Origin of the sequence: Streptomyces omiyaensis (assembly GCF_014650895.1) — a bacterium.
GTDB classification, from domain to species: Bacteria; Actinomycetota; Actinomycetes; order Streptomycetales; family Streptomycetaceae; genus Streptomyces; species Streptomyces omiyaensis.
In genome coordinates this window covers 339,876-455,218 of sequence record NZ_BMVV01000002.1, presented here as the reverse complement: position 1 = coordinate 455,218, position 115,343 = coordinate 339,876, and the positions used below count along the sequence as shown (strand labels likewise).

At 73.8% G+C, this 115,343-nt stretch carries 88 protein-coding genes, 3 tRNA genes and 3 pseudogenes (2 of these 94 cut by a window edge); 40 read left to right on the top strand and 54 right to left on the bottom strand.

Annotated features, from left to right (window positions below; genetic code table 11):
* The 13 genes from IE287_RS04945 to folC all read right to left on the bottom strand — a co-directional run.
* Positions 1-3,538, bottom strand: the 5' portion of a protein-coding gene (locus tag IE287_RS04945) for an Rne/Rng family ribonuclease (protein WP_189847623.1). Its footprint begins 299 nt before the window's first position; only the first 3,538 of its 3,837 coding nucleotides appear in the window; it begins with the start codon at positions 3,536-3,538; its stop codon lies off the left edge, out of view.
* A gap of 231 nt (positions 3,539-3,769) precedes the next feature.
* Complete coding sequence (locus IE287_RS04940) at positions 3,770-4,561, bottom strand: TIGR03936 family radical SAM-associated protein (protein WP_189847622.1); 792 nt, start codon at positions 4,559-4,561, stop codon at positions 3,770-3,772.
* Between the two features lie 243 nt (positions 4,562-4,804).
* Entirely contained in the window at positions 4,805-5,440 is a 636-nt protein-coding gene (locus tag IE287_RS04935) for a hypothetical protein (RefSeq protein WP_189847621.1), read from the bottom strand.
* A gap of 70 nt (positions 5,441-5,510) precedes the next feature.
* On the bottom strand, positions 5,511-7,439 hold the full coding sequence (locus IE287_RS04930; RefSeq protein WP_189847620.1) for a TIGR03960 family B12-binding radical SAM protein: 1,929 nt from the start codon (positions 7,437-7,439) through the stop codon (positions 5,511-5,513).
* A 52-nt stretch (positions 7,440-7,491) separates the two neighbouring features.
* Positions 7,492-9,048, bottom strand: a complete 1,557-nt coding sequence (locus IE287_RS04925; protein ID WP_189847619.1) for a CYTH and CHAD domain-containing protein — start codon at positions 9,046-9,048, stop codon at positions 7,492-7,494.
* 64 nt (positions 9,049-9,112) lie between these two features.
* Entirely contained in the window at positions 9,113-10,312 is a 1,200-nt protein-coding gene (gene rodA, locus IE287_RS04920; RefSeq protein ID WP_189847618.1) for a rod shape-determining protein RodA, read from the bottom strand.
* 4 nt (positions 10,313-10,316) lie between these two features.
* Positions 10,317-12,509 carry a penicillin-binding protein 2 gene (gene mrdA / locus IE287_RS04915; protein WP_189847617.1) on the bottom strand — a complete coding sequence of 731 codons (2,193 nt, stop codon included), beginning with the start codon at positions 12,507-12,509 and terminating at the stop codon, positions 10,317-10,319.
* Between the two features lie 19 nt (positions 12,510-12,528).
* Positions 12,529-13,197 (bottom strand): rod shape-determining protein MreD, encoded by a 669-nt coding sequence (mreD, locus tag IE287_RS04910; protein WP_189847616.1) that lies wholly within the window; start codon positions 13,195-13,197, stop codon positions 12,529-12,531.
* Positions 13,194-14,279 carry a rod shape-determining protein MreC gene (gene mreC / locus IE287_RS04905; protein ID WP_189847615.1) on the bottom strand — a complete coding sequence of 362 codons (1,086 nt, stop codon included), beginning with the start codon at positions 14,277-14,279 and terminating at the stop codon, positions 13,194-13,196. The genes mreD and mreC overlap by 4 nt, the downstream gene beginning before the upstream one ends.
* A gap of 76 nt (positions 14,280-14,355) precedes the next feature.
* On the bottom strand, positions 14,356-15,375 hold the full coding sequence (locus tag IE287_RS04900; RefSeq protein WP_019886273.1) for a rod shape-determining protein: 1,020 nt from the start codon (positions 15,373-15,375) through the stop codon (positions 14,356-14,358).
* A 221-nt stretch (positions 15,376-15,596) separates the two neighbouring features.
* Positions 15,597-16,010, bottom strand: coding sequence for a nucleoside-diphosphate kinase (gene ndk / locus IE287_RS04895; RefSeq protein ID WP_189847614.1), 414 nt, complete (start codon positions 16,008-16,010; stop codon positions 15,597-15,599).
* A 64-nt stretch (positions 16,011-16,074) separates the two neighbouring features.
* A complete protein-coding gene (locus IE287_RS04890; RefSeq protein WP_189847613.1) occupies positions 16,075-16,443 on the bottom strand; it encodes a DUF4233 domain-containing protein in 369 nt (122 codons plus the stop codon).
* A gap of 6 nt (positions 16,444-16,449) precedes the next feature.
* On the bottom strand, positions 16,450-18,006 hold the full coding sequence (gene folC / locus IE287_RS04885) for a bifunctional tetrahydrofolate synthase/dihydrofolate synthase (RefSeq protein WP_373307804.1): 1,557 nt from the start codon (positions 18,004-18,006) through the stop codon (positions 16,450-16,452).
* Between the two features lie 65 nt (positions 18,007-18,071).
* On the opposite strand from folC, the gene IE287_RS04880 reads away from it, so the two are divergent.
* On the top strand, positions 18,072-19,094 hold the full coding sequence (locus IE287_RS04880) for a rod shape-determining protein (RefSeq protein ID WP_189847611.1): 1,023 nt from the start codon (positions 18,072-18,074) through the stop codon (positions 19,092-19,094).
* 128 nt (positions 19,095-19,222) lie between these two features.
* On the opposite strand, the gene IE287_RS04875 is transcribed toward IE287_RS04880, so the two are convergent.
* A complete protein-coding gene (locus tag IE287_RS04875) occupies positions 19,223-20,365 on the bottom strand; it encodes a sensor histidine kinase (protein WP_189847610.1) in 1,143 nt (380 codons plus the stop codon).
* 256 nt (positions 20,366-20,621) lie between these two features.
* On the opposite strand from IE287_RS04875, the gene IE287_RS04870 reads away from it, so the two are divergent.
* The 4 genes and pseudogenes from IE287_RS04870 to IE287_RS39615 all read left to right on the top strand — a co-directional run.
* On the top strand, positions 20,622-21,419 hold the full coding sequence (locus tag IE287_RS04870; protein WP_189847609.1) for a sensor histidine kinase: 798 nt from the start codon (positions 20,622-20,624) through the stop codon (positions 21,417-21,419).
* A pseudogene (locus IE287_RS39385) lies at positions 21,371-21,571 on the top strand (ATP-binding protein); the annotation flags it as partial. The gene IE287_RS04870 and the pseudogene IE287_RS39385, both read left to right, overlap by 49 nt.
* A gap of 160 nt (positions 21,572-21,731) precedes the next feature.
* Positions 21,732-22,001 (top strand): annotated as a pseudogene (locus tag IE287_RS39620) (response regulator); the annotation flags it as partial.
* Between the two features lie 51 nt (positions 22,002-22,052).
* Positions 22,053-23,125 (top strand): annotated as a pseudogene (locus tag IE287_RS39615) (glycosyltransferase family 2 protein); the annotation flags it as partial.
* A gap of 57 nt (positions 23,126-23,182) precedes the next feature.
* Here IE287_RS39615 and IE287_RS04850 read toward each other — a convergent pair.
* Positions 23,183-25,804, bottom strand: coding sequence for a valine--tRNA ligase (locus tag IE287_RS04850; protein WP_189847608.1), 2,622 nt, complete (start codon positions 25,802-25,804; stop codon positions 23,183-23,185).
* A 138-nt stretch (positions 25,805-25,942) separates the two neighbouring features.
* Between IE287_RS04850 and IE287_RS04845 the strand changes: the two genes are divergently transcribed.
* Complete coding sequence (locus tag IE287_RS04845; RefSeq protein WP_189847607.1) at positions 25,943-26,881, top strand: hypothetical protein; 939 nt, start codon at positions 25,943-25,945, stop codon at positions 26,879-26,881.
* Positions 26,882-26,949: 68 nt separating this feature from the next.
* Here IE287_RS04845 and clpX read toward each other — a convergent pair whose 3' ends face one another.
* From clpX to IE287_RS04820, 5 genes are all read right to left on the bottom strand, one after another.
* Positions 26,950-28,233, bottom strand: a complete 1,284-nt coding sequence (clpX, locus tag IE287_RS04840) for an ATP-dependent Clp protease ATP-binding subunit ClpX (RefSeq protein WP_150228190.1) — start codon at positions 28,231-28,233, stop codon at positions 26,950-26,952.
* 156 nt (positions 28,234-28,389) lie between these two features.
* Positions 28,390-29,052: an ATP-dependent Clp protease proteolytic subunit gene (locus IE287_RS04835; protein ID WP_189847767.1), complete on the bottom strand. Its 663-nt coding sequence runs from the start codon at positions 29,050-29,052 to the stop codon at positions 28,390-28,392.
* Positions 29,053-29,117: 65 nt separating this feature from the next.
* On the bottom strand, positions 29,118-29,735 hold the full coding sequence (locus IE287_RS04830) for an ATP-dependent Clp protease proteolytic subunit (protein WP_189847606.1): 618 nt from the start codon (positions 29,733-29,735) through the stop codon (positions 29,118-29,120).
* A gap of 261 nt (positions 29,736-29,996) precedes the next feature.
* On the bottom strand, positions 29,997-31,382 hold the full coding sequence (tig, locus tag IE287_RS04825) for a trigger factor (RefSeq protein WP_189847605.1): 1,386 nt from the start codon (positions 31,380-31,382) through the stop codon (positions 29,997-29,999).
* A 185-nt stretch (positions 31,383-31,567) separates the two neighbouring features.
* Positions 31,568-31,644, bottom strand: a tRNA-Pro gene (locus IE287_RS04820).
* Positions 31,645-31,775: 131 nt separating this feature from the next.
* Between IE287_RS04820 and IE287_RS04815 the strand changes: the two genes are divergently transcribed.
* Positions 31,776-31,849 (top strand) — tRNA-Gly (locus IE287_RS04815).
* Positions 31,850-31,925: 76 nt separating this feature from the next.
* On the opposite strand, the gene IE287_RS04810 is transcribed toward IE287_RS04815, so the two are convergent.
* On the bottom strand, positions 31,926-32,120 hold the full coding sequence (locus IE287_RS04810) for a hypothetical protein (protein WP_189847604.1): 195 nt from the start codon (positions 32,118-32,120) through the stop codon (positions 31,926-31,928).
* Between the two features lie 138 nt (positions 32,121-32,258).
* The gene (locus IE287_RS04805) at positions 32,259-33,401 is read right to left on the bottom strand and encodes a PP2C family protein-serine/threonine phosphatase (protein WP_189847603.1); all 1,143 of its coding nucleotides are present in this window, start codon (positions 33,399-33,401) and stop codon (positions 32,259-32,261) included.
* A gap of 106 nt (positions 33,402-33,507) precedes the next feature.
* Here IE287_RS04805 and IE287_RS04800 point away from each other — a divergent pair, with 106 nt between their 5' ends.
* Positions 33,508-34,737, top strand: coding sequence for a GNAT family N-acetyltransferase (locus IE287_RS04800; protein ID WP_189847602.1), 1,230 nt, complete (start codon positions 33,508-33,510; stop codon positions 34,735-34,737).
* Positions 34,738-34,773: 36 nt separating this feature from the next.
* On the opposite strand, the gene IE287_RS04795 is transcribed toward IE287_RS04800, so the two are convergent.
* Together IE287_RS04795 and IE287_RS04790 are read right to left on the bottom strand one after the other, a co-directional pair.
* A complete protein-coding gene (locus IE287_RS04795) occupies positions 34,774-35,583 on the bottom strand; it encodes an Fpg/Nei family DNA glycosylase (protein WP_189847601.1) in 810 nt (269 codons plus the stop codon).
* On the bottom strand, positions 35,583-36,077 hold the full coding sequence (locus tag IE287_RS04790; RefSeq protein ID WP_189847600.1) for a ribose-5-phosphate isomerase: 495 nt from the start codon (positions 36,075-36,077) through the stop codon (positions 35,583-35,585). The genes IE287_RS04795 and IE287_RS04790 overlap by 1 nt, the downstream gene beginning before the upstream one ends.
* Before the next feature lie 218 nt (positions 36,078-36,295).
* Here IE287_RS04790 and IE287_RS04785 point away from each other — a divergent pair, with 218 nt between their 5' ends.
* Positions 36,296-37,732: an amino acid permease gene (locus IE287_RS04785; RefSeq protein WP_189847599.1), complete on the top strand. Its 1,437-nt coding sequence runs from the start codon at positions 36,296-36,298 to the stop codon at positions 37,730-37,732.
* A 74-nt stretch (positions 37,733-37,806) separates the two neighbouring features.
* Here IE287_RS04785 and IE287_RS04780 read toward each other — a convergent pair whose 3' ends face one another.
* Complete coding sequence (locus IE287_RS04780; protein WP_189847598.1) at positions 37,807-38,400, bottom strand: biotin transporter BioY; 594 nt, start codon at positions 38,398-38,400, stop codon at positions 37,807-37,809.
* 273 nt (positions 38,401-38,673) lie between these two features.
* Between IE287_RS04780 and IE287_RS04775 the strand changes: the two genes are divergently transcribed.
* Both IE287_RS04775 and IE287_RS04770 read left to right on the top strand, forming a co-directional pair.
* A complete protein-coding gene (locus tag IE287_RS04775) occupies positions 38,674-40,086 on the top strand; it encodes an amino acid permease (protein ID WP_189847766.1) in 1,413 nt (470 codons plus the stop codon).
* 116 nt (positions 40,087-40,202) lie between these two features.
* The gene (locus IE287_RS04770) at positions 40,203-41,624 is read left to right on the top strand and encodes an amino acid permease (RefSeq protein ID WP_189847597.1); all 1,422 of its coding nucleotides are present in this window, start codon (positions 40,203-40,205) and stop codon (positions 41,622-41,624) included.
* A 91-nt stretch (positions 41,625-41,715) separates the two neighbouring features.
* On the opposite strand, the gene IE287_RS04765 is transcribed toward IE287_RS04770, so the two are convergent.
* Positions 41,716-42,606 carry a hypothetical protein gene (locus IE287_RS04765; protein ID WP_189847596.1) on the bottom strand — a complete coding sequence of 297 codons (891 nt, stop codon included), beginning with the start codon at positions 42,604-42,606 and terminating at the stop codon, positions 41,716-41,718.
* A 187-nt stretch (positions 42,607-42,793) separates the two neighbouring features.
* Between IE287_RS04765 and IE287_RS04760 the strand changes: the two genes are divergently transcribed.
* On the top strand, positions 42,794-43,441 hold the full coding sequence (locus IE287_RS04760; RefSeq protein WP_189847595.1) for a superoxide dismutase: 648 nt from the start codon (positions 42,794-42,796) through the stop codon (positions 43,439-43,441).
* A gap of 117 nt (positions 43,442-43,558) precedes the next feature.
* Here IE287_RS04760 and IE287_RS04755 read toward each other — a convergent pair whose 3' ends face one another.
* Positions 43,559-44,194: a mycothiol-dependent nitroreductase Rv2466c family protein gene (locus IE287_RS04755; protein ID WP_189847594.1), complete on the bottom strand. Its 636-nt coding sequence runs from the start codon at positions 44,192-44,194 to the stop codon at positions 43,559-43,561.
* A gap of 143 nt (positions 44,195-44,337) precedes the next feature.
* Between IE287_RS04755 and pepN (IE287_RS04750) the strand changes: the two genes are divergently transcribed.
* Complete coding sequence (gene pepN / locus IE287_RS04750; RefSeq protein WP_189847593.1) at positions 44,338-46,884, top strand: aminopeptidase N; 2,547 nt, start codon at positions 44,338-44,340, stop codon at positions 46,882-46,884.
* A gap of 144 nt (positions 46,885-47,028) precedes the next feature.
* On the top strand, positions 47,029-48,036 hold the full coding sequence (locus tag IE287_RS04745; RefSeq protein WP_189847592.1) for a hypothetical protein: 1,008 nt from the start codon (positions 47,029-47,031) through the stop codon (positions 48,034-48,036).
* Between the two features lies 1 nt (position 48,037).
* On the opposite strand, the gene IE287_RS04740 is transcribed toward IE287_RS04745, so the two are convergent.
* The 5 genes from IE287_RS04740 to IE287_RS04720 form a co-directional block, all read right to left on the bottom strand.
* On the bottom strand, positions 48,038-49,204 hold the full coding sequence (locus IE287_RS04740; protein WP_189847591.1) for a serine hydrolase domain-containing protein: 1,167 nt from the start codon (positions 49,202-49,204) through the stop codon (positions 48,038-48,040).
* Positions 49,205-49,312: 108 nt separating this feature from the next.
* Entirely contained in the window at positions 49,313-49,780 is a 468-nt protein-coding gene (locus IE287_RS04735) for an NUDIX hydrolase (protein WP_189847590.1), read from the bottom strand.
* An 86-nt stretch (positions 49,781-49,866) separates the two neighbouring features.
* Entirely contained in the window at positions 49,867-50,439 is a 573-nt protein-coding gene (locus IE287_RS04730; protein WP_229883275.1) for an HPP family protein, read from the bottom strand.
* 61 nt (positions 50,440-50,500) lie between these two features.
* Entirely contained in the window at positions 50,501-51,385 is an 885-nt protein-coding gene (locus IE287_RS04725) for a pyridoxamine 5'-phosphate oxidase family protein (protein ID WP_189847589.1), read from the bottom strand.
* Between the two features lie 143 nt (positions 51,386-51,528).
* Positions 51,529-51,984: a VOC family protein gene (locus tag IE287_RS04720; protein WP_189847588.1), complete on the bottom strand. Its 456-nt coding sequence runs from the start codon at positions 51,982-51,984 to the stop codon at positions 51,529-51,531.
* Between the two features lie 137 nt (positions 51,985-52,121).
* Here IE287_RS04720 and IE287_RS04715 point away from each other — a divergent pair, with 137 nt between their 5' ends.
* A complete protein-coding gene (locus tag IE287_RS04715; protein WP_189847587.1) occupies positions 52,122-52,664 on the top strand; it encodes a CGNR zinc finger domain-containing protein in 543 nt (180 codons plus the stop codon).
* Between the two features lie 194 nt (positions 52,665-52,858).
* Positions 52,859-56,173 carry a S8 family serine peptidase gene (locus IE287_RS04710; protein WP_189847586.1) on the top strand — a complete coding sequence of 1,105 codons (3,315 nt, stop codon included), beginning with the start codon at positions 52,859-52,861 and terminating at the stop codon, positions 56,171-56,173.
* A 54-nt stretch (positions 56,174-56,227) separates the two neighbouring features.
* Here IE287_RS04710 and IE287_RS04705 read toward each other — a convergent pair whose 3' ends face one another.
* Together IE287_RS04705 and IE287_RS04700 are read right to left on the bottom strand one after the other, a co-directional pair.
* Complete coding sequence (locus IE287_RS04705) at positions 56,228-56,929, bottom strand: hypothetical protein (protein WP_189847585.1); 702 nt, start codon at positions 56,927-56,929, stop codon at positions 56,228-56,230.
* Entirely contained in the window at positions 56,930-57,400 is a 471-nt protein-coding gene (locus IE287_RS04700) for a sigma-70 family RNA polymerase sigma factor (RefSeq protein ID WP_189847764.1), read from the bottom strand. It abuts the gene before it with no gap.
* A 175-nt stretch (positions 57,401-57,575) separates the two neighbouring features.
* Between IE287_RS04700 and IE287_RS04695 the strand changes: the two genes are divergently transcribed.
* Together IE287_RS04695 and pepN (IE287_RS04690) are read left to right on the top strand one after the other, a co-directional pair.
* A complete protein-coding gene (locus tag IE287_RS04695; RefSeq protein ID WP_189847584.1) occupies positions 57,576-58,592 on the top strand; it encodes an aspartate-semialdehyde dehydrogenase in 1,017 nt (338 codons plus the stop codon).
* 138 nt (positions 58,593-58,730) lie between these two features.
* On the top strand, positions 58,731-61,313 hold the full coding sequence (pepN, locus tag IE287_RS04690; RefSeq protein ID WP_189847583.1) for an aminopeptidase N: 2,583 nt from the start codon (positions 58,731-58,733) through the stop codon (positions 61,311-61,313).
* A 70-nt stretch (positions 61,314-61,383) separates the two neighbouring features.
* Here pepN (IE287_RS04690) and alc read toward each other — a convergent pair whose 3' ends face one another.
* From alc to IE287_RS04670, 4 genes are read right to left on the bottom strand one after another with little or no spacing between them, the layout of a single operon-like run.
* Positions 61,384-62,508: an allantoicase gene (gene alc / locus IE287_RS04685; protein WP_189847582.1), complete on the bottom strand. Its 1,125-nt coding sequence runs from the start codon at positions 62,506-62,508 to the stop codon at positions 61,384-61,386.
* Between the two features lie 58 nt (positions 62,509-62,566).
* Positions 62,567-63,493, bottom strand: coding sequence for a LysR family transcriptional regulator (locus IE287_RS04680; RefSeq protein WP_189847581.1), 927 nt, complete (start codon positions 63,491-63,493; stop codon positions 62,567-62,569).
* The gene (locus tag IE287_RS04675; RefSeq protein ID WP_229883274.1) at positions 63,490-64,629 is read right to left on the bottom strand and encodes a DMT family transporter; all 1,140 of its coding nucleotides are present in this window, start codon (positions 64,627-64,629) and stop codon (positions 63,490-63,492) included. Before IE287_RS04675 ends, IE287_RS04680 begins: the two co-directional genes overlap by 4 nt.
* Positions 64,630-64,634: 5 nt before the next feature.
* Positions 64,635-65,576 carry an EamA family transporter gene (locus IE287_RS04670; protein WP_189847580.1) on the bottom strand — a complete coding sequence of 314 codons (942 nt, stop codon included), beginning with the start codon at positions 65,574-65,576 and terminating at the stop codon, positions 64,635-64,637.
* Positions 65,577-65,714: 138 nt separating this feature from the next.
* Between IE287_RS04670 and IE287_RS04665 the strand changes: the two genes are divergently transcribed.
* The gene (locus IE287_RS04665) at positions 65,715-66,221 is read left to right on the top strand and encodes a MarR family winged helix-turn-helix transcriptional regulator (protein ID WP_189847579.1); all 507 of its coding nucleotides are present in this window, start codon (positions 65,715-65,717) and stop codon (positions 66,219-66,221) included.
* Positions 66,222-66,451: 230 nt separating this feature from the next.
* Here the strand turns inward: IE287_RS04665 and IE287_RS04660 are convergent, their stop codons facing one another.
* Genes IE287_RS04660 through IE287_RS04650 form a run of 3 tightly spaced genes read right to left on the bottom strand, consistent with a single transcriptional unit; the run spans position 66,452 to position 69,091 of the window.
* Positions 66,452-66,682, bottom strand: coding sequence for a hypothetical protein (locus IE287_RS04660; protein ID WP_189847578.1), 231 nt, complete (start codon positions 66,680-66,682; stop codon positions 66,452-66,454).
* Between the two features lie 20 nt (positions 66,683-66,702).
* Positions 66,703-68,790 (bottom strand): 4-alpha-glucanotransferase, encoded by a 2,088-nt coding sequence (malQ, locus tag IE287_RS04655; RefSeq protein ID WP_189847577.1) that lies wholly within the window; start codon positions 68,788-68,790, stop codon positions 66,703-66,705.
* 1 nt (position 68,791) lies between these two features.
* Positions 68,792-69,091 carry a hypothetical protein gene (locus IE287_RS04650; RefSeq protein WP_189847576.1) on the bottom strand — a complete coding sequence of 100 codons (300 nt, stop codon included), beginning with the start codon at positions 69,089-69,091 and terminating at the stop codon, positions 68,792-68,794.
* Positions 69,092-69,395: 304 nt separating this feature from the next.
* Here IE287_RS04650 and IE287_RS04645 point away from each other — a divergent pair, with 304 nt between their 5' ends.
* Entirely contained in the window at positions 69,396-72,647 is a 3,252-nt protein-coding gene (locus tag IE287_RS04645) for a glycoside hydrolase family 84 protein (protein ID WP_189847762.1), read from the top strand.
* A gap of 75 nt (positions 72,648-72,722) precedes the next feature.
* Here the strand turns inward: IE287_RS04645 and IE287_RS04640 are convergent, their stop codons facing one another.
* On the bottom strand, positions 72,723-73,286 hold the full coding sequence (locus IE287_RS04640) for an HNH endonuclease (RefSeq protein ID WP_043230089.1): 564 nt from the start codon (positions 73,284-73,286) through the stop codon (positions 72,723-72,725).
* 258 nt (positions 73,287-73,544) lie between these two features.
* Between IE287_RS04640 and IE287_RS04635 the strand changes: the two genes are divergently transcribed.
* From IE287_RS04635 to IE287_RS04540, 19 genes are all read left to right on the top strand, one after another.
* Positions 73,545-74,612, top strand: a complete 1,068-nt coding sequence (locus IE287_RS04635) for a mechanosensitive ion channel family protein (protein ID WP_189847575.1) — start codon at positions 73,545-73,547, stop codon at positions 74,610-74,612.
* Between the two features lie 203 nt (positions 74,613-74,815).
* Positions 74,816-76,024 carry an ROK family transcriptional regulator gene (locus tag IE287_RS04630; protein WP_189847574.1) on the top strand — a complete coding sequence of 403 codons (1,209 nt, stop codon included), beginning with the start codon at positions 74,816-74,818 and terminating at the stop codon, positions 76,022-76,024.
* A 99-nt stretch (positions 76,025-76,123) separates the two neighbouring features.
* On the top strand, positions 76,124-77,470 hold the full coding sequence (locus IE287_RS04625) for an ABC transporter substrate-binding protein (protein WP_189847573.1): 1,347 nt from the start codon (positions 76,124-76,126) through the stop codon (positions 77,468-77,470).
* A gap of 133 nt (positions 77,471-77,603) precedes the next feature.
* Positions 77,604-78,485 carry a carbohydrate ABC transporter permease gene (locus IE287_RS04620; protein WP_229883297.1) on the top strand — a complete coding sequence of 294 codons (882 nt, stop codon included), beginning with the start codon at positions 77,604-77,606 and terminating at the stop codon, positions 78,483-78,485.
* A 3-nt stretch (positions 78,486-78,488) separates the two neighbouring features.
* Positions 78,489-79,385, top strand: coding sequence for a carbohydrate ABC transporter permease (locus IE287_RS04615; protein ID WP_189847571.1), 897 nt, complete (start codon positions 78,489-78,491; stop codon positions 79,383-79,385).
* A gap of 5 nt (positions 79,386-79,390) precedes the next feature.
* The gene (locus IE287_RS04610) at positions 79,391-80,656 is read left to right on the top strand and encodes a 6-phospho-beta-glucosidase (RefSeq protein ID WP_189847570.1); all 1,266 of its coding nucleotides are present in this window, start codon (positions 79,391-79,393) and stop codon (positions 80,654-80,656) included.
* Positions 80,647-81,639, top strand: a complete 993-nt coding sequence (locus tag IE287_RS04605) for an N-acetylglucosamine kinase (protein ID WP_189847569.1) — start codon at positions 80,647-80,649, stop codon at positions 81,637-81,639. The genes IE287_RS04610 and IE287_RS04605 overlap by 10 nt, the downstream gene beginning before the upstream one ends.
* A 340-nt stretch (positions 81,640-81,979) precedes the next feature.
* Positions 81,980-83,425 carry a GlnX family signal transduction membrane protein gene (locus IE287_RS04600; RefSeq protein WP_189847568.1) on the top strand — a complete coding sequence of 482 codons (1,446 nt, stop codon included), beginning with the start codon at positions 81,980-81,982 and terminating at the stop codon, positions 83,423-83,425.
* An 11-nt stretch (positions 83,426-83,436) separates the two neighbouring features.
* Positions 83,437-84,462: a glutamate ABC transporter substrate-binding protein gene (locus IE287_RS04595; protein WP_189847567.1), complete on the top strand. Its 1,026-nt coding sequence runs from the start codon at positions 83,437-83,439 to the stop codon at positions 84,460-84,462.
* A gap of 86 nt (positions 84,463-84,548) precedes the next feature.
* Positions 84,549-85,826 carry a M13 family metallopeptidase gene (locus IE287_RS04590; protein WP_189847566.1) on the top strand — a complete coding sequence of 426 codons (1,278 nt, stop codon included), beginning with the start codon at positions 84,549-84,551 and terminating at the stop codon, positions 85,824-85,826.
* The gene (locus tag IE287_RS04585; protein ID WP_189847565.1) at positions 85,823-88,375 is read left to right on the top strand and encodes a serine/threonine-protein kinase; all 2,553 of its coding nucleotides are present in this window, start codon (positions 85,823-85,825) and stop codon (positions 88,373-88,375) included. The genes IE287_RS04590 and IE287_RS04585 overlap by 4 nt, the downstream gene beginning before the upstream one ends.
* Positions 88,372-89,760 (top strand): PP2C family protein-serine/threonine phosphatase, encoded by a 1,389-nt coding sequence (locus IE287_RS04580; protein WP_373307802.1) that lies wholly within the window; start codon positions 88,372-88,374, stop codon positions 89,758-89,760. The genes IE287_RS04585 and IE287_RS04580 overlap by 4 nt, the downstream gene beginning before the upstream one ends.
* Before the next feature lie 82 nt (positions 89,761-89,842).
* On the top strand, positions 89,843-91,168 hold the full coding sequence (locus IE287_RS04575; protein ID WP_189847563.1) for a vWA domain-containing protein: 1,326 nt from the start codon (positions 89,843-89,845) through the stop codon (positions 91,166-91,168).
* 42 nt (positions 91,169-91,210) lie between these two features.
* Entirely contained in the window at positions 91,211-93,478 is a 2,268-nt protein-coding gene (locus IE287_RS39600; protein WP_229883273.1) for an FHA domain-containing protein, read from the top strand.
* An 83-nt stretch (positions 93,479-93,561) separates the two neighbouring features.
* Positions 93,562-93,969: a globin gene (locus IE287_RS04560; protein ID WP_189847562.1), complete on the top strand. Its 408-nt coding sequence runs from the start codon at positions 93,562-93,564 to the stop codon at positions 93,967-93,969.
* A 238-nt stretch (positions 93,970-94,207) separates the two neighbouring features.
* Positions 94,208-97,534, top strand: a complete 3,327-nt coding sequence (locus IE287_RS04555; protein ID WP_189847561.1) for an FtsX-like permease family protein — start codon at positions 94,208-94,210, stop codon at positions 97,532-97,534.
* On the top strand, positions 97,534-100,407 hold the full coding sequence (locus IE287_RS04550) for an FtsX-like permease family protein (RefSeq protein WP_229883272.1): 2,874 nt from the start codon (positions 97,534-97,536) through the stop codon (positions 100,405-100,407). Before IE287_RS04555 ends, IE287_RS04550 begins: the two co-directional genes overlap by 1 nt.
* Positions 100,404-101,366 (top strand): ABC transporter ATP-binding protein, encoded by a 963-nt coding sequence (locus tag IE287_RS04545; RefSeq protein WP_189847560.1) that lies wholly within the window; start codon positions 100,404-100,406, stop codon positions 101,364-101,366. Before IE287_RS04550 ends, IE287_RS04545 begins: the two co-directional genes overlap by 4 nt.
* Before the next feature lie 123 nt (positions 101,367-101,489).
* On the top strand, positions 101,490-102,092 hold the full coding sequence (locus IE287_RS04540) for a hypothetical protein (RefSeq protein WP_189847559.1): 603 nt from the start codon (positions 101,490-101,492) through the stop codon (positions 102,090-102,092).
* A 201-nt stretch (positions 102,093-102,293) separates the two neighbouring features.
* Here IE287_RS04540 and IE287_RS04535 read toward each other — a convergent pair whose 3' ends face one another.
* From IE287_RS04535 to IE287_RS04505, 7 genes are all read right to left on the bottom strand, one after another.
* Positions 102,294-102,959, bottom strand: a complete 666-nt coding sequence (locus tag IE287_RS04535) for a DUF8010 domain-containing protein (RefSeq protein WP_189847558.1) — start codon at positions 102,957-102,959, stop codon at positions 102,294-102,296.
* Positions 102,956-103,381, bottom strand: a complete 426-nt coding sequence (locus IE287_RS04530) for an acyl-CoA thioesterase (RefSeq protein ID WP_189847557.1) — start codon at positions 103,379-103,381, stop codon at positions 102,956-102,958. Before IE287_RS04530 ends, IE287_RS04535 begins: the two co-directional genes overlap by 4 nt.
* Positions 103,382-103,388: 7 nt before the next feature.
* Positions 103,389-105,053, bottom strand: a complete 1,665-nt coding sequence (gene ettA, locus IE287_RS04525; protein WP_189847556.1) for an energy-dependent translational throttle protein EttA — start codon at positions 105,051-105,053, stop codon at positions 103,389-103,391.
* Between the two features lie 267 nt (positions 105,054-105,320).
* Complete coding sequence (locus IE287_RS04520; protein WP_189847555.1) at positions 105,321-106,799, bottom strand: Cys-Gln thioester bond-forming surface protein; 1,479 nt, start codon at positions 106,797-106,799, stop codon at positions 105,321-105,323.
* A 224-nt stretch (positions 106,800-107,023) separates the two neighbouring features.
* On the bottom strand, positions 107,024-107,527 hold the full coding sequence (locus tag IE287_RS04515; protein ID WP_189847554.1) for a single-stranded DNA-binding protein: 504 nt from the start codon (positions 107,525-107,527) through the stop codon (positions 107,024-107,026).
* A 223-nt stretch (positions 107,528-107,750) separates the two neighbouring features.
* Positions 107,751-109,661, bottom strand: a complete 1,911-nt coding sequence (locus IE287_RS04510) for a YfjP family GTPase (RefSeq protein ID WP_308436849.1) — start codon at positions 109,659-109,661, stop codon at positions 107,751-107,753.
* Between the two features lie 112 nt (positions 109,662-109,773).
* Positions 109,774-111,393 carry a dynamin family protein gene (locus IE287_RS04505; RefSeq protein ID WP_189847760.1) on the bottom strand — a complete coding sequence of 540 codons (1,620 nt, stop codon included), beginning with the start codon at positions 111,391-111,393 and terminating at the stop codon, positions 109,774-109,776.
* A 299-nt stretch (positions 111,394-111,692) separates the two neighbouring features.
* Between IE287_RS04505 and IE287_RS04500 the strand changes: the two genes are divergently transcribed.
* Positions 111,693-111,765, top strand: a tRNA-Arg gene (locus IE287_RS04500).
* 167 nt (positions 111,766-111,932) lie between these two features.
* On the opposite strand, the gene IE287_RS04495 is transcribed toward IE287_RS04500, so the two are convergent.
* The 5 genes from IE287_RS04495 to IE287_RS04475 form a co-directional block, all read right to left on the bottom strand.
* Positions 111,933-113,333: a tyrosine-type recombinase/integrase gene (locus IE287_RS04495; RefSeq protein ID WP_189847553.1), complete on the bottom strand. Its 1,401-nt coding sequence runs from the start codon at positions 113,331-113,333 to the stop codon at positions 111,933-111,935.
* Positions 113,333-113,530 (bottom strand): helix-turn-helix transcriptional regulator, encoded by a 198-nt coding sequence (locus IE287_RS04490; RefSeq protein WP_189847552.1) that lies wholly within the window; start codon positions 113,528-113,530, stop codon positions 113,333-113,335. The genes IE287_RS04495 and IE287_RS04490 overlap by 1 nt, the downstream gene beginning before the upstream one ends.
* A gap of 72 nt (positions 113,531-113,602) precedes the next feature.
* On the bottom strand, positions 113,603-114,991 hold the full coding sequence (locus IE287_RS04485) for a DNA primase family protein (RefSeq protein ID WP_189847551.1): 1,389 nt from the start codon (positions 114,989-114,991) through the stop codon (positions 113,603-113,605).
* Positions 114,988-115,206: a hypothetical protein gene (locus IE287_RS04480; protein WP_189847550.1), complete on the bottom strand. Its 219-nt coding sequence runs from the start codon at positions 115,204-115,206 to the stop codon at positions 114,988-114,990. The genes IE287_RS04485 and IE287_RS04480 overlap by 4 nt, the downstream gene beginning before the upstream one ends.
* A protein-coding gene (locus tag IE287_RS04475) for a bifunctional DNA primase/polymerase (protein WP_189847549.1) crosses the window boundary here: on the bottom strand, positions 115,203-115,343 show its final stretch. The gene runs 723 nt beyond the window's last position; 141 of the gene's 864 nt are visible here — the last part of the coding sequence; its start codon lies beyond the right edge, outside the window; it ends in the stop codon at positions 115,203-115,205. The genes IE287_RS04480 and IE287_RS04475 overlap by 4 nt, the downstream gene beginning before the upstream one ends.

The following is a 115,343-nucleotide window of genomic DNA, read 5'->3' as shown; positions in this document are numbered from 1 at the left end:
CCACCCGGCGGCGGGCGCGCGGCGCGGCGGCCACCGGGGCCTCCTCGGCGACGGGCTCGGCGGCCGGCGCGGGCGCGGCCTCCACGACCGGCTCCGCCACGGCCTCCGGCTCGGCTGCCGCCACCGGCTCCGCCACGACGGGCTCCGCCGCGACGGCGGTCCCCGCCTCGGCGGCCTGCCCGGCGGTGGAGACGACCGGGGAGGTGGCACGGCGGGTGGCCCGGCGGCGGGTGCGCGGCGCGGGCGCCGCCTCCACCGTCTCGACGGCCTCCACGACCGGCTCCGGCGCGGCCTCGGCCACGACGGGCTCGGCCGCGACCGGCTCGGCCACGACGGGCTCCGGCTCCGCGATCGGCGTCGGGACCGGGGCGGCGGTCGGGGTCACCGGCGCGGTCACCTTGCGGGTGACGCGGCGGCGGCCACGGCCGCGGGTCGCGGCGGCCTCGGCCTCGGCGGCGCTGCCGTACAGCTCCTCGTCCGCGGCGATCGGGACCGGCACGGCCACCGGGGCGGCCAGCTCGGCCGCGACCTCGGCCTCGGTCTCGGCGTGGACCTCGGCCTCGTGCGTCTCGTGGGCGTGGTCGTGCCCGTCGCCGCCGCGGCCGCGCTTCTTCGAGCGCTTGCCGCCACCGCCGCCGCCGTGCGTGGCCGGCTGCTCCATGTGGACGATGACACCGCGCCCGTTGCAGTGGACGCAGGTCTCGGAGAAGGACTCCAGGAGGCCCTGGCCGACCCGCTTGCGGGTCATCTGGACCAGGCCGAGCGAGGTGACCTCGGCCACCTGGTGCTTGGTCCGGTCGCGGCCCAGGCACTCCAGGAGGCGGCGCAGCACGAGGTCGCGGTTGGACTCCAGCACCATGTCGATGAAGTCGATGACGACGATGCCGCCGAGGTCGCGCAGCCGCAGCTGGCGCACGATCTCCTCGGCCGCCTCCAGGTTGTTCCTGGTGACGGTCTCCTCCAGGTTGCCGCCCTGGCCGGTGAACTTGCCGGTGTTGACGTCGACGACGATCATCGCCTCGGTCTTGTCGATCACCAGCGAGCCGCCGGACGGCAGCCAGACCTTCCGGTCGAGCGCCTTCATCAGCTGCTCGTCGATCCGGTAGGTGGCGAAGACGTCGACCTCGCTGGTCCACCGCTGGAGGCGGTCGGCCAGGTCGGGCGCGACGTGCGAGACGTAGCCGTGGATGGTCTCCCAGGCGTCGTCACCGCTCACGATGACCTTGGAGAAGTCCTCGTTGAAGATGTCGCGGACCACGCGGACGGTCATGTCCGGCTCGCCGTAGAGCAGGGTCGGCACCGAGGTCGAGATCTGGTTGGCCTTCTTCTGGATGTCGGCCCACTGCGCCTGCAGGCGCTCGACGTCACGGCGCAGCTCGTCCTCGCTCGCGCCCTCGGCGGCGGTGCGCACGATGACGCCCGCGTCCTCGGGGACGATCTTCTTGAGGATGGTCTTGAGGCGGGCGCGCTCGGTGTCCGGGAGCTTGCGGCTGATGCCGGTCATCGAGCCCTCGGGGACGTACACGAGGTAGCGGCCCGGCAGGGAGACCTGGCTGGTCAGGCGGGCGCCCTTGTGGCCGATCGGGTCCTTGGTGACCTGCACCAGGACCGACTGGCCGGACTTGAGGGCGGACTCGATGCGGCGCGGGCCGTGGCCCATGCCGAGCGCCTCGAAGTTGACCTCGCCGGCGTACAGGACGGCGTTGCGGCCCTTGCCGATGTCGACGAAGGCGGCCTCCATGGACGGCAGCACGTTCTGGACCTTGCCCAGGTAGACGTTGCCGACGTACGAGGTGGCCTGCTCCTTGTTGACGTAGTGCTCGACGAGCACGTTGTCTTCCAGGACGCCGATCTGGGTGCGCTCGCCGTTCTGGCGGACGACCATGACGCGCTCGACGGCCTCGCGGCGGGCGAGGAACTCGGCCTCGGTGATGATCGGGACGCGGCGGCGGCCCTGCTCGCGGCCCTCGCGGCGGCGCTGCTTCTTGGCCTCCAGGCGGGTGGAGCCCTTGATGGACTGCACCTCGTCGGCGCCGGTGCCGCCCTCGGTCTTCTCGCGGGCCGGACGGGGTTCGCGGACCTTGACGACCGTGCGGACGCCGTCCTCGTCGGTGGCCTCGGCCTCGCCGGCGGAGTCGCCGCTGCGGCGACGGCGGCGGCGACGGCGGCGGGAGCTGCTGGAGCCGGAGAAGCCGGACTCGTCGTCGTCCTCGGAATCCTCGGCGTCGGCGTCGGCCTGGGGCTCGTCGGAATCGTCGGTCTCGTCGGACTCGTCCGCGTCGTCGGACTCGGCGGACTCGCCGCGGCGGCGGCGGCGGCCGCCGCGGCGACGGCGGCGGGACGGGCGGTCGCCGTACTCGTCGGCGTCCTCGGACTCCTCCGCCTCCTCGGCCTCCTCCGCCTCGTCGGCGACGTGCTCGACCTCGGGCTCGTCGGCGACGGTGGACGGGACGGGCTCGACGGCGACGGGCTCGCCGCGGCGGCGGCGACGGCGGCGCGAACCGGTCTCGGCGCGCTCGGGCTCGACGGCCTCCACCGTCTCGACGACCGTCTCCTCCTCCGGCTCCTCCTCGACGTCGACGTCCGCGGCAGCGGCGGCGGCGAAGGCGGCGGTCTCCGGCGTCTGGAACATCGGCTCGGCGAAGACCGGGGCCTGGAAGACGGCGACGGCCGGACGCTCGACGCGGCGGCCGCGCGGGGCCTCCCCGGCGGCGGGCGGCTCGGAGGTGAACTGCGGCGCGCCGACGCGGCGGCGGCCGCGTCCACGGGTGGCGGCGGCCTCGGCGGCGGCGACGTCGGCACCGTGGGAGGCGATCTCCTCGACGGTGTCCTCGGGCAGCGACTCGCCGGAGGCCGGCGCGGCGAGCTCGGCCGCCACGTCCGGGGTGACCTCGGGGGCGGTGACGCGGCGGGTGGCGCGGCGGCGGGTACGGGCCGGCGGCGCGGCCTCGACGGCCGGCTCGGCGGCCGGCTCGGCGACGGCCTCGGGGGCGCTCTCGGCCTCGGCCTCGGCGGGCTCCCCGGCCGGAGCCGTCGAGGTGACCGGGGCGCTGGCGCGGCGGGTGGCGCGGCGGCGGGTGCGGGCCGGGGCGGCCTCCGGCTCGGCGGCCGGGGTCTCCACGACGGCCTCCACCGTCTCGGCGGGGGCCTCGGCGGGCTCCTCGGCGGCGGCCGTGGAGGTCACCGGCGCGGTGGCCTTGCGGGTGGCGCGGCGGCGGGTGCGGGCCGGGGCGGCCTCGACGGCCGGCTCGGCGGGCTCGGTCGGGGCGGCGACCGGCTCGGCCTCGGCGGCGGCCGGCTCGGCCACGGGCGCCGGGGCGGCCGTCTTGCGGGTGGCGCGGCGGCGGGTGCGGGCCGGGGCGGCCTCCGGCTCGGCGGCCGGGGTCTCCACGACGGCCTCCACCGTCTCGGCGGGGGCCTCGGCGGCGCCCGTCACCGGCGGGCCGGCGGGCCGGGAGGCGGCGCGGCGCCTGCGGCGCGGCGGCAGCTTGTCCCCGGGGGCGTTGCTGTCGTTGGTCTCGTTGGTCTCTTCGAGCATGCGGGCGGTTCTCCCGTCACGCTCCCGGGCGCCGCGTCTGATTCCGGTGGCGGCACGACGCGTGTGCGTACGCGGTGCCGCCGCCCGGGGCGCGGGCGCCGCACGGGAGCTGAATGTCTGGCTCGCCGGTTCCGTACGCCCGATGCGTACGGCCTGGCGAAAGTCTCCTGGTCAGTGCGCTGCCCGACCCAGGTGGCTCCCGAGTGCCAGGGCTGCGCTCGACGACGTCCCCTACGCGGGGCCTGCCTCCGGCGCCGTCGCCGGGGCGGTCGCGGCGGCCGTGGAGGGGGCGGCCGTGACTGCCTCGCGGTCGGGCGCGAGCGGGTCGGTCACCGTGCCGGACTCCTCGTCGAAGAGCCCCTGCGCCAGCCTGGTCACCGCTGCGGGGACCGGCGGCGCCAGGTCGGCCACAGCTCGGAGACCGGACAGGACGTCGTCGGGTCGCACGGCAGGTGTCACGTGCCGAACAACCAGCCGCAGTATCGCACAGGCATCGCCGGCAGGCCTATCACCCAGGGGATCACCCTGGGGTCGGTCCGCGACGAGCTCGGCGACGGCGGCACGGGTGTCGAAGGTGCGGATGCCGTTCTTGGTCTTCCGCTGCACCTCGACCGTCTCGGCGGCGAGGAAGGCCTCGACGGCCTTGCGGGCGTCCTCGACGGGGACGCCGTCGAGCCGGAGCTCCCACACGGAGGCGGTGAGCCGGTCGGCGAGGCCCGAGGTGCGGGCCTCGACGGCGTCGGTGATGTCGAGGCCGGCCGGGAGGGACTCGTCGAGCAGGGCCCGCAGGGTCTCGGGGTCGCGGCGCTCGGTGAGGGCGATCTCCAGGAACTCGGCCTCGGAGCCCGTGCCCGTGGGGGCGGCGTTGGCGTACGACACCTTGGGGTGCGGGGTGAAGCCGGCCGAGTACGCCATGGGCACCTCGGCGCGGCGCAGGGCGCGCTCGAAGGCGCGCTGGAAGTCGCGGTGGCTGGTGAACCGGAGGCGGCCGCGCTTGGTGTAGCGCAGACGGATGCGCTGCACCGCCGGTGCGGGCGGCGGGCCTTCGGGCTGTCGCTTGCCCAGTGGTTCTTCTCCTCGGTGCGGGGCGGGCGCGGGTGGCGCTCCGCCCGGAAGCTCTCGGGACGTCCCGTGGGCTCCCGCCCGGATCACCCCCGCCCGGGGCGGGGAGATCTCGGGGGCGGGCGCCGCGCCGGGGACGTTCGTTGTACTACCCAGAGTACGCGCCCGGGCCACCTCGCGTTCCCGGGCGGGCCCGCCGGAGCTTCAGCGGGTGCCTCCGAAGAGCGTCCGGCGCACCTCGCGGGCGGCCGCCCGCACGGCCCGGACGGCGGCGGCGACCGGCTCCCCCACGTACCGGCGCAGCCAGTGGCCGACGGGCGTGAGGACCACCCGGTACGCCCAGGCGAGGGGTCGGCCGATCGCGTTCCACAGCACCCACCGGACCGCGCGGCCGACGGCCCGAGAGATCCGTCCGGCGATCCGCCAGGCCCACAGGAGGGCGGCGCCGGCGACGCGGACGACGGGACCGAGGACGTGTCGCCAGAGCCAGGTCAGCGGGGTGACGAGCAGGAGGTCGAGCACCCGCCACAGGACCTTGGCGACCGGGACGAGCACCCACTCCCACAGCCACCGGAGCGGGGTGACGAGCAGCAGGTCGAGCACCCGCCACAGGACCTTGGCGACCGGGACGAGCACCCACTCCCACAGCCACCGCAGGGGGATGACGAGGAGGTGGTGGACCAGCCACCCGAGGGCGCGGCCGACCGGGGCGAGGAGCCACCGCCAGAGCTGCCGGAGGCACCAGGCGAGGGCGTCCCAGAGCAGCCGTACGGGCAGGACCACGACGAGGGCGACGGCGCGCGCCGCTCCCGTGAGGCAGCCCGGCTTTTCCGTGTTCATGTCCCCTGTGACGACGACGGCCCGGCGAGGGGTTTCCCCTTCGCCGGGCCGTCATCAAGGCGTTACCGGGTCACTTCACCACGGAGAGCGGCAGCAGCTTCTTGCCGGTGGGGCCGATCTGGATGTGGGTGTCCATCTGCGGGCAGACGCCGCAGTCGAAGCACGGGGTCCAGCGGCAGTCCTCGACCTCGGTCTCGTCGAGGGCGTCCTGCCAGTCCTCCCACAGCCAGTCCTTGTCGAGACCGGAGTCCAGGTGGTCCCAGGGCAGGACCTCCTCGTAGGAGCGCTCGCGGGTGGTGTACCAGGCGACGTCCACGCCGTACTCGGGGAGGGTCTTCTCGGCGCACTCCATCCAGCGGTCGTACGAGAAGTGCTCGCGCCAGCCGTCGAAGCGGCCGCCGTCCTCGTAGACCGCGCGGATGACCGCGCCGATGCGGCGGTCGCCGCGGGAGAGCAGGCCCTCGACGATGCCGGGCTTGCCGTCGTGGTAGCGGAAGCCGATCGAGCGGCCGTACTTCTTGTCGCCGCGGATCTTGTCGCGGAGCTTCAGCAGCCGGGCGTCCGTCTCCTCGGCCGACAGCTGCGGGGCCCATTGGAAGGGGGTGTGCGGCTTGGGGACGAAGCCGCCGATGGAGACGGTGCAGCGGATGTCGTTCTGGCCGGAGACCTTGCGGCCCTCGGCGATCACGTTCATCGCCATGTCGGCGATCTGGAGGACGTCCTCGTCGGTCTCCGTCGGCAGGCCGCACATGAAGTACAGCTTCACCTGGCGCCAGCCGTTGCCGTACGCGGTGGAGACGGTCCGGATCAGGTCCTCCTCCGAGACCATCTTGTTGATGACCTTGCGCATGCGCTCGGAGCCGCCCTCGGGGGCGAAGGTGAGGCCGGAGCGGCGCCCGTTGCGGGTCAGCTCGTTGGCGAGGTCGACGTTGAAGGCGTCGACGCGGGTCGAGGGGAGGGACAGGCCCACCTTGTCCTCGGTGTAACGGTCCGCGAGGCCCTTGGCGATGTCGCCGATCTCCGAGTGGTCCGCGGAGGAGAGGGAGAGGAGGCCGACCTCCTCGAAGCCCGTCGCCTTGAGACCCTTCTCGACCATCTCGCCGATGCCGGTGATGCTTCGCTCCCGCACGGGGCGCGTGATCATGCCGGCCTGGCAGAAGCGGCAGCCGCGGGTGCAGCCGCGGAAGATCTCGACGGACATGCGCTCGTGGACGGTCTCCGCGAGCGGGACGAGGGGCTGCTTGGGGTACGGCCACTCGTCGAGGTCCATGACGGTGTGCTTGGAGACGCGCCACGGGACACCGGACTTGTTGGGCACGACCCGGCCGATGCGGCCGTCCGGCAGGTACTCCACGTCGTAGAACCGCGGGATGTACACCGAGCCGGTCTTCGCGAGGCGGAAGAGGACCTCCTCGCGGCCGCCCGGCCGGCCCTCGGCCTTCCAGGCGCGGATGATCTCGGTCATGTCGAGGACGGCCTGCTCGCCGTCGCCGATGATCGCCGCGTCGATGAAGTCCGCGATCGGCTCGGGGTTGAAGGCGGCGTGACCGCCGGCGAGCACGATGGGGTGGTCGACGGTGCGGTCCTTCGACTCCAGCGGGATGCCCGCCAGGTCGAGGGCCGTGAGCATGTTGGTGTAGCCCAGCTCGGTGGAGAAGGACAGGCCGAACACGTCGAAGGCGCCGACGGGACGGTGGCTGTCGACCGTGAACTGCGGCACCTCGTGCTCGCGCATCAGCTCCTCGAGGTCCGGCCACACGCTGTAGGTGCGCTCGGCGAGGACGCCCTCGCGCTCGTTGAGCACCTCGTAGAGGATCATGACGCCCTGGTTGGGCAGACCGACCTCGTACGCGTCCGGGTACATCAGCGCCCAGCGGACGTCGGCGGACTCCCACGGCTTGACCGTGGAGTTCAGCTCTCCACCGACGTACTGAATCGGCTTCTGCACGTGCGGGAGCAGAGCTTCGAGCTGCGGGAAGACAGACTCGGCAGCAGACATCTCGAACCTTCGTGAGCTGGCAGGGGGGCGACTCTCAAGCGTACCCCGGTGCTCAGCGGCTCAGCGCCGCCCGGATTTCCGGGGCCGCCGCCCTCTTCCACACCCCCGGCAGCTCGCGCTCCCCCTCCGCGGCGGCCTCCTCCTGCCGCGCGTGGAGAACGCCCCAGGTGAAGGAGGGTTCGCCGACCGCCTCGGCCTGGGTGGCGAGGTCGCGCAGGGCGAGACGGGCGACGACGGTGTCCTGGTGGTCCCCGAGGAGGCTCTGGACGGCCTTCACCCTCTTGGCGAACCGTTTCGCGGGCTTGCCGAGCGCCGGGGCGGCCGCCTCGGCGGCGTACCGGGCCCGCTTGGCGGCCTTGCGGGCCTCGTGGAGGGCGACGTCGCGCTCCGGGCCGGGGTCGAGGGCGAGGGCGGGGGCGATCCGGCCGGCGAGCCGGCGGTGGTCGCGGACGACGGCCTTCGGCAGCACCTTCCCGGCCTTCTTCCGGGACGCGGGCCTCAGCGGCGGGTCGGCGAGCAGGCCGTCGAGCGCGTCGAGGAGGGCGAGGTGGCGGGCGGAGTCGAGGGCGTCCAGGAGCCGGTGCCGGGCGAGGCGCGAGCGGGCCCCGCCCCAGGTGCGCAGCCGGCCGCGGGCCGGGCCGCGGCGCTGCTCCGCGGGCAGGGCGGCGAGCGCGGCGGCCAGCCGGGCGTCCAGGACCTCCTGGTCGCGGGCGAGGCCGAGCTCGCCGGCGAGCCACTTGAGCTCGGCGCCGATCGGGTCGGTGACCTCGCGGTCGAGGACCTTGCGGTAGGTCTTGAAGGCGCTGCGCAGGCGCCGGCAGGCGACCCGCATCTTGTGGACGGCGTCGGGGAGGTCGCGGCGGACGGCGGGGTCCAGCCGGACGAGGGCGTCGACCTGCTCGCGTACGTAGGCGAGGACGGCGTCGCCCGCGGTGCCGTCCGCGGAGGGCGCGGTCGCCCCCTTCTTCGCCGCCCCCTTCTTCGCCGTCCGCGGCGCCAGGCCGGTCTCGTCGAGGGCGCGGGCCAGTTTGGAGGGGGCGCCGGAGGGGTGGATGCCCGCCTTCCTCAGGCGCTTCTCCACGGCGTCGAGGAGGGCCGGGTCGGCGTCGTCGGCGAGCTCGACCTCGATCTCGGTCCAGGCGGCGGTCCGCGCGGCGGCCCCGGCGCCCGGGAGGAGGCGGTCGGCGCGGACGGTGTCGACCGAGAGCTCCGCCAGGACCGTGCCGGCCTCGTCCCGCAGGTGCCGGACGTCGCGCGAGGAGCGCAGGCGGACGACGGGGACGACCTCGTCGTGCCGGACCCGGGAGCGCAGGAGCCCCGCGAGGGAGCGCGGGAGCGTCTTGGAGAGCGGGGCGCCGATCTCGTCGCGGACGCCCACCGCGACGGGGAACTTGAGGTGCCAGCCGGCGTCCGCGCCGCCGGTGCGGCGCCGGAGGGTGAGGGAGTCGGCCGCGAGCCGCAGGCCGGGGGTGTCGTAGTAGACCGCGTCGAGCTCGACGACCCCTTCGCCGGTCACCGACGCGACCCCGGCCGCACGGGTGAGGTCCGGCAGCCGGGTCTCCGCGGTGGCTTCGTACTTCCGCTCGATCTCGCGCTTCGTCTCCGCCATACCTCGCATCTAACCGCGCAGCGGCCCGGTATGCCTGGGATCCGGTCGTCGGCGCGGCGGGGCCTCAGGCGGTCATCGGCCGTTGGACCCGGATCGACTGGAGCAGTCCCACCGCGACCCAGACGGCGAACATCGAGGAGCCTCCGTAGGAGACGAAGGGCAGCGGCAGACCGGCGACCGGCATGATGCCGAGGTTCATGCCGATGTTCTCGAAGGCCTGGAAGGCGAACCAGGCGACGATGCCGGCGGCGACGATCGTGCCGTACAGCTCGGTGGTCTCTCGGGCGATCCGGCAGGCCCGCCACAGGACGACGCCGAGCAGCAGCAGGATGAAGCCGGAGCCGACGAAGCCCAGCTCCTCGCCGGCGACGGTGAAGACGAAGTCGGTCTGCTGTTCGGGGACGAACTGGCCGCTGGTCTGGTGGCCGTTGAAGAGGCCGGCTCCGTAGAGACCGCCGGAGCCGATGGCGATGCGGGCCTGGTTGGTGTTGTAGCCGACGCCGGAGGGGTCGAGGTCGGGGTTGGCGAAGGCGGCGAAGCGGTTGATCTGGTACTCGTCGAGCATGCCGAGGGCGGTGACGAGGACCGCGCCGGCGATGCCGGAGAAGATGAGGCCGAGGACCCAGCGGTTGGAGGCGCCGGAGGCGAGCAGGACGCCGAGCACGATCACGATCATCACCATGACCGAGCCGAGGTCGGGCATGAGCATGATGATGCCCATGGGGAGGGCGGCGAGCACCAGGCATTTGGCGACGGTGCCGTGGTCCGGGTGGAGCTGGTCGCCGGCGTCCACCTTCGAGGCCAGCAGCATCGCCATCACCAGGATGATGGTGATCTTCACGAACTCGCTGGGCTGGAGCGAGAAGCCGCCGCCGACCACGATCCAGGCGTGCGCGCCGTTGATGGTGGCGCCGAGCGGGGTGAGGACGGCGAGGATCAGCACGATGGACAGGCCGTAGAGCACCGGGACCGCCCCGCGCAGGGTGCGGTGGCCGAGCCAGACCGTGCCGATCATCAGCGCCACGCCGATGCCGGTGTTGAGCAGGTGCCGGAAGAGGAAGTAGTACGGGTCGCCGTTGTTCAGCTCGGTGCGGCCCCGGGTCGCCGACCAGACCAGCAGCGAGCCGATGAGGGAGAGCGCGAGCGCCGAGAGCAGGATCGGCCAGTCGAGGCGGCGGAGCACCGAGTCGCGGGCGGTCAGCCTGGCGACCGCGCCGCGCTCGGGGGCGTAGCGGGAGACCGAGAAGTTCGTCCGGGTCGTCATCGGGTCAGTCCCTCCTGTTGGCGGGCGTGCCCGCGAGCGGCGGCGGCGCGGCGCCGTTCTGCTCGGTCGGGTCGACCAGCTGGGACTTGGGGTCGTACGCCTTGATCGCCGGGGAGTCGATGGTGCCGTCGGCGTTCACCTTCGGCAGCGTCGTCTGCGGCTTGGGCAGCAGGGCCCGCTTGAGGTTCTGGTTGCCCGCGTCGTCGAGGCCGTAGAGGGCGTCGTAGATGTTGCGGACGGCGGGGCCGGAGGCGCCGGAACCGGTGCCGCCCTGGGAGATGGTCATGACGATGGTGAAGTCGTCGGTGTAGGTCGCGAGCCACGAGGTGGTCTGCTTGCCGTAGACCTGGGCGGTGCCGGTCTTGGCGCGCATCGGGATCTTGTCCTGGGGCCAGCCGCCGAAGCGCCAGGCGGCGGTGCCGCCGGGCTCGACGACCGAGCGCAGGCCCTTGTCGAGGTCGCGGATGGTCCGGGCGCCGACCGGCAGCTTGCCGTGGGCCTTGGGCGCGATCTCGTGGACCTGCTTGCCGTCCGGGCTGATCACGGCCTTGCCGACGGAGGGGTCGTAGAGGGTGCCGCCGTTGCTGATGGCCGCGTAGATGGTGGCCATCTGGATGGGGGTGACGAGCACGTCGCCCTGCCCGATGGCGAAGTTGATGCTGTCGTACGCCTTCAGCTGGTTGCCTTCGAGGCAGTTCTCGTACGCGATCTGCTCGACGTAGCTGCCGCCCTTCTTGCCCTGCTTGCACCAGGCGTCCTTGTTGGCCTCCCAGAACGCCTGCTTCCACTGGCGGTCCGGGATCCGGCCCTTGACCTCGTTGGGCAGGTCGATGCCGGTCTCCGAGCCGAGGCCGAAGTCGCGGGCGGTCACGTAGAACCAGTCCTTGGAGTCCTTGTTCGCCGTGATGCCGCCGTCCTTCTGCCACTCCTTGTGGCCGAGGGCGTAGAAGACGGTGTTGCAGGAGTACTTGAGGGCGTCGCCGAGGGTGATGGGACCGTGCCCCTGGGACTCGAAGTTGGCGAAGCTGCGGCTGCCGAGGCTGTAGGAGGCGCTGCAGTTGTACTTGTCGTTGAAGTCGTAGCCGGCCCGGACGGCGGCGCTCGCGGAGATCACCTTGAAGATGGAGCCGGCCGGGGCCTGGCCCTGGATGCCGCGGTTGAGCAGCGGGTAGTTGGAGTTCTTGCTGGTGAGCGAGGCGTAGTCCTTGGCGGAGATGCCGCCGATCCAGACGTTGGGGTCGTAGTCGGGCTGGGAGGCCATGGCGACGACCCGCCCGGTCTTGGTCTCCATGACGACGACGGCGCCGGAGTCGGCCTCGTACTTGCGGCCGGTGATCTTGTCGGTCTCGTTGCGGACCGCCTTCATGGCCTGCGCGAGCTCGTACTCGGCGACGCCCTGGACGCGGGCGTCGATGCTGGTGACGAGGGTGGAGCCGGCCACGCCCGGGTCGGACTTGGTCTGGCCCATGACGCGTCCGAGGTTGTCGACCTCGTAGCGGGTGACGCCGGCCTTGCCGCGCAGCTCCTTGTCGTAGGTGCGCTCGATGCCGGAGCGGCCGACCTGGTCGGAGCGGAGGAACGGGGAGTCCGTGTCCTTGGCCTTGGTGATCTCCTCGTCGGTGACCGGCGAGAGGTAGCCGAGCACCTGGGCGGTGCGGGCCTTGCCGGGGGCCGGGTAGCGGCGGACGGCGGTGAGCTCGGCCGTGATGCCGGGGAAGTCCTCGGTGCTCTCCCGGATGGTGAGCGCCTGCTGGACGGTGGCCTCGTCGGTGACCGGGATCGGCTGGTAGGGCGAGCCGTTCCAGCAGGGCTTGGGCGTCTTGGAGTCGCAGAGCCGGATCTTGTTGACGACGTCCTCGGGCTTCATGCCGAGGACGCCGGCGAGCCGGGTGAGGACGGCCTCGCCGTCGTCCTTCATCTTCATCAGCTCGGTGCGCGAGGCGGAGACCACGAGCCGGGTCTCGTTGTCGGCGAGCGGGACGCCGCGGGCGTCGAGGATGGAGCCGCGGACGGCCGGTGTGACCACCTGCTGGATGTTGTTGCTCTTGGCCTCGTCGGCGTACTCCTTGCCGTTGCGGATCTGGAGGTACCAGAGCCGGCCGCCCAGGGTGAGCAGCAGGGAGAAGACGAGGATCTGGATGACGACGAGCCGGGTCTGGACCCGGGGGGTCCTCCCGGTCTCGGGAATGTTGGTCATGCTGCCGGTGCCCCCTCGGTCACAGTCGCTTGACTCCCTTGATCCGCCCGGCGCGCGTGGCGCGGTTGCGGGCGGCCTTGACGCGCAGTCCGCCGCGCTGGGTGCCGATCCTCAGGCCGGTGCCGGAGGAGAGCCAGCCGGAGGCGACGTCTCCCGCGCCCGCCCCCGTGGCGTCCGCGACCGGGTCGTTCTCGGCCCGCCGGGCCAGGGCCATGACGAGCGGCACCGTGAAGGGGGCCAGCAGCAGGTCGTAGACGACGGCGGTGAAGATCAGGGAGGTGAGGCCGACGTGGCGGGCGGCGGTGTCGCCGACGAGGGCGCCGACGCCCGCGTAGAGCAGGGTGGAGCCGACGGCCGCGCCGACGACGGCGGCCATCGGGCCGACGGCGGAGGTGAAGCGGCCGCTCTCGGGGCGGACGAGGCCCACGAGGTAGCCGACGACGCAGAGCACGAGGGCGTACCGGCCGGCGGCGTGGTCGGCGGGCGGGGCCAGGTCGGCGAGGAGGCCGGCGGAGAAGCCGACGAGCGAGCCGGTGACCGGTCCGTGCACGAGGGCGAGGGCGACGACGGTGAGGAGGACCAGGTCGGGCACGGCGCCGGGGAGCTGGAGCCGGGCGAGGACGGAGACCTGGACGACGAGCGCGACCACGATCAGGGTCGCGGAGAGGAGGATGCGGTTGAACTTCACGGTGTCGCGTCCTCCTGGCCGTTCGGGTCCTGGGCCTGTCCCTGGTTCTGCGCCTGTCCCTGGTTCTGTTCCCGGGTCCGGCCGGGGTCCTGTTCCTGCGCGGGCTTCGCGGCGTCGCCCCGGATCGGCTGCTCGGCCGCCTCGCCCTGGGCCTGCTCGTCGGCCTGGCCGTCGGCCGGCGGCTTCGCGGTGACCGTGACGGTGACGGTCGGCGCGGGCTTCGGCTTCTGCGGGAGGACCGTGTCGCGCGGGTCGGAGCGGGGGGCCTGGACGACGACGCCGACGATGTCGAGCTTGGTGAAGCCGACGTACGGGCGGACGTAGACGTTGCGGGTCAGGCCGCCGCCCATGGGGTCGACGCGGACGATCTCGCCGACGGGCACGCCGGGCACGAAGGGCCGGGAGCCGGCCGAGCCGAAGGTGACGAGCCGGTCGCCCGGCTTCACCTTGGCCTTGCCGTTGAGGAGCTGGACGAGGAGCGGACGGTCGCCCTGGCCGGTGGCGAAGCCGAGTTCGTCGCTCTTCTCCATGCGGGTGCCGACGGTGAAGTCGGGGTCGTTGGCGAGGAGGACCGTGGAGGTGGACGGGCCGACGGTGGTGACCCGGCCGACGAGTCCGGCGCCGTTGAGGACGGTCATGTCGCGCTGGATGCCGTCGCGGGCGCCCACGTCGAGGGTGACGGTCCAGGAGAAGCCCTGGGCCGATCCTATGGCGACGACCTGGGCGCCCTTGATGCCGTACTGGCCGGCGCCGGCGGTCTTGAGCATGGCGTCGAGTTCGCGCAGCCGGTTGCGGTTGCGGTCGTCGCTGCCGAGCTCGGCCTTGAGCTCGGCGTTCTCCTTCTCCAGCGCGGCGATCCGGTTGTGCCGTTCGCCCGAGTCGCGAACGGCGCCTATGGCGTTGCCGATCGGGTCGACGGCCGCCGCCACTCCGTTCTCGACCGGGCCGAAGACGGCGGCGGCGGCCTGTCGGGCGCCGTCGACCGGCGACTCCTGGCCGCCGCGGATGTCCACCGTGATCAGCGCGAACGCGACGGCGACCAGCAGCACCAGGAGCAGCCGGCTCTCTCGTGTGTCCCTCACGTGCGGCGGCCGTGCCCTTCCTCGTGGTTCGTTGTGCAGATGTTCGTACCGTACGGGCTCGCGCCCGGCCGGGGGGTCAGCGGCGCGGCTGGGCGTCCAGGACCTGCTGCAGGGCCTCGAACTCCTCGACGCACTTGCCGGAACCGAGCGCCACCGAGTCCAGCGGGTCCTCGGCGATGTGGATCGGCATGCCGGTCTCGCGGCGGAGCCGCTCGTCGAGGCCGCGCAGCAGGGCGCCGCCACCGGTGAGAACGATGCCGCGGTCCATCACGTCACCGGAGAGCTCCGGCGGGCACTTGTCGAGGGTGGTCTTCACGGCGTCGACGATCGCGTTGACCGGCTCCTCGATGGCCTTGCGGACCTCGGCGGCCGAGATGACGACGGTCTTGGGGAGGCCGGAGACGAGGTCGCGGCCCCGGATCTCGGTGTGCTCGTCCTGCTCCAGGTCGTAGGCCGAACCGATGGTGATCTTGATCTGTTCGGCGGTGCGCTCACCGAGGAGGAGCGAGTACTCCTTCTTGATGTGCTGGATGATCGCGTTGTCCAGCTCGTCGCCGGCGACCCGGATCGACTGTGCCGTGACGATTCCTCCGAGGGAGATGACCGCGACCTCGGTGGTGCCGCCGCCGATGTCGACGACCATGTTGCCGGTGGCCTCGTGGACGGGGAGGCCGGAACCGATGGCGGCGGCCATGGGCTCCTCGATGATGTGCACCTGGCGGGCACCGGCCTGGGTGGACGCCTCGATGACGGCGCGGCGCTCCACACCGGTGATGCCGGAGGGCACGCAGACCACGACCCGGGGGCGGGCGAGGTAGCGCCGCTTGTGGATCTTGAGGATGAAGTAGCGGAGCATCCGCTCGGTGATCTCGAAGTCGGCGATCACGCCGTCCTTGAGCGGGCGGACCGCGACGATGTTGCCGGGGGTCCGGCCGATCATCTTCTTCGCCTCGGCACCCACCGCGAGGATCCCGCCGGTGTTGGTGTTGATCGCGACGACGGACGGCTCGTTGAGGACGATGCCTCGACCCCTGACGTACACCAGCGTGTTGGCGGTCCCGAGGTCGACAGCCATGTCACGGCCGATGAACGACATGAAGTTCCCCTTGTTTCCCATGGCTGAGGGTGGTGCGGCGAAGAGTTTTCATCGTAGTGCCGCTCACGCGGATGGCGCGCGCTGGTCCACCTCTGTACTAGGTGACGGTAGGACGCGGCGATCCGTTCCCGGGATTGGCGTTCATATGCCTGGGGGCGGCCGAATTCCTTCGGTCGCCCCACAGGCGGCTGCCGTTCGGCTGACGACGGGTCAGCCGGGGGTCACGCGAGACCGGGGAAGAAGATCTTCAGCTCGCGCGCGGCGGACTCCTCGGAGTCCGAGGCGTGGATGAGGTTCTCGCGGACGATGGTGCCGAAGTCGCCGCGGATGGAGCCCGGGGTGGCGGCGATCGGGTCGGTCGGGCCGGCCAGCCGGCGGACGCCCTCGATGACCCGCTCGCCCTCGACGACTAGCGCGACGACCGGACCGGAGGACATGAAGCCCATCAGCGGCTCGTAGAAGGGCTTGCCCTTGTGCTCGCCGTAGTGCTGCTCCAGCGTCTCCTGGTCGAGCGCGCGCAGCTCCAGGGCCACCAGGGTCCAGCCGGCCTTGCGCTCGATGCGGCCGATGATCTCGCCGACCAGGCCGCGGCGGACCGCGTCGGGCTTGAGCAGGACGAGCGTGCGCTGGCTCACGGGGGGAACTCCTTCGGGAGGGATGTGCGGGCCTCTGAATCTACAGGGCCCGCCCCGCCCCCCGTCACGCAGCGTCAGGCCCTGCGGAGCCCTGGGCGGCGGTGTTCGAGGCGGCCCAGCGGGCCTTGATCTCGTCCACCTTGCGCCCGTAGTGCACGGAGCACCACCACAGGACGGCGAAGACGGCCCCGAGGAAGAACATCACGGGGACGAAGAAGCCGCTGAGGATCAGCCCGATCTGGAGGGCCCAGCCGAGCTGCACGCCACCGGGACGGGTGATCGTCCCGCAGAGCAGCACGGACAGGACCATCGCGACGCCGCACACCCACCAGACGGTGGAGGTGGTGAGGCTGTCGTCCTTCATCGCGACGAGTCCGGCGAAGCCGATGACGAAGAACTCGCCGATGAGGGTGGAGGAGCAGAGCGTACGCATGCCGGGTCAGCCCCTCTTGAGCAGCAGTCGGGCGTCGCCGACCGTGAAGATCGAACCGGTCACCAGCACGCCGGCGCCGCCGTACTCGGCCTCCTCCTCGGCGAGCGTGATCGCCGCCTCCAGGGCGTCGGGCAGCCGGGGCTCCACGACGACCCGGTCCTCGCCGAAGACCTCGACGGCGACCGCGGCGAGCGCGTCGGCGTCGGTGGCGCGGGAGGTGGAGTTCTGGGTGATCACGATCTCGGCGAAGATCGGCTCGAAGGCCTCCAGGAGCCCGCGGGCGTCCTTGTCGCCACTGGTGGAGACGACGCCGATGAGCCGGGAGAAGCCGAAGGCCTCGGAGACGGCCTCGGCGCTCGCGCGCGCGCCGTGCGGGTTGTGCGCGGCGTCGAGGATGACCGTCGGCGAGGAGCGGACCACTTCGAGGCGGCCGGGCGAGGAGGTCTGCGCGAAGGCGCGCCGGACCGTCTCGATGTCCAGGGTGCGGGCGCGGTCGGCGCCGATGCCGAAGAAGGCCTCGACGGCGGCGAGCGCCACGGCCGCGTTGTGCGCCTGGTGGGCGCCGTGCAGCGGGAGGAAGACCTCCTCGTACTCGCCGCCGAGTCCGCGCAGGGTCAGCAGCTGTCCGCCGACGGCCACCTCGCGGGAGACGACGCCGAACTCCATGCCCTCGCGGGCCACGGTCGCGTCGACCTCGACGGCCTTCTTGAGGAGCACCTGGGCGGCGTCCACCGGCTGCTGGGCGAGGACGACGGTCGCGCCCGGCTTGATGATCCCGGACTTCTCGCCGGCGATCTCGCCGGTGGTCCCGCCGAGCCGGTCGGTGTGGTCCAGGTCGATCGGGGTGACGACGGCGACGGAGCCGTCGATCACGTTGGTCGCGTCCCAGGTGCCGCCCATGCCGACCTCGACGACGGCCACGTCGACCGGGGCGTCCGCGAAGGCCGCGTAGGCCATTGCGGTGAGGACCTCGAAGAAGGAGAGGCGGTACTCCTCCCGGGCGTCGACCAGCTCCACGTACGGCTTGACGTCCTGGTACGTCTCGATGAACCGCTCGGCGGAGATCGGGGCGCCGTCCAGGCTGATCCGCTCGGTGACGGTCTGCACGTGCGGCGAGGTGTAGCGGCCGGTGCGCAGCTCGAAGGCGCCGAGCAGGGACTCGATCATGCGGGCGGTCGAGGTCTTGCCGTTGGTCCCCGTGATGTGGATCGAGGGGTACGCGCGCTGCGGCTCGCCGAGCACGTCCATGAGCGCCGCGATCCGGGTGACCGAGGGCTCCAGCTTGGTCTCGCCCCAGCGGGTCGAGAGCTCGGTCTCGACCTCGCGCAGCGCCCTGTCCAGCTCCGGGTCCTCGGGGCGGGTGGGCACGGGGTCGCCCTGCGGCGGACCGGCCTGGGTGCGCAGGGTGCGGCTGCCGGCCTCGATCACCGCCAGGTCGGGGTCTCGGCTCGTCGCTTCGTCGACGAGCTCGTCGAAGTCGTCGGCGGTCTCGTCGGCGTGGTCGCGCGGGTCGCTCGGGTCACTCACGGGGCCAAGTCTACGGAGACCCACCGACGGGACCATGGACCCACCCCTTTCGGGACCTTCGGTCCGCCGTCCGCGGGGACCGCGCGGCAAACTTGGCGATCATGGACATAGGCATCGATCTCGGCACGGCCAACACCCTCCTCTACGCACGCGGGCAGGGCATCGTGCTCAACGAGCCGTCCGTGGTGGCGGTCCAGGAGGGCTCCCGGCACGCGCTCGCGGTCGGCTCCGAGGCCAAGGAGACGATCGGCCGGACGCCCGGCTCGATCACCGCCGTCCGCCCCCTGAGGGACGGCGTGATCAGCGACTACGAGGCGGCCGAGGAGATGATCCGGCACTTCGTCCGCAAGGCCGTCCCCGGCCGCCGGCGGCCGCGCACCCGGATGGTGGTCTGCGTGCCGAGCGGGGTCACCCCGGTCGAGCGGCGGGCGATCGTGCACGCCTCGATCTCGGCGGGCGCGCGGGCCGTCCACCTCATCGAGGAGCCGATGGCGGCGGCGATCGGGGCGGGGCTGCCGGTCGCCGACCCGCGCGGCTCGATGGTCGTGGACGTCGGCGGCGGGACGACCGAGGTGGCGGTGATCTCGCTCGGCGGGATCGTCACGGCCCAGTCGCTGCGGGTCGGCGGCGACCGGCTCGACGCGGCGATCACCGACCACGTCCGCAAGCGGCACTCCCTGCTGATCGGCGAGCGGACGGCGGAGGACGTGAAGGTGGCGATCGGCTCGGCGTGGCCGGTGCCGGGCGGCGAGGAGTTCGAGCGCCGGACCTTCACCGTGCGCGGCCGGGAGAAGGTCAGCGGCCTGCCGCGGACGGTGGAGCTGACCGTGCCGGAGGTGCGGGAGGCCCTCGACGAGCCGGTGGAGGCGGTGCTCGCGGCGGTGCGGGTGACGCTGGAGGAGTGCCCGCCGGAGCTGTCCGGCGACGTGATGGAGCACGGCATCGTGCTGACCGGCGGGGGCGCGCTGCTGCCGGGCCTGGACCTGAGGATGGCGTCGGCGACGGGGATCCCGGTCTTCGTCGCGGACGATCCCCTGGACTGCGTGGCCCTCGGCTCCGGCCGCTGCGTGGAGGACTTCGACGGCCTCCAGCGGGTGCTGGGGAAGGCGGAACCGGCACGCTAGGCCGTACGGGGGGGCGGGGGGCCCGGAGGGGGCGGACGGCTCGGGGGCCCGGGAGGGGCCCGGCCGGGGCGACGGGTCCGAGGGGCGAGGCGCGGGGTCCGGGGGTGGCGGGCCCGGTGGCGGCCGGTTCAGCGGGCGAGGCCCGACGGGAGGGTCGCCCGGACGACGTATTCGCCGTCCCGCTTCCCCGCCGCGAGGGTGCCGCCCATGCTGGCGACCCGCTCGTCCATGGAGACGAGGCCGGTGCCGGTGGAGACGGGGGCGCGGTCCGGCGGGGTCCCGGGGAGCGGGTTGCGGACCTCGATCCACAGGTCGGGGCCGGTGGCGCCGATGGCGACCCGCACCGGAAGCCCCGGGGCGTGCTTGGCCGCGTTCGTCAGGCACTCCCGGACCACCCGGTGGACCGCGGTCTGCCGCAGCGGCGAGAGCGCCTTGACCTCCTCGGCCACGTCCAGCTCCACCGGGCTGCCCATCCGCTCGCTCTCGGCGGCCAGGTCCGCGAGGCCCTCCAGGCCGGGTGTGGCGCCGTCCCGGTCGGCGCGCCGCACGATCGTCTCGTTCAGCATGAGGTGGGCGCGCCGGGCGGTGTCCGCGAGCTCCTCGAAGTCCTTCTGGTGGGCGTCGCCGCGGGCCCGGACGGCGAGCACCTCGGCCCGCACCGCGAGCACGGTCAGCTCGCGTCCGACCAGGTCGTGGACGTCCCGTCCGACCTGGATGCGCTCCTCCTGGACGGCCTGCCGGGCGGCGGCGGCGCGCCGCTGGACCTCCAGGGCGCGGACGAGGTCCTGGCGGTAGGCGGCGATGCCGACGCCCGCCGCGAGCACGCCGATCGGGACGACCACGCTCAGGAAGTCGCTGAGCGTGTCGCCGTGGTGCGCGGCGGGCCAGCCGGGCGTCTGGAAGTAGGCGTACGCCACCGCGATGTAGAGCAGGGTGGCGAGGACCGCCGCGCGCCGGCCCCGGAAGCGGCCGATCGAGTACAGCGCGAACTGGATGAGGGTGACCTCGTGGAGCCACCCCATCAGGCCGAGCGCGACCAGGTACGGCACCCAGGGCAGCCGCCGGCGCAGCACCAGGGTCGCGGCGCCCGCGGCGAGGACGAGGGTGGCGGTGACGCCGGTGAGGGAGTTGTCCGCCCGGGCCAGGCCGGGGACGTCCAGGAGCATCAGGGCGAAGGCGCTGAGCGCGGCGACGACGTCCAGGGCGCGGGGCGAGCCGGCCCACCGGTCCGCACGGCGGCGCAGCGCGGGGACGGTGGGGAGGCGGACCATGTCTCCATCATCCAGGGTCCTTGGTCCCGACGCCGTGGACCCGAAGTCCCGTCTGCTGTGAGATCAGGCACTTCGTCCGCATTCCCGTTTGACTCGGAGACGTGGCAGAGATGCCAGAAGGGTCCGATCCGCCGGACCCACCGGCGGGCTCCGGCCCGCCCCGGAAACGCCGGCCCCGGAACCGACGGCCGCGGAACTGCTCGACGCACTGCCGCAGGCGGCCGCCCTCGTCGGGGACGGCCTGCGGATCCTGCGGGTGAACCGGCGCTTCCTGACCCTGCTGGAGGTGCCGGACGACCTGGACCCGGCCGGACCGGACGGCGGCGAACGCCTCCTCCGTCACGTCGCCGCGCTGCTCGCCCGTCCGGAGGACCGCGCGCGCTTCCTCGCCGAGGCCCGCGCCCACGGCCCCGTCACCCGGACCGCCGACCACCACCTGGCGGACGGGCGGATCCTGCGCCGCCGCCCCTCCCCCGCCGGCCCCACCGCCCACCTGCTGCTGATCGAGGACGTCACCCGGCGGCACGAGGCCCGGGGCGAGCTCGACCGGCGGGTCCGCAGGCCGGCGGAGCTCACCGACGAGCGGACCGCCTTCGCCGGACGGGCCCTGCACGAGCTGCGCACCCCGCTCGCCACCGTCGTCAGCTTCGCCGAGCTGCTCCTCGACCCGGCGAGCGGCCCGCTCGACCCGGAGCGCACCTCCTACCTGGAGGCGATCCTGCGCAACGCCCGCCGCATGACCTCGATCGCCGAGAACCTGCCCCGGGCCGCCGGAGAGGACCCCGCCGCCCCGCACCACGCCCCTCGCCACGACCGGGTCCTCGTCCCCGAGCTGGTCGAGCGGGTGGCCCTGGAGGCGCTCCAGCGCACCGGCGGAGCGGGGCCGTACCTCACCGTCGACGCCCCCGCGGGCGGTCCGCCGCTGTCCGCCGACGGCCGGCTGCCGACCGGGGCGCTGGAGAGCTGGTCGCCAACGCGCTGCGGTTCACCCCCTCCGGGGGACGGGTGGAGATCGGCGCGCGCCCCGGCGACGGGCACTGGACCGTCCAGGTGAGGGACACCGGGTTCGGCGTCCCGCCGGAGTACCAGGAGGAGGTCTTCACCCCGTACGTCCGCGCCCCCAACGCCCGCCGGGGCGGCTACCCCGGCACCGGCCCGGGCCCGGCGGGCGTCCGGGAGGCGGTCCGGCTGCACGGCGGCACCCTCACCGTCCGCGACCGGCGCGAGGGGCCCGGGGCGGTCTTCACGGTCCGGCTGCCGCTGCGCGACCGGGACCCGGGACGGACGGCCGGCGGCCCGGATCACGGAGGCGGCACGGACGGCGGGGGCGGCGGGGCGGGGGCCGTACGGACGGCGGGGGCGTCCCGTGACCCGGCTGCTCGGCGTCGAGGACGACCCCGACCTCTCCCTCGCCCTGCGGGTCCTGCTCACCCGCAGCGGCCACGACGTCTCCCTCGCCGCCGACGGGCGCGAGGCGCTGCGGCTGCTCTTCGCCGAGCGGCCCGCCCTGATGGTGCTCGACCTCGTCCTGCCCGGGCTCGACGGCTGGGAGGTCCTGGACCGCACCCGGGACATGAGCGACCTGCCGGTCCTCGTCCTCTCCGGCCTCGGCGAGCTCGACGACCGGGTCCGGGGGCTGCGCTCCGGCGCCGACGACTACCTGGTGAAGCCGTTCGCCCAGGCCGAGCTGCTGGCCCGGGACCCGCTGGTCCACCCGGTCCGCCGGCACCGCCCGGACGCCCGCGTCGGCAAGGGCGCGGCCCTCAACGCCGCCTACGACGCCCTCGGCGCGCACCTGCCCGCCGGCACCGACCGCTCCCGGGTGGTCGTCTGCGTCGTCGACGCCGACGGGCACCTCTCCCCCGGCGCCCCGGCCCTGGTCAGCGGGCCCGAGGGCTTCGGCGACCCGGACACCGGCGGCGTCCAGATCGGCGTGCGGATGCGGAACGTCGACGACGCCCGCCCGCTGCCCGACCGGGGCCGCACCGCCAACGCCTACGCCCGGCTCCTGATCCGCATGCAGGACGCGGAGTTCGCCGTCTCCAACACCGCCATGCAGCTGCTGCGCCGCCGCACCGGCTCCGTCGGGCTGGGCGGCAACGGGCAGTTCACCCGCCTCAGCGCACTGGACCGGATCGCCGCCGCCGAGCGCCGCCCCTGGCAGCGGGACGCCCTCCTGGAGGACTACGAGCTCGGACTGCACATGCGGCTCGCCGGCTACGGGGTCACCCACGTCCACGACGCCTGGGTCAGCCAGGAGGCGCTGCCCCACACCCGCCGCTTCCTCACCCAGCGCACCCGCTGGGCCCAGGGCAACATCGCCTGCGTCCGCCACACGGGCCGGCTCGTCTCCTCCCGGCACTACGGGGCCCGGGGCGTCCCGGAGTCCCTCTACACCTTCTTCCAGCCGATCGCGCACCTCGCGACCCTGCTGCTGACCGCCGTCGTGCTCGGCGCGCTCGTCGCGGGCGGCAGCGCGGCCGAGGTCGTCCTCGCCGCCTGGCCGCTCGCCCTCGCGCTCGGCCTGGCCTCGGTCGTTCCCTTCGTCCTGGGGGCCCGGTCTACCGGCGCGAGTTCGCCGCCGACCGCTCCCGGATCAAGGGCCTCCTGTGGGGCCTGGCCCTCTGGCTCTACGCGTACCACCTGTTCCTGGTCTCGGCCCGCGGCTTCGTCCGCCTCGTCCGCGGCCGCACCGGCTGGGCCAAGACCCGCCGCAACGCCGAGACGGCGGGCGTCGGCCCGGTGGCGACGGAGTCCTGACCCCGGACGCGCGGAAGGGCCCGGGACCACGTGGTCCCGGGCCCTTCCGCGTGCGGGCTACGCCTGCGGGAGCTTCTCCAGCTGGGACTGGATGCGGGCGATGTCCTCGTCCGCCTTGGCCAGCCGGCCCTTGATCTTGTCCACGACGTTGTCGGGCGCCTTGGCCAGGAAGGCCTCGTTGCCGAGCTTGGCCTCGGCCTGGGCCTTCTCCTTCTCGGCCGCGGCCAGGTCCTTCGCGAGCCGCTTGCGCTCGGCGGCCACGTCGATCGTGCCCGACAGGTCGAGCGCGACCTCGGCACCGGCCACCGGCAGCGAGGCGGTCGCGGAGAACGCCTCGCCCTCCGGCTGGAGGCGCAGGATCTGGCGGATGGCGGCCTCGTGCGGCGCCAGCGCGGTGCCGTCGAGCTCCAGGCGGGCCGGGACCTTCTGACCGGGCTGGAGGCCCTGGTCGGAACGGAAGCGGCGGACCTCGGTGACGACCCGCTGGACCAGCTCGATCTCCTGCTCCGCGGCCTCGTCGCGGAATCCGGAGTCGGTCGGCCACTCGGCGATGACGACCGACTCGCGGCCCGTCAGCGTCGTCCAGAGGGTGTCCGTGACGAACGGCACGATCGGGTGGAGCAGCCGCAGGGTGACGTCGAGGACCTCGCCCAGGACGCGCGCCGAGACCCTGGCCTGCTCGCCGCCCGCGAAGAACGTCGTCTTCGACAGCTCGACGTACCAGTCGAAGACCTCGTCCCACGCGAAGTGGTAGAGGGCGTCGGCGAGCTTGGCGAACTGGTAGTCGTCGTAGTAGGCGTCCGCCTCGGCGACGACCTTGTTCAGACGGGACAGGATCCAGCGGTCCGTCGCCGACATCGCGGAGGCGTCGGGCAGCGGGCCCTCGACCGTCGCGCCGTTCATCATCGCGAAGCGGGTCGCGTTCCAGATCTTGTTGGCGAAGTTCCGGGACGCCTGGACCCAGTCCTCGCCGATCGGGACGTCGACGCCCGGGTTGGCGCCCTTGGCCAGGGTGAAGCGCAGGGCGTCGGAGCCGTACTTGTCCATCCAGTCCAGCGGGTTGACCGTGTTCCCGAACGACTTCGACATCTTCTTGCCGAACTCGTCACGGACCATGCCGTGGAACGCGATCGTGCGGAACGGCGGCTGGCCGTCCATCGCGTACAGGCCGAACATCATCATCCGGGCGACCCAGAAGAACATCAGGTCGTAGCCGGTGACCAGGACGGAGTTCGGGTAGAACTTCTCCAGGTCCGGCGTCCGCTCCGGCCAGCCGAGCGTGGAGAACGGCCACAGGCCGGACGAGAACCACGTGTCCAGGACGTCGGTGTCCTGCGTCCAGCCCTCGCCCGTGGGCGCCTCGTCGTCGGGGCCGACGCAGACCAGCTCGCCGTTCGGGCCGTGCCAGACGGGGATGCGGTGGCCCCACCACAGCTGGCGCGAGATGCACCAGTCGTTGAGGTTGTCGACCCAGTCGAAGTAGCGCTGCGACATGTCGGCCGGGTGGATGTTGACCCGACCGTCGCGGACCGCGTCGCCGGCGGCCTTGGCCAGCGTCTCGACCTTGACCCACCACTGCATCGACAGGCGGGGCTCCAGCGTCGTCTTGCAGCGCGAGCAGTGGCCCACGGAGTGGACGTACGGGCGCTTCTCGGCGACGATCCGGCCCTCGGCGCGCAGGGCGGCGACGATGGCGGAGCGGGCCTCGAAGCGGTCCAGGCCCTGGAAGGGGCCGTGGGTGGTGATGATGCCGCGCTCGTCGAGGACCTCGATGGATTCGAGGTCGTGGCGCTGGCCGATGGCGAAGTCGTTCGGGTCGTGCGCCGGGGTCACCTTGACGGCGCCGGTGCCGAACTCCGGGTCGACGTGCGTGTCCGCGACGACCGGGATCGTGCGGTCGGTCAGCGGCAGCTTGATCTGCTTGCCGATCAGGTGGGCGTAGCGCTCGTCGTCGGGGTGGACGGCGACGGCGGTGTCACCGAGCATCGTCTCCGCGCGGGTCGTGGCGACGACGATGGTGTCGTCACCCTCGCCGTACTTCATGGAGACGAGCTCGCCGTCGTCGTCCTGGTAGTCGACCTCGATGTCGGAGATGGCCGTCAGACAGCGAGGGCACCAGTTGATGATGCGCTCGGCGCGGTAGATCAGGCCGTCGTCGAACATCTTCTTGAAGACGGTCTGGACGGCCCGGGACAGGCCCTCGTCCATGGTGAAGCGGTCCCGGCTCCAGGCCAGGCCCTCACCGAGGCGGCGCATCTGGCCGGCGATCTGGCCACCGGACTCGGCCTTCCACTCCCAGACACGCTCGACGAAGGCTTCGCGGCCCAGGTCGTGGCGGGACTTGCCCTCCTTGGCGAGCTCACGCTCGACGACGTTCTGGGTGGCGATGCCGGCATGGTCCATGCCCGGCTGCCACAGCGTCTCGAAGCCCTGCATGCGCTTGCGGCGGGTCAGGGCGTCGATCAGCGTGTGCTCGAAGGCGTGGCCCAGGTGGAGCGAGCCGGTGACGTTCGGCGGCGGGATGACGATGGTGTACGCCGGCTTCTCGCTCTTCGCGTCCGCCTCGAAGTAGCCGCGCTCCACCCAGCGCTCGTACAGCGGCCCCTCTACCTCGGCCGGCGCGTACTGGGTCGGCAGTTCGGTGGTGGGCGCTGTCTGCTGCTGAGTGTTCTCGGTCACGAGCCCAGTTTAGGGGTGCGACGGTCGTGTCCCGAAACGCGATTGTTCGGTAACGGTGTGCCCCCCGCCGCCCCACCGCGGGGCGGCTTCCGACAGGATGTTCGCTACGCATAAACGTCCTGTGAGGGGAAGCAGTAGATGAGCTACAACCAGCCGGGCCCGTACGGGGGCCAGCAGCCTCAGCAGCCCGGGCCCTACGGCCAGCAGCCCGGCCCGTACGGGCAGCCGCCGCAGGGTCAGCCCGGTTACGGCTACCCCCAGCAGGCCCCGCAGGGCGTGCCGCCGCAGCAGCAGCCGTACGGCTACCCGCAGCAGCAGCCGAACCCGTACGGCCAGCAGCCGCAGTACGGCGCCCCCCAGGGCCCCGGCGGCTACCCGCCGCCCCCGCCGGCCCCGAAGAAGAGCAAGGCCCCGGTCATCATCGGCGCGGTCGCCGTCGTCGCGGCGATCGCGGTCGGCGCGTACTTCCTGATCGGCGGCGGTGGCGGCGCGTCCGTCGCGGACGACGGCGCCCACAAGCTGGTGACGCCGGAGACGGTGCTGACCGAGTACAAGAAGTCGGCCAACAGCGACAAGGCCCAGAGCGGCGACGACGAGTTCATCAAGGACGCCTCGAAGTTCGGCGTCAAGAACCCGCAGCGGGCCAACGCCCAGTGGGAGATCAAGGACGAGAGCAACCCGCTGAGCGGCAAGCTCCTGCAGTTCGGCGGCGTGTGGGGCGAGATCGAGAACCCCGAGAGCACCGTCGACGCCATCTTCGCCAACATGAAGGCCGAGGCCGAGAAGGAGAAGGACTCGGAGACGCAGCTCGTCGGCGACCCCAAGTCGGTCTCTCCCGCCGGTCTCGACGGCGCCGTGATGAAGTGCCAGGAGATCAAGTCGAAGCCGGGCGCGGACTCCGGGGGCCTCGGCCCCAAGGAGATGACCATGCCGGTCTGCGTCTGGGGCGACCACAGCACCGTCGGCTACGTGATGCACATCAACATCGCCGACATGATGACCGGCAAGGGCGGCACCGTCGACGACGTCGCCGCGATCGCCGCCAAGCTCCGCAAGGAGGTCCGCGTCAAGGCCTGACGCACCGGGCCCACGCGAAAGGGGCGCCCCCACCGGTCGGTGGGGGCGCCCCTTCGTGGTGCTCGCGGTTACGCCGACTTCTCGTGGCGGCCGTCGTTCTTGACGATCCGGGGGACCAGGGTCGGGTTCACGTTGTTGCGGACGACGTCCGCCGTGATGACGACGCGGGCCACGTCCTTGCGGGACGGCACCTCGTACATCACCGACTGGAGGACCTCCTCCATGATGGCGCGCAGGCCGCGCGCGCCGGTGCCGCGGAGGATGGCCTGGTCGGCGATGGCCTCCAGGGCGGGGCGGTCGAAGTCCAGCTCGACGCCGTCCAGTTCGAAGAGGCGCTGGTACTGCTTCACCAGCGCGTTGCGCGGCTCGACGAGGATCTTGAGGAGCGCCTCGCGGTCCAGGTTGTGGACCGAGGTGATGACGGGGAGACGGCCGATGAACTCGGGGATCATCCCGAACTTCACCAGGTCCTCCGGCATGACCTCCTGGAACTGGTCGCTCGCCTCGATCTCGCGCTTGGAGCGGATGGTCGCCCCGAAGCCGATGCCCTTGGCGCCCGCGCGCGACTCGATGAGCTTCTCCAGGCCGGCGAAGGCGCCGCCCACGATGAAGAGCACGTTCGTCGTGTCGATCTGGATGAACTCCTGGTGCGGGTGCTTCCGGCCGCCCTGCGGCGGGACCGAGGCCGTGGTGCCCTCCAGGATCTTCAGGAGGGCCTGCTGCACGCCCTCGCCGGAGACGTCGCGCGTGATCGACGGGTTTTCGCTCTTACGGGCGACCTTGTCGATCTCGTCGATGTAGATGATGCCGGTCTCGGCCTTCTTGACGTCGTAGTCCGCCGCCTGGATCAGCTTGAGCAGGATGTTCTCGACGTCCTCGCCAACGTAGCCGGCCTCCGTCAGCGCCGTCGCGTCGGCAATGGCGAACGGGACGTTGAGCATCCGGGCCAGCGTCTGGGCCAGGAGGGTCTTGCCGGAGCCCGTGGGGCCCAGCAGCAGGATGTTGGACTTCGCCAGCTCGATGGCGTCGTCACGGCCCTGCGCGCCGCCGTTCTCGCCGGCCTGGACGCGCTTGTAGTGGTTGTACACCGCGACGGAGAGGGCCTTCTTCGCCGGCTCCTGGCCGACGACGTACCCCTCCAGGAACTCGTAGATCTCGCGGGGCTTGGGGAGTTCCTCCCACCGCACCTCGCTCGTCTCCGCGAGCTCCTCTTCGATGATCTCGTTGCAGAGGTCGATGCACTCGTCGCAGATGTACACACCGGGACCCGCGATGAGCTTCTTCACCTGCTTCTGGCTCTTTCCGCAGAACGAGCACTTGAGCAGGTCGCCGCCATCACCGATGCGTGCCACGAGGTGCTTCCCCTTCGCCTGGGAGTGCTTGGTTCAGCGACTCCTGGTGCCTCATATTCGACGGTACCTTGCCGGGCCCCCTGTTCGGGCCCCCCTTGGCACGGTTCACATGGTCGCGATTCGGCCACGCGCCCCGTGCCAGGGGAAGGCCGGACGTCAGTGTGCCGCGGCGGTCGTGCTCTTGCGGGTCGAGACGATCTGGTCAACCAGGCCGTACGCGAGGGCGTCCTCGGCCGTCAGGATCTTGTCGCGCTCGATGTCCTCGCGGATCTTCTCGATCGGCGTGGAGGAGTGCTTGGCCAGCATGGTCTCCAGCTGGTCGCGCATCCGCAGGATCTCCTTGGCGGCGATCTCCAGGTCGGAGAGCTGCTCGCGGCCGGTGCCGCCGGAGGGCTGGTGGATCAGCACACGGGCGTTGGGCAGGGCCATCCGCTTGCCGGGGGTGCCGGCGGCGAGCAGCACGGCCGCGGCGGAGGCCGCCTGGCCCATGCAGACCGTCTGGATGTCCGGCTTCACGAACTGCATCGTGTCGTAGATCGCCGTCAGCGCGGTGAAGGAGCCACCGGGGCTGTTGATGTAGATCGAGATGTCGCGGTCCGGGTCCATCGACTCCAGGCACAGCAGCTGCGCCATGACGTCGTTGGCCGAGGCGTCGTCGATCTGCACGCCGAGGAAGATCACGCGCTCCTCGAAGAGCTTCGCGTACGGGTCGTACTCGCGGATGCCCTGCGAGGTGCGCTCGACGAAGCGCGGGACGACGTAGCGGTTGTCCATCGGCGCGCCGGTGTAGAGGCCGCTCGGGGAGAGGTTGTTCTGCATCTGGGTGTTCACCGTCCTGGTGGCGTTCGGCGGGGGGCTGGGGCTCTTCGGGGGGCTGCCGGCGCTCAGGCGCCCGTGCCGCCGCCGCCCGGAACACCCGCGGCGTGCGTGATGATGTCGTCGATGAGGCCGTAGTCCTTGGCCTCCTCCGCGGTGAACCAGCGGTCGCGGTCGCCGTCGCGGATGATCGCCTCGACGGTCTGGCCGGAGTGGTGCGCGGTGATCTCGGCCATGCGCTTCTTCGTGCGAAGGAGGTACTCGGCCTGGATCTTGATGTCGGAGGCGGTGCCGCCGATGCCGGCGGAGCCCTGGTGCATCAGGATGTCGGTGTTCGGCAGCGCGAAGCGCTTGCCGGGGGTGCCGCCGGTGAGCAGGAACTGGCCCATCGAGGCCGCCATGCCCATACCGATGGTGACGACGTCGTTCGGGATGTACTGCATGGTGTCGTAGACGGCCATGCCAGCCGTCACGGAGCCACCGGGGCTGTTGATGTACAGGAAGATGTCCTTCTCCGGGTCGGCGGCGAGGAGGAGCATCTGCGCGGTGATCTTGTTGGCGATGTCGTCGTCGACCTGCTGGCCGAGGAAGATGATGCGCTCGCCGAGCAGTCGGTTGTAGACATGGTCGCCGAGGCCACCACCGATGGACGGCTCACCCGCGGCGTAAGGCTTCAGATTCGTCACGTATCCACCTGCTCGTCTCCGACGGCCCCGGGCCGTCTCAGCGTCTCGTTCAGAGGGCAGTGCCCCCGTATTCATGGACCCTAACGCGCAGGTCGGACAACGCCATCCCGGTTCCCGAACTGTTCGCTGGGAGCGCAAGGTAGTTGGCGGCGCATAAAAGGTCCGCGTACGGCCACGGGCCCGGCCGCACTGCTGTGCGGCCGGGCCCGTGGCGCGAGAGAGCGCGAGGCGCGGGCCTCGGCGGTCGGCCCGGTGGGGGCCTTACTTCTCCTCGGAGACCTCGGCCTCGCCGGTGACGGCCTCGACCGTCTCGGCGGCGGCCTCGACCTCGTCCTCGTCGTCGGAGAGGTCGACGACCTCGCCGTTGGTGTCGACGACCTTGGCGGCCTCGACGACGACCGCGAGGGCCTTGCCGCGGGCGACCTCGCCGACCAGCATCGGCACCTGGCCGCCCTGGACGACGGCCTGGGCGAACTGGTCGGGGGACATGCCGGAGGAGGCGGCACGGCGGAACAGGTGCTCGGTGAGCTCGTCCTGCTCGACGTTCAGCTCCTCCTTGGAGACGAGCTCGTCGAGGAGGAACTGGGTCTTGATGCCCTTGACCGCCTGCTCCTTGGTCTCGGTCTCGAACTCCTCGACCGTCTTGCCCTGGAGCTCCAGGTACTTCTCCAGGCTCAGGCCCATCTGGCCGAGCTGGTGGTGCTCCAGGTTGTGCTTGCGGGTGTTGACCTCGTCCTCGAGGAGCTTCTCGGGGACGGGGATCTCCGCCAGCTCCAGGAACTTCTCCAGGACGCGCTCCTGGGCCTGGGTGGCCTGGTCGAACTGCTTCATGTTCTCGAGGCGCTTGCGGCTGTCGGCCTTGAGCTCGTCGAGGGTGTCGAACTCGGACGCCAGCTGCGCGAACTCGTCGTCCAGCTCGGGGAGCTCACGGGCGGCGACGGCGGTGACCTTGACGGTGACCTCGGCGTCCTTGCCCTCGGCGGAGCCGCCCTTCAGCTGCGAGGTGAAGGTGGCCTCGCCGCCGGCCTCCAGGCCGATGACGGCGGCGTCGATGCCGTCGAGCAGCTCGCCGGAGCCGATGGTGTACGAGACGCCGTCGGCGACGCCGTCGGGCAGCACCTCGCCGTCGACCTTGGCGGTCAGGTCGAGGGTGACGACGTCGCCCTCGGCGGCGGCGCGCTCGACCGGGTTGGTGGAGGCGAAGCGCTCGCGGAGCTGCTCCACCGACTTCTCGATGTCCTCGTCGGTGACCTCGATGGCGTCGACCTCGACCTCGATGCCGGAGTAGTCCGGGATCTCGATGGTCGGGCGGACGTCGACCTCGGCGGTGAAGGCCAGCAGCTCGCCGTCCTTCAGCTCCGTGATGTCGACCTCGGGCTGGCCCAGCGGGTTGACCTCGGCCTCGTTCACGGCCTCGGTGTAGAACTTCGGGAGCGCGTCGTTGACGGCCTCCTCCAGCACGGCGCCACGGCCGAAGCGCTGGTCGATGACGCGCGCGGGGATCTTGCCCTTGCGGAAGCCCTTGACCGTGACCTGCTGGTTGATCTTCTTGTACGCCGCGTCGAGGCTGTCCTTGAGCTCCTCGAAGGGCACCTCGACAGTGAGCCGAACCCGGGTCGGGTTCAGGGTCTCCACGGCGCTCTTCACGGTTCGGTCTCCTTGTGGCTGATTCCTGGATTCCGGACGGGCCGCGCGGGGCGGTTCCGGCCGATGGGCCCGGTCAGAAAGACACACGGGCACGCAGCTTGCATAGTAACCGCACGTGGGATCCGGCCCACAACGTGATCAAGAACCCGCGAGGTCGGGACCCCGGGCGATCAAGGGGATGGTGCTGGTCGGGGTGGCGGGATTTGAACCCACGGCCTTCCGCTCCCAAAGCGGACGCGCTACCAAGCTGCGCCACACCCCGTCGGTGCGACACGTAGGGTACATGCACGGGGACGCTCTGACGCCCCCTGTTTCGGGAGGCGTGCACGGACGGCTCCGGACCGGCTACGATGCTGTCCGTGCCCCGGCCTTCCGGCCCGCGGCACGTCCTGTGCGGGCGTAGCTCAATGGTAGAGCCCTAGTCTTCCAAACTAGCTACGCGGGTTCGATTCCCGTCGCCCGCTCCATACGCCTCAGGGCCCGGACCGTCTCGACGGTCCGGGCCCTGAGGCGTTCTCCGGCGGGCCCGGAGGCCCGGCCCCGTCAGAACTTGATGGAGCCGATCGTCTGGGTTATCGAGTCCAGGAAGCGCTGGATGTCGTCGGCCATCCCGGTGGACGCGAGGAAGAAGCCGAAGAGGACCGCGATCACGGCGGGCCCTCCCTTGAGGCTGCCGCCCCGGATCAGCACCACGAGGACGATCGCCAACAGCAACACCACAGACAGTGAAATGGCCACAACTGATCACACCCTCGGTCGGTATCTACCCAGCCCGGGGTATGCATCCGGACACCCCCGCGCCCCCATCGTGCCACCAACCCCATTGCCCCCGACGGGGGGTGACGAATCGTGGGACGCGCGACGGGGGCGGGAGGTTCACGCCGGGCGGGAGATGAGGAGGAGGGCCCGGTCGTCGTTGACGTCCTTGGCGACCGCCTCGATGAGGTGCCAGGCGACGCCCTCGAAACCGCCGGGGACGCAGCGGTCGGCCTCGCCGGTGAGGCGGTCGATGCCTTCGGCGAGGTCGCGGTCGGCGGCCTCGACGAGGCCGTCGGTGAAGAGCATCAGCACGTCGCCGGGGTGCAGGGTGCCCTTGACCGGGTGGAACTCGGCGCCGTCGTAGACGCCGAGGAGCGGGCCGTCGCCGTCCTTCTCCTCCCAGCGGCCGGTGCCGGAATGGAGCTGGAGCGCGGGCAGGTGGCCGGCGGAGAAGAGCTCGTAGTCGCCGGAGTCCAGGTCGAGGACGAGGTGGATGGAGGTGGCGAAGCCCTCGTCCCAGTTCTGCCGGAGCAGGTAGCCGTTGGCGGCGGGCAGGAAGCCGTGCGGCGGGAGCGAGCCGAGCAGGCCGCCGAAGGCGCCGGAGAGCAGCAGGGAGCGGGAGGCCGCGTCCATGCCCTTGCCGGAGACGTCGGTGAGGACGACCTCCAGGGTGCGGCCGCCGTGGGTGCGGGCGGCGACGACGAAGTCGCCGGAGAAGGACTGGCCGCCGGCCGGGCGGAGCGCCATCTCGCGGTGCCAGCCGCGCGGCAGCCGGGGCAGCGCGCTCTGCACCCGGAGTCGTTCGCGCAGGTCGAAGAGCATGGTGCCGCCGCGCCGCCAGGGCACCCCGACCCGGGCCCGGAACTGGGCGATGAGCAGGCCGAAGAGGCCGCAGGCGGCGACCACCAGGACGGTGCCGGGGGTGACGCGGGCGGGCCCCTCGCCGTACGGGCCGAGGATCGCGGACTCGACGATCAGGCCGCCGGCGGCCGCCGCGTACAGAGCGAGGAGGCTGGCGGGCCGCAGCAGCAGGCCGCCGGCCACGATCGGCAGGACGAGGGCGGCGGGCGAGCACCAGACCGGGTCGAGGACGGTGCCGCAGACGATGGCGGGGATGGTGAGCAGGAGTCCGGCGAGCGCGAGGCGGTCGGAGGTGCCGCCGCGGAAGTAGTCGACGCCGGTCCGGCGCAGCGCGACGCGGGCCCGGTGGGCGCGCCTGCGCAACCGGGCTCCGTACGTGTTCACTCCGTGGTGGGCCATTGGCCTGGACCCTATCCATCGGGGCCGCTTCCGTGCAGGGGCACCCCGGTGACAAGGTGCGTGAAATCGGGTCGCCCCGGGCGGGGACCGCTGATATCGATGGCATATGACGACTGAACTGCGGGTGCTGGACCCGTCGGAGTGGGATCGGTGGTTCGCGGCCCTGGAGCTCGCCTTCGGCGGCATCCACGAGGAGCCCGAGGAGCGGGCGCTGTGGCGGGACCTCACCGAGTGCGAGCGGTCGCTGGCGCTCTGGGACGGGGACCGGGCGGTGGCGACGGCGGGCGCGTTCTCGTTCCTGCTGACCGTGCCGGGCGGGGCGTCGGTTCCGGCCGCGGGCGTCACGATGGTGAGTGTGGCCGGAACCCATCGGCGGCGGGGGGTCCTGACCTCGATGATGCGCCGGCAGCTCGACGACGTGCGGGCGCTGGGCGAGCCCCTGGCGGTGCTGACGGCCTCGGAGCCGGCGATCTACGGGCGGTTCGGTTACGGGGCGGCGAGCTGGGCGCAGCGGGCGGTGATCGACACGACCCGGGTGCGGATCGACGCGCCGGCCGCGGCGGACGCGGTGGGGCTGCGGATGGCGTCGCTCGCGGAGTCCTCGGCGGCGACGGAGGCGGTGTACGCGCGGATGGTGCCGCGCCGGCCCGGGATGCTGGCCCGGCGGCCCGGCTGGGAGCGGCTGCCGGTGCTCGATCCGCCGGGTTCGCGGGACGGTGCCTCGCCCCGGCTGTGCGTGCTGGCGGAGCGGGACGGCGAGGTCGTCGGACACGCCTACTACGCGATCAAGCCGGAGTGGGGCTGGGCCGGCGCGGACGGTTCGGTGATCGTGCACGAGCTGATGGGGCTCGACGGGGCGGCGGAGGCGGCCCTGTGGCGGTTCCTGTGCTCGGTGGACCTGACGGCGAGGGTGCGGGTGAACAGCGCGCCGGTGGACGCGGCCTGGCAGCACCTGGTCTCGGACGTGCGGCGGTGCGAGCCGACGGTGCGGGAGGCGCTGTTCGCGCGTCTGGTGGACGTGGGGGCGGCGCTGGAGGCGCGGACGTACCAGGCGCCGGTGGACGTGGTGTTCGAGGTCGAGGACGCGTTCTGCCCGTGGAACGCGGGGCGGTGGCGGCTGTCGGGGGACGCGAAGGGCGCGTCGTGCGCGCGGACGTCGGACGCGGCGGATCTCGCCCTGTCCGTGCGGGAGTTGGGGTCCGCCTATCTGGGCGGTACGACTCTGGCGGCGCTGGCTTCGGCGGGGCGGGTCACCGAACTGCGGGGCGGGGCGCTCGCGGAGGCGTCGCTCGCCTTCGGCACTCCGGTCGCGCCCTGGCTGCCGCACGGTTTCTAGCGGCGGCACGCGGTTTCCAGCGGTGGCGGCGCGCGGTCAGCGGGTCTGGCAGGCGGGGCACCAGAAGAGGTTCCTCGCCGCCAGGTCCGCGGTGCGGACCGGCGTGCCGCAGAGGTGGCAGGGCTGGTGCGCCCGGCGGTAGACGTAGACCTCGCCGCCGTGGTCGTCGACGCGGGGCGGGCGGCCCATCGCCTCGGGGGTGTGCTCGGGGCGGACGGTGTCGATGCGGTTGAGGCGGACGCCTTCGCGCATGAGGACCCTCAGGTCGTCCCAGATCGCGGTCCACTCCCCCGCCGTGAGGTCCCGGCCCGCGCGGTACGGGTCGATGCCGTGGCGGAAGAGGACCTCGGCGCGGTAGACGTTGCCGACGCCGGCGATGACCTTCTGGTCCATGAGCAGGGCGGCGATCGTCGTGCGGGACCTGGAGATCCGGCGCCAGGCGGCGCCGGGGCCGTCGGCCGGGCGCAGGGGGTCCGGGCCGAGGCGGGCGTGGATCGCCCGCTTCTCGTCGTCGGTGACGAGCGCGCAGGTGGTGGGGCCGCGGAGGTCGACGTACGCCTCGGGGTTGGCGAGGCGGAGGCGGACGGTGTCGGCCGGCGGGGGCGCGGGGGCGTCGCCGAAGGTCACCTTGCCGAAGAGGCCGAGGTGGATGTGGATCCACTCGTCGCGGGGGAAGCCGAGGAAGAGGTGCTTGCCGTGCGCCTCGGTGGTCTCCAGGGTGGCGCCGTCGAGGAGGGCGGCGGAGTCGGAGAACTTGCCCTGGGGGCTGGAGACGCGCACGGGCCGGCCGCCGAACCGCTCGCGGTGGTCGGCGGCCAGCCGGTGGATGGTGTGCCCTTCGGGCATCAGGCGGTGGGCTCCTGCGGGTGGTGGGCCGGGATCGGGGGGAGCTCGCCGGTGGTCTCGTACGCGCTCAGCATCTCGATGCGGCGGGTGTGGCGCTCGTCGCCGGAGTAGGGGGTGGCGAGGAAGATCTCGACGAACTTGGTCGCCTCCTCCTCGGTGTGCATGCGGGCGCCGACGGCGACGACGTTGGCGTTGTTGTGCTCGCGGCCGAGGGCGGCGGTCTGCTCGCTCCAGGCGAGGGCGGCACGGACGCCCTTGACCTTGTTGGCGGCGATCTGCTCGCCGTTGCCGGAGCCACCGATGACGATGCCCAGGCCGTCCGCGTCGGCGGCCGTGCGCTCGGCGGCGCGCAGGCAGAACGGCGGGTAGTCGTCGAGGGCGTCGTAGACGTGGGGGCCGCAGTCGACGGGCTCGTGGCCGTGGGCCGTGAGCCACTCCACGAGGTGGGTCTTGAGTTCGTAGCCGGCGTGGTCGGAACCGATGTAGACGCGCATGGTTCCGAGTGTGGCACGGCCGGGACGGGGCAGGCGTCGGCGGGGTCGGGACCTTGGTCCCGTCGGGTCATGGACCTCCGTCCCGGCTGGTCTGGACCTTATCTCCCGCATATGTCCTGAATCACGATCCGGAATAAGACCTTCCGTACCGGCCGGTCGCCGGGTTACATGGCTCCGGCTCGCGACCCGAGCCGCCCCCACACCCGAAGGAAGCGTTCATGAACACGCAGCCGACCCTCGCCAAGGAAGGCGACAGCACCGGCGACCCCGGTCGGACCCCGCCGTCCGACGGCCTCAAGGCCGGTCTCAAGAACCGCCACCTGTCGATGATCGCCATCGGCGGTGTCATCGGCGCCGGCCTCTTCGTCGGCTCCGGCTCCGGCATCGCCGCCGCGGGCCCCGCGATCCTGCTCTCGTACGCGCTCGTCGGCGCGATGGTCGTCTTCGTGATGCGGATGCTCGGCGAGATGGCCGCCGCGCGCCCCTCCTCCGGCTCCTTCTCGGCCTACGCCGACCAGGCGCTCGGCCGCTGGGCGGGCTTCACCATCGGCTGGCTGTACTGGTTCTTCTGGGTGGTCGTGCTGGCCGTCGAGGCGACCGCGGGCGCGGTCATCCTGGAGAGCTGGGTCCCGGCGGTGCCGCAGTGGGCCTGGGCGCTGATCGTCATGGTGGTGCTCACCGCGACCAACCTGGCCTCGGTGGCCTCCTACGGCGAGTTCGAGTTCTGGTTCGCCGGGATCAAGGTCGTCGCCATCGGCGCCTTCGTCGCCATCGGCCTGCTCGCCGTCTTCGGCGTGCTGCCGGGCTCGGACAACCCGGGCGCGGGCTTCGCGCACCTCACCGACGCGGGCGGGTTCCTCCCCATGGGCGCGGGCGCGATCCTCACCGGCGTGCTGATGGTCGTCTTCTCCTTCATGGGCAGCGAGATCGTGACGCTGGCGGCGGGCGAGTCCGAGGACCCGCAGCGCGCCGTGACCAAGGCGACCAACAGCGTGATCTGGCGGATCGGCGTCTTCTACCTGGGCTCGATCTTCGTCGTCCTGACGCTGCTGCCGTGGAACGACCCCTCGATCACCGAGAAGGGCTCGTACGTCGCCGCGCTCGACTCGATCGGCATCCCGGCCGCCGGCCAGATCATGAACGTGATCGTCCTGACCGCCGTGCTGTCCTGCCTCAACTCGGGCCTCTACACGGCCTCCCGGATGGCCTTCTCGCTCGGGCAGCGCGGGGACGCGCCGAAGGGCTTCGCCAAGGTCGACAAGCGGGGCGTGCCGCGCACGGCGATCCTCGCGTCGGTGGTCTTCGGCTTCGTCGCGGTCTTCTTCAACTACCAGTGGCCGGACACCGTCTTCGCCTTCCTGCTGAACTCCTCCGGCGCGGTGGCGCTCTTCGTCTGGCTGGTCATCTGCGTGACCCAGCTGCGGATGCGCGGGATCATCCTGCGCGAGTCGCCGGAGAAGCTCGTCGTGAGGATGTGGCTCTTCCCGTACCTGACGTGGGCGACGATCGGCATGATCGTCTTCGTCCTCGGCTACATGCTCTACGACGGCGGCAGCGCCCGGGAGCAGGTCGTGCTCTCGCTGCTCGTGGCCGCGCTGGTGCTGGCCGTCGCGCTGGTCCGCGAGCGGACCGGGAAGAAGGCCGACCGCGTCTGACCGACGCGCACGCGCGAAGGGCCCGCCGCTCCCCTCGGGAGCGGCGGGCCCTTCGCGTACGGCCCCGGCGGACGTCAGCCCTTGCGGCCGACGAGCTTCCAGGCGGCCGGGAGGGCGCCCATGGCGAGCGCGGCCTTGAGGGCGTCGCCGATGAGGAAGGGGGTCAGGCCCGCGGCGACCGCCTGGCCGAGGCTCATGCCGGTGGCGAGGGCCAGGTACGGCACGCCGACCGCGTAGATCACCGCGGAGCCGAGGGCCATGGTGCCGGCGGTGCGCAGGACCGAGCGGTCGGCGCCGCGGCGGGCGAGGGCGCCCACGACGGTGGCGGCGAGCATCATGCCGAGGATGTAGCCGAAGGACGGCATCGCGTAGCCGGAGGAGCCCTGGGCGAACCACGGGACGCCCGCCATGCCGGCGACGGCGTAGAGGGCGAGGGAGAGGAAGCCGCGGCGGGCGCCGAGGGCGGTGCCGACGAGCAGGGCGGCGAAGGTCTGGCCGGAGACCGGGACCGGGGAGCCGGGGACCGGGAGCGAGATCTGCGCGGCCAGGCCGGTGAGGGCGGCGCCGCCGAGGACGAGGGCCACGTCGCGGACGCGGCTCGCCGGGAGGAGGTCGGCCAGGACGGTGCCCGTACGGAGGGTGCGGGCGGGGGCGGCGGCGGTGCTCATCGGTACTCCGCGGGAGTGAGGGGGCGGGACAGGTCGACGCTATGCCAGGAGTGAACGCCCGATCACCGTCAGCCGCCGACAAAGCCTCGGGCCGGGCCTTCATGGGGTTCCGACAAAGAGAGGGGAAGGCGCCGAGCGCCACGTGACGCTTGTCACTGGAGAGTCAGCACGTGACACCCCTTTTGCGCCGAAGGGCGGTCAGCGGAGAGACTGTGGAGTCTCCATAAAGTGCCTGTGCACGTGCCCCTCCTCCCAGAGCGCGAGTCCCCCACCATGCGCGACGCCGCACCCCCCTCCCCGCCGACCGGGTCCGAGCCCCTCTCCCACGGCCTGAAGCAGCGTCACCTGACGATGCTGGGCCTGGGCGGGGTCATCGGCGCCGGTCTCTTCGTCGGCTCGGGCGCGGGCATCGCGGTCGCCGGGCCCGGCATCGTCCTCTCGTACCTGATCGCGGGTGCGCTCGCGATGCTGGTGATGCGGATGCTGGGCGAGATGTCGGCGGCGATGCCGGCGTCCGGCGCGTTCTCGGTGCACGCGGAGCGGGCGCTGGGGCGCTGGGCCGGCTTCTCGGTGGGCTGGCTGTACTGGTTCCTGCTGGTGGTCGTCCTCGCGGTGGAGGCGACGGGCGCGGCGCGGATCGCGCACGGCTGGGTGCCGGGGGTCCCGCAGTGGGGCTGGGTGCTGCTCTTCATGGTGGTCTTCACGGCGGCGAACCTGGCGGCGGTGAAGAACTTCGGCGAGTTCGAGTTCTGGTTCGCCGCGCTGAAGGTGGGCGCGATCGTCCTCTTCCTGGTGCTGGGCGCGCTGGCGATCGCCGGCTGGCTGCCGGACACCGATCCGGTGGGGCTCGCGAACCTGACCGGGCAGGGCGGCTTCCTGCCCAACGGCTGGTCCGGGGTGGTCTCCGGGGTGCTGGCGGTGATCTTCGCCTTCGGCGGGCTGGAGGTCGTCACCATCGCGGCGGCCGAGTCGGAGGACCCGGCGCGGAACGTGGCGCGGGCGGTGCGCAGCGCCGTCTGGCGGATCCTCCTCTTCTACGTGGGCTCGATGCTGGTGATCGTGACCCTGCTGCCGTGGACGTCGATGGTGCCGGGCGAGTCGCCGTACGTGGCGGTGCTCGACGCGATCGGGGTGCCGGGCGCGGGGCAGATCATGAACGTGGTGGTGTTCGTGGCGCTGCTGTCGGCGCTCAACGCCAATCTGTACGGCTCCTCGCGGATGGTCTTCTCGCTGGCGGAGCGCGGCGAGGCGCCGAAGGGGCTGCTGAAGGTGTCGGGCGGCGGGGTGCCGCGCCGGGCGGTGCTCGCCTCGGTGGCCTTCGGCTTCGTCTCGGTGCTGCTCAATCTGAAGTGGCCGGACTCGGTCTTCCTCTACATGCTCAACGCGGTCGGCGCGGTGCTGCTGTTCGTGTGGGCGCTGATCGCGGTCTCGCAGCTGCGGCTGCGGCCCCGGATCGAGCGGGAGGCGTCCGGGACGCCGACGCTGCGGATGTGGGGCTTCCCGTGGCTGACGTGGACGGCGCTGGCGGCGATGGGCGCGGTGCTGGTGCTGATGCTGACGGACGACGGGGCGCGGCCCCAGGTGCTGTGGTCGGCCGGCGCGACGGCGGCGGTGCTGCTGGTGGCGTGGCTCCGCGAGGTGCGGGCGTCCCGGGAGGCGCGCACGTCCACGACGAAACGGAACTGAATCTTCACCTTGTGTGAAGGTGGTGACCGTATAGCGGACACCCGTTCCCTCTGAGCGGTGCGGGCGCCCAGACTGTGGGCCTCCCTCCCCGTCTCAGCCTATGAACAGGGTTGCCCATGTCTCGGACCACCGCGCCCGCGCAGGCCGACCGCCAGGACGGCGCCGCAGCTCCCGCAGAGGGCCTCTCGCACGGCCTCAAGCAGCGCCATCTGTCGATGATCGCCCTCGGCGGCGTCATCGGCGCCGGCCTCTTCGTCGGCTCCGGCGCCGGCATCGCCGCCGCCGGGCCCTCGATCGTCGTCGCGTACGCGATCTCCGGCGTGCTCGTCATGCTGGTGATGCGGATGCTCGGCGAGATGTCGGCGGCGAACCCCGCCTCCGGCTCGTTCTCCGTCCACGCCGAACGCGCCTTCGGTCCGTGGGCCGGCTTCACCGCGGGGTGGGCCTTCTGGTTCCTGCTCTGCGTGGCCGTCGGCCTGGAGGGCATCGGCGCCGCGAACATCATGACGGGCTGGTTCCCGGGCACTCCGGAGTGGGCCTGGGTGGCGCTGTTCATGCTGGTCTTCTGCGGCACCAACCTGGCGGCGGTGAAGAACTTCGGCGAGTTCGAGTTCTGGTTCGCCGCGCTGAAGGTCGGCGCGATCGTCCTCTTCCTCGGCATCGGCGTGCTCGCCATCACCGGCCTGCTGCCCGGCACCGACGACATCCCCGGCACCTCGAACCTCATCGGCGACCACGGCTTCTTCCCGAACGGCTCCGAGGGCCTGATCGTGGGTCTGCTCGCCTCCGTCTTCGCCTACGGCGGCCTGGAGACGGTCACCATCGCCGCGGCCGAGTCCGAGCACCCCGTGCAGGGCGTCGCCAAGGCGGTCCGCACCGCGATGTGGCGGATCGCGCTCTTCTACATCGGCTCCATGGCGGTCATCGTCACCCTCGTCCCCTGGGACGACCCGGCGGTCGTCGAGAAGGGCCCGTACGTCGCCACCCTCGACTTCCTGGGCATCCCGGCGGCCGGACAGATCATGAACGTGGTCGTCCTGATCGCCCTGCTCTCCGCGATGAACGCCAACATCTACGGCGCCTCCCGGATGGCCGGCTCGCTGATCGGCCGGGGCCAGGGCCCGAAGGCGCTCGGCAGGCTGTACGGCGGCGTGCCGCGCCCGGCCGTCCTGCTCTCCTGCGTCGTCGGCTTCGGCGCCGTCCTGCTGAGCTACTGGTCGCCGGACAAGGCCTTCATCTGGCTGCTCAACACCATCGGCGCGATCATCCTCGTCGTCTGGTTCTTCATCGCCGCCTCCCAGCTGGTGCTGCGCCGCCGCACCGAGCGCGAGGAGCCGGAGAAGCTGGTCGTGCGCATGTGGGCCTTCCCGGTGCTGACCTGGGTGGCGCTGGCCGGCATGGCGGCGATCTTCTTCCTGATGGCCCGCGAGGAGGGCACCCGGGTGCAGCTGTACGCGACGGGCGCCCTGACGCTGCTCCTCGCCGCGGGCGGCTTCGCGCTCCAGAGGGCGCGCGGCTCGGCGGCCGGGGAGGACTGACCCGCTCCCGCACGCCCCCTTCGGCACCACGCACGCCCCGCCGGGCCCCCCGGCGGGGCGTGCGCGCGTCCGGGACCGGGCGCGCCCGGGATCAGGTCCCGCAGTAGGGCGCCGTGCGGACCTGTCCTCCCCGGTTCTCGTCGTCGGTGCCGAGGAGCGCGTCGCCGCCGGGGAGGCACTCGACGGCCTCGACCTTGCGGCCGGGGAAGGTGCCGAGCGGGACCGGGCGGGCGGTGAGGGAGATCCGCACCCGGCCGGAGCCCGTCAGGACGACCTGCCCGGCGTCGGTCACGGCGGAGTCGAAGGGCCCGTCGTCGCCCGCGTCCGCCGCCGAGCCCACCAGGATCCGGCCGGAGTCGGTGACGGAGAGGTCGGAGACGTGGTGGACGCCCGCGCCCGTGGGGTGCGGGGCGGTGAGGGCGCGCTTCGTGACCGCGCCGAACGTCGGCTCGCCCCACGGGGCGAAGGCCAGCGGGGCGGCGTACAGGGTGGCGGGCCGGTCCGGGCCGTCGCCGCGGTCGGCCCACAGGGCGGCGTACCGCCCGTCTCGGGCGACGAGCGCGAAGCCCTCGAAGTCGTCGCCGGTGCCGATCGCGGGCAGCGGGGTGTAGCCGGCGACGGTCGCCGTGGAGCCGGTGACCTCCAGGCGGTGGACGATGCCGCGGGCGGCGACGGCGAGATACTCCCCCGGCCTGCCGGGGATCGCCTCGATCGCCTCCAGGTCCTCGGGTTCGGCTCCCCGCCAGGCGAGCGGGGTGACGGCGGCGCGGTCCGCCCCGTACGCGAGCCGGGAGAGGCGCGGCTGTCCGGAGCGCTTGTTGTCGTGGACGACGAGGGCGGTGCCGGCGCCCTCGTGGGCGAGGCCGCTGACCCCGCCGCGGGCGTCGGAGCCGACCTGCCGCCAGGGGGCGGCGGCCTGGGCGGTGCCGGCGAGCAGGGCGACGAGGGCGCAGGCCGAGGCGAGTCTCGGGAGAAGTCTCATGTCCGCACGCTAGGGATCCCGGACGGGACGGACAGCGGTCGCGTAGGCCGTCCGGCGGAGCGCGCGGAAGCGGGAGGGGCGCGCGGCGGACCTAGGTCCGAGGACTGATCAACAAGATGTGCATGTGCTGTTAGCCTGCACTTGCATATAGGTTGCAATAAGCAGTCAGTCGAAGGGCTCGGCACACATGGCGATCTACACACTTCCGGAGCTGCCGTACGACTACGCGGCGCTGGAGCCGGTGATCAACCCGCAGATCATCGAGCTGCACCACGACAAGCACCACGCCGCGTACGTGAAGGGTGCGAACGACACCCTGGAGCAGCTGGAGGAGGCCCGCGACAAGGACCAGTGGGGCTCCGTCAACGGCCTGGAGAAGAACCTGGCCTTCCACCTCTCCGGCCACATCCTCCACTCCATCTACTGGAACAACATGGCGAGCCCGAAGGGCGGCGAGGGCGGCGGCGAGCCGCTCGCGGCCGACGGCGTGGGCGAGCTGGCCGACGCGATCACCGAGTCCTTCGGCTCCTTCGCCAAGTTCAAGGCCCAGCTGACCAAGGCCTCGGCGACCACCCAGGGCTCCGGCTGGGGCGTCCTCGCCTACGAGCCGATCAGCGGCCGCCTCATCGTCGAGCAGGTCTACGACCACCAGGGCAACGTCGGCCAGGGCTCGGTCCCGGTCCTCGTCTTCGACGCCTGGGAGCACGCCTTCTACCTCCAGTACAAGAACCAGAAGGTCGACTTCATCGACGCCATGTGGCAGGTCGTCAACTGGCAGGACGTGAACAAGCGCTACCTGGCCGCCAAGGCCAGCGTGCCGCTCATCTCCTTCTGACGGCCCCCCGCTCGTCCTGCTCGTGATCGTCTTCTCAACCTTCACCAGCGGGCGGAACGAGGAAGAACCCCCGCGATGACGTGAATCGCGGGGGTTCTTCTGTTCCTGCGGCGGCGGCTACTCGAAGCTCGGCGCCGCCGTCCGGGTGCGCTTGATCTCGTAGAAGCCCGGCGTCGAGGCGACCAGCAGGGTGCCGTCCCACAGCCGGGCCGCGGCCTCGCCGCGCGGGGTCGGGGTGACGACCGGGCCGAAGAAGGCGACCTCGTCGCCGTCCGGGCCGGGCACCGCGATCACCGGGGTGCCGACGTCCTGGCCGACCTTCTCGATGCCCTCCGTGTGGGAGGCGCGCAGCTCGGCGTCGTACGTGTCCTTGTCGGCGTACTCCACCAGCTCCTCGGGCAGGCCGACGTCCCTCAGCGCGCCGGTGATGGCCTCGCGGGTGACGCCCTCGCCCTCGTTGTGGAAGCGGGTGCCGAGCGCGGTGTAGAGCTTGCCGACGACCTCGTCGCCGTGCAGCTGCTGGGCCGCCACGACGACGCGGACCGGGCCCCACGCCTGGGTCTCCAGCATCTCCCGGTACTCGGCGGGGACCTCGTCCAGCCGGTTCTCGTTCAGGACGGCGAGGCTCATGACCTTCCAGCGCACGTCCACCGGGCGGACCCGCTCCACCTCCAGCATCCACCGGGAGGTCATCCAGGCCCAGGGGCACAGCGGGTCGAAGAAGAACTCTGCGGTGGTCCTGCTCTCGGACATGTCACTCCTCGGATGCGGGCGTGCGGAACGGGTGCGCCGACCTGTCGCAACGCCGCGGGCGCGTGTCGGCATTCCCGTGCGCCGGGTGAAAGGTGCGCATGGGAGGATCGGTCCTGTTTCGAACACGCCACGAAGGAGTGACCGTGCCCGGTGAGAACCTGACCCGCGACGAGGCCCACGAGCGGGCGGCGCTGCTGTCCGTCGACGGCTACGAGGTCGCCCTCGACCTGCGCTCGGCGGTCGGCGAGTCCACGGAGGCGGTACGCACCTTCCGCTCGGTGACGACGATCCGCTTCCGCCGCACCGGCGAGGGCGACGCCACCTTCGCGGACCTGATCGCGCCCTCGGTCACCTCCGTCACGCTCAACGGGCGCGCGCTGGACCCGGCCGTCGTCTTCGACGGCGCCCGGATCGCCCTGGACGGCCTCGCCGACGAGAACGTGCTGGTCGTCGACGCGCAGTGCGCCTACAGCCGCACCGGCGAGGGCATGCACCGCTTCGTCGACCCCGAGGACGGCGAGGTCTACCTCTACACCCAGTACGAGCCGGCCGACGCCCGCCGGGTGTACGCGAACTTCGAGCAGCCCGACCTCAAGGCCCCGTACCGCTTCGAGGTGACCGCGCCCGAGGGCTGGACGGTCTGGAGCAACGGCGCCGGGGAGCGCGACGCCGACGGCACGTGGCGCTTCGCCGAGACCCTGCCGATCTCCACGTACATCACCTGCGTGGTGGCCGGCCCGTACCACTACGTCACGGACACCTACCGCCGCGGCGACCTGGAGATCCCGCTCGGCGCGATGTGCCGCAAGGGCCTCGCGCGGCACTTCGACGCGGACGACGTCTTCCTGGTCACCAAGCAGGGCCTGGACTTCTTCCACGACACCTTCGACTACCCGTACCCCTTCGGCAAGTACGACCAGGCCTTCGTGCCCGAGTACAACCTCGGCGCCATGGAGAACCCCGGCCTGGTCACCTTCACGGAGGAGTACATCTACCGGGGCAAGGTCACCCGGGCGGCCTACGAGCGGCGCTCGAACACGATCCTGCACGAGATGGCCCACATGTGGTTCGGCGACCTGGTCACCATGGTCTGGTGGGACGACCTGTGGCTGAAGGAGTCCTTCGCCGACTTCATGGGCTCCTTCTCGCTCGCCGAGGCCACCCGCTTCACCGACAGCTGGGTCACCTTCGCCAACAACCGCAAGGCCTGGGCCTACCGCGCCGACCAGCTGCCGTCCACCCACCCGATCACGGCCGACATCCGTGACCTGGAGGACGCCAAGCTGAACTTCGACGGCATCACCTACGCCAAGGGCGCCGCCGTCCTCAAGCAGCTCGTCGCCTACGTGGGCCGGGACGCCTTCCTGGAGGGCGCGCGCCGCTACTTCAAGCGCCACGCCTACGGCAACACGCGCCTGGGCGACCTGCTGTCGGTCCTGGAGGAGACCTCCGGCCGCGACATGCGGGCCTGGTCGAAGTCGTGGCTCCAGACCTCCGGCGTCAACGTGCTCGCCCCCGAGGTGACCTACGACGCCGAGGGCCGGATCACCGAGCTCGCCGTCCTCCAGGAGGGCGACGAGCTGCGCCCGCACCGGGTCGCGGTCGGCCTCTACCGGCTCGCCGAGGGCGAACTCGTCCGCTACGCGCGCGTGGAGGCGGACGTCGCCGGGGTCCGGACCGTCGTCGCCGAGCTCGCCGGCAGCGAGCGGCCGGACCTGATCCTCGTCAACGACGACGACCTCACCTACTGCAAGGTCCGCTTCGACGAGGGCTCGCTCGACACCCTCCGCGGCCACCTCGGGGACGTCACCGACCCGCTGGCCCGCGCGCTGTGCTGGTCGGCGCTGTGGAACCTGACCCGGGACGGCCTGATGCCGGCCCGCGACTTCGTCGCCGTCGTGCTCGCCTTCGCGGGCCGCGAGACCGACATCGGCGTCCTGCAGATGGTGCACGCCTGGGCGCGCACCTCGGTCACCCACTACGCGGCCCCGGCGTGGCGCGCCGAGGGCGGCCGGCTGCTCGCCGAGGGCGGGCTGCGCGAGCTGCGGCTGGCCGGACCGGGCAGCGAGCACCAGCTGACCTGGGCCCGCTTCTTCGCCGCGACCGCCTCCTCGGACGCCGACCTCCAGCTCCTGGAGGGGCTGCTCGCCGGCAACGCCCGGATCGACGGGCTCGACGTCGACCAGGAGCTGCGCTGGGCACTGCTCTCCACCCTCGCCGAGGAGGGCCGGGCCGACGAGACGCGGATCGACGGGGAGCTGGCCCGGGACGACACCGCCAGCGGCAAGCGCCACCAGGTGCGGCTGCTCGCCTCGCGGCCCTCCGCGGCGGTCAAGGCGCAGGCCTGGGCGCAGGTCGTCGAGTCGGACGCGCTGTCGAACGCGCTGGCCGGCGCGGTGATCGCCGGTTTCGCGCAGCCCTCGCAGCGCGAACTGACCGCTCCGTACGCGGAGAAGTACTTCGCGGTGATCGAGCGGATCTGGGCCGAGCGGTCGATCCAGATCGGCATGGACGTGGTGCGGGGGCTCTTCCCGGCGCTCCAGGACCGGCCGGAGACCCTGGCGGCGACCGACGCCTGGCTGACGGAGCACGCGGACGCGGCTCCGGCGCTGCGCCGGCTCGTCCTGGAGGCCCGCGACGACCTCGCCCGGGCCCTGCGGGCGCAGGAGTGCGACGCGCTGGAGGCGTGACCGGCGGACCGGGGAGGGTGCCCGCCGTCGCGGGCCCCCTCCTCGGCAGTCGAACGTGCGTACTTTAGCCCCGCCTTGTCCGGGTTCGGCCACCAGCTTGTAACAGGCCGTTAGGACCGGTCCGGGGAGCGGAAGACCCCCGGCATGAACCACAACACCCCCATCACCCCCCGCCCCCGCCCCCTCTCCGCCACCACGGGCCTCACGCAACGCCTCGCCTCCACCGGCCAGTTGCGGGCCATGGGCGTGCCCGCCGCGGAGGTCGCCGGCCGGGCCGCGGCCGGCGGCGACTGGCAGCAGCTGCTGCCGGGCGTCTTCCTGCTCCACCCCTCCGCCCCGACCGGTGACGACCGGCTGCGGGCCGCGCTGCTCTACGCCCGCCGGGACGGCGAGGCGCCGCTGTGCGGACCGGGCGCGATGCTCACCGGTCTCGCCGCGCTCGCCCTGCACGGCTTCTCCTCCGCTCCCGCGCCGGCCGCCGCGGAGCGGATCGACGTCCTCGTGGGGCGGACCCGGCGGCTGCGCTCGACCGGTTTCGTGCGGGTGGTGCGGGCTCCGGAGTCGCCGGAGCCGGTGGAGCTGGACGGGCTGCCGGTCGCGCCGGTGGCGCGGGCGGTCGTCGACGCCGTCTCGGGGCTGCACGACGCCGAGGCCGTCCGCCGGCTGCTGACCGAGGCCGTCCGCGGCGGCCACTGCGAACCTCCGGCGCTGGTCAGGGAGTTGAGCCGGGCGCGGCTGCTGACCCGGCCGCACGTGGTGGACGTGGTGGACTCGCTCCTGACCGAGGGGCGGGCGCTGTCGGAGGAGCGGCTGTACGAGATGGTGCGGGACTTCGCGCTGCCGGACCCGGTGTGGAACGTGGACCTGCGGCTCCCCGGCGGCCCGCACCTGGGCGGCGTGGACGCCTACTGGCCGGACCAGGCGGTGGCGGTGGAGCTGGACACCCGGGCGCCCCGGCAGGACGAGGACGCGCTGTGGTCGGAGTACACCCGCAAGCGGGAACACCTGGAGCGACTGGGCATCACGGTCGTCCACCTGACCCCCCGCAAGCTGCGGGAGGCGATGGAGCAGCAGGCCACCGTGGTCCGCACGGCGCTGATGGCCGCGTCGGAGCGGCAGCCCGCCGCCTATGTCGTCGTCCTGCCCCGGTGAGCTACTTCTTCGCCGGGAGGGTCCCGCAGAACTCGGCCTCGACGACGGCCTGGGTGTCGCCGGTCCAGTCGGCGTTGATGTTGGCGGCGAGGGAGTGCCGGCCGTCGCGGGTGGTGTACGCCTCCGAGACGGAGCCGTGGATGCCGCCGCCGTGGCCCCAGACCTCGGTGCCGCAGCTCAGCTTCTGCCAGGAGATCCCGAGGCCGTAGCGGAAGTCGGGGTACTGGGGGGAGACCGGCACGGTCGCGGTCAGTTCGCGCATCTCGGCCTTCGGGAGGAGCCGGCCCTTGAGGAGGGCGCGGTAGAAGGTCTGGAGGTCGGCCGAGTCGGAGATCATCTCGCCGGCGGCGTGGGCGAGGGAGGGGTTGAGCTCGGTGACGTCGTGGACGGGGGCGCCGGCGTCGGGGACGAGGGTGGAGTAGGCGCGGCTGCTGGGCTGCGGGACGGTCGTCCGGGTGCCGGGGACGCTGGTGGCGCGGAGCTTGAGCGGCTTGACGATCCGGTTCTCGACGGCCTTGCCGTAGGGGCGGCCGGTGACCTTCTCGATGACGAGTCCGGCGAGGACGAAGTTGGTGTTGGAGTACTTCCAGGAGGTGCCGGGGGCGAAGTCGGGGGCGTGCCCCGTGGCGACGGCGACGAGCTCGCGCGGCTTCCAGGTGTCGTAGCGGTGCTCCAGGAAGCCGGGGCCGAAGACCTTCTCCTGGAAGGCGGGGTCCTCGGTGTAGCTGTAGACGCCGCTGGTGTGGTTGAGGAGCTGGCGGACGGTGATCTTCCGCCCGTCGTGGCCGTTGCCGCGGACGAGGCCGGGGAGCCACTTCTCGACCGGGTCGTCGAGGTCGATCCGGCCCTCGGCCTGGAGCTGGAGGAGGACGGTGGCGGCGAAGGTCTTGGTGATGGAGCCGACGCGGTAGCGGTCGTCGCCGCCGCGCTCGCCCGCGGTGCCGGTCCAGGAGCGGCCGTCCACCCGGGCCTGGGCGACCGCGCCGGGGACCCCGGCGTCGACGGCGGCCCGGAGCGCCGCCTGGGTGGCGGCGTGGCCGGTCTTCGCGGGGGCGGGGGCGGGGGCCGCGGCGAGGGCGGGGGCGGCGAGCGCGGTGACGGTGAGGCCGGCGGCGAGGGCCGCGGCGACGACGGTGCGGGCGGTGCGGGCGGTGCGGGCGGTGGTCATGTGGGTCCCCTGTGTCCCTGGTCCGGTACTGCGGTCGGCGGGGAGGACCGGGAGCGGGGCGGAGGGGTTGAGCGGTCGCGTACCGGTTGAGCCCTTTTCGGCCTTTCCTCAGCCGTTCGCCGGATCCGCGAGCCGGGAGCGGCCCGCGGGGGGCCGCTCCCGCCACAGGTCGAGCCCGATGTCGACGAGCCCGACCCGGGGCAGCGCGGGCACGGCGTCCAGCGGGTGCCAGGCCGCGAGGTCGGTGGAGCCGCCGGTCTCGTGGCGCAGGGCGCCGCCGGTGATCCGGGCCTCGTAGACGATCCGCAGCCCCTGGAAGGAGCCCGGCGCGCCGAGCCGGGAGACCCGGCCGCGCAGGATCGAGTCGACGCCGAGGAGGGCGGTGGGCTCCACCGCGTACCCGGTCTCCTCGGCGACCTCGCGGACGACGGTCGCGAGGGGTTCCTCCCCGTGGTCCATGCCCCCGCCGGGCAGGGTCCACCGCTTGGTGCCGTCCCTGGCGACCCAGCGGGCGAGCAGCACCTCGTGGTCCCGGACGACTACGGCGTAGGCCGCCACCCGCAGCTCCTGCTTCATGCGGAGCAGGGTAAGGCGGTGGCGTGCCGATCGGGCCGGGCTCGCGGCCTCCGGCCCGATCGGCACGACACCGCCCCGGGAGATGGCTAGAACCAGTACACGGGGTAGGTGCGGCGGCGGACGCGGGCCGCGAGGAGGCCGACGGCGACGAGCAGCGCGCAGGAGAGCAGCAGCAGCCCGGTGAAGGTCCAGAACGGCGGGGAGCCGAGGGCGACGATGACCGCGGTGGCGGCCGCCGGGGAGTGCGGGGCGCGGGCGAGCGTCATCACGCCGAGGGCGAGTCCGCCGGCGACGGCGGCGCTCCACAGGCCGGGGCCGGCGACCGCGAGGACGGCGAAGCCGGTGAGGGCGGAGAGGAGCTGGCCGCCGACGACCGAGCGGGGCTGGGAGAGCGGCAGGTCGGGGGAGGCGGCGACCAGCGCCATGCTCGCGGCGAGCGGCGGGATGAGCAGCGGGTGGTGCAGGACGGTGCCGAGGGCGACGAGCAGGAGCAGCGCCGCGGTGCTGGCGCCGGTGGCGGCGAGGACCGCCAGGGCGCGGGGCCGGGGCGGCGGACCGGGGCGGACGGGGGCGGACGCGGGGGCGGGGACGGACGGCGCGGGGACGGGCGCGGACGGCGCGGGCACGGTGGCCTCGGGAGCCTGGGCGGTGGTGGTCACGGGTTCCTCGGGATCGTGGATCGGGAGTCCGCGTGCGGGCGGCGGGGAGGGCGGGAGGGGCTCAGGGGGTGGTCGGGTTGGCCGGGGAGTACTCGGGCGCGGACCAGCGCAGGGGGCCGGCGGCCGGGGTCTCGACGACGCTGTCGACCCGGAAGCGGACGAACCGCTCCTCCAAACGGTATACCGTTTGCGCCCGGCCGCTGAGCTGGAGGGTCGTGCCGTTCTCCCAGTCCAGGAAGAGGAGCCCCGCCCTGCCGTCCGCCTCCAGGTTGCCGAGCGTGAGGAACATCGCATTGCCCGGGTAGTCCCGCCACTCCAGCGTGCGGGGGTCCTCGGCGCGGACGAAGCCGGGGTTGCCGCCCCGGTGGCTGGCGTCGGCGCCGTCCGGCCCCGTGGTGGCGACGAAGAAGGTGTCGGCCGCGCGGACGGCGGCGAGCTGGTCCTCGGCGAGGGCCTCGCCCCGGCGGGCGGGCGGCCCGTCCGGGGCGGCGGGACCGGAGCCGTACAGCTCGCGCTTCTGGAGGTACTTGGGGCAGTTGGCGAAGACCTGCTCGGCGTCGATCAGCACGCCCCGCGCGCTGGGGCGGACGGTGCCGTTGAGACGCATGCGGCGGCGGGTGCGGGGGTCGAGGGCGATCGTGCCGACGGGGGTCCCCTCGGTCAGGGCCTCCGCCAGCGGGTCGCCGGCCCGGACCCCGCCCGCCACCGAGACCGTGTGCGGGCCGGCCGCCCGGGCGAAGCCGGGGTCACCGGTGAGCAGGCTCGCCCAGACGCGCCCGTCGGGGGCCGCCGCGCCGAGGACCAGCATGGGCTGGAGCTCCAGGAAGGCGGCGGCGACCGGACGGATGCCGGGGCGGATGCTCGGGGCGATGTGGGCGGCAGCGTCCCGCAGGCCGAGGCGCTCTTGTACGGCTACGGATCCGTGGTGGTACGCGGTGCCGCTCATGACGGACCTCCTGGGTGCGGGCTCGGGGCGGGGGTGCGCGGTCGGTGGGGGTGTGCGGCCGGCGGGGGTGCGCGGCCCGGCGGGAGTGCGCGGCCGGTGGGGGTGTGCGGCCGGCGGGGGTGCGCGGCCCGGCGGGGCGCCGGCTAGAAGAAGCCGCAGGTCGGGGCGGTGGCGTGGGGGGCCGGGGCCCCCTCGGCACCCTGCGGGACGGAGATCTCCAGGCGGGTGCCGTCCGGGTCGTGGAAGAAGATGCCGCCGGAGGCCGCGCCCTCGCGGTGGGCGACGACGCCGTCGTGGGCGAAGGGGACGCCGAGCGCCTTGAGGCGCGCCTCGGCCTCGCGGACCTTCTCGATGGACTCGGCCTCGAAGGCCAGGTGGTGCAGGCCGGCCCGGGCCGCGTCGTAACCGCCCTCGGCCTGCTGCCACAGGGTGAGCACGAGGCTGCCGCCCCGGCCGAGGAAGGCGTGGCGGCGCCCGTCGGCGTCGCCGGAGCCGATCACCTCGAAGCCCAGCGCCTCCCCGTAGAAGCGGAGCGAGCGGTCCAGGTCGGTGACGTTGATGCCGATGTGCGCCGTGTTCAGCGTGCCGATCGCGGACATGACGGTCCCCTCGTCGTCGGTCGCCCCCTTCGGGCTAACCTTCTATTGCGACTTTAAGGGTTAGAACTTCCGGGATGCAACCTGTCACGTACGCTTGAGGGGTTAGATCGCCCGGGGGATCGAGGAGGACGCCCGCCATGCCCGTCACCGATCCGCGGCCCCTGACCGGCGAGCCCCTCTCGCTGGATCTGCTCAACACCCGCTGGATGCGCGAGGGCGAACGCCAGGACCTGCTCACCGACACCGGCGGACTGGCGGTCTGGCTCGCGGCCAACGGGCTCGACGGGCGCTTCGCCGCCGACGAGGCGACGCTCCGCCACACCCGGACCGCCCGCGAGGCCCTGAAGGCCCTGGTCGACCGGCCCGGCGACCCGGACGCGGCCGCGCGGCTCGACGCCGTCCTGGAGCACGGCCGGATCCGCCCCGTGCTCACCGCCGAAGGCCCCGGCGAGCGGGCCGAATTCGCCGATCCGGCGTGGGGGCCGGCCTGGACGGCCGCCCGCGGCCACCTCGACCTGCTGCGCACCGCGCCCGACCGGATCAGGACCTGCGCGCACGAGGCGTGCATCCTGCACTTCCTCGACACCTCGCGGAACGGCACCCGCCGCTGGCACTCGATGGCGACCTGCGGCAACCGGGCGAAGGCGTCCCGGCATTACGCCCGCGCCAAGGATCAGTGATCCCCGAACACCGGCCGAATCGCCCTCCTTGAGGGCGATTCGTCTTCTGTGGCGGAAGGTGCGCGATGGCGGATGTACGCCACGGACACAACCTGCCCTCCGCGAACTCTCCACAAAGCCCTGCCATTTGCGAAAGGCTGAGCGGTCATCCGGTACCGGATTCCGGACCCTCTCCTTTCACAACAGGGATGTAAATGACCACCCCCGAAACGCAGAGCTCCATACCCGGGCGCTCCACCGGGACCCGACGAGCGGCCCGGATCGCCGCCGCCGCCGGTCTGGTGACCGCGCTCGTCGCGGCCGGTGCCGCCCCGGTCCTCGCCGCCGACGACCCGGTGGCGACTCCCCCGGTGAAGGCCGCGGAGCCCGCCGACAAGCTCGGCGCCACCGACGCGCAGCGCCTCGCCGAGGCGGAGGCCGCCGGCGAGCCGCACGTCACCATCCTGGTCGCCACCGCCCCGGGCGCGACCGAGCAGGTCGCCGGCCAGCTCGACGCCGTCCCCGGCGGCTCGGTCGGCAACCGCAACGACGAGCTCGGCTACGTCCGCGCGACGCTGCCGACCGGCAAGGCCGACGCCGCGATCAAGGCCGCCACGAAGCTCTCGTCCGTCCAGTCCGTGGACCTCCAGGCCGAGATCCAGCTGGACGACCCCCGCCCCGACGCCGGTGTCACCGGCGCCGTCGAGGGCACCACGGTGACCCGGACCTACCCGGCGCCGTCGAAGTACACCCCGGCGAAGAACCCGTACAACCCGTCGCACGAGACGGGCGCGGTCGAGTTCGTCGAGGACCACCCGCGCGCCGACGGGCGCGGCGTGACCATCGGCATCCTCGACTCGGGCGTCGACCTGGCCCACCCGGCCCTGCAGAAGACCACCACCGGCGAGCGCAAGATCGTCGACTGGGTGACCTCCACCGACCCGATCGTCGACTCCGACGGCACCTGGCGCGCCCAGGTCACCCCGGTCGGGGGCCCGGTCTTCACCGCCGGCTCGCAGTCCTGGAAGGCCCCCGCGGGCGCCTACCAGTGGAGCCGCTTCAGCGAGTCCGTCACCGCGGGCGGCGACCCGGCCGGTGACATCAACCGCGACGGCGACACCACCGACGTCTTCGGCCTGTTGTACGACCCCGTCGCGGGCACCGTCCGCGTCGACACCGACCAGGACAACGACTTCACGGACAACGAGCCGATGAAGCCGTTCAAGGACGGGTACGGCGTCGGCTACTTCGGCACCGACAACCCGGCCACGGACGTCGTCGAGCGCACCCCCTTCGTCGTGGAGATCCGCAAGGACGTCCCGATGGACCCGTACGGCGGCCCCTGGGTCGGCCAGAAGCGCGACTTCGTCAACATCGGCGTCGTCGAGTCCTCGCACGGCACCCACGTCGCCGGCATCACCGCCGCCAAGGGCCTCTTCGGCGGGAAGATGAACGGCGCCGCCCCCGGCGCGAAGATCGTCTCCTCGCGCGCCTGCACCTGGGACGGCGGCTGCACCAACACCGCCCTCACCGAGGGCATGGTCGACCTCGTCGTCAACCGCGGCGTCGACATCGTCAACATGTCGATCGGCGGCCTGCCCGCGCTGAACGACGGCGACAACGTCCGCGCCCGCCTCTACACCCGTCTCATCGACGAGTACGGCGTGCAGCTGGTGATCTCGGCCGGCAACTCCGGTCCGGGCACCAACACGATCGGCGACCCCGGCCTGGCCGACAAGGTCCTCTCGGTCGGCGCGGCGGTCTCCCAGTCGACCTGGGCCGCCAACTACGGCTCGGCCGTCGAGAAGAAGTACGCCATGTTCCCGTTCTCCTCGCGCGGCCCGCGCGAGGACGGCGGCGCCACCCCGCTGATCACCGGCCCGGGTTCGGCCGTCAACACCATCCCGACCTGGCAGGCCGGCGCCGGCGTCCCCGAGTCCGGCTACGCGCTCCCCGCCGGCTACGGCATGCTCAACGGCACCTCGATGTCGTCCCCGCAGGTCGCGGGCGCGAGCGCGCTGCTGCTCTCCGCCGCCAAGCAGCGCGGCATCGAGCTGTCGCCGCTGACCCTCCGCACCGCCCTCACCTCGACCGCCCAGCGGATCCCCGGTGTCGCGGCCCACGAGCAGGGCGCCGGCCTCATCGACGTCGACGAGGCCTGGGACTCGATCAAGGACGGGGCCACCGCCCACTCCTACAAGGTCGAGGCCCCGGTCGACACCGTGATCTTCCCGGCCCCGCACACCGGCACCGGCGTGTACGACCGCGAGGGCGGCCTCAAGGTCGGCCAGAAGAAGGTCTACGACGTCACCGTCACCCGCACCAGCGGCCCGGACCGCGCGCTCTGGCACGAGCTGGACCTCAAGTACAACGACGGCACCTTCCGGATCCTCGGCGACGACGAGGTCCGCCTCCCGCTGAACACCCCGGTCACCGTCAGGCTGGAGGCCCGCCCGAAGACCGCCGGCGTGCACAGCGTGATCCTGGAGGCCGACGACGAGCGCACCGAGGGCGTCGACAAGCAGATCCTCGCCACCTCGGTCGTCGCGAGCGACCTGGTCGCCCCCGGCTACGGCTTCTCCGCCTCCGGCTCGGTCCAGCGCAACAGCCACACGTCGTACTTCGTGACCGTGCCGAAGGGCGCCACCTCCCTGGAGGTCGCCATCGGCGGTCTGAAGGAGAAGAGCCAGACCCGGTTCATCTCCATCCACCCGTACGGCGTCCCGGTCGACCCGACCGCGACCACCATGTGCTACCCGCACTACAACCCGGCGAACACCTGCCGTCCCGACCTCCGCTCCTACGCCAACCCGCAGGCCGGCGTCTGGGAGATCGAGGTCGAGGCGCGCCGCACCTCGCCGGACCTGAACAACCCGTACAAGCTGAACGTCTCCGTGCTCGGCGCCTCCTTCGACCCGGCCGTCCAGACGGTCGCCGAGGCGAAGGTCGGCACCCCGTCCGCCGTCGAGTGGACCGTCACCAACAAGTTCGCCGGCATCGACGGCAAGCTGGAGGGCGGCTCGCTGGGCTCGGCCAAGGTCGAGACCCCGACCATCCAGCACCACGAGCAGCAGACGAAGACCGTCACCGTCGGTGAGGGCGTCGAGCGGCTCGACATCGCGATCGGCAACACCTCCGACAAGGCCGCCGACCTCGACCTGACCGTGCTCCTCGACGGCGTCAAGGTCGCCTCGTCGGCCGACGGCGACTCGGAGGAGGCCGTCTCCCTCGTCAAGCCGAAGGCCGGCACGTACACCGTCGTCATCGACGGCTACGCGGTCCACGCCGAGGGCGGCACGACCTACGACTACAAGGACGTCTACTTCTCCTCGGCGCTCGGCACCGTGAAGGTCGACGAGACGAAGACCTACCCGCTGGCCAACGGCGCGAGCGCCAAGGTCCCGGCCGAGGTCGTCGTCGGCGGTCCGGCCCCCGAGGGACGCCAGTTCTTCGGCGAGGTCCGGCTGGTCAACGCGCGCGGCACCGTCGCGGGCACCGGCAGCGTCCTGATCGGCGGCGTCACCCCGTAACACCCCGTGCGGTACGAGGGGCGGGCACCCGTGAGGGTGTCCGCCCCTTCGCGTTCAGCCGCGGCCGGGGCAGCCGCCACCGGCGTCCGGCAGGGCCTTCGCCAGCCACTTCCGGCCGTACTCCAGCTCGTCGCGGACCGGCCCGACGTCCTCGCCGAGCTCGCCGGGCGGCTCCATGTCCTGCCGGAAGGTGAGCACCCCCTCACCGGCGGAGCGCGGGACGACCACCAGCATCCGCGTGCCGGGCCGGTAGGACGACGCCTCCGCCGCGAACCCCCGGAAGGCCAGCTCCCCGGAGTCCGGCCCGGCCGGCTTGTACCGGCGCTCCACCCGCAGCACCACCCGGAACTCCCCGTCCGCCAGCGGCTCGGCCCGCACCACCTCGCCCTCCGCGACGTCCGTGGCGCAGGCCACCAACCCGGCCGGGGTGAGCTTGGCCCCGGCACCGCCGTCGACGGCGCCGGGGCCGAGCGCCCCCGGACGGGCGGCCAGCCAGGCCCCGCCCGTGCCGAGCACGCCCAGGGCCGCACAGGCCGCGAGCGCCCAGGCGACGATCCGGCCGCGCCGCCGCGGCCGTACCGGGGGAGCCGGCCGTACGGGCTCCGCCGTGAGCGCCGCGGCGAGGGTGCCCAGCTGCTCGCGGATCAGGGCCACGTCCGCGAGGGCGCGGGCGACCTCGGGGTCGTCGCCGGCGCCCGGCGGTCCGTCCTCCGGGAACAGGGCCCGGGCCAGCGGGTCCCTCGTGTCCTCGCCCACTCACACCACCTCGTCCGTGCGGAGCCGCTGCCGCATCGCGCGGACGGCGGCGTGCAGCCTGCTCTTGACGGTCCCCTCGGGGACTCCCAGCTCCTCGGCGATCCGGGCCACCGGCAGGTCCGCGTAGAAGCGGAGCACCAGGACCTGCCGCTGCTTCTCCGGCAGCTCCTCCAGGCCGTCCGCGACGGTCAGCGCGAGGAGGCGGGCCTCCTCGCCGCCGCCCACCGGGGCCGGCAGCGCGGTGAGCCGCTCGCCGAGGCGCTCCTCGCGGCGCCGGGCCCGGTGCCAGTCGGCGGCCACCCGGGTGGCGACCACCGCGCACCAGGCGGCCGGGGAGCGCGGCGGATCCCCCTTCGCCCGGGCCTCCAGGAGGCGCAGCCCCACCTGCTGCACGCCGTCCTGGAGCTCCGCGTACGGCACCCCGCCCAGCGCCAGGACCGCCCGCACCCGGTCCACGAGCGCCGCGTCCATCTGCTCCACCCCGCCTCCTCCCGGTCCGTGTCGCCCCTACGACGCACGACCGGCCCGGAACGTTCGTCCACCGGACCGCGTCCCGCCCCTCGGACAATGGATTGGACAAGAAGCGGCAGGCGGCACGCATCATGGGGAGCGGCAGCACCCTGCACACACGTACGGAGGAGTCACCGTGAAGGTCGGAATCGTCGGAGCCACCGGTCAGGTCGGCACAGTCATGCGCAAGATCCTGGCCGAGCGGAACTTCCCGGTCGACGAGCTGCGGCTCTTCGCCTCCGCCCGGTCCGCCGGCACGGTCGTGGACGGCGTCACCGTCGAGGACGCCTCGACCGCCGACTACACCGGCCTGGACATCGTGCTCTTCTCCGCCGGCGGCGCCACCTCCAAGGCCCTCGCCGAGAAGGTCGCCTCCCAGGGCGCCGTCGTCATCGACAACTCCTCCGCCTGGCGCCGCGACCCCGAGGTCCCCCTCGTCGTCTCCGAGGTCAACCCGCACGCGGTCAAGGACCGCCCCAAGGGCATCATCGCCAACCCGAACTGCACCACGATGGCCGCCATGCCGGTCCTCAAGCCGCTCCACCAGGAGGCCGGCCTCACCGCGCTGATCGCCACCACCTACCAGGCCGTCTCCGGCTCGGGCGTGGCCGGCGTCGCCGAGCTGCGCACCCAGGCGTGCGCCGTGGCCGAGCAGGCCGACCAGCTGGCCTTCGACGGCGACGCCGTCGAGTTCCCGGAGCCCGCCGTCTACCGGCGCCCGATCGCGTTCAACGTGGTCCCGCTGGCCGGCTCGATCGTGGACGACGGCTCCTTCGAGACCGACGAGGAGCAGAAGCTCCGCCACGAGTCCCGCAAGATCCTGGAGATCCCGGAGCTCAAGGTCTCCGGCACCTGCGTCCGCGTCCCGGTCTTCTCCGGCCACTCGCTCCAGGTGAACGTCCGCTTCGAGCGCCCGATCGGCGTCGAGCGCGCCTACGAGCTGCTGAAGGACGCCGAGGGCGTCGAGCTGTCCGAGATCCCGACCCCGCTCCAGGCGGCCGGCAAGGACGCCTCGTACGTGGGCCGCATCCGCGTCGACGAGACCGTGGAGAACGGCCTCGCGCTCTTCCTCTCCAACGACAACCTCCGCAAGGGCGCCGCGCTGAACGCGGTGCAGATCGCGGAGCTGGTGGCGGCCGAGCTCCGGGGCTGAGCCCGATCCTCCTCCGGGGGGCGGCCGTCCGCGGGACGGCCGCCCCCCGCCGTGTTCGCCCTGGGAAATGTCCGATGCGCGGGCCGAGCGGCCCGTGGAAAGATGGCCCAAACGTCACGAAACCGAGGAGTTGACCGGGTGCCTGGTACGAACCTGACCCGTGAAGAGGCACAGCAGCGGGCGGCGCTGCTGACCGTGGACGCGTACGAGGTCGAACTGGACCTCACCGGCGCGCAGGAGGGCGGCACCTACCGGTCCGTCACCACCGTCCGCTTCGATTCCGCCGAGGGAGGCGTCGAGAGCTTCATCGACCTCGTCGCCCCCGCCGTCCACGAGGCCGTGCTGAACGGGCACTCGCTGGACGTGGCCGCCGTCTTCCGCGACGCGCGGATCGCGCTGCCCCACCTGAAGCAGGGCCGCAACGAGCTCCGCGTGGTCGCGGACTGCGCGTACACGAACACCGGTGAGGGTCTGCACCGCTTCGTCGACCCGGTCGACGGCCAGGCGTACCTGTACACGCAGTTCGAGGTGCCGGACGCGCGCCGGGTCTTCGCCTCCTTCGAGCAGCCGGACCTCAAGGCGACCTTCCAGTTCACGGTGAAGGCGCCAGAGGGCTGGAGCGTCGTCTCCAACTCGCCCACCCCGGAGCCGAAGGACGGGGTGTGGGTCTTCGAGCCGACCCCGCGGATCTCCTCGTACATCACCGCCCTGATCGTCGGCCCGTACCACGCGGTGCACTCGACGTACGAGGGCCCGGACGGGCAGGTCGTGCCGCTGGGCATCTACTGCCGTCCGTCGCTGGCGGAGTTCCTGGACGCGGACCACATCTTCGACGTGACCCGCCAGGGCTTCGGCTGGTTCCAGGAGAAGTTCGCGTACGCCTACCCGTTCGCCAAGTACGACCAGCTGTTCGTGCCGGAGTTCAACGCGGGCGCGATGGAGAACGCGGGCGCGGTCACCATCCGTGACCAGTACGTCTTCCGCTCGAAGGTGACGGACGCGGCCTACGAGCGCCGCGCCGAGACCATCCTCCACGAGCTGGCCCACATGTGGTTCGGCGACCTCGTGACCATGGAGTGGTGGAACGACCTGTGGCTGAACGAGTCGTTCGCCACCTACACCTCGGTCGCCTGCCAGGCCTCCGTCGAGGGCACCCGCTGGCCGCACGCCTGGACGACCTTCGCCAACGCGGAGAAGACCTGGGCCTACCGCCAGGACCAGCTGCCGTCGACGCACCCGATCATGGCCGAGATCAACGACCTGGAGGACGTACTCGTCAACTTCGACGGCATCACGTACGCCAAGGGCGCCTCGGTCCTCAAGCAGCTCGTCGCCTACGTCGGCCAGGACGAGTTCTTCAAGGGCGTGCAGGCGTACTTCCAGCGCCACGCCTTCGGCAACACCCGTCTGAGCGACCTGCTCGGCGCGCTGGAGGAGACCTCCGGCCGCGACCTGAAGACCTGGTCGAAGGCGTGGCTGGAGACGGCCGGCATCAACGTCCTGCGCCCGGAGATCGAGACCGACGAGAACGGCTCGATCACCGCCTTCGCGGTGCGCCAGGAGGCCCCGGCGCTGCCCGCCGGCGCCAAGGGCGAGGCCGTGCTCCGTCCGCACCGCATCGCGATCGGCTTCTACGACCTCGACGCGGACGGCAAGCTGGTCCGCACCGAGCGCCTGGAGCTGGACATCGAGGCGGCCGGGCTGACCGAGGTGCCGGCGCTGGTGGGCAAGTCCCGCCCGGCGGTCGTCCTGCTGAACGACGACGACCTGTCGTACGCCAAGGTCCGTCTCGACGAGGTGTCGCTGCAGAACGTCACCGCGCACCTCGGCGACTTCGCCGAGTCGCTGCCGCGGGCGCTGTGCTGGTCCTCCGTCTGGGACATGACCCGGGACGGCGAGCTGGCCACCCGCGACTACCTGGAGCTGGTGCTGTCGGGCATCACCAAGGAGTCGGACATCGGCGTGGTGCAGTCGCTCCAGGGCCAGGTGAAGGCCGCCCTGGAGCTGTACGCGGCTCCGGAGTGGCGGGACGCGGGCCTGACCCGCTGGACCGAGGCGGCGCTGACCCACCTCAAGGCGGCCGAGCCGGCGAGCGACCACCAGCTGGCGTGGGCGCGGGCCTTCGCCGCGGCCGCCCGGACGCCGCAGCAGCTCGACCTGCTCGCCGCGCTCCTGGAGGGCCGCGAGACGATCGAGGGCCTGGCCGTCGACACCGAGCTGCGCTGGGCGTTCGTGCAGCGGCTCGCCGCGACCGGCGTCTTCGACGAGCCGGAGATCGCGGCCGAGCTGGAGCGGGACCGCACGGCGGCCGGCGAGCGCCACGCGGCGACGGCCCGGGCGGCGCGCCCGACCGAGGCGGCGAAGGCGGAGGCCTGGGCGGCGGTCGTCGAGGACGACAAGCTGGCCAACGCGGTGCAGGAGGCGGTGATCGGCGGCTTCGTCCAGCCCGACCAGCGCGAGCTGCTGGCCCCGTACACGGAGAAGTACTTCGGGTCGATCAAGCGCGTGTCGGAGACCCGCAGCCACGAGATCGTCCAGCAGATCGTGGTCGGCCTCTACCCGACGCTCCAGGTCTCCCGGGAGACGCTGGACGCGACGGACGCGTGGATCGCGGCCAACGACCCGGTGCCGGCGCTGCGGCGCCTGGTGACGGAGTCGCGGGCGGGCGTCGAGCGGGCGCTGAAGGCCCGCGCGGCGGACGCGGCGGCCGCGCGGCGGTAGGCGGCGGCATCCTGCCGAGCGGTGAAGGGGCGCCCTCCCCCACGGAGGCGCCCCTTCGCCGTGTCCGGGCCTACCGGCTCGCGCGGTCGAAGCGGGCGCGCAGGTCGGCGGCGCCCTCCTCGGTCAGGGAGCCGTGCAGGCGCATGCGGGCGACGCCGCCGTCGGGGAAGGCGTCGAGGCGCACGTGGGTGACGACCGCCTGCGCGGGGAGCCTGAAGCGGTGCAGGGTGTCGGGCTGGAGGCGGGTGCGCGGGACGATCTCGAACCACTCGCCGGACTCGCCGTTGCGGCCCTGGAGGGCGATCCAGCCGGCCGAGTTGCCCTTGAGGTAGGCGGTGTCGATCTCGACGGCGCGGACGGCGCCCTGGGCGGGGAGGCGGAAGCGGACCCAGTCGTGGGTGCCGCGCACGCGGCGGCGGCGGTTCTCCCAGCCGTCGTCCATCTTGCGGGAGGTGCCCGGCAGGATGATCTGGGTGGGCGAGGAGTAGAACTTGTCGGAGGCGTCCTCGTACGACCCGCCGTTGAGGACGGAGAGCAGGTCGATCGTGCCGAGGAGGGCGAGCCACTCGGGGTCGGGGAGCACCTCGCCGTGGACGCGGAGGCGGGCGACGCCGCCGTCCGGGTGCTGGCAGAGGCGGACGTGGGTCCAGCGGCGGTCGCTGTCGATGGTGAAGCCGTTGGCGGCGTGGCCGCGGACGGGGGTGGGCGGGACGAGCTCCTCCCACTTCGCGTCGAGCAGCTCCCCGGGGCTCGGGGTGCCCTCGACGGCGGTGGCCTGGACGCTGACCCTCTGCGGGTAGTTGCCGCGGAAGTGGGCGGTGTCGACGATCAGGCCGCGGATGACGCCGGGGGCGCCGAGGCGGACGATCGCCCAGTCGTGGTCCTCGGGGGCGGGGAAGACGTTCCCGGCGTCGGTGCCGCGGCGGCGGCGGGTCTCCCAGCCGTCCATGATCTTGCCCTTGTGGCCGAAGTGCTCCGGGTCGAAGACGGCCCGCTCGCGGACGAGGAGGTTCTCGCGCTCGGCGAAGAACTCGTCGTTCGCGGCGACGACGCCGGCGCCGAGACGGCGGTCGGCGAGGTCGACCAGCTCGGTGAAGGGGAAGTCGCCGGTGCGGTAGTCGGCGTAGGGGTCCCCTCCGCCGTAGGGCGCGGCGTCGTTGGCGTGCGGGTCCTGGGTGTCCTCGGTTCCGGTCATGCTCCGACTCTCGCGCGCCGGAGGTCCGCGGTCCATCGAATGTTTTCGACGACGCCGTTCAGTTCCGCTGAACGGTCCCGCGGGCCGCGGCCGTCTCGCGGAGGGCGGCGAGCACCCGGGCGACCGCCGTGCCCTCCTCGGCGCCGCGCCGCACCGCCGCGACGACGTGGCGGCGCGGCTGGTCGGCTGAGAGGACCCGCATGACGACCCCGGAGCCGCCGCGGCGGTCGGCGGCGGCCATCCGGGGGACGAGCGCGATCCCGAGCCCGGCCTCGACCATGGCGAGGATCGCGGTCCAGCCGGAGGCGCTGTGCGCCTGCTCGGGGACGAAGCCGGCGGCCTCGCAGGCGGCGGTGGTGATCTCGGACCAGGGGCCGGAGCCGCCGAAGATCCAGGGCTCGGCGGCCAGGTCGGCGAGGCGCAGGCCGGGCGCGTCGGCGAGCGGGTGGCCGGCGGGCAGGGCGATGTCGAGGGGGTCGGCGAGCAGCGGTACGCGGCTGAACTTGGGGTCGCGCGCGGTGGGGGCATGGGCGGCGAGCGAGAGCGCGAGGTCCGCCTCGCCGGCGGCGAGCAGTTCGTACGCCTCCCCCGCCTCGGCCTCCCTGATCCGGACGTCGAGCCCGGGGTGGGCGGTGCGGAGCCGGCGCACGGCGGGGACGAGGAGGGCGGGCACGGAGGTGGAGAAGGCCGCGACCCGCACCTGGCCGGCCTCGCCCCGCAGGTAGCCGTCGAGTTCGGCGTCGGCGCGCTCCAGCTGGGCGAAGACCGCTTCGGCGTGGCGCAGGACGAGGTGGGCGGCGTCGGTGAGGCGGACGCGGCGCCCGTGGGCCTCCAGGAGCGGCACGCCGAGCTGCCTGGCGAGGTTGGTGAGCTGCTGGGAGACGGCCGAGGGGGTCATGAGCAGGGTCTCCGCGGTGGCGGTGACGGTCCCCCGGTCGCGCAGGGTGCGCAGGATGTGCAGCTTCTTGATGTCCCACTCGGTCATGGGCGCAATGTATCCGGGGCCTCCCGCCGGCCGGCCGGGGCCGGGGGTTCGGGGGGCGTCGTGGCCCCGGCCCGTGCGGCGGGCCGCCCTCCGGCCGCGGAGCCGAGCGCCACTCCGCCGAGGATCAGGACCATGCAGACGCCGCCGGTGGGGCCGAGCTCCTCGCCGAGGAGGGCGTACGAGAGCAGGGCGGCGCAGACGGGTTGGAGGTGGTAGACGACTCCGGCGCGGGCCGCGCCGATCAGGGAGATCGCCTTGTTCCAGGCGAAGAAGGCGACGGCGGAGGAGAGCACGCCGACGTAGAGCAGGGGGCCGACGGTGGCGGGGACGGCGGGGAAGCCTCCCTGGACGGCGAGGGAGACGGCGTAGGCGGGGGCGAGCATGAGCGCGCCGAGCACGAAGGTCGTGAAGAGGAAGGCGAGTCCGTCGATCCCCTCGGGCCTGCGCTTCAGGAGCGCGCTGTACGAGGCGAAGGAGAGGGCCGCCGCGAACATCCAGAGGTCGCCCGCGGCGAGGTCGATCGCGAGGGATCCCTCGCCGACGAGCAGCAGCACGCCGAGGACGGCGACCGTCATGCCCAGGAGGCGGCGGGTGCCGAGGCGTTCGCCGCCGAGCCGGGCGTAGCCGGCCATGAGCACCGGGGAGGCGGCCATGATCATGCCCATGTTGCCGGCGGAGGTGGTCAGGCCCGCCTGGTGGACCAGGGTGTTGTAGAGGGCGACGCCGAACAGCGAGGCGAGGGCCGTGAATCCGAGGTGGCGGCGGATGACCGCGCGCTGCCGCAGGAACGGGCGGACGGCGAAGGGGGCGACCGCGAGGAGGGCGATGGTCCAGCGCCAGAAGACGGCCTGGACCGGCGGGACGGAGTCGGCCATGTCACGGGTGGCGACGAAGCTGCCGGACCAGACGACGGTGGCGAGGAGGGCGAGGAGCAGACCGGGACCGACCCCCTTGACGGGGGCCGGTCCCGGGAGGAGGCGGGGGCCCGCGGGCCCGGCCGGACGGCGGTCGGGGGCGGGGGCCAGGGTCGGGTGGCCGGGGTCGGGGGCCCCGGCCGGTTGGCCGTCGGGGGCGGGGGCCGGGTGGCCGTCGGGGGCGGGGGCCGGGGTCGGGTGGCGGGGTGTCGTCAGGGGCATGCCGCCTACCGTCGCACCGCCGAAACCTCCAGGTCCATCGAAACTTCCTGACGGTTCCTTTCAGCAGAAGCGAACGGTAGGGCGGGCTCGGACTTCGCCGGGGCGAGCTGGCCGACGAGGGTGGCGCCGAAGGCGATCGCCATGCCGAGCACCTGGACCGGGCCGAGCGCCTGGCCGAGCGCGGCCCAGCCGATGACGGCGGCGGTGAGCGGGGAGAGGGGGCCGAGGAGGGTGGCCGAGGAGGCGCTCAGCCGCTCGATGCCGCGGAACCAGAGGAAGTACGAGATCGCGGTGTTGCCCAGGGCGAGGTAGGCGTAGCCGGCGAGGTGGGTGCCGGTGAGGGCCGGCGGGGCGCCCTCGGCCAGGAGGGCGAGGGGGAGGATGACCAGGCCGCCCGCGGTGAGCTGCCAGCCGGTGAGGGCGAGGGCGCCGACCCCCTCGGGGCGGCCCCAGCGCTTGGTGAGGACGATGCCGGCGGACATCGAGAGGGAGGAGAGCAGTCCGGCCCCCACGCCGGTCGCGTCGAAGGCGGCACCGGCCTGGAGGACCACGAGGCTGACGCCGAAGGCGGCGGCGACGGCGGTGAGCAGGGTGCGCGCGGTGGGCTTCTCGGCGAGGAGGAGGGCGGCGAGACCGACGACGAAGAGCGGGCCGACGGAGCCGACGACGGCGGCGACGCCGCCGGGCAGCCGGTAGGCGGCGAGGAAGAGCAGGGGGAAGAAGGCGCCGATGTTGAGCGCGCCCAGGACCGCCGCCTTCCACCACCAGGCCCCCCGGGGGAGCTTGCGGGTCAGCGCGAGGAGCAGGAGGCCGGCCGGGAGGGCCCGGACGAGGCCGGTGAAGAGGGGCCGGTCGGGCGGCAGGAACTCGGTGGTCACGAAGTAGGTCGAGCCCCAGGAGATCGGGGCGAGGGCGGTGAGCGCGACGACGGCGGCCTTACGGGACACGGCAGGACTCCCCCTGAAGCGGTGCGGCTCCGGCGGACCGGGGCACGACTGGCTTGGCGGTAATTAACTTAGCACTAAGCTACTTGCTTGCAAGTTACTTTTTTGCCATCGAGCGGGAAGGGGCGGAAGACTGGGGCCATGAAGACGCAGCCCCCGGCGCACGACCCCGTCGACGCGATCATCGACCAGTGGGCGGTGGTCCGCCCCGATCTGGAGACGCTCCCCATGGAGGTCTTCGGGAGGATCTACCGGCTGGCCGTCGCCATGCGCGGCCGGGTGGACAAGGCGTACGCGCCGCACGGCATGGCGCTCGGGGAGTTCGACGTGCTGGGGACCCTGCGCAGGTCCGGGAGGCCGTACACGCTCTCGCCGCGCGAGCTGACCGCCACCCTGATGATCACCACCGGCGGGATGACCGGCCGGCTGGACAAGCTGGAGAAGGCCGGGCTGCTCACCCGCAGCCCCGACCCGCACGACCGGCGGGGACTGCGCGTCACCCTCACCGAGCGCGGCCGGGAGCTGGTGGACCAGGCGGTCGTCGCGGGCCTGGAACAGCAGCGCGAGGCGCTGGAGTCGGCGCTGACCGAGGAGGAGGCGGAGCAACTGGCCGGCCTGCTGCGGAAGCTGCTCGCGACGACCGCGTGAGCCCGGCGGCGCGTCTGCGGGGCCTCAGGAGACCCGGGGAACATCAGGGGACCCGGGGAAGCCGACGGGCTCCGGGGACGCCGACGGACCCCGGGGGCCCGAGGGGTCCCGGGGGCGCCACGCCGTCGCGCGGGCCCGGCGGCGCGGGCGCGCGGCCGGACGGAAGAACGCGGGGGCGCCGCACGGCCTCGATGGCCGTGCGGCGCCCCCGGAACGGGCGGAGGAGGCGGTCAGGCCTTCTTGCGGGACTTGTCGAGGACCATCACCAGGCCGACGATGACCAGGAACAGCACCAGCGGGGCCGCCACGAAGAGGCCGAGGGTCTCGATGACCTCCAGCTTGGGGGCCGGGTCGTCACCGTCGTCGCGGGTCAGCGCGAGCGCGGGGGACGACATGAGCAGCATCATCAGCGTCGTACCGGCCGCGACGGCGCCGGCGCGCAGGGCGTTCTTCTTGTCCACGGTGCAAAAGTAGCGAACACCTAAACGGCCCGCGCGCCCGGGGGTGCCGTACGGGCTCCGACCCCCTCGGCGGCGGTCCGCAGCAGCGCGTGCGCGCGCGGCGAGGCGGCGATCCGCTCCAGGGTCAGCGGCTGCCCGCCGGGGCCCGCCACCGGCAGCCGCCAGTTGGGGTACTCGTCCCAGGTGCCCGGCAGGTTCTGCGGTCTGCGGTCCCCCACCAGGTCGGGCAGCCACACCCCGACCATCCGGGCCGGGGTGCGGGCCAGGAAGCGGTGGAGGGCCCGGATCTCGGCCTCCTCGTCCCCCGGCCCCTCCGGGAGCAGCCCGAGCCGCTGGAGGACCCCGCGCCACTCGGCGGTCTCCGCCGCGTCCGCGGCCCGCTCGCGGGCCAGGTCGCCGCCGAGCAGTCCGAGGCGGTGGCGCAGCAGCACGTGGTCGCCGGAGAGCCGGGCGGCGGTGGACGGCAGGTCGTGGGTGGTGACGGTGGCCACGCAGTCGGCCCGCCACGCCTCCGGCGGCAGCGGGGCGCCGCCGCCGTCCCAGTCCCGCTCGAACCAGAGCACCGAGGTGCCGAGGACCCCCCGCGCGGCCAGGGCCTCGCGGACGCCCGGCTCGACCGTGCCGAGGTCCTCGCCGACGACCAGGGCGCCGGCCCGGTGCGCCTCCAGGACCAGGACGGCGAGCATCGCCTCGGCGTCGTACCGGACGTAGGTGCCCTCGGTGGGCTCGCGGCCCTCCGGCACCCACCAGAGGCGGAACAGCCCCATGACGTGGTCGATGCGCAGCGCGCCCGCGTGGCGCAGGAGCTCGCGCAGGAGACCGCGGTACGGGGCGTAGCCGGCGGCGGCGAGGGCGTCCGGGCGCCACGGCGGCAGGCCCCAGTCCTGGCCCCGGGAGTTGAAGGCGTCGGGCGGGGCGCCGACCGACATCCCGGTGGCGAAGTCGCCCTGGCGGGCCCAGACGTCGGAGCCCTCCGGGTGCACGCCCACGGCCAGGTCGTGGACGATCCCGACCGGCATCCCGGCCTCCCTGGCGGCGTCGGCGGCCTCGGCCAGCTGCCGGTCCGTCAGCCAGGCGAGCCGGCAGTGGAAGTCGACCCGCGCGGTCAGTTCCGCGTCGGCGCGGACCACCGCCGCGGCGCCGTCCGGGGTGCGCAGCGCCTCGGGCCAGGACCGCCAGTGCGGGCCGTGGCGCTCGGCGAGGGCCTGGTGGGTGGCGTGGTCCTCCAGGGCGCGGCCGCGCTCGGCGAGGAAGTCGTGGAAGTCGGCGCGCCGGCCGGGGCCGGGCTCGACGCCGGCCACGAGCTCCAGGGCGCGGAGCTTGAGCGCCCAGACGGCGTCCCGGTCGACGGCGGCGCCCTTGCCGAGGACGCTCTCGCGCAGCTCGGCGGCGGCGGCGAGGATCCGGTCCAGCTCGTCGCGGCGGCCGGCGGCGAGGTGGGCGTACTCGGGGATCTGCTCGATCCGCAGGTGGACGGGGTCGGGGAAGCGGCGCGAGGAGGGACGGTACGGGGACGGGTCGGAAGGCGCCCCGGGCACGCCCGCGTGCAGCGGGTTGACCTGGACGAAGCCGGCGCCGTGCGCGCGGCCCGCCCAGGAGACGAGCTCGCGCAGGTCGCCGAGGTCGCCCATGCCCCAGGAGCGTTCGGAGAGCAGCGAGTAGAGCTGGACGAGCAGGCCGTACGCGCGCGTGGCGGGGGCCGGGACCCGTGCGGGGGCGACGATCAGGGTGGCGCGGCCGGTGCGTCCGTCGGGCGCCTCGGCGTCCACGGTGTGCACGCCGAGCGGCAGCCGCGCCCAGTCGTCGCCGTCGTGCGGGGCGCCGGACTCGGTGGTGACCCGCAGCCGGGTCCCGTCGGGCAGTCCGGGCGGCGGGGCGGGCGGCCCGTCACCGGTGTGCCGGACGAGGGTGGGCGGGAGCAGCCGCTCCCGGTCGGCCCGCTCCGCCGCGCCGAGGGAGGCGGCGACCGCCTCCGGGGTGGTCGCGTCGACCCCGAGCGCGCCGAGCACCGCGATCACGGTGGCCTCGGGCACGGGCGCGGTGACGCCCTCGGACGGGCTGAACGCGGTGGCGACGCCGTGACGGGCGGCGAGGCGGGCCAGGGTCACTTCACACTCCGGGGGACTCCGTGCCGCACCGGTCTGCGGGGGCGGCGGGCTCGCTGGTGAGGGGTGCCGCGCCGGTGAGGGGCGGCTCGCTGGTGAGGGGCGCGGTGCCGGCCAGGGGCGGCTCGCTGGTGAGGGGCGCGAGGGCGGTCCACGAGGGCTCGCTGGTCAGCGGCGCGGGGGCGGACGGCTCGCCGGCGGGCGGCGCGGGGGCCGCGGACCCGCCGGCCGGCGGGGTGCCGTCGGTGGTGGTCTGGCGAGGGATCCGTATCCGTCCGGTCAGGGGGCGGGCGGTCGTGGTCACGGGGGTCTCCCGGTTCGGCTCGACGTGGTGGCCGGGCGGCTGGTGACCGGCGGCCGTGGGTGCGACGAGGGATAGCCCTACCCATCGCTCCCGCCTTTGCCCCTTTTACCGGGGGAAGGTGGCGAAAGGGCGACAGCTCGCCGGAGGTTCACCGGGCAAAGCAGACACTTCGCCCTGTCGCATTGACACTTCCGTGCGACGGGTGGTGGGGTCGTAACCCGCTCGTTACCAACCGGCCGGGCAGGGACCGCCCATGACGATCCGGCGGTTCCCGGAACCGGCGAAGGGAGACCCCGTGACCCCCGTGCGTCCGGGCCGCGGCCCGCGTACGGCGACCGCGGTCGCCGCCGCCGTCATCGGCGGACTCCTCGGCGGGGCCGCGTCCGGCTCCGCGGCGGCCGTCCCGCTCCCCGCGACGGTGCCCGACCTCGCCGCCGCGCCCGCTCTCCCCGCCTTCTCCGCGGGTCCTGCCGCCTCGCCGGACGGGCCCGCGCCGCGCATCGGCTCCGCCTACGCGTCGGCCCCGGTGCCCTCCGTGTGGCCCCGGCCGCAGTCGCTGACGGCCGCCGGGCCCGCCGTGCGCCTCGGGGAGACGGTGACCCTGCTGGCGGACGGGGACGCCGATCCGTACGCCCTCGTGGCGCTGCGGGAGCTGCTCGCCGGCGCCGGGGTGCGGACCGTGCGCACGGCGCTGCCGGGCGCGGGTCCGGTGATCCGCGTCTCGGGCCCCTCCGGGGAGGCGGCGCAGGAGGCGCTGGCCGCCTTCGGGGTGGCCGAGCGGGGCGACCTGCCGTCCGGCGGCTACCGGCTGGCCACCGGCCGCTTCGGCGGGCGGGACACGGTGGTCCTCGACGGGGTGGGCGAGGACGGCCTCTTCCACGCGGTGCAGACGCTCCGCCAGCTGCTCGGCGAAGGGCCCGCCGGCGTCGGCGGGGAGGTGCCCGGCGTCGTCGTCCGGGACTGGCCCGGCACGGCCGAGCGGGGGCTCGCCGAGGGCTTCTACGGCACGCCCTGGACGAGTGCGCAGCGCCTGGCGATGGTGGACTTCCTGGGCCGCACCAAGCAGAACCGCTACCTCTACGCGCCCGGTGACGACCCGTACCGCGCGGCGCAGTGGCGCGATCCCTACCCGGAGGCGCAGCGGGCCGGGTTCCGCGCGCTGGCCGAGCGGGCCCGGGCCCGGCACGTGACGCTGGGCTGGGCGGTGGCCCCGGCCCAGTCGATGTGCCTGTCCTCGGACGCGGACCTGGCGGCGCTGACGCGGAAGCTGGACGCGATGCGGGAGCTGGGCTTCCGCTCCTTCCAGCTCCAGTTCCCCGACGCCGGGTTCGGCGAGTGGACCTGCGACGAGGACGCCGACGCCTTCGGGCGGGACGCGGCGGGCGCGGCCCGCGCCCACGCGCGCGTGGCGAACACGGTGGCCCGGCACCTCGCCGAACCGTCGGACGGCCTCCCGGCGGCGGAGCCGCTGACGGTGCTGCCGACGGAGTACTACCAGAAGGGCACCAGCGAGTACCGCTCGGCGCTCGCCGGGGCGCTGGACGCGCGCGTGCGGGTGGCGTGGACGGGCGTCGGCGTGGTGCCGCGCACCATCACCGGCACCGAACTGGCCGGGGTGCGGGCGGCCCTGGGGCAGCGGCCGATGGTCACCATGGACAACTACCCGGTGAACGACTACGCGCAGGACCGGCTCTTCCTGGGGCCGGCCACGGGCCGGGAGCCGGCGGTGGCGGCCGGTTCCGCCGCCTATCTGGCGCACGCGATGGAGCAGCCCGCCGCCTCCCGGATCCCGCTCTTCACCACCGCCGACTTCGCCTGGAACCCGCGCGGCTACCGCTCCGGGGAGTCCTGGCGGGCGGCCGTCGCCGACCTGGCGGGCCCCGACCCGGCGGCCCGGGCGGCGCTCGGCGCGCTGGCCGGGAACGCGGCCTCCTCGCTCCTCGCCCCGGACGCCGAGTCGGCCGGCCTGAAGCCGCTGATGAGCGCCTTCTGGACGGCCCGGGCCTCGGGCACGGCGGCGGCCCGGGAGAAGGCCGGGCGCGCGCTGCGGGACGCGTTCACCGTGATGCGGGAGGCGCCGGAGCGGCTCTCCGGCACGGCGGGCGGGACCCTGCGGGCCGAGTCCGGGCCCTGGCTGGAGCAGCTGTCGCGGTACGGGGCGGCGGGCGAGGCGGCCGTCGACATGCTCCTCGCGCAGGGGCGCGGCGACGGGCCGGCGGCCTGGAGGGCGCAGCTGCGCCTGGAGCCGGTGCGCCCGCGGATCGAGGCGAGCGGGGCGACGGTCGGCGACGGGGTCCTCGACCCGTTCCTGGACCGGGCGGTGAAGGAGGCGGCGGCCTGGACCGGCGCGGACGGGGACCCGGAGCGCGCGGTGGACCGGGCGACCGGCTCGTACACGGTGAAGCTGGACCGGGCCCGGCCGGTGGAGTCGGTGACGGTGCTGGCCGGACCGGCGGCGAAGGCCCCCGCGTCCGGGGAGCCCGCGGAGGGCGGGGGGTCCGGCGCGGACGGCGGGACGCACGCGCGCGTGGAGGCCTTGGTGAGCGGCGAGGGCTGGCGGTCACTGGGGCCGCTGTCGTCGTCCGGCTGGACGCAGACCGACCTGAAGGGGCTGCGTGCCGAGGCGCTGCGGATCGTCTGGGACGGCGAGGGCCCGGCGCCCGACGTGCGCTCCCTGGTGCCGTGGTTCGCGGACGGTCCGGAGGCCGGTCTGGAGCTGTCCCGGACGGAGACGGACCTGGAGGCCGGCGGCGCGGCGGGCCGGGTGGAGCTGGAGCTGACGGGGCGGCGGGCGGCCGGGGTGCGGGGCCCGCTGACGGCGAGGGCGCCGAAGGGCGTCACCGTGCGGCTGCCGAAGGAGGCCTCGGTGGCGCGCGGCGGCACGACGACGGTGCCGATGGAGGTGTCGGTGGCTCCGGGCACGCCGTCCGGGGAGTACCGGGTGCCGGTCTCGTTCGCGGGCGAGGAGCGGGTGCTCACGGTCCGGGCCTTCCCGCGCACCGGCGGCCCGGACCTGGCCCGGTCGGCGACGGCCTCCTCGTCGGGGGACGAGACGGCGGACTTCCCGGCCGCGCTGGCGGTCGACGGGGATCCGGCGACCCGCTGGTCCTCCCCGGCGGAGGACGGGGCGTGGTTCCAGCTGGAGCTGGCCGAGCCGGCCCGGATAGGGCAGGTGGTGCTGCACTGGCAGGACGCGCACGCCTCCCGCTACCGGGTGCAGGTCTCCGCCGACGGCCGGAACTGGCGGACCGCGGCGACCGTCACGGACGGGCGGGGCGGCCGGGAGTCGGTGCGGATGGACGCGGCGGACACGCGCTTCCTGCGGGTGCAGGGCGAGAAGCGGGCGACGCCGTACGGCTACTCGCTCTGGTCGGTGGAGACCTACGCGGTGGCTCCCGAGCGGACCCCGGAGACCCCCGGGGCCCCCAAGGCCCCCCGGGCACCCGGGACGCCCGGGCTCCCCGGGACGCCCCGGGTGCCCGTGACGCCGGAGAAGGGCGCGGCGGACGGGGACGCGGCGGACGGGGACGCGCCGGAGGAGGGCACCGCTCCCTGAGCGGCGCCCTCGCCTCCGTACCGCGCCCCGCCTCCGTGCCGCGTCCGCGCCCCGGGGACGCGGAAGGCCCGGATCTCAGCCGGTCGTCAACGCCCCCGCGGGGGTGTCGGCGACGGAGTCGATCCGGGCCATCGCGTCCTCGGCGCCGTACGGCGTGAGGTAGGGCAGCCACCGTGGGTCCCGGTGGCCGGTCCCGATGATCCGCCAGGCCAGGCCGGTCGGCGGCGCGGGTTGGTGGCGCAGCCGCCAGCCGATCTCCCGCAGGTGCTTGTCGGCCTTGAGGTGGTTGCAGCGGCGGCAGGCCGCCACCACGTTCTCCCAGGCGTGTGTCCCGCCTCGGCTGCGGGGGATGACGTGGTCGACGCTGGTCGCCACTCCCCCGCAGTACATGCATCGGCCGCCGTCGCGGGCGAAGAGGGCCCGGCGGGTCAAGGGAACGGGCCCCCGGTAGGGGACCCGCACGAAGCGCTTCAGCCGTACCACGCTGGGCGCGGGGACGATCTGATGCTCGCTGTGCAGGAAGGCGCCGGACTCCTCGATGCAGAGGGCCTTGTTCTCCAGTACGAGGACGAGTGCGCGGCGGAGCGGTACGACGCCCAGGGGCTCGTACGACGCGTTGAGGACCAGGACATGCGGCACGGATGCCTCCTATGGCGCCGGCGGCGCGTGGCTCGCGCCGGGACGAACTGCTCTCAGTCTCTCCTCATGCCTGGTCGGAGCGCCACCACGTTCCCGCGATCGCGCGGGGCGGTCCGGACGTGTTCTCGACCACATCGGCATGTCTTCCGGGTATGTGCCCGGGTGAAGTCGGTCTCTCCCTCGAACAGGGCAACGGTTCCGCGTCCGACGCCCCGTTAGGGTGGATGGCCTGCGTACGCGATGCCTGGAGGTTGTCCCGTGTCCTGGTCCGTCCTGGCGGCCGCCACCGATCCCGAACCCATCCCGGTGACTCTGGACGAGGCGGCGGAGAAGGCCACCAACGCGGCGAGCTGGGTGGAGGAGAACTGGTCCACCTGGCTGAACACCGGTCTGCGCATCCTGCTGATCGTGGTCGTCGCCCTGCTGCTGCGGTGGGCGGTCCGGCGCGCCCTGACGAAGCTGATCGAGCGGATGAACCGCTCCGCCCAGGCGGTGCAGGGGACGGCGCTCGGCGGACTGCTCGTCAACGCGGAGCGCCGCAGGCAGCGGTCGGAGGCGATCGGTTCGGTGCTGCGGTCGGTGGCGTCGTTCCTGATCCTGGGCACGGCCGGGCTGATGGTCCTGGGCGCCTTCGACATCGACCTGGCGCCGCTGCTCGCCTCGGCCGGTGTGGCCGGTGTGGCGATCGGCTTCGGCGCGCGGAACCTGGTGACCGACTTCCTCTCCGGCGTCTTCATGATCCTGGAGGACCAGTACGGCGTCGGCGACTCGGTCGACGCGGGCGTGGCCTCCGGCGAGGTGGTCGAGGTCGGGCTGCGGGTGACCAAGCTGCGCGGGATCGACGGCGAGATCTGGTACGTGCGCAACGGCGAGATCAAGCGGATAGGGAACCTCAGCCAGGGCTGGGCGACGGCCGCGGTGGACGTGACGGTCCGGCCGACGGAGGACCTGGACCGGGTGCAGGGCGTGATCGCGGCCGCGGGCGAGGCGATGGCCAAGGACGAGCCGTGGAACGAGCGGCTGTGGGGTCCGGTGGAGGTGCTCGGTCTGACCGAGGTGCTGCTGGACTCGATGACGGTCCGGGTCTCGGCGAAGACGATGCCGGGCAAGAAGCTGGGCGTGGAGCGCGAGCTGCGCTGGCGGATCAAGCGGGGCCTGGACGAGGCCGGCATCCGGATCGTCGGCGGGCTGCCCCTGCAGGCCGAGGAGGCGGCGCCGGCCGATCCGACGGCCGGCATGGCCGCGCCCTCGGTCTTCTCCAACGCGGCCTCGCCGCAGTCGGCGGCGGCCACCCCGCTGCCGAGGACGGACCTCGGCAAGCCCTGACCCGGGCCACCACGACGCCCCCGCCGGTAACGCTTCGGTCGCCGTCGGGGGTGTCGTGCGTGTGCGGGTATTGACGCCCCGGCGGCGCCCGTCCTACCGTCCTCCCACCGGATAGGAAACTTTCCTAACAGTGTGGTGGGGGAAGCCGGGGCCGAGAGGCCCCACAATGGGCCTCCGGCGTCGAAGGGCAGGTGCGAACCGTCATGGCAGGTACCCAGGGAACCCCTGGCACCCCGCGCGTGCTGCGGGCCATGAACGACCGCGCGGCGCTCGACCTCCTCCTGGAGCACGGCACCCTCTCGCGGACCCGGATCGGCAAGCTCACCGGCCTCTCCAAGCCGACCGCCTCGCAGCTCCTCGCCCGCCTCGAAGCCGCCGGCCTGGTCCGCGCCACCGGCACCACCGAGGGCCGCCCCGGCCCCAGTGCCCAGCTGTACGCGCTCGACCCGGGCGCCGGGTACGCCGCCGGCCTCGACGTCAACCAGCACCGCATCCGCGCCGCCGTCGCCGACATCACCGGCGCCGTCACCGGCGAGTACGAGCTCCGCACCGGGGGCCGCACCGGGGACGGCGTGGTCCGGCAGGTCACCGGCGCCCTCGACGGGGCGGTCAAGGCCGCCGGACTCACCCGCGCCGACGTCCGGCGCCTGGTCATCGGCACCCCCGGCGCCTTCGACCCGGCCACCGGACGGCTCCGGTACGCCTCCCACCTGCCCGGCTGGCACTCCCCCACCCTCCTGGAGGAGCTGGCCGCGGTCCTGCCCATGCCCTTCGAGTACGAGAACGACGTCAATCTGGTGGCCGTCGCCGAGCGGGCCCTGGGCGCCGCCCGCGGCCACGAGGACTTCGTGCTGCTGTGGAACGAGGAGGGCCTGGGCGCCGCCCTCGTCCTCGGCGGCCGGCTGCACCGCGGCTTCACCGGCGGCGCCGGCGAGGTCGGCTTCCTGCCGGTCCCCGGCACCCCGCTGGTCCGCCAGGTCACCAAGGCCAACTCCGGCGGCTTCCAGGAGCTCGCCGGCGTCCAGTCGGTGCCCGGGATCGCCCGGGCGGCCGGCATCGACACCCCCGACCGCCCCTACGTGCCGGTGGCGTCCGGGCTGCTGGCCCGGGCCGCCGAGACGCCCGACGAAGGCCCGTACGCGGAGCTGCTCGACCGCTACGCCGAGCGGGTCGCCACCGGTCTCGCCTCCCTCGTCGCCGTCCTCGACCCCGAACTGGTCGTGCTCTCCGGAGACGTCCTCATCGCCGGCGGCGAACCGCTGCGGGCCCGCGTCCAGGCCGAACTGGCCGACCTCGCGGCCTCCCGGCCGCGGCTCGTCCTCACCGCCGTCCCGCACGAACCCGTGCTGCGCGGAGCGCTGGAGAGCGCCCTCGCCACCACCCGCGACGAGGTCTTCGACACCTCGCGCTGACCCGTCCGCACCCCCTTCGACCTCCCCGCACGGCCACCCCGGACGCGCCCGCGCCCCGGGCCGACCCCACACGCCCCCACCCTCCAGGGAGACATCGTCATGCCCGCACGCACCCGCAGAGCAGCCGCCGCGTTCGCCGCCACGGCCTCGCTCGCCCTCTTCGCCACCGCCTGTACCGGCTCCGCCGGCAACGCGGCGGGCGACGACCCGAAGGCCGAGACCACGATCACCCTCTGGCACGGCTGGTCGGCCCCCTCCGAGGTGAAGGCGATCGAGGACAACGTCGCCCGCTTCACCGCGGCCCACCCCAACATCAAGGTGAAGGTCGTCGGCAACATCAACGACGACAAGCTCGGCCAGGCGCTGCGCGCGGGCGGCTCGAACGGCCCGGACGTGGTGGCCTCCTTCACCACCGCCAACGTCGGCAAGTTCTGCCACACGGGCGCGCTCGCCGACCTGAAGCCCTTCATCGAGAAGGACAAGCTGGACCTGGACAAGATCTTCCCGAAGGTCCTCCAGGACTACACGCAGTTCGAGGGGAAGCGCTGCACGCTGCCGCTGCTCTCCGACGCGTACGGGCTCTACTACAACAAGGACGCCTTCAAGGCCGCCGGCCTCGACCCGGAGGCCCCGCCGAAGACCTGGAGCGAGTTCACCGAGGTCGCGAAGAAGCTGACGAAGGCCAAGGGCGACTCCTACGAGCGGCTCGGCTTCATGCCGAACTACCTCGGCTACGAGACGGTCGTCTCGCACTACATGTCGCAGTGGGGCCACGGGGGCTACTTCGGCGCCGACGGCAGGTCGACGGTCGGCACGGACCCCGGCTTCGCCGAGATGATGACGTACCAGAAGTCGCTGGTGGACGCGCTCGGCGGCTTCCAGAAGCTGGACAAGTACCGCACCACCTTCGGCGACGAGTGGGGCGCCAAGCACCCCTTCCAGACCGGCCAGGTCTCCATGCAGCTGGACGGCGAGTGGCGGCTGAACTTCATCAAGGAGGCCAAGGTCCCCTTCGAGGTCGGCGTCGCGCCGCTGCCGGTCGCCGACGACGAGACCGCCGAGTACGGCAAGGGCTACCTCTCCGGCACGATCATGGGCATCGCGCCGCAGTCGAAGAAGCAGAACGCCGCCTGGGAACTGGTCAAGTACATGACCACGGACACCGAGGCCGTGGTCGCCTTCGCCAACGCCATCGGGAACGTCCCCTCCACCCTGGAGGCCCTGAAGTCCCCGAACCTGAAGTTCGACCCGCGCTTCAAGACCTTCCTGGAGATCGCCCAGCACCCGAAGTCCACCACCTCGGACGGCGCGGTGAACGGCTCCGCCTACCAGGACACCCTCCAGAAGTTCGCCCAGCAGTACGAGAAGGGCCAGGTCACCGACCTGAAGAAGGGGCTCGCCGACACCGCCGCCCAGATCGACCGCGACATCGCCGCGGCGAAGTGACGGCCGGATCCCACCCATGAGCACGGACACCCTGCCCGCGACGGAGGCGGCCGCCCCGGCCGCCTCCGGCCCCGGGGGACGCAACACCCTGCGGGCCAAGCGCCGGCGCAACGCGCTGCGGACCCTGGCCTTCATGTCGCCGTGGCTGATCGGCTTCGGCGTCTTCTTCGCCTACCCGCTCGTCTCGACCGTCTACTTCTCGCTGATGAAGTACGACGGGCTCAACCCGCCGGAGTGGCGCGGCCTCGGGAACTGGGAGTACGTCTTCACGTCCTTCCCGCAGTTCTGGCCTGCCCTGCGGAACACCCTCTGGCTCTGCGTCGTCATGGTGAGCTGCCGGGTCCTCTTCGGCCTCGGCATCGGCATGCTGATCACGAAGATCAAGACCGGTGCCGGGATCTTCCGGACCCTGTTCTACCTGCCCTTCCTGGCCCCGCCGGTCGCGGCGACGCTCGCCTTCGTCTTCCTGCTCAACCCCGGCACCGGGCCGGTCAACGCCCTGCTCGAAGCGGCCGGACTGTCCGCCCCCGCCTGGTTCACCGACCCCGCCTGGGCCAAGCCCGCCCTCACCCTGCTCGCGGTCTGGGGCATCGGCGACCTCATGGTCATCTTCATGGCCGCCCTGCTCGACGTCCCCAAGGAGCAGTACGAGGCCGCCGAGCTCGACGGGGCGGGACCCTGGCAGCGGTTCCGCCACATCACCCTGCCGAACATCTCGCCGATCGTCCTCTTCGCGGTGGTCACCGGGATCATCGGCGCGATGCAGTACTACACGCAGCCGATCGTGGCCTCCAAGGTCGCCTCGGGCGTGATGGGCGGCTCCGGCGTCACCTTCGTCCCCGGCTACCCGGACGACTCGACGCTCACCCTGCCGCAGCTCGTCTACAGCCTCGGCTTCAGCCAGTTCAACTACGGCGCGGCCTGCGTGGTGGCGCTCGTGCTCTTCGCCTTCTCCATGGCCTTCACCGCGCTGCTCATGCGCCGGCGCGGCGGCCTGATCGGCTCGGGTGACTGAACGATGACCACGACCGTGAACCCGCCCGCCGCCCCGGCCGGCACCTCCCCGGGCCCCGCCGCCCGGCGGGCCCGCCGCAAGGCGGTGCTGCACTGGATCGCCGTGCACTCCCTCGGGATCGCCGCGGCCCTCTTCTTCGTCCTGCCCTTCGTCTTCGTCGTCCTCACCTCGCTGATGAGCGACCAGCAGGCGCTCACCCGCGACCTCACCCCGAACTCCTGGCACTTCGAGAACTACGCCAAGGTCCTCGGGACGGAGGGCTTCCTCACCTGGTGGAAGAACTCGCTGCTCTACGCGGGACTCGGCACCGTCCTCGTCGTGGTGTCCTCGACGCCCGTCGCCTACGCCCTCGCCAAGTTCCGCTTCCGCGGCCGCCACCTGTCGATGCTGCTCGTCATCGCGATGATGATGCTGCCGCCGCAGGTCGTGATCATCCCCATGTACCTGTTCTGGGCCAAGCAGATGGACCTGTCCGGGTCGCTCTGGCCGCTGATCATCCCCCTGGCCTTCGGCGACGCCTTCGCGATCTTCCTGCTGCGCCAGTTCCTCCTGACCATCCCCGACGAGTACGTCGAGGCGGCCCGGATCGACGGCTGCGGCGAGGTGCGCACGCTGCTGCGGATCGTGCTGCCGATGGCGAAGCCCGGCATCGCCGCCGTCGCCCTCTTCCAGTTCTTCTACTGCTGGAACGACTACTTCGGGCCGCAGATCTACGCCTCCGAGAACCCGGCCGCCTGGACGCTCAGTTACGGCCTGGAGTCCTTCAAGGGCGCGCACCACACCGACTGGAACCTGACCATGGCCGCGACCGTACTGGTCATGGCCCCGGTGATCCTCGTCTTCTTCTTCGCCCAGAAGGCGTTCGTCGAGGGAGTCACCCTGACCGGAGTGAAGGGCTGAGACACATGAAGCTCGCTGTCGTGGGGGGCGGATCGACCTACACCCCCGAACTGATCGACGGATTCGCGCGCTTGCGCGGCACCCTGCCCATCACCGAACTCGTCCTCGTCGACCCCGCCGCCGACCGGCTCGACCTCGTCGGCGGCCTCGCCCGGCGGATCTTCGCCAAGCTGGGCCACGACGGGCGGATCACCACCACCACCGACCTCGACGCCGCCGTCGAGGGCGCCGACGCCGTCCTCCTCCAGCTCCGCGTCGGCGGCCAGGCCGCCCGGAACCAGGACGAGACCTGGCCGCTGGAGTGCGGCTGCGTCGGCCAGGAGACCACCGGCGCCGGCGGCCTCGCCAAGGCGCTGCGCACGGTCCCCGTCGTCCTCGACATCGCGGAGCGGGTCCGGCGCGCCAACCCGGACGCCTGGATCATCGACTTCACCAACCCCGTCGGCATCGTCACCCGCGCGCTGCTGAGGGCCGGGCACAAGGCCGTCGGCCTGTGCAACGTCGCCATCGGCTTCCAGCGCAAGTTCGCGAAGCTCCTCGACGTGGCCCCGTCCGAGGTCCACCTCGACCACGTCGGCCTCAACCACCTCACCTGGGAGACCGGCGTCCGGCTGGGCGGTCCGGACGGCGAGGACGTGCTGCCGCGGCTGCTCGCCGAGCACGGCGACACGATCGCCGCCGACCTGCACCTGCCGCGCCCGGTGGTGGACCGGCTCGGCGTCGTCCCCTCGTACTACCTGCGCTACTACTACGCGCACGACGAGGTGGTGGAGGAGCTGCGCACCAAGCCCTCGCGGGCCGCCGAGGTCGCCGCCATGGAGAAGGAACTCCTGGAGATGTACGGCGACCCGGCGCTGGACGAGAAGCCGGCGCTGCTCGGCAAGCGCGGCGGCGCCTTCTACTCGGAGGCGGCCGTGGACCTGGCGGCCTCGCTGCTGGGCGGCGCGGGCTCCGCGTACCAGGTGGTGAACACCCTCAACGCCGGCACGCTGCCCTTCCTGCCGGACGACGCCGTCATCGAGACCCAGGCGGCGGTCGGCCCGGGCGGCGCGGTGCCGCTGCCGGTCGCCCCGGTGGACCCGCTGTACGCCGGGCTGATCGCGAACGTGACGGCCTACGAGGACCTGGCGCTCGACGCGGCCCTGCGCGGCGGCCGGGAGCGGGTCTTCAAGGCGCTGCTCGCCCACCCGCTGGTCGGGCAGTACGCCTACGCCGAGCAGCTCACCGACCGGCTGATCGCCCACAACCGGGAGCACCTCGCGTGGGCGTGAACCTGGACGGGGTGCTCCTCGCGGTCGACGCGGGGAACAGCAAGACCGACGTGGCGGTCCTCGCGCCGGACGGCACGGTGCTGGGCACCGCGCGCGGCGGCGGCTTCCAGCCCCCGGTGGTGGGGGTGGCGGAGGCCGTCGACGGACTGGCGGAGATCGTGGGGCGGGCGTGGGAGGCGGCCGGCGGCGCCGGACTCCCGCCGGCCTTCGCCCACGTCACCGCCTGTCTGGCCAACGCCGACCTGCCGGTCGAGGAGGCCGCGCTGGCGAAGGAGCTGCTGGGGCGGGGCTGGAGCCGGTCGGTGCGGGTCCACAACGACACCTTCGCGATCCTGCGGGCCGGGCTCGACGAGCCGCGCGGGGTCGCGGTGGTCTGCGGCGCGGGCGTGAACTGCGTGGGCATGACCCCGGACGGGCGGACCGCCCGCTTCCCGGCGATCGGCCGGATATCCGGGGACTGGGGCGGGGGCGGCGGCCTCTCCGAGGAGGCCCTGTGGTTCGCGGCCCGCGCGGAGGACGGCCGGGGCGAGCCGACCGAGCTGGCCCGGGCGCTGCCCGCGCACTTCGGCCTGGGGACGATGTACGCGCTGATCGAGGCGCTGCACCTGGACCGGATCCCGCACGCGCGCCGGCACGAGCTGGCTCCGGTGCTCTTCCGGGTGGCGGCGGAGGGCGACCCGGTGGCGCTGTCCCTGGTGCACCGGATGGCCGACGAGGTCGTGGCGCTGTCGACGGTGGCGCTGCGACGGCTCGGACTCCTCGACGAGGAGGCGCCGGTGGTGCTCGGGGGCAGCGTGCTGGCCGCCCGGCACCCGCAGTTGGAGGACCGGATCCGCGAACTCCTCGCCGAGCGGGCCCCGAAGGCGGCCGTCCGCTTCGTGACGGCGCCGCCGGTGCTCGGCGCGGGGCTGCTCGCCCTCGACGAGTACGGGGCCGGGCCGGAGGCGGCGGAGCGGCTGCGGGCGCGCTACGCGGCCCGATAGGCCGTGCGCGGTGGGGCGGTCTCCTTCCGGAGACCGCCCCACCGGCATGTTCACCTGTTCGAGCGATCCCCCCGGACGGAACCGATCGGGGGGATCCGGCGTATTCAGAGTGAAAGGTGTTCGAAGAGGGTTCGAGGAGAAGCCGGGGAGAGTCCGGGGACGGACCGTGGACCGGTCGGGAAGGATCCGGGGAGGCGGCGGGAGGGGCTCGGCCGCGGAACTCCCCGGGGAGTGGGGCACGATAGGCACAAGATCGTGTCATTCCCGGTGTGCGGGCGGGTCCCCTGCGGCCATACTGCTCGCCGGGGTCGATCGACGTCGAGACCGAGGGGGAGGTCACGTGACACACCCGCCGAGCGCGCCCGCCGGGGCGGCGCGGGGCGCGGCATCCGCGCCCGCGCGGCCGGCCGTGCCGGGTCAGGTCTCGCGCGCCGCCGCCGTCGGTGCCGCCCCGCCGCCCGCGCGGGGCGCGTGGGCGACCGGGCGCGAGGTGCTGCGGGAGGCCGCGACCACCGAGCCCGGGCGGCTGCGGATCCTGGGCGCCGTCCTCGCGCTCCTCGTGCTGGCGCTGGGCACGGTCGCCGGGCTGGAGGCGGCCGACCGGGCCGGCTCCGCCGAGGACGTCGTCGGACGCAGCCAGCCGCTGAGCGCCGACGCCGCCGCGATCTACCGCTCCCTCGCCGACGCCGACTCCACCGCCGCGGCCGGCTTCCTCGCCGGGATACTCGAACCCGCCGAGTCGCGCGCCCGCTACGACCGGGACATCGCGACCGCCTCCCGTCTCCTCGTGAAGGCCGCGGCGAACACCGACGGTTCGGACGAGTCGGCCCGCGAGATCACCACGCTCAACGAACTGCTGCCGCGCTACACCGGTCTGGTCGAGCGGGCCCGCGCCGCCAACCGGCAGGGCCTGCCCCTCGGCGGCGCGTACCTGCGGTACGCGAACCAGGAGATGACGACCCGGCTGCTGCCCGCCGCCGAGCGGCTCTACGCGGCGGAGACCGCCCGGCTGCACCGGGACGACGACGAGGCCCGCGTCTGGCCCTACCTGGCGCTCGGCGCCGGGGCGCTCGCCCTCGCCGTCCTGGTGTGGGCGCAGCGGCGGGAGTACCGGCGCACCAACCGGGTGTTCAGCCGGGGGCTGCTCGCCGCGACGGCCGCCGCCGCGGCGGTGCTGCTCTGGCTGTCCGGGGCGCACGCCCTGGCCCGGGCCGGCCTGGGGTCCGCCCAGGCCGAGGGACAGCAGTCGCTCCAGCTCCTCAACGAGGCGCGGATCAGCTCCCTCAAGGCGCGGGCCAACGAGAACCTGACCCAGGTCGCCCGGGGCGCCGTGCTCACCGAGGACGGGCAGAACGACAAGTACGAGGTGGAGTACGCGACCGGCATGGCCGCGCTCACCGACGCGCTCGCCCGGGCGACCCGGCTCGCCGACGACGAGGCGGGGCGCGCCCCGCTGGCCGAGGCCACGGCCCGGGCCGGCGAGTGGCGGGAGCGGCACGCCGCCGCGCGCAAGGTCGGCGAGGACGGCGACTACCGCGGCGCCCTCGACCTGATCATCGGGCCCAAGGACCAGGCGGAGCCGAAGGGATCGGCCGGCTGGTCCTTCGACCAGGTCGACGCGGCCCTGGAGCGGGCCCTGGCCCACGAGCAGGAGGAGTTCACCCGCTCCGCGCGCGGGGCGGTGGACGCGCTGACCGGGCTCCCGCTGGGGGCGGCGGCGCTCGGCGCCCTGGGCGCCCTGGGCGCGGTGCTCGGCATCAACCGAAGACTGGCGGAGTACCGGTGAGAGGGGGCGGAATGACCCACGGCGGCGAGCCGGTGGCGCGACGGGCGGCCCGGCGGCTGCGGGGCTGGGGCGGCGTGGCCGCGATGGGCGTGGCGTGCGCGCTGACCGCCTCCCTCACCCTCCTGCCGCTGGCCGGCGACGCGGACGGCACGGCCTTCCCGGCCGCTCCCTCCGGCCCGGGCGTGGGCACGGGGATCCAGGTCAGGGCCGACACCTGCGAGAACCCGCAGGCCTCGCTGCGGCCCTCGGCCGTGGACGGCCCCTCCGTCGCGGCGATCAAGGAGCGGGGCAAGCTGATCGTCGGCGTCGACCAGTCCAGCTACCGCTGGGGCTTCCGGAACCCGGAGACCGGGACCCTGGAGGGCTTCGACATCACCCTGGCCAAGGCGATAGCCAAGGACCTGCTGGGCGACGAGGACGCGCTCGTCCTGCGGGCCGTGCCGACGAACCAGCGCATCGCGGCGCTGGACAGCGGCAAGGTCGACCTGGTCGTCCGCACGATGACGATCAACTGCAAGCGGATCAAGCAGGTGGCGTTCTCCACCGCCTACTTCCGGGCCGGGCAGCAGGTGCTGGCGCCGAAGGGCTCCCCGATCACCGGTCACGACGAGACGCTGAAGGGGAAGCGGGTCTGCACCGCCGAGGGCTCCACGGCCTACGAGGCGCTGGAGGAGAAGTCCTTCGGCGCGGTCATCGCGGACGAGGACGACGGCACCCCCGCCGACCGGGACCTGCTGACCGTCCCCAACCAGCTGGACTGCCTGGCCAGGCTCCAGATGGGCGAGGTCGACGCGGTCGTCACCGACAACGCGCTGGCGGCCGGACAGGCCGCGCAGGACCCGGCGGTGGAGCTGAAGGGGAAACCGTTCACCGAGGAGTACTACGGGGTGGCCGCCAAGCTCGGCAACGACGACCTGGTGCGCCGCGTCAACAAGGTCCTGGAGGACTACCGCAAGGGCGCCTGGCAGAGCGCGTACGGCATCTGGCTGGAGGCGGGGCTCGGGAAGGCCGAGCCACCCCTCCCGCTGTACCGCTAGCGGGCCCGGTCCGCCGCGGGAGGAACGGCACGAGCGGCACTGGCGACGAGCGGCCCCGCACCGGGGCGGAGGAGATGAGGAGAGCGATGGGCGTCACGGGACCCCCTGGGCCGGTGATGGACCGGGACGAGGTGGACCGTGCGCTGGCGCGCCTCGGCGCGGAGCACAAGGCGGTCGAGGACTCCCTCCTCGCCCTCCAGGACCACGCCGGGCGCCGGCTCCTCGAAGGGGCCGGGCTGACCGGCACCACCCGGGAGCGCTGGGCGGCGACCGAGCGGACCATCACCGTCCTCTGGAGCTGCTTCGACGCGTACACGGCGGCGCTGCGGGCGGCCCGGGAGATCCGGTCCCGCCGCAAGTGGCCGCACCGCGAGGAGCTGGCCGAGCTGACCGAGCGGCTGCGCGGCGACTCGGTGCACGTGCCGGGCGGCGCGGGCGAACGGGCCCTGCTGACCGAGCGCTTCACCCTCGACGGGCTGGTGCGGCGGATGAACGAGCTGTACGCGGCCTCGCTCGACGTGGTGGTGACCGCGGACGCGGTGTGGTCGGCGCTGCCCGCCCGGATAGACCTGCTCGCCGCCGAGCTGGGCCGGACCCGGTCCCTGGCGCACTCGGTCGGGGTGCGGCCCGGCGAGCACCCGGCCGGCGACGAGCTGGAGACGATCACCGCCGAGCTGACCGAGCTGCGGTCCCTGGTCGTCACCGACCCGCTGGCCTTCTGGCGTCCGGCGGCGGGGAGTTCGGCGCCCGGCGGGGGCCGCCCCGACACGGTGCGGTACGACCGGGCGGCGCTCGCCCTGGAGGACGTGCGGCGGGAGATCGAGGCCGTCCTCGCGGTCCGGCAGGACTCCGAGGAGCGGCTGCTGCGGCTGCGGGACGTGCTCTCCCGCGCGGACCGGACGCTCGCGGAGGCCCGGGTGGCGCGCGGCGAGGTGCTCGCGAAGATCGCCGCCTCCGAGGTGCCGGCCGTGAGCGGCCCGCCGACGGCGCTGCAGGAGCGGCTCCAGGCCGCCGCCGAGCACCGCCGGCACGCCCGGTGGCACCGGCTGTCCCCGCTGCTCGACGCGCTGGAGCGGGAGGCGGAGGAGGAGCTGCTGCGGGCCAGGGACTCGCTGACGGCGGTGACCGCGCCGCTCGCGGTGCGGGCGGAGCTGCGCGGCCGGCTCGACGCCTACCGGGCGAAGGCGATCCGGCTCGGCGGGGCGGACGACCCGTTCCTGACCGAGCGGTACGACATGGCGCGCCGGATGCTGTGGAGCGCGCCCTGCGACCTGCGGGTGGCGGAGCAGGCCGTGCTGCGCTACCAGCAGGCGGTGGCGGACCTGCTGTCCGGTCCGTCGGAGACGGGAGGACGACAGTGGTGAGCGGTCAGAGCGGGCCGGGCTGCCAGCGGCCCACGTGCGAGGGCGCGTACGAGGACGTGGGCGGCGGCGAGCTGTACTGCGACACGTGCGGGCTCGCGCCGGTGGTGGCGCCCAGCGGGCACCTCCAGGCCAATCCGACCGGGGTCGCGGTGCCGGGGAAGCGGAGCGGCACGGGGACGGGCGCGGGCTTCGGCGCGCCGTCCGAGGCGGCGGCCTGGGGGCCCGACTCGGCGTCGGCGCGCAGCGGTTCGCGCGCCTCCTCGCGGGCCTCCTCCCGCTCCTCGTCCTCCCGCCGCTCGGTCTCCGGCCGGCTCTCGCGGGCGCTGTCCGGGCAGGCCACGGGCCGTTCGGTGTCGGTGCGCAGCTCCGGCTCGTCCACCGCGCAGTCGGCCCGCAAGCGGCTCGGCGCGGGGCTCGTCACGATCCCGGAGGTGCCGCGCCCCGACCCGCGCGCGGCGGTGATGGCCGCTCCCGAGGTGCCCGAGCGGAAGCGGTTCTGCTCGCGCTCCGACTGCGGTGCGCCGGTGGGGCGTGCGCGCGGCGACCGGCCGGGCCGCACCGAGGGCTTCTGCACCTCGTGCGGGCACCCGTACTCCTTCGTGCCCAAGCTGCGGTCCGGGGACGTGGTGCACGGGCAGTACGAGGTGGCCGGGTGCCTGGCCCACGGCGGCCTCGGCTGGATCTACCTCGCCGTCGACCGGGCGGTCTCGGACCGGTGGGTGGTCCTCAAGGGCCTGCTCGACACCGGCGACCAGGACGCCATGGAGGCGGCGATCTCGGAGCGCCGCTTCCTCGCGGAGATCGAGCACTCCAACATCGTCCGGATCTACAACTTCGTCGAGCACCTCGACCCGCGCACCGGCTCCCTGGACGGCTACATCGTCATGGAGTACGTGGGCGGCAAGTCGCTCAAGGAGATCGCCAACGACCGGCGCACCCCGGAGGGCCGGCGCGACCCGCTCCCCGTCGAGCAGGCCTGCGCGTACGGCATCGAGGCGCTGGAGGCGCTCGGCCACCTGCACAGCCGCAACCTGCTGTACTGCGACTTCAAGGTGGACAACGCGATCCAGTCCGAGGACCAGCTGAAGCTCATCGACATGGGCGCGGTCCGGCGGATGGACGACGACGAGTCGGCGATCTACGGCACGGTCGGCTACCAGGCGCCCGAGGTGGCCGAGGTCGGCCCCTCCGTCGCCAGCGACCTGTACACGGTGGCCCGCACCCTCGCCGTGCTCACCTTCGACTTCCAGGGCTACACCAACGTCTTCGCGGACGCGCTGCCCGAGCCGCAGCACATCGAGGTCTTCCAGCGGTACGAGTCGTTCTACCGGTTCCTGGTGCGGGCCACCGACCCGGACCCGGCGCGCCGCTTCGCCTCCGCCGAGGAGATGGCCGAGCAGCTGACCGGGGTGCTGCGGGAGGTCGTCGCGCTCCAGTCGGGGCGGCCCCGGCCGGCGCTCTCCACGCTCTTCGGCGCCGAGACCCGGGTCACCGACACCGTGCTCTTCGCCGAGGACTCCGGCGACGTCTCGGTGCTGGGCGCCCGCCGCACCGGCCGGGCCCGGCGCTCCGCTCCCCCGCCCGCGGCGGGCGTCCCCGCCGGTCAGGGGCTCGGCGCGCTGCTCGCCCCGCTCGACGTGGCGGCCACCGCGCTCGCGCTGCCGGTGCCGCGGGTGGACCCGGCGGACGCCAACGCCGGCTTCCTCGCCGTGCTGCTGGCCGCCGCCCCCGCCGAACTCCTCGGGGCGCTGCGGGCCGCGCCCGCCGACACCCCCGAGCTGCGGCTGCGCGCCCTGCGGGCCCAGCTCGACCTGCGGGACATGGTCGCGGCGGGGCAGACGCTCGGCGCCCTGGAGCAGTGGGACGCGGACGACTGGCGGGTGGTGTGGCACCGGGGCGTCGCCTCGCTGGTCGGCGGCGACCTGACCCACGCGGCGCTCGCCTTCGACGCGGTCTACGACGCCTTCCCCGGCGAGCCCGCGCCCAAGCTGGCGCTCGGCGTCTGCGCGGAGGTGCTGGGCCAGCTCGACAACGCGGCCGAGTACTACCACCTGGTGTGGACGACCGACCCCGGATTCGTCGGCGCCGCCTTCGGGCTCGCCCGGGTGCGGCTCGCCGCCGGGGACCGCGCGGGGGCGGTCGCCGCGCTCGAATCCGTACCGGAGTCCTCCATCCACTACACGGCGGCCCGGGTCGCGGCCGTCCGCGCGCGGCTGCGGCGGCGCCCGGCGCACGAACCGCTCGGCGACGACCTGACGGCGGCCTCCGCACAGGTCTCGGCGCTGGGCGGCTTCGGACTCGACCCGGTGCGCCGCGAGCGGTTGGCGACCGAGGTGCTCGGTACGGCCCTGGACTGGGTACTCTCCGGGAGTCCCGGTGCCGCGCCGGGCGGCGGGGAGCCGCTGCTCGGGAGCGCACTGGACGAGAGCGGGCTCCGCTCCGGCCTGGAGCGCGCCTACCGGGTGCTGGCCCGGCTCGCCCAGCGGGGCGAGGAGAGGATCGAACTGGTGGAGCGGGCCAACCGCTACCGCCCCCGGACGTGGGTGTGAGGATGTCCCAGAAGCCCCAGCCGCCGTCGCACGGCCTCGCCGTCTGCCCGAACCCGGAGTGCGCCGAGCCGGTGGACCCCCGGGACCGCTACTGCGGGGCCTGCGGCCACGACCTGTCGGCCACCGTCGAACTGCCGGCCGGCCAGGACCGGCCGACCATGCCGATCGCCGCGCCCGTCTGGCCCGAGGCGCCGCCCCGGGAGCCGGGTTCGCTCTCGACGATGACCCAGCACCCCGGCGACCTGCCGGGCACCGACTCGGGCGGGCGGGACCTGCCGACCGTGCCGGTGGGCGTGGGGCCGGGCCCCGCGGCCGGGCCGGTGCGGACGGACGGGCCGGTGCCGCCGAGCGGGGAGACCGTGCGGGGCGGCGGCGACTTCGAGCTGGCCGCGCCGGACCCGCGGGCCGCCGTGCGGGCGGAGCCCGCGCCCGCCGCGGGCGAGGCCGCCGCGGAGGTGCCCGAGGGGGTCTGCGTGGCCTGCCGGGCCGGGCGGGTCGACGGGGACGGCTATTGCGAGAACTGCGGGCACGCCCAGCCCCGCGAGCGCGACCACATGGAGCGGGAGCTCGGCACCGTCGCCGCGGTCAGCGACCGCGGCCTGCGCCACCACCGCAACGAGGACGCGTTCGCGATCACCGAGAGCACGCTGCCCGGCGGCCGGCCGGCGACGGTCGCGATCGTCTGCGACGGCGTCTCCTCCGCCCACCGCCCGGACGAGGCGTCCGCCGCCGCGGCCCGCGCCGCGGGCCGGGTGCTCGGCGAGGCCCTGCCGCGCGGCACCCATCCGCAGCAGGCCCTGCACGAGGCGATCGTCGCCGCCGCCGAGGCGGTCACCGCCCTGGCCCGCACCGCCGGCCCCGACGGCGACGGTGCCGACTCCCTGCACGGCGGCAACTCGCCGGCCTGCACCATCGTCGGCTCCGTCGTCGCCGACGGACTGCTCGTCGTCGGCTGGGTCGGCGACAGCCGCGCCTACTGGGTGCCCGACGACCGCTCCGCGCCCGCCGCCCGGCTCACCGAGGACGACTCGTGGGCCGCCCAGATGGTCAAGGCGGGCCTGATGAACGAGGAGCAGGCGTACGCGGACGAGCGCGCCCACGCCATCACCGGCTGGCTCGGCGCCGACGCGTACGAACTGGAGCCGCACACCGCCGCGTTCAAGCCTGACCGGTCCGGTGTGGTGGTGGTCTGCACGGACGGCCTGTGGAACTACGCGGAGGCCGCCGACGCCATGGCCGCGGTCGTCCCCGCCGACGCGGCGCTCCGGCCGCTGCACGCGGCCCGGGTCCTCGTCGGCCACGCCCTCGACGGCGGCGGACACGACAACATCACGGTCGCGCTGACGCCGTTCGCCCCGCCGCCGGCGGGGGCAGGCTCCTCCTGATCCTCCGTCACCATCCGTCCCGCGCCGCCGCCGCACCGGTACCGCACCCGCCACCACACCGTCGCCGAGGAGCCCACACCAGATGGCGAACTTCGCCAAGCCGTCCGTGCCGCAGTTCTCGGTGGACGTCTACCAGAACGAGTACCTGCCGGTCGGCGGGCGGGACGTCGACGCCGTCGTCACCGTCACCGCGACCGGCGGCGGCACCAGCGGCGCGGGCGGCGTCACGGCCGGCGGCCCGGCCGGCGTGGTGATCATGGTCGACTGCTCGGGCTCCATGGACTACCCGCCGGCCAAGATGGAGGGCGCCCGGGCCGCGACCGCGGCCGCCGTCGACACCCTCCGCGACGGCACCTCCTTCGCCGTCGTCGCCGGCAACCACGTCGCCACCCCCGTCTACCCGGCGCACGGGCGGCTCGCCGTCGCCGGCGCCCGGACCCGCGCGGAGGCCAAGGAGTCGCTGGCCCGGCTCACCCCCGACGGCGGCACCGCCATCGGCACCTGGCTGCGGCTCGCCGACGCCCTGCTCGGCGGCGAGGACCTGGCCATCCGGCACGCCGTCCTGCTCACCGACGGGCGCAACGAGCACGAGTCGCCCGAGGCGCTGCGGGCCGCGCTCGACGCCTGCGCGGGCCGCTTCACCTGCGACGCGCGGGGCGTCGGCACCGACTGGGAGGTCAAGGAGGTCACCGGGATCGCCTCGGCGCTGCTCGGCTCCGCCGACATCGTCGCCGACCCGGCCGGGCTCGCCGCCGACTTCACGGCCATGATGGAGAACGTCATGGGCAAGGGCGTCGCCGACGTGACGCTGCGGCTGTGGACCCCGGTCGGCGCGGAGCTCGTCTTCGTCAAGCAGGTCGCCCCCTCGGTCGTCGACCTGACCGGGCGGCGCGCCGACACCGGGCCCCGGGCCGGGGAGTACCCGACCGGCTCCTGGGGCGACGAGTCCCGCGACTACCACGTGCGCGTCCGGGTCCCGGCGAACGCGGTCGGGCAGGAGATGCTCGCCGCCCGGGTCTCCCTGATCGTCCCCGACCCGGCCGGCGGCGACGCCCGGCCGGTGTCCCAAGGACTGATACGGGCGGTGTGGACGCACGACGTGGCGATGACCACCACGATCAATCCCCAGGTCGCGCACTACACCGGCCAGGCGGAGCTCGCGGACGCCATCCAGGAGGGCCTGGACGCCCGCAAATCGGGCGATCGGGACGGAGCGACCGCGAAACTGGGGCGCGCGGTGCAGCTCGCGGCCGCCTCGGGCAACGCGGATACCGCGAAACTCCTTTCGAAGGTGGTGGACGTGGTCGACGCGGCGGCGGGTACTGTGCGGTTGAAGGCGAAGGTCGCGGAGGCGGACGAGATGACACTCGAGACCCGTTCCACCAAGACCGTTCGCGTCAAGAGGTAGCCCGGCCCGCCGGGCCGGACGACGAGAGGGGGAAGCACCGACATGCCGACCTGCCCGAACGGACACCAGTCGGTCTCCGACGACTGGTGCGAGGTCTGCGGCCATCGCATGGCCGGGGCGGGTGCGCCTGCGGGTGCCGTACCGCCTCCCCCGCCGCCGCCCCCCGGCCCTCCGGGCCCGCCGCCGCCCGCCTACGGCTACCCCCACCCGACCCCCCAGGCCGGCCCGGCCGCCCCTCCTCCCCCGGGCGCCCCGGCCGGCCCCTCCGCTCCCGGCGGCCCCTCGGCTCCCGGCTTCCCGGGCGGCCCCGGCGGTCCCGCCTTCGCCGACGGCCCGGGCGGTCCCGGTGCGCCCGGTGGTCCGGGCTTTCCCGGCGGGCCCTCGGCCCCGGGCGGCCCCGGTGCTCCGGGCGGCCCCGGCTACCCCGGCGGCGGACCGGGAGCTCCCGGGGGCCCCTCGGGACCCGGCTTCTCCGGCGGACCGGCCGGCCCCGGTACGCCCGGCGGCCCCGGCTTCTCCGACGGTCCCGGCGGTTCCGGCCCCGGTTTCCCCGGCGGTCCGGGCGGCTCCGGCGGTCCGGGCTTCCCCGGCGGCCCCGGTGCTCCGGGCGGCCCCTCCGCCCCCGGCGGTCCGGGCGGCCCCGGCGCGCCCTCGTTCTCCGGCGGGTCCGGCTTCGCCGACGGCCCCGGTGGCCAGGGAGGCCCGGCCGGTTCCGGCCGCCCCGGCTTCCCCGGTGGTCCCGGCGCGCCCGGCGGTCCCGGCGCACCCAGTGGTCCCGGCGCTCAGGGTGGCCCCGGCCACCCCGGCGGCTCCGACTTCTCCGGCGGCCCTGCCGGCCCCGGCAGGCCCGGTGCTCCGGGTGGTCCCGGTGGTCCCGGCTTCCCCGGTGGACCGGGAGCCCCCACGGGCCCCGGCGGTCCCGGCTTCTCCGACGGTCCCGGCGGTCCCGGCCCCGGTTTCCCCGGCGGCCCGGCGGGCGGACGCGGTCCCGGCTTCCCCGACGGCCCCGGCGCCCCGGCGGGCCCCGGTCGGCCCGGTTTCCCCGACTCTCCGGACGGGCCCGGCGGCCCGGGCGGTCCCGGCTACCCCGGCGGCCCCGGCGCGGGCTCCGGCCGCCCCGGCGGTCCCGGCGGTCCGGGTGCGCAGGGCGGCCCCGGCCACCCCGGCGGCCCCGGTGCTCAGGACGGTCCCGGCTACCCCGGCGGTCCCGCCGGTGGCCCCGGCCACCCCGGCGGTCCCGGCTACCCCGGCGGTCCCGCCGGTGGCCCCGGCTACCCGGGCGGTCCCGGTGGCTCCGGCGGTCCCGGTGCGCCCTCGTTCTCCGGTGGCCCCGGTGCGGCCGGTGGTGCGCCCGCGTCCGGGTTCCGGGGCGGGCCCGGGGGGACGCCTCCCGGGGGGTTCTCCACGAGCGGGGATCCGAACGCCACCGCGCAGGCGGAGCTGTGCCCGCAGTGCCGGACGCCGCGGGAGCACATGGCGCCGTACTGCGAGGAGTGCCGCTGGAACTTCCTGACCGGTACCGCGACCTCGTACACGCCGATCGCGCCCGCGCCGCAGCCGAACCGTCCGGCGGGGCCCCCGCCGGGGCTGAACCTGCCGCCGGGCTTCCAGTCGCCCGCCGGGCCGCCCGCGCCGGAGCGGCCGGGTCCGGCCGCTCCGCAGGATCCGTTCGGCTACCACGACTCGCGGCCGTCGCAGGTGAACCGGCCGGCCGAGCCGCTCGGCGCCGAGCCGACCCACCACCAGGCTCCGCCCGGGTACGCGGCCCAGGCCCCGGCCCCGCCGGCGCCCGCGCAGCCGCGCGCCGACGACGACTGGGTGCTCTCCCCGCCGTCCCAGCCCGGTCCGCAGCAGCACGCGCAGCAGTCGCCTCCGCAGCAGCAGTTCCAGGGCGCGCCCGCTCCGCAGGGGTGGACCGCGCACATCGGGCCGGACCGCGACTACTTCATGGCGATGATGCGCAGGAGCGGGCCGGAGGCCTCGGGGCTCAACCTGCCCGCGTACGCGCCGCCGAAGCAGCTGCCGCTCCAGGGCAACCAGGTCTCCATCGGACGGCGCCGGCACTCCACCGGAGAGGCCCCCGACATCGACCTGGCGGTGCCGCCGGAGGACCCGGGCGTCTCGCACCAGCACGCCGTGCTCGTGCAGCAGCCCGACGGCTCGTGGGCGGTGGTGGACCAGAACTCCACCAACGGCACGACGGTCAACGGCGGCGAGGAGCCGATCCAGCCGTACGTCCCCGTCCAGCTCCAGGACGGCGACCGGGTGCACGTCGGCGCCTGGACGACGATCACCGTCCGCCGCGGCTGAGACCCGTCCCGTACCGGTGCCGGCGGAGGAGCGGAGGTCCTAGACCTCCGGTCCTCCGCCGTCCCGTCTGAGACGATGGAACGGTGAACGAGATTCCCGGGGACGGCACGGTGCAGGAGCAGACCTTCTACGAGCAGGTCGGCGGTGAGGAGACGTTTCGCCGCCTCGTTCGGCGTTTCTACGAGGGCGTCGCCGAGGACCCGCTGCTCCGCCCGATGTACCCCGAGGAGGACCTCGGCCCCGCCGAGGAGCGGTTCGCCCTCTTCCTGATGCAGTACTGGGGCGGCCCGGGCACGTACAGCGAGCGCCGCGGCCACCCCCGGCTGCGGATGCGGCACGCCCCCTTCGTCGTCGACCGGGCCGCGCACGACGCCTGGCTGCGGCACATGCGGGTCGCGGTCGACAGCCTGGACCTGGCGCCCGAGCACGAGACCCAGCTGTGGCGGTACATGACGTACGCGGCGGCCTCGATGGTGAACACCGCCGGCTGAGGACGCCGGCCCTCCCCCTTCCCTCCCGGTCCCCCACCCGGGAGGTTCAGACCACTCCGCGCCACCGGATGAACACATTCCGGGAATCGGTGACCGAATAACGGTCACGATCGCATCAAGGTCGGTGCGCAAGCGGTTTCCAGCGGCCCGTGGCCGATGAAAGCATTCCCAGAACGTTTCGAGGGTTCGACAGGCGTTCGGGCGACCGCCAACGCGCGTGGAGCTGCCAGGGGGATGGGTGACGGGGTTCGTACTTCTGCGCGTCAGGGCACACCGGCTGCTGCTCGGCGCGGCACTGCTCGCCGTCGTCCTCACCACCACGGTGCTCGCGACCCTCGCCGGCTTCTCGTCCTCCATCGGGAACGCCGCGCTCCAGGCCGGGCTCCGCGACCGCTCGGCGGCCGCCGCGCACCTGCTCGTCTCCGGACAGGTGCCGGCCGACCGGCGGGACTCCGCCGACCGGGCCGTCACCGACGGCGCCCGGCGCGCCTTCGACGGACTGCCGGTCACCGTCCGGCGCCTGGAGAGCTCGGGGCCGTACGCGCTGCCCCGCTCGCTCCGGCCGCCCGCGACCCGCGGGGGCGACCCCGACCTGACCCACTTCGCGGCGCTCGACCGCTCCCGGCTCACCCTCGTCGGCGGGGCCTGGCCGCAGGCCGGCCGCACCGGCGGCGTGGTCGAGGCGGCGCTGCCCCAGGAGGCGGCGAAGCGGCTGCGGACCGCCCCCGGCGCGGTCCTCGAACTGACCGACCGGCTCACCGAGAAGACGGTCCGGGTCAGGGTCACCGGCGTCTACCGGCCGACCGACACCGCCGACCCGTACTGGCTGCTCGACCCGGCCGGCGGCCGCGGCGTGCGGACCGTCTCCTTCACCACCTACGGCCCGCTCCTCGCCGACCCGTCGGTGCTCGCCTCCGGCGCCCTCGCCCTCGGCGAGACCACCTGGCTCGGCACCGCCGACTTCTCCCACCTCGAGACCGGCGGCATCACGGCCCTGCGCGAGTCGTCCACGCGGGTGCCGGAGGCGCTCGCCGCCGACGGCACCGCCTTCGGCACCACGATCAGCGCGGTCACCGGCCTGCCGACCCTCCTCGCCCAGACCGAACGCTCCCTCGCCGTCTCCCGCTCCACCCTCCTCGTCGTCGCCGTGCAGCTGGTGATGCTCGCCGCCTACGCGCTGCTGCTCGTCGCCCGGCTGCTGAGCACCGAACGCTCCGGCGAGACCGCGCTGCTGCGCGCCCGCGGCGGCTCCCGGGCCCGGATCACCGGCCTCGCCGCCGCCGAGGCGCTGCTCCTCGCGCTGCCCGCCGCCGCCGTCGCCCCGCTGCTCGCCGGCCCGCTGACCCGCCTCTTCGCCGAGCGGTCCGCGCTCTCCTCGCTCGGGGTCCGGCTCGACACCTCCCCGTCCCTCACCGTCTGGCTGGTCTCCGCGGGCGTCGCCCTCGCCTGCGCGGCGGCGGTCGTCGCCCCCGCGCTCGCCGCCCGGGACGGCGACGCCGTCTCCCTGCGCAAGGCCCGGGGCGGCACCCTGCCGTGGCCGGTGCGGGCCGGGGCGGACCTCGCACTGCTGCTGATCGCGGGCATCGCGCTCTGGCAGCTCCAGCGCAGCCCGGAGGCCGCCGCCGACGGCTCCTCCGTCGACCCGGTGCTCGTCGCCGCGCCCGCGCTCGCGCTGCTCGCCGGCACCGTCCTGACGCTGCGTCTGCTGCCGCCCGCCGCCCGGCTGGCCGAGCGGCGCGCCGCCGGCGGCCGGGGCCTGTCGGCCGCCCTCGCCGGCTGGCAGTTCAGCCGGCGCCCGCTGCGCGGCGCCGGCCCCGTCCTGCTGCTGGTCCTCGCGGTCGCGATGGGCATGCTGGCGATCGGTCAGAGCCGCTCCTGGGAGCGGTCGCAGCACGACCAGGCCGACTTCCGGGCCGGCGCCCCGGTACGGGTGCTCGGCGTCGGCCCCGGCGACGCGACCCGGACCGCGCGGCTCGCCGCCGTCCCCGGGGTGCGCGAGGTCGCGCCGGTCCACCGGTCCACCATGGACGTCGCCGGCCGCACCGCGACCGTGCTCGCCGCCGCCACCGACCGGCTCGCCGGCGGCCTGCTGATGCGGGAGGACCTGGGCGGCGGGACGGCCGCCCGGGTCCTCGCCCCGCTCGCCCCCGAGCAGAGCTCCCGGCCCGGCCTCGCACTGCCCCGAGACAGCCGCTCGGTCGTCGTCGGCCTGCGCAGCGAGGCGCCGCCCGGCACCTCCGGCGCACGGGTCACCCTCGTCCTGGAGGACTCCTACGGCGTGCCGTACCGGCAGTCCGCGGGGCAACTGCCCGCGGACGGCCGCACCCACCGGCTCTCGCTCGACCTGACGGCGCTGACCGGCGGCGGGGCCCGCTCCGACACGGGCTTCGTCCTCACCGGCATCGAGATCTCCGCCGACTTCTCCGAGGGCGACCTGCGCGCCCAGACCCTCCACGTCGACCTGCTCGGCACCACCGGGAAGGACGGGGCGCTGCGCACCGCCGACCCGGCGCGCACGCTGGCCGGCTGGAAGGCGGTCCGCGAGCAGACCCTGCGGGGCGACGCCCAGGACCCGGAGGAGCTGAAGGGCCGGGCCGGCGCCCCCGCGGCGGACGCGCAGGCGACCCCGTACTCCTTCCCGTACGGGCTGACCGGCGTCTTCTCCGACCGCTTCGCCCCCCTCTCCGAGGACTACGCGGTGCGGCTCGCCGCGCCCGCGGGGCGCGAGGACCACCTGCTTCCGGCCATCGCCTCGGAGGCGTTCATGGCCGCGTCCAAGGCGAAGCCCGGCGAGCACCTGGAGGTCTCGCTCGGCGGCCGGCGGCTCTACGTCGTCGTCGGGCGGGTCGTGAAGGACCTGCCGACGACCGGCACCGCGGGCCGGACCACCGACGCCGCGGCGGCCGGCGGCGTCCCGGAGGACGGCGGCGGCATCCTCCTCGACCTGACGGCCGTCAACCGCTACCTGGCCACGACCGACCCGTCGGCACCGGTGGCGCCCACCGAGTGGTGGCTGACCCCCGAGCCCGGCCGGGCGGACGCCGTCGCCCGGGCACTGCTCGAAGGCGCCGACGACGAGCCCGGCGAGATCGTCGTCCGCGACGCGGTCGCCGACGAGCTGCTCGGCGACCCCCTCGGAGCGGGCCCCCACACGGCCCTGATGGCGGTGGCGGCCGCCGCCGCGGCGCTGGCCGCCGTCGGCTTCGCGGTCGGCTCGGCCGGATCCGTACGGGAGCGGGCCGCCGAGTTCGCGATCCTGCGGGCCATCGGCGCGCCGCGCCGCCGTCTCGCCCGGCTCCTCGCGGCCGAGCAGGGCGTCCTGATCGGGGTGGGGCTCCTGGTCGGCGTCGCCCTCGGCACCCTGCTGGCCCGGGTCGTCGTCCCGCTCGTGGTGCTCACCGGCCGGGCCACCCGGCCCGTGCCTCCCGTCCTGGTCGAACTGCCCCTCGGCGAGGTGGCGCTGCTCCTCGCCGGAGTCGCCGCCCTGCCGCTCGCGGTCGTCGCGGCCATCGCCCTGCGCCGCAACGACCCGGCGGTGTCCCTGCGCCACCAGGGAGACAACTGATGCCCGACGTCCCGCGCGAGGAGCCCCGCCCGATGCAGCCCGCAGGCGAGTCCCCCGCCCACCGGCCCGCGCCCGCGGCGCCGCCGGCGGGCGAGTCCGAGAAGGCCCCCGCCCCGGCCGTCGCCCCCTGGGTGCGCACCCGGCTGCGGGCCGCTCCGGGCGCCGCGGCCGGACTGGCGCTGCTGGTCTTCGTCACCGCGCTGCTCGCCGCCGCGCTGCCGCGGGTGGTGGACGCCTACGAGACGAAGGGGCTGCGGCACGACGTCCGTACCGCGCCCGCCCACCAGTCCATGATCGAGATCACCGCGCCGCTCGCGCAGGGCGCCGAGGTCTCGCCGGACACCCTGCGCGGCGACCAGGAGCGGCTGCGGGGGGTGATGCCCGCGCCGCTGCTCACCGACCGCGGGCAGACCGTGCACGGCGTCCGGACGATGATCCGCGTCCAGGGGCTCGACCCGTGGCTGCCGAAGCCCGACAACGAACCGGTGGAGTTCACCCTCGCCTCCCCGTCGGACCTCGGCGCGCACGCGACCCTGCGCCAGGGCCGGATGCCCGCCGGCAGCCCGAAGCGGGCGGAGGCCGCCGTGACCGCGGCGACCGCCCGGGCCCTGGGGATCAGGCCCGGGTCCGTCGTGCACGTGCCCGGCATCGCCGCCGAGCCGGTCGCCTTCACCGTCACCGGCATCGTGGAGCCGCGCGACCCCGAGCGGCCCTACTGGGCCGTGGAACCGCTGCTGCGCACGCCGCTCCTCGCGATGAAGCCCGATCCCACGCAGCTCAGCTCCTACTGGCAGGCCGCCCTCCTCGTCTCCCCCGCGTCGGGGTCCGCCCTCGCCACCACCACGGGCACCCCCGAGGTGTACTGGCGCTTCCCGCCGGTCCACGACCACCTCACCGCCGAGGACGGCGGCCCGCTCGCCGCCTCCCTCGCCTCGCTGTCCGGCGGACCCGCGCTGGTGAAGGTCCGCGAGGTCGCCGGCCCCACCGGCCGGCTCGCCACCGGCCTCGACGACGTCGTCGCCGGCTACGAGGCGACCGGCGCCGCGATCTCCCCCGTCGTCGCCGTCGCCGTCTTCGGCATCGGCGCGGTCGCCGCCGTGGTCGTCGCCATGACCGGCGGCCTGTTCCTCGCCCGCCGGGACGGCGAGCTCACGCTGCTGCGGGCCCGGGGCGCCTCCCTGCCCGGCATCGGCTTCCGGCTGCTCGGCGAGACCGCCGCGGTCGCCGTCCCGTCGGCCGCGCTCGGCCTGGCGGCCGCCGTCGCCCTGGTACGGGGCCCGGACACGCCCGGCGCCCCGGCCCTCACCGGCTCCGCTCCGCTCCTCCCCTCCGCCCTCGCCGCCGCCCTGGTGGCGCTGGTCGCCGCCCTCGTGCTGCCGGTCCGGGCCGTGCTGCGGCACCGGGCGCCCCGGCTGCACGGGGTCCGCGAGGACCTGGTGGACGCCAAGCCGTCCCGGCGCCGCACCGTCGTCGAGCTGACCCTGCTCGTCCTGGCGGCCGGCGCGATCGGCTCGCTGCGGCTGCGCGGCACCTCCGACTCCGGCGACCACCTGGTCAGCGCCGCCCCGGTGCTGGTCGGCGTGATCGCCGCCCTCGCCCTCGTACGGATCCAGCCGGTGCCGCTGCGGTGGCTGGCCCGCCCGGCCCGCCGGATGCGCGGGGTCGTCGGCCCGCTGGCCATCGCCCGGGCCGGGCGCTCCTCGGCAGGCGGCGTGCTGCCGCTGCTCGCGCTCGTCCTGGCGCTGACCACGGCGGCCTTCGGCGGCTCGGTCCTCGCGGGCGTCGCCGACGCCCGCGACCGGGCGGCGCTGCTCTCCACCGGCGCCGACGCCCGGATCGAGGGCCGCACCGAGGGCGTACCACTGCCGGCCGGGCTCACCGAGGCGGTACGCGGCACGAGGGGCGTCCGCGAGGCGCTGCCCGTGCAGATCGAGTACGGGGTGGCGCTGCCCTCTCCGGTCGCCACCGACCAGCCGATGAGCGCCCCGCTCGTCGCGGTCGATCCGGCGGCCTACAGCCGGCTCGCGCGGCGGACCGACAACGGCGCCTTCCCGGCGGAACTGCTCGCCTCGACCGGCAAGGGCGGCCGCGACGCGGTCGGCGACACCGAGCGGGTGCTGCCCGCGCTCGCCTCCCCCGGGGTCGCCGCCCGCCTGGGCGACCGGCCGATGAAGCTGAACGCGGCGGCGGGCGCCTTCCACGTGCGGGTGGTCGCCGTCCGGACCTCCACCCCCGCGGTCCGCGGCGCGGACTTCCTCGTGGTCAACGCCGCCGACATCACCAACCTGCGGCAGACCGCCGTGCTGGTGACCGGCGCCGCCGACGGCCCGGCCCTGCGCGCGGCCGTCGAGGCGAAGTCGAAGGAGTTCGCGGTGACGACCGGCGCCGAGGTGCACGGGTCGTACGTGGACTCGCCGCTCCAGTCCGGCGCCGAGGGGCTCTACTCCGCGGCGATCGGAGCGGGCGCCGCCTACGCGGTGGTCGCCGTGCTCCTGTCGCTGACGCGGAGCGGCCCCGAGCGGGCGACGCTGCTGTCCCGGCTGCGGACGATGGGCCTGACCCGGCGGCAGGGACGGCGGCTGCTCGGCCTGGAGGCGCTGCCGCCGGCCGTCTTCGCCGCGCTCGGCGGGGCGCTGGCCGGATGGGCGACGGTGCCGCTGCTCGCCCCGGGCGTGGACCTGTACCGGATGGCGCTGGCCACCGCGGAGGGGAGCCCGGCACTGACCGACGTGCCGCTGCGGGTCGACCCGTGGTCGCTGGCGCTGCCGGCGGTGGCCGTGGTCCTCCTGACGGGGGCCGCGGCGGGCATCCAGGCGTGGTGGACGGGACGGAAGAGCTCGGTGAAGGAACTCAGGGCAGGAGACGCACGATGACGACGACCGCGAACGCGACCCTGGAGGAGCTGGAGCGGCGGGCGAACGCGCACCGCGACCGGCCCTCGTACGGGCACGACGCGCTGATCGCCTGCGACCGCCTGGTGCGGATCTTCACCACCGACGGGGTGGAGGTGCAGGCGCTCCAGGGACTCGACCTCCTCGTCAAGGAGGGCGAGCTGATGGCCCTGGTCGGGGCGTCCGGCTCGGGCAAGTCGACCCTGATGAACATCCTGGCCGGCCTGGACGTGCCCACCGCCGGCGCGGCCCGGGTCGCGGGCTGCGACCTGCTCGCGATGACCGGCAAGGACCGGCTGCGCTACCGGCGCGAGGTGGTCGGCTTCGTCTGGCAGCAGACCGCCCGCAACCTCCTGCCCTACCTGACGGCCGCCCAGAACGTGGCGCTGCCGATGCAGTTGGCGGGCAGCCGGCGGAGGAAGGCCGAGCGGGCGGAGCGGGCCGAGGAGCTGCTCGCGATGATGGACATCGCGCACTGCCGCGACCGGCGGCCGCACCAGCTCTCCGGCGGTCAGCAGCAGCGGGTGGCGATCGCCGTCGCGCTCGCCAACAACCCGTCGGTGCTCCTCGCCGACGAGCCGACCGGCGAGCTGGACTCGGCCACCGGCGAGCAGGTCTTCGCCGCCTTCCGCCGGGCCAACGAGGAGCTGGGCACCACGATCGTCATCGTCACCCACGACCAGGCGGTCGCCACCGAGGTGCGCCGCACGGTCGCGATCCGGGACGGCCGCACCTCCTCGGAGGTGCTGCGCCGCACGGAGGTCGACGAGGAGGGCCGGGAGTCGCTGGTGGCGCGGGAGTACGCGATGCTCGACCGCGCGGGCCGGCTCCAGCTCCCTGCGGACTACACCAAGGCGCTGGGCATGGAGCACCGGGTGGCGCTCGAACTGGAGCAGGACCACATCGGCGTGTGGCCGGACGACGTGGAGCACCAGCACTGAGGAACCGGCCCCGCCCCCGGCCCGTCCCGGTCGGGGGATGGTCGGGGTAGGTGGCCGGGGGTAGGCGGTCGGGGGTAGGCGGTCGGGGGGCGGGGGTAGGCGGTCGGGGGGCGGGGGGTCGGGGTGGGAAAGGGACGCGTCCTCGCGTACGCCGGCGCGGTGACCGTGCCGCTCGGCTCCGGCGCGCTGCTGCACCTGTGGGGGAGCTGGTCGATGCGCTCCCCGCTCGGCACGCCGGCCGCGCTCGCGGTCCTCGTCGCCCTGGTCCTCGCCGGGCTCGCGGTGGCGGCGCACCACGCGCTCTTCCGCGAGGGCGGCAGCGTTCTGGCGCTGGTGCTGCTGCTCGCGGGCCTGGGCGCGGTGTGGATCGAGGCCCGCGACTCGCGGGTGCGCGGGGCGACGGTGGAGTGCGTGGTGGTGGGGAAGGTCCGGGTGACCGACCACCCCACCTTCGGCGAGGGCGCCCCCGAGCCGAAGCGGCTGTACCACCACGCGCTGGACTGCCCGGGCGGCCACCCGCGGGAGTTCGCCTGGGAGCGGAAGCTCGGCGGGGCGGGCGAGACGGTCGCGATCGCCTACGACCCGGCCCGGAGGATGGACCCGGTCCCGGCCGACGAGAACGTCGCCCGGGGCTCGCTCTTCCTCCCGGGGGCCCTGCTGCTGCTCGCCGCGGGCCTCTCGGTGGCGGCGCTGGCGGTCGAGGGGACGGACGACCGGATCCGGTGACGCCACGAGCGGCCCCGGCTCTCCCGGCGGCGACGGGCGCCCGGCCGTCAGCGGCCCGGGCCGCACGAGCCGCCCCGGTCGCGCCCCGGGGCCACCGGGGGCTCGACGGCCGGGTCTCCGGTGAGCGGGCCTCCGGTGGCAGGCCTCAGGTGAGCGGGCCTCAGGTGAGCGGGCCTCCGGTGAGCGGGCTTCCGGCGGCGGCTACGGCGCCGGGGTGACCAGGAGCGAGGGCGGGGCCGTGCGCAGGGCCACGGAGCCGTACGGGGTGCGCAGCCGCAGCCACGGCCCGGCGGCCATGAGGACCACCGGCAGCTGCTCCTGCGGCGGGAGGAAGCCCAGGGACTGGGCGGCGTGCACGGCCCGCAGGGGCAGGCCGGTGGCGCCGAGGACGCGGGACCAGATCTCGCGCCCCACGCGGTCGCGCTCGGCGCGGGTGCGCAGCTCCTCGGGGAGCTCCTCGTCGCGGCGGCGGAACTCGGCGACGGCCGCCGCGACCGCCCCGCGCAGCTCCCCGGCGGAGGGCAGGCCCCCGACGGGTCGCCAGCCGGAGCGCGGCGGGAGGACACCGGCCCAGGGCGGGCCGGTGACGGCGCCGGGGACCACGGCCTTGCCGGCCGCCTCCTCGATGCCGTCGAGCAGTTCCCCGGCGGAGACGGTGACGTCGAGGTCGACGTCGTCCACCAGCCGGGCCGTGCGGATCGCGAGCACCTCGAAGGAGGGCGGGCGTCCGAAGACGGCGAGCGCGCCGCCCCCGGCCCGGAGGCGGACGGCGGCGGCGCGGTCGTAGTGCACGAGCCGGGTCAGGAAGGCGGCGAGGGCCGCCGCCTCCCTGGGGTCGGCGAAGTGCAGCGGGGCGAGCACGGTCATGCGGAGGACGTCATCCCGTCGTCGACGTACTCCTGGAGGAAGCGGCGCTCCTCCTCGGAGATCCGGCGCGGGCGCTGCGACGCCAGGTCGAACGGCACGACGACCGTGGACGCCCGGACGTAGGTGACGTCGGGGTCCTTGATCTCGTACGCGATCGTCAGCGAGGCCGCGCCGATCTTGGTCACCCAGGACTCGATGGCCACCGGCTCGTGCCGGTGGACCAGCGGCCGCAGGTAGTCGATCTCGTGGCGGGCCACGACGGACCCGCCGGAGAAGGACGGGCTGCCGTCCCCGGGCGCCAGCCGGAACATGAAGTCGATCCGGGCCTCCTCCAGGTAGCGGAGGAAGACCACGTTGTTGACGTGCCCGAAGGCGTCCATGTCCGACCAGCGGAGGGGACAGCTGTAGAGGTGCCTCGCCACGACGTCCTCAGCCCCGGGTGAGCTTCTTGTGCGTGGCGCGGTGCGGACGGGTGGCGTCCGGGCCGAGCCGCTCGACCTTGTTCTTCTCGTAGGACTCGAAGTTGCCCTCGAACCAGAACCACTTGGAGTCGCCCTCGTACGCCAGGATGTGCGTGGCCACTCGGTCGAGGAACCAGCGGTCGTGGGAGACGACCACGGCGCAGCCGGGGAAGTCGAGGAGCGCGTTCTCCAGCGAGGAGAGGGTCTCGACGTCGAGGTCGTTGGTGGGCTCGTCGAGGAGCAGCAGGTTGCCGCCCTGCTTGAGGGTGAGCGCGAGGTTGAGGCGGTTGCGCTCACCGCCGGAGAGCACGCCGGCCGGCTTCTGCTGGTCCGGGCCCTTGAAGCCGAACGCGGAGACGTAGGCGCGGGACGGCATCTCGACCTGGCCGACGTTGATGTAGTCCAGCTCGTCGGAGACGACGGCCCACAGCGTCTTCTTGGGGTCGATGTTGGCGCGGCCCTGGTCGACGTAGGAGATCTTGACCGTCTCGCCGATCTTGATCTCGCCGGCGTCCGGGGTCTCCAGGCCCTGGATCATCTTGAACAGCGTGGTCTTGCCGGCGCCGTTCGGGCCGATGATGCCGACGATGCCGTTGCGGGGCAGGGTGAAGGAGAGGTCCTCGATGAGGACCTTCTCGCCGAACGCCTTCGAGAGGTTGTTGACCTCGACGACGACGGAGCCCAGGCGCGGGCCCGGCGGGATCTGGATCTCCTCGAAGTCCAGCTTCCGCATCTTGTCGGCCTCGGCGGCCATCTCCTCGTAGCGCGCGAGGCGCGCCTTGGACTTGGCCTGACGCCCCTTGGCGTTGGACCGCACCCACTCGAGCTCTTCCTTGAGGCGCTTGGCGCGCTTCTCGTCCTTCTTGCCCTCGACCTTGAGGCGCTCGGCCTTCTTCTGGAGGTAGGTCGAGTAGTTGCCCTCGTACGGGATGGCGCGGCCGCGGTCGAGCTCCAGGATCCACTCGGCCACGTTGTCGAGGAAGTACCGGTCGTGGGTGATGGCCACGACGGTGCCCTTGTACTTGGCGAGGTGCTGCTCCAGCCAGTTCACCGACTCGGCGTCGAGGTGGTTGGTGGGCTCGTCGAGGAGCAGCAGGTCGGGGGCCTCCAGGAGGAGCTTGCAGAGCGCCACGCGGCGCTTCTCGCCACCGGAGAGGTTGTTGACCGGCCAGTCGCCGGGCGGGCAGCCCAGGGCGTCCATGGCCTGCTCCAGCTGGGTGTCGAGATCCCACGCCTCGGCGTGGTCCAGGTCCTCCTGGAGCTTGCCCATCTCGTTCATGAGCTCGTCCGTGTAGTTCGTGGCCATCTCCTCGGCGATGGCGTTGAACCGGTCGAGCTTGCCCTTGATCTCCGCAACGCCGTCCTCGACGTTCTCCAGGACGGTCTTGGACTCGTCGAGCTTCGGCTCCTGCATGAGGATGCCGACCGAGTAGCCCGGGGAGAGGAAGGCGTCGCCGTTGGACGGCTGCTCCAGCCCGGCCATGATCTTCAGAACGGTGGACTTACCGGCACCGTTCGGGCCGACCACACCGATCTTCGCACCCGGCAGGAAGCTCAGCGTCACGTCATCGAGGATGACCTTGTCGCCGTGCGCCTTGCGCGTCTTGCGCATCGTGTAGATGTACTCAGCCAAGAGAAACCGTCCGGCAAAGAGTGAGTGGGCAGATACACCCATCTTGCCGCACCGCCGCCCCCAGGCGGAAACCAGTACCTCGGGCGCGGCAGGGCCGAGCGCCTTCCGGGCGCGCCGGGGACACGCGGGGGACGCGCGCGGACCCGCCCGGACCTGCCCGGACGCACCGTGACGTGCCGGTACGCGCGACGGCCCCGGACGCGGATGCGTCCGGGGCCGTCGCCGTCACGGGGTGCGGTCACCCCGTGACGTCGTGCTCGGTCGTGCTCAGTGACCGGCGGCCTTCTTCTTGCGGAGGAAGAACACCGCGCCACCGCCGGCCAGGACGAGCGCGACGGCGATGCCGGCGATCATCGGGGTGGCGTTGGAGCTGCCGGTCTCGGCCAGGTCGCCGCCGGTGGTGCCGGTCGTGCCGGTCGTGCCGGTGGAGGCGTCCGTGGAGGTGCTGGGCGCCGGGGTGGCCGGGCTCTCCGAGGGGGTCTCGGACGGGGTGCCGGTCGACGGGGTCTCCGACGGGGTGCCGGTCGACGGCTCCGGGCTCGGGGCGGTCTTGCAGTCGAGGACGCCCTGGAAGCTCTTCGAGAAGTCGTTCGGACCCGTGATGGTGAAGTTGTACGCCTCGTCCTCGGCGACCGGGACCGTGATGGTCTTGGTCTCACCCGGGGCGATCGTGTAGGAGGTGCCCTTCACGTCGAAGGTCCAGGGCTCGTCGCCCTCGTTGGAGGCGGTGATGTCGACGCCGCCCTTGGCGCAGTTCTCGGCGACGGTCACGGCCGGGACCGCGCCCTTCTTCGCCCAGGCCGCGGTGACCTCGGCCTTGACCGTGGACTCGCTGCTGCCGGCCAGGATCAGGGTCTGCTCGTGGCCCTCGACGCTGCCGAAGACGCGGCCGATCGAGACCTTGGTGCTGGTCTGCAGGCTGACCTTGGTCTGGCCGTCGGGGGTGCCGGCCGGGACGTCGAGGAAGAGCTCGGCGTTGTTGCCGACGGCGGTCACGGCGGCGCCGGCCTTGTCGACGACCTTGACGTTCGCCGGGGCGTCGGCGGGCAGGGAGACCTTGACGGCGTCGGCGGCGGTCGCGGTGGTCGTCACCTTGAACGGGCCGATCTTGTCACCGGCCTTGCCGGCGACGGAGGCGGGCTCGGCGGCCAGGGAGACCTTCGGCTCGCCCTGGTCCGGGGCCTTGGCGGCCTCGGCGACCAGGTAGTCGCTCAGCGCCTTGGCCTCCGGGTCCTCCGGGGTGGCCGTGACGTTGTCCGAGTACTTCCAGATGGCGGCCTGGGTCGCCGTGGCGGCCTCGTCACCGGTCAGGCTGTCCACACCGGCCTTGCCGGCGAGCGCCTTGAGGTCGTTCACCTCGGGGTACGAGTTCTGCAGGATCCAGCGGATCTTGCCGGCGTTCGGGTTCTCGTGGAGGGTCGACTTGTCCCAGTCGGTCTCCCGGTACTTCGTGCCCGAGTCGGTGGACGTCCACAGGTCGATGCAGTACGCCTTGAGCGAGCCGCCGCCCTTGACGGTCAGGTTGAAGAGACCGCCGCGCTGGGTCGAGTTGCCCTTGTCGCTCTCGATCTTGATCCGGCCGGACTCGACGAGACCGCCGAGCTCAGCGGCGACGCCGCCGCCGTCCGAACCGGGCTCGTCGGCCATGGCCGGTCCCGCGAAGGCTATCGCGCTGGAGACCACCAGGCCCGAGACGAGCGTCGCGGCGGCCAGGCGGGCAGCACCGCGCCCACGAACTGAAAACATTTATTTCCCCTCCGGGCGGAAAGCTCCGCGAACGTGGTCGATTCGCGTGGGGGGAGCGTCCGCCAGCAGACTCACTGACTCGATGGGCTCATGTGCCTCATGAGTACTCGGGAATCCTAGGGAGACGGAAGAGCCCGGTCCCCGGTCATACGGTGAGATAACCATTCCGAATCGGAATCGTTATACCCCCGGCGAGTTGGTCGACAAATCCCCACGACACAAGGTCAAGGGACGGTTACCAGTTGGTGTGCAGCGGTCGTCCAGGGGTCCTCTCCGGCCGCCGGCACGAGCCCCCGGACCTCCTCGCGATCCGTCAGGTCGCCCTCCCGCGCGCCCGGAGGAGCCTGCGCCCCCGGCCCCGGCTCGGCCCGCGCGCTCCGGCGGAAGGCCGAGGTGCCGCGCGTCAGGTCGTGGCCCACGGCGAGGGCGTCGATGTCGACGAAGGTCTTGCGCTGCCCGTCGCGCTCGTCCTCACGGACCTTCAGGCGCCCGTGAACCACGAGGGGTTCCCCCACCGAGACCGAGGCGGCCACGTTGGCGCCGAGCGAGCGCCACGCCGAGACCGTGTAGAAGCTGGTGGTCCCGTCGGTCCAGACCGCCCGCTCGCGGTCCCACCGCCGGGCGGTCACCGCGAAGCGGAACCTGGCCACGGCCGCTCCCGCCGCCGTCTCCCGGTACTCCACCGCCGTCGCCACGTTTCCCACCAACGTCACCGTCGTGTCGTTCATCTCCGTGCCCTCCCCGTCCCCGCGTCCGTCCTGGTGGACACCATGCTGACGACGCGACGGGAAGCCCGCCGGCGCCTGTGGACGACCGACGGGCTGTGGACGACTCGGCCACCCGGGAGGGGGACGGAAGGGGTGGAGAGCACGGCGCGGGCCAGGGAAGAGCAGAGGGGGAGGAACCCCACCGGAGCCACCGGCGAGGCGGGTTCCATCGGCGAGGCGGGTTCTAGCGGTAGCGGGTCCCGGTCCGGGTCGCGCCCAGCCTCGGGGCGCCGCCGCGGCCGACCGTCCCGACGATCCGCGGCGAGGGCCGGGGCCCGGCCACCTTCGCGTACTGCTCGCGCGCCTCGCGGTAGCGCAGCAGTTCGGCGGAGACGGGGTCGAGGACCCGGGCCCGGCCGCAGGCGGCGGCGGCCTCCGCGAGCTTGCGTTCGGCCTCCTGCCCGTACCGCCGGGCCGGTCCCCTCACCCCGCTCTCGCAGGCCCATTCGATGAGCGGGCCGCCGACGATCCCGCCCACCATGACGAGGACCGGCGGCAGCAGCCCCGGTTCCACGAAGCCCACGATCTGGCCGACCAGCCACAGGGCGCCGAACAGCTGAAGGAGGGTCATCAGGGCCTGGGCGAGGACGGCGACCGGCCACCAGGCGGGACGCGGCGGCCGGGCGGCCGGGTCGCCGAGGGCGACCGTCAGCTCGTCCAGCGCCTCGGGCAGCCCCTCGGCACCGCGCGTGGCGGCCTCCCGTACGGCGTGCGCCCAGGGAGCGGGGAGCCCCCGCGAGGCCTCGTCGGCCACGATCCGGACCGCCTGTTCGACGCGCTGCCGGGCGGTCAGTTCGTCCTCGACGGGGGACGCGAGCCGGGGGTCGGTGGAGCCGTGCCAGCGCTTGCGCTCGTACCAGCGGTGCAGCCGCAGCCAGGGCGATCCGCAGGCGCGGATGGCGCCCCGCCGCCAGACCCGCTCGGCGGCCTCGCCGGCCGCCTGGGCGCCGACCGCGACGGCGAGCCGGCCCGCGAACTCCTCCCGGCTCCGCTCCCCCAGCCCCGACCGCCCCTCCGCCACGTAGGCAGGCCGGAGCCTCGCCGCGGCGGCGTCGATGTCGGCGGCGATGCGCCGCTCGGACGCGGTCCGGTCCTGGACGAAACGGGCGAGGAGCTCGCGGAGTTCGGACACGCCCTCGCCGGTGAGGGCGGAGACGGGCAGCACGGTGGCGCCGGGTTCGCCGTGCTCCCCGAGGGCCATGCCGTCCTCGTCGAGGAGGCGGCGCAGGTCGTCGAGGACGAGTTCCGCGGCCTCGGCGCCGAGCCGGTCGACCTGGTTGAGCACGACGAAGGTGACCTCGGCGTGGCCGGCGAGCGGCCGCAGGTACCGCTCGTGGAGGGCGGCGTCGGCGTACTTCTCGGGATCGACCACCCAGATGACGGCGTCGACGAGCCCGAGCGCCCGGTCCACCTGGTCGCGGTGGGCGGTGACGGCCGAGTCGTGGTCGGGCAGGTCGATGAGGACGAGCGACTGGAGCTCGGCGTCGGCGGCCCCGCCGGCGAGGGGCCGCCGGCGCAGCCGCCCCGGCACCCCGAGCCGGTCGAGGAGCCCGGCGGCCCCCTCCGACCAGGTGAGGGCGAGCGGCGCGGAGGTGGTGGGCCGGCGCAGTCCGGTCTCGGAGACGGCCACGCCGGCGAGGGCGTTGAAGAGGGTGGACTTGCCGCTGCCGGTGGCGCCGGCGAGGGCGACGACGGTGTGCCGGGAGGAGAGCCGCTGCCGGGCGGCCGCCTCGTCGAGCACCCGCCCCGCCTCGGCGAGGGCCTCGCTCTCGACCCGCGTACGGGAGAGTCCGACGAGCTCGTGCAGGGCGTCGAGCCGCGTCCGCAGCCCGCCCCCGTAACTCCCCCCGAACCCGCGGGCGTCCAGGGCCTCGATCCGGGCCTCGCCCGCGTCGGCCCCCGCCTCCTCGGCCGGGGCCCGCTCGGCGGCCCGCCGCGCGATCAGCCCGTCGTCCCACCGCGCCTGCCCCTGCTCCCCCTGCGGGCCGCCCGCGCCCCTCCCCGGCCGACCCGGCTGGCCCGCCTGGCCCGGCTGGCTTGGCTGGCCCGGCTGGCCCGTCTGCATGGACTGGCCCGACTGCATGGACTGCCCCATGTGATCCGCCTTCCTCACCACCTTCTCGGTCCTCCCGGTCCCCCCGGTCCCCCCCTTCCTCTCGGTTTCGCCTTCTCCCCCGTCCTCGCCCCGGACCCACGGCTCGGCCACGTCACTTCTCCTTCTGCAGTACGGAGAGCGCGGCGATCAGCTCCGCCTGCGGCTCGGGGGTGACGTCGAGGGCGTCGAGGGGCCCGAGGCGGCGGTCGCGCTCGGCGTGCAGGACACGGTCGACGTGGCTGAGGACGAGGTCGCCGCCCTTGTCCCGCAGGCGCAGGGCGGCCTGGGCGCCGAGGAGTTCGGCGAGCCGCTCGCCGGCGGGCCGGGCGCGGCGGCCGCCGAGCAGGGAGGCGGCGAGCAGGGCGGCGACGGTCTCGGCGTCGGGGAGGGCGGTGCGGGCGGAGCCGCGTCCGGCGGGCTTCTCCGCGCTTCGCACCTCCTCGTCCGCCAGCTCCTCCAGGACCCGCCGCCAGCGCCGCACCTCCAGGCCGATCCGCTCGGCGACCTCGCGGTCGCCGCCGCCGGGGGCACCGCGCAGCGCGCCGGCGGCGGGTTCGCGGCGGTGCACCTCGCGGATGCCCTCCTCGGCGGCCGAGACGGCGCAGTGGAGGAGGGCGGCGAGGGACTCGGTGAGGGCGTCGAGGAGTTCGTCGGCGGTGCTGTCGCGGGGGTAGGCGCGCCAGCGGGCCCGGGCGTCCCCGGCGAGCACGGCGCCCTTCCCCAGCTCCTTGCGCACGCGCGCGCCCTGCCGGCGGTAGGCGGCCTCGACGGCGTTGCCGAGGCGTACGGCGGCGGCGTACTGCGCGGCGACGGCACCGGCCAGTTCGGGCAGCCGGGCGTCGAGCGAGTCGATGACGCCGGTGGCGGTGCGGGAGACGGCCTGCTGGCGGGCGGCCGGATCCTCGGCGCGGTGCGCGAGCCACCCCCGGAGCGCGGCGACGGCGCTCTCCGGCAGCAGCCCGCTGCCGCCGCCGGTCGACTCGGGCAGTTCGGGGATGGTGAACCGGGGCACCTCCCCCAGCCCGGCCTTGTCGAGCAGCGCCCCGAACTGCCGGGAGACCTCGCCGACGACCTGGTGGGGCACCCGGTCGAGGACGGTGACGAGGGTGACGTCGTACTCCTTGGCGCTGCGGAGGAGATGCCAGGGCACGGCGTCGGCGTACCGGGACGCGGTGGTGACCATCACCCAGATGTCGGCGGCGCACATCAACTCGGCGGCGAGCAGCCGGTTCTCGACGATGAGCGAGTCGATGTCGGGGGCGTCGAGGAGGGCGAGCCCGCGGGGCACGGTGGCGGCGGTCTCGACCCGGAGCGCGTTGTCCTCGGTGTCGGAGGTGTCGACCGGGTGGTCCTCGTCGGCCTGCGGCAGCCAGACGCGGGTGAGCTGCGGCAGCACGCGCAGCCCGGCGAACCAGTGCTGGTCCTCGGGGTGGCAGACGAGCACCGGCGTCCGGGTGGTCGGCCGCAGCACGCCCGCCTCGCTCACCCGCCGTCCGACGAGCGAGTTGACCAGCGTGGACTTCCCCGCCCCCGTCGACCCGCCGACGACGGCGAGCAGCGGGGCGTCGGGATCCGTCAGCCGCGGTACCAGGTAGTCGTCGAGCTGCGCGAGCAGTTCGGCCCGCGTCTGCCGGGCGCGCGGCACGTCCGGGAGGGGCAGGGGAAGACGCACGGCCGCGACTCGGTCGCGCAGGGCGGAGAGTGCGTCGATCAGCTGGGGCCGTTCGTCCAAGGTCACCACATGCGAAGAATGCCCAATTTGTGAGCGTTTTTGAAGCGTATGAGGACCCTGCGCGCCGAAGAAGGGGAGGGTGACCGGAAGCCCGGGCATAACGAGTGCACAACACCCGCCCCGAGTGGCGTGAAAAGCGCTGCGCGAATCGCACCTGCCTGCGATTATCGGTTCGCTTCACCGAACCTCCACATCGTGTCACGCAGGCGAAGCACCCGGGCCGAGCCGCCAGGACCCCTATCCTTGTCCCGGCAGTCCCGCCCCACCCACCCGGGCCACCAGGCCCAAGGCCACCACCGGCCCCCGTAGCTCAGCGGATAGAGCAGGTGCCTTCTAAGCACTTGGCCGCAGGTTCGAGTCCTGCCGGGGGCGCACAGCGAGGCCCCTCCTTCGGGAGGGGCCTTTTCGCTGGTCAGAGCAGGTTTCCGGCGAGCGGACCGGAGCCGGATACGCCCCCTGGCGGGCAGCGGACGCATCCGGCTGGCCCCGGCTCATCCCGCGTTTCTGCGGGTGGCCTCGGTGAATACGCGGTGGAGTTTTCAGACCCCCGCCGCGGCGGGGCCGGGGAGCTCCCCCGCTCCCTCGATCCGCTGCTTCAGGTCGTCGAGCTGCCCGTCGATGCACCGGGCGTAGGTGGCGAGGAGGACGGGAACGCTATTGCCCGCCCACTCGGCCACGGTCGCGGCCGGGACGCCGGCGTTGAGCCAGTTCGTCAGGCAGGTGTGCCGGAGGTCGTACACGCGCCGGCCGAGCGGGGAGCCGAACTCGTACGGCGTGAGCACCTCCTTCCGGGCCCGCCGCCACGCTCGCCGGATCACGGACCCGGCCAGGTCCCCGCCCTTCTCCCCCTGCATCAACAGGTCGCCGGGCTTCAGCCCCTCCTTCTCGATGTGGGCCCGGAGGATCCGCGTCAGGGCCGGGCGGCAGGGCACCGTCCGGGTGTCGCCGGCGGCCCGCCCCTTGAGCCCGCGCTGCTCGCGCACCTCCCCCGTGTTCGTCCACTGCCTGCCGACCTCGGGGTGGGCGGTGTGGAGCAACAGCTCGCCCCACTGGTCGTCGGCGTCCGCGTCGGGCAGGCGGACGTCGCCGACGTCGAGCGCCACGACCTCCTCGGGCCGGGCGCCGGCGTAGTACATCGTGGCGAAGAAGGTGTGCAGCCGCGGGCCGCCCCTCGGCCGGGCGTGGACCCAGCCGAGGAGCTTGGCGGCCTGCTCCTTGTTGAGCAGGGAGCGCTTGTCGACGGCCGAGGAGGTCTTGGACGCGGCGGCGCCGGCGCCCTTCCCCTTCGGGAGCGGGTTCTCCTTGAGCACCTTCTTCTTGATGGCGTGCTCGATGAGGACGTTCAGGACCCGCTTGGTGCGCCGTGCCGTGCTGGCGGCCACGGGGGTCCCGTCCAGCTTCGTCCCGGCGGCCCGCAGCGCCGTCTCCACTGTGCTCTCGTCCTCCCAGGCCGCCATGGTGAGCGAGTTCCGCTCGACCCACCGCAGGATCACGGCGACCTCCGGCGGGGCCTGGTCGCGCCGGAGGGTGTTGAAGGCGTACTCGCGTAGGGCCCGGCGCACGTCGACGCCCTTGAACGCGGTGGGCTGGGATCGGAGCAGGGCGATCGTGACGGGCGTGAGCGCTTTCGCCACGTTCCGCCGGTTGTTCGCGGAGGTCCGCGCCCAGAGCTGGTCCACGAACTGGATCGCGAAGTCGTACCACGTCACGCCGGCCGCCTGGGAGATGTGCGAGACGGGGAGCCCGGTGGCGAGGCTGAACGCCTCCCCCTTCCGCGCCGCGGACACCAGCCCGGCACGGAAGGACTCGGCGAGGGCCGCCGTGACGAACGTCTGACGGTGCTCCCGACCGTTCAACTCCCAGCGCACGGTGTGGGTGGTCTTCCGCTTGCCCACGTTGACGCCGGTCTTCCAGAACTTCACGTTGTACGTCGTGTCCATCAAGCGGCGTCCTCGTGCTCGTTCAGCCAGAGCTCCAGGTCGACCCGGCGCACGCGGAGGGCGCCGTTCGGGAGCTTGATGCAGCGGGGGGCGCGCCGCTTCAGGCGCCAGTCGTAGAAGGTCGAGCTGCTGATGCCGAGTTCCTCGCAGATCTCGGGGACGGTGAGCATCGCGCGGGTCTTGGGCGTGCCAGCCATCTAGTGCACTCCTCGGGGCGAAAAAGTTGGGATGACATTGCGCTGAGTCGCGACTCAAGCGACTCAAGCCGCTCAGGAAGTCGGGTTGAGAGTGATTCCGGAGTACTTGGCCACCTGGCGGCCGTAGGCGTCGCGGGGCCGGGTGCGGTGGAGCTGGGGCACGACGGAGAGCAGGTTGCGGCCGAAGAGCTGCTTGCTCCCGATGACCTTCACGCCGTTGTCCTCGGCCCACTCGCGCCAGGCGGCCCACAGGACGTCCACGGGGACCTCGTGCGCGGGGCCGGTGGTGCAGCGCTCGCGGACGAACGCGGAGGTAGGCGAGGCAGTGTCCTGCATCATCGTGACCGCGTCCTGCGAGGAGGCGGGCTCGGTGATCCGGCCGGTGCGCTCCAGACGGGCGAGGCCATCGAGGGCCCAGTTGATAATGCCGGGCATCTCGGCGGCGAGCTTGCCGGTCAGACCGGTGTCCTCCTTGCCGAGCCAGGAGACGGTCATGTTGAGGACGATGAACCGGCGGGCGATGACGCCGGAGGAGTCGCCGAAGTTCGGCAGCTCGTTGGTCAGCACCATCAGCCGGGTCGGGAGCTTCCCGGTCCAAGGCTCGCGGTACTTCCGGTCGATGTCGATCGTGTCCTCGCCGGAGATGGTCAGCAGCCGCTCGACGACCTGACCGCCGTCGCCGGACAGGCGGGCGTCGGAGATGACGGCGAGCGGCTTGCCGACGAGGGTGGAGAGCCCGAAGTTCGTGCCCAGGCCGGCAAGCGTGGGCCCGGCGAGGTTCTCCTTGCCGACCAGCTCCTTCAGGATCCGGGCGATGGTGCCCTTTCCGGAGCGGGAGGGGCCCTTCATGAGCAGGATCTTCTGCTGGTCGGTCCGGCCGGAGAGCACGTAGCCGAACCACTCCTGGAGGGCTGCGATGGACTCGGGGTCGTCCGGCCAGATCCCCGCCAGGAACGCCTCCCAGGTGGGGGCGGTCGCGTCGGGGTCGTAGTCGTAGGGGACGGAGACGATGTTGAAGAACCCGGGCCCGTGCGGCAGAAGCTCGCGGTCCCGGATCCGCAGCAACCCGTTCCGGCAGGCGACGATGGGGCTCGTGTCCTGCCGGTCGCGCTCGCCGTCGATCCAGGACGGCGCGTCCACGTCCGCGGGCAGGAGGGTGATGGCGCTCAGCGCGTCGAGCAGGTTGCTGATCTTCGTCTTGGTCGGTGCCCACTCCCGCACTTCCGGCTCGCCGTTCTTGTCGACGCCGGCGAAGAAGGTGGCGTGCTCCAAGCGCTTGTAGAGCCCGGCGCGCATCTGCTGCTCGTCGTACTCGCGCCAGCAGGTGCCGGTCCACCGCATCCAGGACCCGCGCCAGCGGCGCAGCCGCAGGTGTCCGTCCTCGGTGTGCCAGTCGGGCACGATCCGGCGGGCCACGGCGAGCGGGTTGGACGGCGAGGGCAGCTCCTCGGTGCCAGTCATGCGGCCTTCTTCCCCTCGGCCAGCAGCGGGCAGGCGGTGCGGTGACGGGTGTGGTCCTCGATGAGCGCGGCGACCTTCCGCTGCCCGAACGCGGCCAGGTCCCGCCCGCACGAGCACCAAGACCGCGCGGACGGCGTCGTGTCCCGGCCCGGGGCGGAGATCCGCAGCAAGGCGACGATCCGGGGCTGGCTGGTGCCGACGGTTCGGGCGGTCATGCGACGGCTCCCAGGGCGGCGGTCATGCCGTTGGTGACGCACCGGCGGGCGTAGGTGGCCGGGACGCCGACGGCGACGGCGACGGCGATCAGCTCCTCGGCGATCCGGTCGAGGCCGCAGGGGCCGGGACAGGCGGT

Excerpts from the sequence above, each read along its gene's own strand:
- IE287_RS04935 (WP_189847621.1), bottom strand. The coding sequence starts at position 5,440 with ATGAACACGGAAAAGCCGGGCTGCCTCACGGGAGCGGCGCGCGCCGTC.
- IE287_RS04930 (WP_189847620.1), bottom strand. The coding sequence starts at position 7,439 with ATGTCTGCTGCCGAGTCTGTCTTCCCGCAGCTCGAAGCTCTGCTCCCG.
- IE287_RS04925 (WP_189847619.1), bottom strand. The coding sequence starts at position 9,048 with ATGGCGGAGACGAAGCGCGAGATCGAGCGGAAGTACGAAGCCACCGCG.
- rodA (WP_189847618.1), bottom strand. The coding sequence starts at position 10,312 with ATGACGACCCGGACGAACTTCTCGGTCTCCCGCTACGCCCCCGAGCGC.
- mrdA (WP_189847617.1), bottom strand. The coding sequence starts at position 12,509 with ATGACCAACATTCCCGAGACCGGGAGGACCCCCCGGGTCCAGACCCGG.
- IE287_RS04900 (WP_019886273.1), bottom strand. The coding sequence starts at position 15,375 with ATGTCGTTCATCGGCCGTGACATGGCTGTCGACCTCGGGACCGCCAAC.
- IE287_RS04890 (WP_189847613.1), bottom strand. The coding sequence starts at position 16,443 with ATGCGTACGCTCTGCTCCTCCACCCTCATCGGCGAGTTCTTCGTCATC.
- folC (WP_373307804.1), bottom strand. The coding sequence starts at position 18,006 with ATGGTCCCGTCGGTGGGTCTCCGTAGACTTGGCCCCGTGAGTGACCCG.
- IE287_RS04880 (WP_189847611.1), top strand. The coding sequence starts at position 18,072 with ATGGACATAGGCATCGATCTCGGCACGGCCAACACCCTCCTCTACGCA.
- IE287_RS04875 (WP_189847610.1), bottom strand. The coding sequence starts at position 20,365 with ATGGTCCGCCTCCCCACCGTCCCCGCGCTGCGCCGCCGTGCGGACCGG.
- IE287_RS04845 (WP_189847607.1), top strand. The coding sequence starts at position 25,943 with ATGAGCTACAACCAGCCGGGCCCGTACGGGGGCCAGCAGCCTCAGCAG.
- IE287_RS04835 (WP_189847767.1), bottom strand. The coding sequence starts at position 29,052 with ATGCAGAACAACCTCTCCCCGAGCGGCCTCTACACCGGCGCGCCGATG.
- IE287_RS04805 (WP_189847603.1), bottom strand. The coding sequence starts at position 33,401 with ATGGCCCACCACGGAGTGAACACGTACGGAGCCCGGTTGCGCAGGCGC.
- IE287_RS04800 (WP_189847602.1), top strand. The coding sequence starts at position 33,508 with ATGACGACTGAACTGCGGGTGCTGGACCCGTCGGAGTGGGATCGGTGG.
- IE287_RS04795 (WP_189847601.1), bottom strand. The coding sequence starts at position 35,583 with ATGCCCGAAGGGCACACCATCCACCGGCTGGCCGCCGACCACCGCGAG.
- IE287_RS04790 (WP_189847600.1), bottom strand. The coding sequence starts at position 36,077 with ATGCGCGTCTACATCGGTTCCGACCACGCCGGCTACGAACTCAAGACC.
- IE287_RS04785 (WP_189847599.1), top strand. The coding sequence starts at position 36,296 with ATGAACACGCAGCCGACCCTCGCCAAGGAAGGCGACAGCACCGGCGAC.
- IE287_RS04780 (WP_189847598.1), bottom strand. The coding sequence starts at position 38,400 with ATGAGCACCGCCGCCGCCCCCGCCCGCACCCTCCGTACGGGCACCGTC.
- IE287_RS04775 (WP_189847766.1), top strand. The coding sequence starts at position 38,674 with ATGCGCGACGCCGCACCCCCCTCCCCGCCGACCGGGTCCGAGCCCCTC.
- IE287_RS04770 (WP_189847597.1), top strand. The coding sequence starts at position 40,203 with ATGTCTCGGACCACCGCGCCCGCGCAGGCCGACCGCCAGGACGGCGCC.
- IE287_RS04765 (WP_189847596.1), bottom strand. The coding sequence starts at position 42,606 with ATGAGACTTCTCCCGAGACTCGCCTCGGCCTGCGCCCTCGTCGCCCTG.
- IE287_RS04760 (WP_189847595.1), top strand. The coding sequence starts at position 42,794 with ATGGCGATCTACACACTTCCGGAGCTGCCGTACGACTACGCGGCGCTG.
- IE287_RS04755 (WP_189847594.1), bottom strand. The coding sequence starts at position 44,194 with ATGTCCGAGAGCAGGACCACCGCAGAGTTCTTCTTCGACCCGCTGTGC.
- IE287_RS04745 (WP_189847592.1), top strand. The coding sequence starts at position 47,029 with ATGAACCACAACACCCCCATCACCCCCCGCCCCCGCCCCCTCTCCGCC.
- IE287_RS04740 (WP_189847591.1), bottom strand. The coding sequence starts at position 49,204 with ATGACCACCGCCCGCACCGCCCGCACCGCCCGCACCGTCGTCGCCGCG.
- IE287_RS04735 (WP_189847590.1), bottom strand. The coding sequence starts at position 49,780 with ATGAAGCAGGAGCTGCGGGTGGCGGCCTACGCCGTAGTCGTCCGGGAC.
- IE287_RS04725 (WP_189847589.1), bottom strand. The coding sequence starts at position 51,385 with ATGAGCGGCACCGCGTACCACCACGGATCCGTAGCCGTACAAGAGCGC.
- IE287_RS04720 (WP_189847588.1), bottom strand. The coding sequence starts at position 51,984 with ATGTCCGCGATCGGCACGCTGAACACGGCGCACATCGGCATCAACGTC.
- IE287_RS04715 (WP_189847587.1), top strand. The coding sequence starts at position 52,122 with ATGCCCGTCACCGATCCGCGGCCCCTGACCGGCGAGCCCCTCTCGCTG.
- IE287_RS04710 (WP_189847586.1), top strand. The coding sequence starts at position 52,859 with ATGACCACCCCCGAAACGCAGAGCTCCATACCCGGGCGCTCCACCGGG.
- IE287_RS04700 (WP_189847764.1), bottom strand. The coding sequence starts at position 57,400 with ATGGACGCGGCGCTCGTGGACCGGGTGCGGGCGGTCCTGGCGCTGGGC.
- alc (WP_189847582.1), bottom strand. The coding sequence starts at position 62,508 with ATGACCGGAACCGAGGACACCCAGGACCCGCACGCCAACGACGCCGCG.
- IE287_RS04680 (WP_189847581.1), bottom strand. The coding sequence starts at position 63,493 with ATGACCGAGTGGGACATCAAGAAGCTGCACATCCTGCGCACCCTGCGC.
- IE287_RS04675 (WP_229883274.1), bottom strand. The coding sequence starts at position 64,629 with ATGCCCCTGACGACACCCCGCCACCCGACCCCGGCCCCCGCCCCCGAC.
- IE287_RS04665 (WP_189847579.1), top strand. The coding sequence starts at position 65,715 with ATGAAGACGCAGCCCCCGGCGCACGACCCCGTCGACGCGATCATCGAC.
- IE287_RS04630 (WP_189847574.1), top strand. The coding sequence starts at position 74,816 with ATGGCAGGTACCCAGGGAACCCCTGGCACCCCGCGCGTGCTGCGGGCC.
- IE287_RS04625 (WP_189847573.1), top strand. The coding sequence starts at position 76,124 with ATGCCCGCACGCACCCGCAGAGCAGCCGCCGCGTTCGCCGCCACGGCC.
- IE287_RS04620 (WP_229883297.1), top strand. The coding sequence starts at position 77,604 with ATGTCGCCGTGGCTGATCGGCTTCGGCGTCTTCTTCGCCTACCCGCTC.
- IE287_RS04615 (WP_189847571.1), top strand. The coding sequence starts at position 78,489 with ATGACCACGACCGTGAACCCGCCCGCCGCCCCGGCCGGCACCTCCCCG.
- IE287_RS04610 (WP_189847570.1), top strand. The coding sequence starts at position 79,391 with ATGAAGCTCGCTGTCGTGGGGGGCGGATCGACCTACACCCCCGAACTG.
- IE287_RS04595 (WP_189847567.1), top strand. The coding sequence starts at position 83,437 with ATGACCCACGGCGGCGAGCCGGTGGCGCGACGGGCGGCCCGGCGGCTG.
- IE287_RS04590 (WP_189847566.1), top strand. The coding sequence starts at position 84,549 with ATGGGCGTCACGGGACCCCCTGGGCCGGTGATGGACCGGGACGAGGTG.
- IE287_RS04575 (WP_189847563.1), top strand. The coding sequence starts at position 89,843 with ATGGCGAACTTCGCCAAGCCGTCCGTGCCGCAGTTCTCGGTGGACGTC.
- IE287_RS39600 (WP_229883273.1), top strand. The coding sequence starts at position 91,211 with ATGCCGACCTGCCCGAACGGACACCAGTCGGTCTCCGACGACTGGTGC.
- IE287_RS04550 (WP_229883272.1), top strand. The coding sequence starts at position 97,534 with ATGCCCGACGTCCCGCGCGAGGAGCCCCGCCCGATGCAGCCCGCAGGC.
- IE287_RS04545 (WP_189847560.1), top strand. The coding sequence starts at position 100,404 with ATGACGACGACCGCGAACGCGACCCTGGAGGAGCTGGAGCGGCGGGCG.
- IE287_RS04535 (WP_189847558.1), bottom strand. The coding sequence starts at position 102,959 with ATGACCGTGCTCGCCCCGCTGCACTTCGCCGACCCCAGGGAGGCGGCG.
- IE287_RS04520 (WP_189847555.1), bottom strand. The coding sequence starts at position 106,799 with ATGTTTTCAGTTCGTGGGCGCGGTGCTGCCCGCCTGGCCGCCGCGACG.
- IE287_RS04515 (WP_189847554.1), bottom strand. The coding sequence starts at position 107,527 with ATGAACGACACGACGGTGACGTTGGTGGGAAACGTGGCGACGGCGGTG.
- IE287_RS04510 (WP_308436849.1), bottom strand. The coding sequence starts at position 109,661 with ATGGGGCAGTCCATGCAGTCGGGCCAGTCCATGCAGACGGGCCAGCCG.
- IE287_RS04495 (WP_189847553.1), bottom strand. The coding sequence starts at position 113,333 with ATGGACACGACGTACAACGTGAAGTTCTGGAAGACCGGCGTCAACGTG.
- IE287_RS04490 (WP_189847552.1), bottom strand. The coding sequence starts at position 113,530 with ATGGCTGGCACGCCCAAGACCCGCGCGATGCTCACCGTCCCCGAGATC.
- IE287_RS04485 (WP_189847551.1), bottom strand. The coding sequence starts at position 114,991 with ATGACTGGCACCGAGGAGCTGCCCTCGCCGTCCAACCCGCTCGCCGTG.
- IE287_RS04480 (WP_189847550.1), bottom strand. The coding sequence starts at position 115,206 with ATGACCGCCCGAACCGTCGGCACCAGCCAGCCCCGGATCGTCGCCTTG.